This is a genomic window from Microbacterium neungamense (assembly GCF_024971095.1).
Classification (GTDB): domain Bacteria; phylum Actinomycetota; class Actinomycetes; order Actinomycetales; family Microbacteriaceae; genus Microbacterium; species Microbacterium neungamense.
The window spans coordinates 625483-739782 of sequence record NZ_CP069717.1 but is presented as its reverse complement, the minus strand read 5'-3'; the positions used below and the strand labels follow the sequence as shown (position 1 = coordinate 739782).

Here is a 114300-nt window from a genome sequence, read left to right as displayed (position 1 = left end):
CCAGGGCCGACACCGCCTCGTCGAGCACGACGATGTCGGGCTTGAGCGCCAGGGCGCGGGCGATGGCGACCCGCTGCCGCTGTCCGCCGGACAGCTCGTTCGGATACCGCCAGGCCAGCTCCCGCGGCAGCGCCACCTGGTCCAGCAACTCCAGCGCCCGCCGGTGCTGCTCCTCGCGCGTCCCGATGCCGTGCACGTGCAGCGGCTCGGAGATGAGGCTGCCGATGCTGCGCAGCGGATCGAGCGAGCCGTACGGGTCCTGGAAGACCGGCTGCATCCGGCGCCGCAGCCGGAAGACGTCGGCGCGCGACATCGTGCTCGTCTCATGCCCGTCGATGAGGATCTCGCCGCTGGTCGGCTTCTCCAACTGCAGCAGCATCTTCGCCACCGTGGACTTGCCCGACCCGGACTCCCCCACCAGCGCGAGCGTCTTCCCGCGGGGGATGGAGAACGACACGCCGTCCACCGCCCGGAACCGCTCGTGCCGCAGCCCGCCGGTGCGGATGGAGTACTCCTTGGTGAGCTCGCGCACCTCGACCACGGCCGGGGCCTCGTCCGCCGGCGGCTCGAGCCCCTGCGCCATCGCTCCGATGCGCTGCGAGGCGAGGCTGGGCGCGGCGGCGACGAGACGCTGGGTGTACGGATGCTGCGGGTTCGAGAGGATCTCCGCGCTCGGGCCGGCCTCGACGATCTCGCCCTGGTTCATCACGATGATCCGGTCGGCGCGCTCGCCGGCCAGGCCCAGGTCGTGCGTGATCAGCAGCACCGAGGTGCCGCGTTCGCTGGTCAGCGTGGCGAGGTGATCCAGGATCACCCGCTGCACCGTGACGTCGAGCGCGCTGGTCGGCTCGTCGGCGATGAGCAGCTTCGGGTCCGCCGCCAGCCCGATCCCGATCAGGGCGCGCTGCCGCATCCCGCCGGAGAACTGGTGCGGGAACTGGTGCATCCGCTTCGCGGCGTCCTTCAGCCCCGCCTGCATGAGCACCTCGACCGCGCGGTCGTGCACCTGCTGCCGTCCCTGCGCGAGCCCGTTGGCGCGCACCGCCTCCTTGACCTGGAAGCCGATCGACCACACCGGGTTCAGGTTCGACATCGGATCCTGGGGCACGTAGCCGATCTCGCGCCCGCGGACGTGCTCCATCTCGGTGCGGCTGGCCGCAGTCAGGTCGCGGCCGTCGAGCATGATGCGCCCGCCGGTGACGTGACCCGTCCCCGGCAGGAGCCGGATGATCGCGGACGCCGTGGTGGATTTCCCGGATCCGGACTCCCCGACGATGGCGAGGGTCTCGCCCGGGAAGAGGTCGAAGCTGACCCCGTGCAGCACCTCGCGGCTCGCCTTGCCGCTGCGGAACGCGACGCGCAGATCCTGCACGCTGAGAAGCGGTTCGGTCATCGCTGTGCCCTCGCCTTCGGGTCGACGGCGTCGCGGAGCAGCTCGCCGAGGGTGATGAACGCCAGCACCGTGATCGTCAGCGCCAGCGACGGCCAGAACAGCGCCATCGGGGCGGTGCGGATGCTGGTCTGGGCCTGACTGATGTCATTGCCCCACGACATCGTGCTGCCGCCGAGCCCGACGCCCAGGAACGACAGCACCGACTCCGCCACGATGGCGGCGCCGAGGCTCAGGGTCGCGACGACGATCACCGGCGCCATGGCGTTGGGCAGCACGTGATACAGCAGGGTCTTGAACCGGGACATGCCCACGGCCTCCGCCCCCATCACGAAGTCGGCCTGCTTCACCCGCAGCACCTCGGCCCGCATGACCCGCGCGGTGGCGGCCCACGAGAACCCGCCGATCGCGAAGGCGAGCACGAACTCGTTGCGCACCGGCATCACCGACATCACCACCACGCCGGCGATGATGTACGGGATCGTGAAGAAGATGTCGCCGACGCGCGAGAGCAGCGAGTCGAGCCAGCCGCCGTAGAACCCCGCGAGCGCGCCCATGACGACGCCGATCACGGTGCTGATCAGCGTGGCCAGCACGCCCACGACGACCGAGGTGCGGGTGCCCCAGATCACCCGGGAGTACACGTCGCACCCCTGACGGGTGAAGCCGAGCGGATGCCCGGACTGAGGCCCGCCGTTGCTGTTCGACAGCTGGCATCCGTTGTTCGGCGGCACCTGGGTGAACAGCCACGGGAAGAGGGCGACGACGATGATCAGCACGGCGAACGCGACCGAGATCCAGAACAGCGGACGGCTGCGCAGGTCGCGCCACGCGTCCAGCCAGAGGTTGCTCGGCTTCGGGTCGATGCGGACGACGTCGACCGGCACCGCGGTCGTGTCGACGGGAGCGACGTAGTGCTCCCGCTGCTGCTGGTCAAGACGAGACATAGCGGATCCTCGGGTCGAGCAGGCCGTAGAGCAGGTCCACGATGATGTTGACGAAGACGTAGACGACGACGAACACGGTGACGAACGACACCACGGTGGGGTTCTCGCCGCGGATGATCGCCTCGTACAGCGTGTTGCCGACGCCCGGCACGTTGAAGATGCCCTCGGTCACCGTGGCGCCGACCATGAGGATGCCGAACACGGTGCCGAGGTCGGTGACCATCGGGATCAGCGAGTTGCGCAGTACGTGCACCGGGAGCACTCGGCGCCGCGGCAGGCCCTTGCTGTACGCCGTGCGCACCCAGTCCTGGTTCAGGGTGTCGATCGTCGACGCGCGGGTGAGCCGCATGCTGGTGGCGTACACGCTCACGCCGAGGACGATGGCCGGCAGCCAGAGGTCCCCCCAGTCGTTGCGGGCCCCGACGGTCGGCCGGAACCAGCCCAACTGCACTGCCAGGAAGTACTGGGCGAGGAACGCGAGCACGAAGATCGGCACCGCGATGAAGATCAGCGCGAGCACGAGCATGGCGTTGTCGAACACACCGCCCTTGTCGAGCGCCGAGAACAGGCCGATCACGATCGCCAGCACGAACGCGATCGCGACCGCCATCACCGCCAGCCGCAGCGTCACCGGGAACGTGCGGGCGAGGACGTCGATGACCGGCTGCCCGGAGAAGCTGGTGCCGAAGTCCAGCTGGAAGATGCCGGCGATGTAGTAGAAGTACTGCACCAGGAACGGCTCGTCCAGGTGGTACTCGGCGCGCAGCCGCTGCAGCAGCGCCTCGTTCGGGGGCCGGTCGCCGAACAGCGCAGCGATCGGGTCGCCCGGCATCTGGAAGACCATGAAGTAGATCAGCAGGGTCGCTCCGAAGAACACCGGAACCGCCTGCAGGATGCGTCTGAGGATGTAGAAGGCCACCCTCGACCTCCCTTCGGGTACGAGCGCGCAGCGCGCGCCGCGGGGGCAGAGAGAACGAGGCGGTGGAGCACGACTCCACCGCCTCGTCGCGAAGGGTTACTCCGCCTTCTTCTCGATCTTCTCGAACAGCGGGACCGAGTTCCATCCGAACTCGACGTTGCTGACCGTCTCGGCGTAGCCGCCGACGACGTTCGAGTACCACAGCGGCAGCGCCGGCAGGTCCTGCAGCAGGATCTCCTGCGCCTGCTGGAACAGCTCGTTCGCCTTGTCCGGGTCGGTCTCCGAGATGCCCTCGGCGATCAGCTTGTCGAACTCCGGGTTCGAGTAGTCGCCGTCGTTCGAGCCGGCGTTGGTGGCGTAGAGCGGGCCGAGGAAGTTGTACAGACCAGGGTAGTCGGCCTGCCAGCCGGTGCGGAACGCCGTCTGGATCGTGCGGTCGGTGACCTTGCTGCGCAGCTCGGCGAAGGTCGGGTAGGGCGCACCGGATGCCTCGATGCCGAGAGTGTTCTTGATCGAGTTGACCGTCGCGTCGACCCACGCCTGGTGCCCGCCGTCCGCGTTGTAGGCGATCTGGAACTCACCGCTCCACGGGCTGATCGCGTCGGCCTGCGCCCACAGCTCCTTCGCCTTCTCCGGGTCGTACCCCAGCACCTCGGCGCCCTCGAGCTCGTCGGTCCAGCCGTCGATCACCGGGGAGGTGAAGTCGCTGGCCGGGGTGCGCGTGCCCTGGAAGATGACGTCGGTGATCTCCTCGCGGTTGATCGACATCGAGATCGCCTGGCGCCGCAGCTTGCCCTCCTCACCGCTGAAGTGCGGCAGCCGCTCGGGGATCGTGAAGGACTGGAACACCGCGGCCGGCTGGTTCACCGCGCGGTCGCCGAGGTCGGACTCGTAGGTCTCGTATGCGGAGTCCGGAACCGCGTCCAGCACGTCGAGCTCGTTCGCCAGCAGGTCGGAGTACGCCGCGTCCTGAGTGGCGTAGAACACGATGTCCAGCCCGCCGTTGACCGGCTTGCGCGGGCCGTCGTAGTCGGGGTTCACGACCAGGTTGATGCCGACGTCGTGCTGCCACGCGCCTTCGCCGTCGAGCATGTACGGGCCGTTGCCGATCGGGTTCTCGCCGAAGGCCTCCATGTCTTCGAAGGCCACATCCGGGAGCGGGTAGTAGGCGGAGTAGCCGAGCCGCTGGGCGAAGTCGGAGGCCGGCTTGTTCAGCGTGATGGTGAAGGTGTGGTCGTCGACCTGCTCCAGGCCGGTGAGCTCGGAGTCGGCGTCGTAGCTGAAGCCCTCGATGTCCTCGAAGAAGTAGCTGGAGAGCTGCTCGTTGGAGGCGAGCGCGCCGTAGTTCCACGCCTTGATGAAGTTGTCGGCGGTGACTTCCTCGCCGTTGGTGAAGGTGAGGCCCTTGCGGAGCTTCACGGTCAGGTGCTGCGGGTCGTCGACGACGATCTCCTCCGCGACGTCGTTGAACACCGAGCCGTCGGCCGCGTAGCCGATCAGGCCGGCGAAGATCGCGTCGAGGATCTTGCCACCGCCGACCTCGTTGGTGTTGGTCGGGATGAGCGGGTTCTGCGGCTCCGAGCCGTTGACCTTGATGATCGCGGTGCTGTCGGCACCGGATCCGCCGTCGTCACCGGCATCGGGGTTGTCGCCGCCTCCTGCGCAGCCGGAGAGAGCCAGGGCGCTCGCCGCGATCAGCGCGAGTCCCGCCAGGGTGATCCTGTTTCGCTTCACTGTGTCCTCCTGTGGACCGTACAAGCACACGCTCATCGTCGAGCGCGTCGATGCTCCGAGACTAGTCGGATGCCCGCGCCCCGCACAGGCTCCGTTAATGAACCGTTACTGAACCGGCGTTCGGGAAGGCGCGAGAGCCCGCCCCGGGACGCGTGCCGGGGCGGGCTCTCGCAGATGGCTCGTGCGGATGCTACGCGAACGCCTCCACGGGCGGGCACGCGCACACGAGGTTGCGGTCGCCGTAGGCCTGGTCGATGCGGCGCACCGGCGGCCAGTACTTCCCGGCGACGAGGGTCGGCACCGGGTAGGCGGCCTCCTCGCGGGTGTACGCGTGCTGCCACTCCCCCGCGATCAGGGAGGCGGCGGTGTGCGGCGCGTTCACCAGCGGGTTGTCGTCCGCGGGCCAGCGGCCGGCGGCCACGGCATCCGCTTCCGCCTTGATCTCGATCATGGCCTCGATGAACCGCTCCAGCTCGCCGATGTCCTCCGACTCGGTCGGCTCCACCATCAGCGTGCCGGCGACCGGGAACGACATGGTCGGGGCGTGGAAGCCGTAGTCGATCAGGCGCTTCGCGACGTCGTCGACGGTGATCCCGGTGGCCTCGCGGAGCGGACGCAGATCCAGGATGCACTCGTGCGCGACCCGGCCGTTCTCGCCGGTGTAGAGCACCGGGTAGTGCTCGGCGAGGCGTGCCGCGATGTAGTTCGCCGACAGCACGGCGGCCGCGGTCGCCCGGCGCAGACCCGCCGCGCCCATCATCCGCACGTACGCCCACGAGATCGGCAGCACGCCCGCGGAGCCGTACGGCGCCGCCGAGACCGGACCGCCCTCGAAGACGAACCCGCCGGCGTGCTCACGGCGCTGTGCCATCGGATGCCCGGGCAGGTACGGGGCGAGGTGCGCCTTGGCCGCGACCGGACCGACGCCGGGCCCGCCGCCGCCGTGCGGGATGGCGAACGTCTTGTGCAGGTTCAGGTGCGACACGTCGCCGCCCAGGTCGCCGAACCGCGCGTAGCCGAGCAGCGCGTTCAGGTTCGCGCCGTCGACGTACACCTGGCCGCCGGCCTCGTGCACGGCCGAGGTGATCTCGACGACCTGCTGCTCGTACACGCCGTGCGTGGACGGGTAGGTGATCATCAGGGCCGACAGCTCGTCGGCGTGCTGGGCGATCTTGGCGCGCAGGTCGTCCAGGTCGACGTTGCCGAGCTCGTCGCACGCGACCACGACGACCTTCATGCCCGCCAGCACCGCGGATGCGGCGTTCGTGCCGTGCGCGGAGGACGGGATGAGGCAGACGGTGCGCTGCGCGTCGCCGTTGGCGAGATGGTATCCGCGGATCGCGAGCAGACCGGCCAGCTCGCCCTGCGACCCGGCGTTCGGCTGCAGAGACACCGCGTCGTACCCGGTGACCTCGGCGAGCCAGGCCTCGAGCTCGTCGATCATCGCGAGCGATCCCTCGACGTCGGATGCCGGCGCGAACGGATGCAGCTGCCCGAACTCCGGCCAGGTGACCGGGGCCATCTCGGTGGCGGCGTTGAGCTTCATGGTGCAGGAGCCGAGCGGGATCATGCCCCGGTCCAGCGCGTAGTCGCGGTCGGCGAGCTGCTTCAGATACCGCATCATGGCGGTCTCGGAGCGGTGCTGGTGGAAGACCGGATGCGTGAGGTATTCGTCCTCGCGCAGCAGCGCCGCGGGGAGGGCGTGGGCGGGCAGGAACGCGAAGGAGCGCTCGCCCTGGGCGCCGAAGGCGGCCACGACCCGGAACACGTCGTCCATGGTGGTGGTCTCGTCGACGGACACGCCGACCGTGTCCGCGTCGACCAGACGCAGCAGGATGCCGAATTCGTCGTGCGCACGGGTGACGATCTCCGCGGCGCGGCCGGGCACGCGCACCGACAGCGTGTCGAAGTACGCCTCGTGCACCAGCTCGGCGCCGTCCTTGACCAGCTCGGAGCCGAGGAAGCGGGCACAGGCGGCGACCCGGTTCGCGATCGAGCGCAGCCCGTCGGGCCCGTGGTACACGGCATACATGGAGGCCATCACGGCCAGCAGCACCTGCGCGGTGCAGATGTTCGAGGTCGCCTTCTCACGGCGGATGTGCTGCTCGCGGGTCTGCAGCGCCAGGCGGTACGCGGGCCTGCCCTCGGCATCCTGAGAGACGCCGACGAGCCGGCCGGGCAGCTGCCGCTCCAGCCCGGAGCGGACGGCCATGTACCCGGCGTGCGGTCCCCCGAAGCCCATCGGCACGCCGAAGCGCTGGGTGGTGCCCACCGCGACATCCGCCCCCATCGATCCGGGCGAGCGCAGCAGCGTCAGGGCGAGCAGGTCCGCGGCGACCACCGCGAGGCCTCCGGCGACGTGCGCCGCGTCGATCACGGCCGTGGGGTCCCAGACGCGGCCCGAGGCGCCCGGGTACTGCAGGAACACCCCGAACAGCTCGCTCGGCAGCTCCGCGCCTGCGGCGAGGTCGCGCTCGACCAGCTCGATGCCGACGGCCTCCGCCCTCGTCGCGAGCAGCGCCTTCGTCTGCGGCAGTGCGTCGGCGTCGACGACGAACACGGCGGATGCCGACTTCGACGCCCGCCGGGCCAGCAGCATGCCCTCCGCGACCGCGGTCGACTCGTCGAGCATCGACGCGTTCGCAGTGGACAGGCCGGTGAGGTCGGACACCATGGTCTGGAAGTTGATCAGCGCCTCCAGCCGGCCCTGGGAGATCTCCGGCTGGTATGGCGTGTACGCCGTGTACCAGGACGGGTTCTCCAGGACGTTGCGCTGGATCACGGACGGGGTGAACGTGCCGTAGTAGCCGAGGCCGATCATCGGCCGGTTCACCCGGTTGCGGGAGGCGAGGGCGCGCAGCTCGGCGAGGGTCTCCGCCTCCGAGGCGGCCGGCGGGATCACGGACGCGGGCGCTGAGCCTTCCCCGGACGCTGAGCCTTCCCCGGACGCTGAGCCTTCCCCGGACGCTGAGCGCGTCGAAGCGTCCGGCGCCTCGGTGAAGATGGCCGCGGGGACGGCCTGTCGCATCAGCGTCTCCACGGCGGATGCGAGCACGTCCGACCCGCGGCCCGCGGAGCCCGCGGCAGTGTCCGCCGTGGCGTCGATGCCGAGAGCGGCCAGCATCCGTCGCTGTGCGTCGGCGGTCGTCCCGATATGGCGATCGGCGAAGGAATCCACTCTCAGCCCTCCGTGAGCGCGACGTACGCGTCGCGGTCGAGCAGCCCGTCGAGGGCGCCGTCGGCCACCTCGACCTTGATCAGCCAGCCGCCCTCGAACGGCGCGGAGTTCACCAGCGACGGGTCGTCGACGACGGCGTCGTTGACCTCGACCACGGTGCCGGAGACGGGGGCGTACAGCTCCCCGACCGACTTCGTGGACTCGATCTCGCCGACCACGGAGCCCGCCGTGATCGCCGTGCCGACGGCCGGCAGCTCCACGAAGACGACGTCGCCCAGCCTGTCGGCCGCGTAGTCGGTCACCCCGACCGTGGCCACGGCGCCGTCAGCGGCGACCCATTCGTGCTCTTCGCTGTACTTGAGGGCGGTGAGATCGGTCATTTCTTCCTCCGGTAGAAAGGCAGGGCGGTCACGGTCGCGGGGATGAGGGTGCCCCGCACATCAAGGAATACTCCGGTTCCCTCGGCGGCGGAACCGGCGTCGACGTAGGCCATCGCGATCGGGTGTCCGAGCGTCGGGCTGAGCGCGCCGCTGGTGATCTCGCCGATCTGGGCGCCGTCCGCGTCTCGGACCGGGTACCCGGCACGGCCGGCGCGCCGGCCCTCGGCGGTGAGCCCGACGAGCACCCGGCCGCCGGCGCCCGCGGCATCGGCCAGGGCCTCCTTGCCGACGAAGCGCTCCTTGTCGGCGACGACGACGCGGCCGAGCCCGGCCTGCACCGGCGTGGTGTCGAGGGTGAGCTCGTGCCCGTACAGCGGCATCCCGGCCTCCAGGCGCAGGGTGTCGCGGGCGGCGAGACCGGCGGGCACCAGTCCGTGCCCCTCACCGGCGACGAGCAGCGCGTCCCACAGCGCGACGGCGTCGCGGGCGTCCACCAGCAGTTCGAAGCCGTCCTCGCCGGTGTAGCCGGTGCGGGCGAGCAGCAGCGGGCGCCCGGCGAAGCTCGCCGACGCCCAGGCGTAGCCCTTCTGGTCGCTCCACGGCACGCCGACCTCCTCGATGCCGGCGGTGGCCGCGACGATGGCCTCGGCGGCCGGGCCCTGCACGGCGATGAGGGCGTAGTCGTCGGACACGTCGGCGACCTCGACCTCGAACCCCGAGGTCCGCGCCGTGAGCGCCGCCCGCACCGCATCGCGGTTGCCCGCGTTCGAGATGATCAGGAAGTCGTCCTCCTGCATCCGGTAGACGATGACGTCGTCGATGATGCCGCCGGTCTCCGCGAGCAGCAGCGAGTACTTCGCCTTGCCGACGGCGAGCGCGGACAGCCGTCCGGCGAGGGCGTAGTCGAGGAAGTCGGCCGCGCCGGCGCCGCGGACGGTGAACTCGGCCATGTGCGAGATGTCGAAGATGCCCGCGGCCTGGCGCACGGCGTGGTGCTCGGCGAGGTCGGAGGTGTAGCGCACCGGCATCTGCCAGCCGCCGAAGTCGGTGAAGGACGCTCCGAGCGCCTCGTGGCGCTCACGGAGCGGGGTGGCTCGCTGGGGCTGCGCCGCGCTGTCGCGCGTCGTCGGGGATTCGGTCACGGAGTTCTCCCGGTCAGGGTCGGGCGGGCAGCATCGGCGCTGCACCGCGGAACTCCCCCTCTGTCATGTGCCTGAGAGCTTCGCCCTCCGGGGAGGGCTTTCACCGTCGGCGGATGCCGGAGCATCGCTTTCCAGAGCGGCCGGACCCGCGCGGTGGGGGTACCTGAGAGATTGGCGGGGAGGCTTGCTCCTTCGGTGCCCGGCCTGCTTCACCGGGCTCTCCCGCACGAGACGTTCGGCCTGTGTTCGATTGTCGGGATCACTCTACCGCGTCGGCGCGCCGGACCCGGTCGCGCGTCGGATCGGGGCGCGTACCGGCCTTAGGCTCGTTCCTGTGACAGCGGCGAACGGCGAGCAGGACGCGATCCGCGTCGCCGTGTCGGCGGTGATCTTCTCGCTGCGGTCGGCGCCGGAGGGCGACCGGCTGATGCTGCCGCTGGTGCGCCGGACCCGCGATCCGCACCGGGGCATGTGGGCGCTCCCCGGCGGCTGGCTCGACCCCGCCGAGGACCTCGACGCCGCGGCATCCCGCACCCTCGCCGAGACCACGGCGCTCACCCCGAGCTACCTGGAGCAGCTGTACACGTTCGGGGACGTCGACCGCTCCCCGTCGCGGGTGATCTCGGTGGTGTACTGGGCGCTGCTGCGCTCCGACCTCGTCGACGCGCAGCGGGCGTCCGAGGGCGCACCGGAGAACGTGGAGTGGTTCGACGTGGACGCGGTGCCCGCTCTCGCCTTCGACCACAACCGCATCGCCGAGTACGCGCTGTGGCGGCTGCGCAACAAGGTCGGCTACAGCCGCATCGCCGCCGGCCTGCTGCCGGACGAGTTCACCCTCACCGAGCTGCGCGAGGTGTACGAGACCGTGCTCGGCCGGCGCCTCGACCCGTCCAACTTCCGGCGCCTCCTCGAGGGCTCGGACGAGCTCGTGCCGACCGAGCACTTCCGCACCGGCAAGCACCGCCCGGCACGGCTGTACCGCTACATCGCGGAGGCGTGATCCGGCGCGCCCCGCCCCGCGCCTCCACACCTGATTGCACTTCTGGTCAGTTCGACATAATCTGGTCTCGAGCACAGTAAGTGTCACCCCGACCAAAAGGGCGGTGCCCGATGCCCACCTCCTCGCTTCCGCTGACCGATCCCTCGGTCGACCACGCCATCCGCGCGATCGTGTCGGGCGCCTCGACCGAGGCGACCTGCTCGACCGACCTCGCCGCCGGCCCGTGGGACTTCGACACCCGCCCCGGGTACGGTCCCGGTTCGTCCATGGGCGACGTGATCCCGGTCGGCGCGCCACGGCAGGGCGAGCTCCCCGCCGCGTACCGCGAGGCCGGCGAGGACGAGCTGGACGCCCGCATCCGCGCCGCCCGCGCGACCCTCGGCGAGCGCGTCGTCGTGCTCGGGCACTTCTACCAGCGCGAGGAGGTCGTGCGGCACGCCGACTACGTGGGCGACTCGTTCCAGCTCGCGAACGCCGCGCTGGAGCATCCGGATGCCGAGGCGATCGTGTTCTGCGGCGTGCACTTCATGGCCGAGACGGCGGACCTGCTCTCCCGCCCGGAGCAGGCGGTGATCCTGCCGAACCTGGCGGCCGGGTGCTCGATGGCGGACATGGCGGACATCGACCAGGTCGAGGACTGCTGGGAGCAGCTGGCGGAGGTGCTCGGTCCCCTCGACGAGCCGGACGCCGACGGGCTCGTGCCCGTGGTGCCGGTGACGTACATGAACTCCTCCGCGGCGATCAAGGGCTTCGTCGGCCGCCACGGCGGCATCGTGTGCACGTCGTCGAACGCGGCGACCGTGCTGGAATGGGCGTTCACCCGCGGGCGCCGGGTGCTCTTCTTCCCCGACCAGCACCTGGGACGCAACACGGCCAAGGCCATGGGCGTGCCGCTGGAGCGGATGCCGATGTGGAACCCGCGCCGGCCGCTCGGCGGCGCCACCGAGGACGAGCTGCGCGAGGGCCGCGTGATCCTGTGGCACGGCTTCTGCTCGGTGCACCGCCGGTTCACGGTCGACCAGATCGCGAAGGCGCGCGCCGAGCATCCGGACGTGCGGGTCATCGTGCACCCCGAGTGCCCGATGGAGGTCGTCGACGCCGCCGACGAGGCCGGCTCCACCGACTACATCCGTCGCGCCATCGCCGCCGCGGAGGAGCCGACCGTGTTCGCGATCGGCACCGAGATCAACCTCGTCCGCAGGCTCGCGGCGCAGCATCCGCAGCACGAGATCTTCTGCCTCGACCCCGTGGTCTGCCCGTGCTCGACGATGTACCGCATCCACCCCGGCTACCTGGCCTGGGTGCTCGAGGAGCTCGTCGCCGGGCGCACCCCGAACCGCATCCGCGTGGCCGAGGAGGTCGCGCAGCCCGCCCGGGTCGCGCTCGAGCGGATGCTGGCGGCGAGACCGCGATGAGGGTCCTGGTCGCCGGCGGCGGGATCGCCGGGCTGAGCACCGCGCTCCTCGCAGCGGCCCGCGGCCACGAGGTGGAGCTGCTGGTGAAGGGAGCGCTCGGCGACGGGTGCACCCCGCACGCGCAAGGCGGCATCGCCGGTGTGTACGGCCCCGGGGACTCCCCCGCCCTGCACGCCCTGGACACCGCGCACGCCGGTGACGGCCTGGGCGACCCGGTCGCCATCGCCGCGCTCGTGGACGGCGCCTCGGCGGCGGTGCGGAGGCTGGCCGCCGCCGGCGTGGTCTTCGACCGCGCGGCCGACGGTGCCCTCGCGCGAGGGCTGGAGGCCGCGCACAGTCGGCCCCGGATCGCGCATGCCGGCGGGGACGCGACCGGCCGCGCGGTGTCGGCCGCGCTGACCGCGCGCGTGCGGGAGGCGCGGGTCCGCGTGCGCGAGCACGCCCCCGCCGCAGACCTGCTCGCAGGCGACGGCCGCGTGCACGGCATCCGTCTCCTCGGCGGCGGGATCGGACGCGGTGAGGAGATCGAGGCGGATGCCGTGGTGCTGGCCACCGGCGGCGCCGGGCAGCTGTTCGCGCACACCACGAACCCGGCCGGGACGACCGGCGACGGGATCGCGATGGCGCTGCGGGCCGGGGCGGCGGTGGCCGACCTGGAGTTCGTGCAGTTCCACCCCACGGTGCTGGATGGCGGGACCGGGTTCCTGGTGTCGGAGGCGGTCCGCGGGGCCGGCGCGACGCTGGTCGACGAAGACGGCCGGCGCTTCCTGCTCGAGGAGCATCCGGATGCCGAGCTCGCGCCGCGCGACGTCGTCGCGCGCGCGGTCGCCCGGCGCGCCGCCGCGCAGGGAGCACCGGTGCGACTGGACGCGACCGGCCTCGGGGCCGCCGAGCTCGCCCGCCGCTTCCCGACGATCGACCGGGAGATCCGCTCACGCGGCTGGGACTGGTCGCGCGAACCGGTGCCGGTCACCCCGGCCGCGCACTACCTGATGGGCGGTGTGGTGACCGACGTCGACGGCCGCACGTCGCTGCCCGGGCTGTGGGCGGTCGGCGAGACCGCGCGCACCGGCGTGCACGGGGCGAACCGGCTGGCATCGAACTCCCTCCTCGAGGGCGCCGTGTTCGCCGCCCGTCTCGTGCAGGCCCTCACGTCCTCCTCGGTCGTCGGGAGAGCGCAGCGAGACGAAACGCCCCACGTTATCGGGCGACCGCCCTCCCCGGTCGTCGGGCGAGCGCAGCGAGACGAAACGCCCCACCGGCTCGCCCGCGACCAGCTCCAGCACCTCCTGTGGACGCGGGTCGGCCTCCTTCGCACGCCCGAGGGCCTGGCATCCGCCGTCCGCGACCTCGACGCCTGGCGCGCCCCCGACATCCGCACCGTGCACGACCTCGAGGACGCCAACCTGCTCACGGTCGCCCGCGCCATGGCATCCGCGGCCCTCGCCCGCACGGAATCCGCCGGCGCACACCACCTCGACGCCCCCGCCCTGATCGGAGCCCGATGATCACCGCCGCCGCCCTCGACCGGGTCGTCCGCGCCGCCCTCGAGGAGGATGCCCCGTGGGGCGACATCACCAGCACCGCCCTGCTGCCGGCGGAAGCCGTGGCGACCGCCGACCTCGTCGCCCGTGAGTCCGGCACGTTCAGCGGCGGGGACGTGTTCGCGGCGGCGTTCGCTCTCACCGACCCGGGCGTCGAGGTCGATCTGCACGTCGGCGACGGCGACCGCTTCGAGTCCGGCGACGTGCTCGCCAGCGTCCGCGGGAACGCCCGCAGCGTCCTCACCGCCGAGCGCGTGGCCCTGAACTTCGTGCAGCGGATGGCCGGCATCGCCACGCTCACCGCCGCCTATGTCGAGGCCGTGGCCGGCACCGGCGTGCGGATCGCCGACACGCGCAAGACCACGCCCGGGCTTCGCGAGTTCGAGCGTCACGCCGTCGTGTCCGGCGGCGGCAGCAATCACCGCCGTTCGCTGTCGGATGCCGTGATGGCGAAGGACAATCACCTCGCCGTGCTGCGCCAGAGTGGGAGGGACGTCGCCGCGGCGCTGCGCGAGGGGATCCAGCGGCTGCCGCACACGACGCATGTCGTGGTCGAGGTGGACCGGCTGGAGCAGATCCCGGAGGTGCTGGACGGCGGGGCCGACACGGTGCTGCTGGACAACTTCACGCTCGACGACCTCCGGGCGGCCGTCGCACTGATCGGCGACCGCGCCACCGCCGAGGCATCCGGCGGAGTGACCCTGGACACCGTCCGGGCGATCGCGGAGACCGGCGTGCAGGTCATCTCCGTCGGCGCGCTCACGCATTCCGCCCGGGCGCTCGACCTCGGCCTGGACGTGCGCCTCGACGTGGGCCTCACCGAGCGGGACGGCTGATGCTGTACCTCGACCACGCCGCCACCTCGCCGGTGCGTCCGGAGGTGCTCGAGGCGATGCGACCGTACCTCACCGACGTCTTCGGCAACCCGTCCAGCCACCACGGCGCCGGGCATGCGGCGGCGGAGGCGCTCGAGCAGGCGCGGTCGCGTGTGGCGGCGGCGCTGGGGATGCGCGGCGGGGACGTCGTGTTCACCTCGGGCGGCACCGAGGCGAACAACCTCGCGGTGAAGGGCATCGTGCTGGGCGGCTCGCGCCGGCACCTGGTGACCACGGCGATCGAGCACGAGTCGATCCTGGCGTCGGCCGATCACCTGCGGCGCTTCCACGACGCCGAGGTGACTGTGCTGCCCGTCGACGGATGCGGACGGGTGGACCCGCGCGACCTGGCCGCAGCGGTCCGCGAGGACACCGCCCTGGTCAGCATCGGGCACGCGAACAACGAAGTGGGGACGGTGCAGGATGCCGCCGCGCTCGTCGCCGTGGCCCGGGAACGCGGTGTGCCGTTCCACCTCGACGCGGTGCAGTCCGCCGGATGGCTGCCGCTGGCCGGGCTCGGGGCGGATGCGGTGTCGATCGCCGGTCACAAGCTCGGCGCACCCAAGGGCACCGGCGCGCTGGCGGTGCGATCGCGGATCCCGGTCGAGCCGGTGCTGCACGGCGGCGGGCAGGAGCGCGGACGCCGCAGCGGCACCGAGAACGTCGCCGGGGCGGTCGCCCTCGCCACCGCCCTCGATCTCGCCGAGGCCGAGCGCGCCGAGGCGGCCGCCCGCGTCGGCGCCGCCACACGGACCTTCATCACGGGCGTGCTCGCACAGGCTCCCGGCGCGGCGCTGACCGGCGCTCCGCCGGACTCGGACACGGCGGATGCCGGTGCCGCCGGCGCACCGGGACGGCTGCCGAGCGTGGCGAGCTTCACGTTCGCCGGCACCAGCGGCGAGGCGGTGCTGCTCGAGCTGGAACGGCGCGGGGTGCTCTCCTCCAGCGGCTCGGCGTGCGCCGCCGGCAGCGACGAACCGTCACCGGTGCTGCTGGCCCTCGGCATCCGTCCGGAGGTCGCGCAGACCGCGGTCCGCTTCACCTTCGGCCGCGCTCCCCTGCCCCCGGACGCCCCGGAGCGCCTCGCACGCCTCGTCGCCGAGGCCGTCACCGCCGTCGGAGCGTTCTCCGGTCGTTGAGCAACCGAAGCGAGACGAAACGCCCCGTTCCGCGGTCCTCGCTCAACGACCGGGAGGGTGCGCGCATCGGGGACCGGGCGGCGGCCGTAGACTCGGCGGGTGACCCCCCTCGTGACGATGATCGTGCCCGGGCGCGACATCGCCGCCTACGCCCCCGCCGCGATCGCCTCCCTGCAGGCGCAGACCGAGTCCCGCTGGCGGGCCGTGCTCATCGACGACGGCTCGGCCGACGACACCCGCACGATCTTCGCCGCAGCCGCGGACGCCGATCCCCGGTTCATGCTGCTGCGGCACCAGGAGGCGCGCGGCCTGGGCGGCGCCCGCAACGCCGGGCTCGAGCTCGTGGACACCCCGTACTTGGGGTTCCTCGACGCGGACGACGAGCTCGCACCCGACGCGATCGCCCGCTGGCTCGCCGCCCTCACCGAGTCCGGCAGCGACTTCGTCGCCGGCGCGTACGTGCGCAGCCGGCGGATCGACGGCGAGTACCGGCCGGGACAGGTCCAGCCGTGGGTCGCGGCGGCCACCTCGCCCCGGCGGCTGGGCACGACGCTCGCGGAGCATCCGGACGCCTCGGCGAACATCGTCGCCTGGTCCAAGCTGAGCCGGACGGAGTTCTGGGACGACCTGCGCTTCCCCGAGGGGGTCGCCTACGAGGACCAGATCGTCGCGCAGCTGATGTACACCCGCGCGGCGGCCTTCGACGTCATCCCGGAGGTGGTGGTGTCGTGGCGGGTGCGCGCCGACGGCACCTCGATCACGCAGGGCAAGGACACGCTGCCCGTGCTGCGCGACTATCTCGCCGCGCTCCGCGGCGGCATCGAGGTGCTCGGGCGCGCCGGGCATCCGGCCGCGGTGCTCGCCCGGCTCAACCTCATCCTCGCGATGGACGTGCCGCCGCTGCAGCGCATCGCGCAGGCGCATCCGGATCCCGCGTACCGGGCGGAACTGGACGCCTTCCTGGCCGGGCTGCGCGCGCTCCCCGAGTTCGCCGACACGGCCCCCGACCCCGCTCTCGCCGACGCCCTGGCCTGGTGACCATGACCTACCTCGACGACCTGTTCTCCCTCACCGGCCGCACCGCCGTCGTCACCGGCGATCTCGGCTCGCGGGACGGCGTCCGTGCCGTGGCGGATGCCGTCACCGCACCGTTCGGGGAGCCGGACATCCTGGTGCACTCGGCGGGAATCAACATCCGGCCGCCCTACCCGGACATCACCGAGGCGGACTGGGACGCCACCATGATGGTGAACGCTTTCGCGCCGTTCCTGCTCGGTCAGCGCTTCGCGCCACGGATGGCCGAGCGGGGGTACGGCCGGCTCATCCACATCAGCTCGCAGCAGGCGCACCGCGCGTTCGTCGGCAGCGGCGTGTACGGGATGTCGAAGGGCGCGGTCGAATCCCTGGTCCGGTCCGAGGCGGAGGCCTGGGGCGGGACCGGCGTCACCAGCAACGCGCTGGTCCCCGGGTTCGGGCTCACCCCGCTGAACGCACGCCTGCCGCAGGAGCCGGGACGGGTCGAGGCGCTCGCGGCCCGCACGATTATCGGGCGCAACGGGGAGCCCGAGGATTTCGCCGGCGCCGCGGTCTTCCTGGCGAGCCCGTCCTCCGGGTACGTCACCGGGCAGTCCCTGTTCGTCGACGGCGGGATGTCCGTGCACTGACGGGCGCCGGCTCAGCGGCCGTCGCCGTCGAGCACCCGTGTGGCGGCCATCTGCTCCGCGGCGAGCGCCGCGTACAGCCCGCCCGCGGCGAGCAGCTCGGCGTGGGTGCCGGATTCGACGATCCGCCCGGAATCCACCACGTGGATGACGTCCGCTCCGATCACGGTCGACAGCCGGTGCGCGATGGTCAGGGTCGTGCGTCCCTTCGCCGCCTCGTCGAGGGCATCCTGCACCAGCCGCTCCGACACCGTATCGAGCGCGGAGGTGGCCTCGTCCAGCAGCAGCACGGGCGGGTCCTTCAGCAGCACCCGGGCGATCGCGATGCGCTGCTTCTCGCCTCCGGAGAGCCGGTAGCCGCGCTCCCCGACGACCGTGTCGTAGCCGTCATCGAACCCTGCGATGACGTGGTGGATGTTCGCGGCCCGGCAGGCGGCCTCCAGCTCGGCATCCGTGGCGTCCGGCTTCGCATACCGCAGGTTCTCGCGGATCGTGGCGTGGAACAGATACGTCTCCTGCGAGACGATCCCGATGTCGTCGATGATCGACTCCTGCCGCAGCGTCCGCACGTCGGCGCCGGCGAACAGCACCCGCCCCGCCGTGGCCTCGTACAGCCGCGGCGCGAGGTACAGGATCGTCGTCTTCCCGGCGCCGGACGGCCCGACGAACGCGACATGGCTGCCGGGCTCGGCCACGAAGGAGACGCCGTCCAGCGTCGGGCGGCTGTCCGCGGCGGCATCCGGGTAACGGAAGACGACGTCCTCGAACGCGATGCGGCCGCGCGGGCCGGGGGCGTCGGCGACGTCGATCGCGTCCGGGGCGTCCTGGATCTGCGGTACGAGATCGAGGTACTCGAAGATGCGGGCGAACAGGGCCCGGGAGGTCTGCAGGTCCAGCGCCACCCGCATCAGCCCCATCAGCGGCATCAGCAGGCGGGCTTGGACCGTGGTGAACGCGACGATCGCCCCGGCGGTGATCTCCCCGGTGCCGCCCACGATGAACAGGCCCGCGACGAGGTAGATCACGGCGGGGATGCTCGACATGATCACCTGCACGACGGCGAAGAACCCCTGGCCGCTCATCGCCCGCCGCACCTGCAGGCGCACCTGGTTGCGGTTCTCCTGCTGGTAGCGGGCCGACTCGGTGCGCTGACGGTTGAACGCCTTGGACAGCAGGATGCCGGAAACGCTCAGCGTCTCCTGGGTGATGCTGGTCAGCTCCGACAGCGACTCCTGCGTCTCCCCGGCGATCCGGGCCCGCACCTGGCCGACGCGGCGCTGCACGAGCACGAGGATCGGCATCACCACGACCGCGATCAGGGTGAGGCGCAGGTCGATGAGGATCATCGCGACCAGCGACGCGACGACGGTGACGGTGTTGCCGAGGATGCTGGTGACGGTGTTCGTCAGCACACCGGAGACGCCGCCGACGTCGTTCTGCAGCCGGGACTGGATCACGCCGGTCTTGGTGCGGGTGAAGAAGCCGAGCTCCATCGACTGCAGATGCTCGAACAGCTTCACCCGCAGGTCGCCGGTGACCTCGTTGCCGACCGTGGAGGTGAGCCACGTCTGGGCCACGCCGAAGGCGGCGGAGAGCAGGAACAATCCGATCATGCCGGCGACGAGCGCCGTGAGCAGCCCGAGCGAGGGGGCCGAGCCGTCCACGGGGAACAGGGCGTGGTCGAAGATCCGCTGCACCAGCAGCGGCGGGATCACCGCCAGCCCCGCGCCGATCACGACCAGCAGCGCGGTGAGCGCCAGGCGGCCGCGGTAGGGGGCGAACAGCGCCGCCACCCGCCGGCCCAGACCGGGCACCTCGGGCGCCTGCGCGTTGAGCCGACGCTGCGCCTCCTCGTCCACGCCGCGGAACCCGACGCGACCGCTCATGCCGCCCATGTTCATGGCCTTCAGGCTACTGCGGCCGACGCGGGCGGGGCCGCGTGGGACCGAGTTCACGGGATCGGGAATACCGGTTCCACGCCGTCGGTTAGGGTGTGACGCTCCCCCGCGCATTCGCGCCGACCACCCCCTTTAAGGAAACCCATGTCTGCTGTCGACACTGGCTCGGTGCCCACTCGCGCATCCGCGGAACCTCTGATCCCTCGCAAGGACATGGCGGTCATCTGGGTGCTGCTGACGGCAGCCTTCGTGGCGATCCTGAACGAGACGACGATGGGCATGGCGATCCCGCACCTCATCCAGGATCTGCGCATCGACCCGCTCGCCGCGCAGTGGGTGACCAGCGCCTTCATGCTCACGATGGCCGTGGTCATCCCGACCACCGGCTTCCTGCTGCGTCGCTTCACGACGCGGCAGATGTTCCTCGGTGCGCTCGCGCTGTTCTCGGCCGGCACGATCCTGGCCGCGGTCGCCATCGGCTTCCCGATGCTGCTGCTGGGCCGCGTGGTGCAGGCGTCCGGCACGGCGATCATGATGCCGCTGCTGATGACCACGATGATGAACCTCGTGCCGCCGGCCGCCCGGGGGCGGATGATGGGGCGGGTCAGCATCGTCATCTCGCTGGCTCCCGCGATCGGCCCGACCCTGTCCGGGCTCCTGCTCGACCACTTCAGCTGGCGCGCGATCTTCGTCGTCGTGCTGCCGATCGCGCTCGCGGCGATGTTCGTGGGCTGGCGCTGGCTGACGAACGTCGGCGAGCGCACGCACGCGCCGATCGACGTGCCCTCGATCATCCTGTCGGCGTTCGGCTTCGGCGGCCTGGTGTACGGCCTGAGCCAGATCGGCTCGCTCGCCGAGGCGGGCGGCTCCTGGGTGCCGCTGGCCATCGCGCTCGTCGTGGGGGTCGTCGGGCTGCTGGTCTTCCTGCTCCGCCAGGTCCGGCTGCAGCGCGAGGACGACGCGCTGCTCGACCTGCGCGTGTTCGCCTCGACCGGGTTCTCACTGTCCATGGCGCAGATGTTCCTGCTGTCCCTGGCGTTCTTCGGCACCATCACCGTCGTCCCGCTGTACCTGCAGGACGCGCTGCAGCTGGACACGACGACCGCGGGCCTCACCGTCCTCCCTGGTGCCCTCGCGATGGGTCTGCTCGGTCCGGTGATCGGGCGGATCTATGACGCGCACGGCACCCGCATCCTGCTCATCCCCGGCTCGATCCTCGCGGCCACGATGCTGTGGTTCTACACCACGCTCAGCGTGGGCACGAGCGTGTGGGTGGTGCTGGTGGCGCAGACGCTGCTGTCGGTCGGGCTGGCGCTGTCGTTCACCCCGCTGTTCACCGCATCGCTGGCGTCGCTGAGCCCGAGGTTCTACTCGTACGGCAGCGCCGTGATCGGCACGATCCAGCAGGTCGCCGGCGCGGCGGGCATCGCGGTGATGATGGCGGTGTTCACCGTGATCGTGAACGCCGGCGGCGGCACGGGCGTGGCGGCCGCGGTCGCCTCCGGTTCGCGGGTCGCCTTCCTGATCGGCGCGGTGATCTCCACCGTGACGATCGTCGGAGCGTTCCTCATCCGCAAGCCCGAGGACCAGGACGCCGAGGCGCCCGCCCACGCCGGTCACTGATCGCAGCAGAAGGCCGGGGCAGCGAGGGTCCCGGCCTTCTGCGTCGGCGCCCTGGGCGCCCTCTGCGTCGGAACGCTCGGCGGCCGCCGGGCTCAGTCGTCCGCCGCGTCCGGCAGCAGGCACACCCCGTCGGCGCACAGGCCGGCGTCCGCGCCGGCGGAGGACGACAGCCCGGGGACGAGCGGGGTCAGGAGTTCGGGTGTCTCGGCCATACTCCGATCGTACGGGCCCAGACGAGCAGCGGCTCCGGGCCCTAGCGAGCACCGGCTCCGGCGCGCAAGCCCTACCCTTTGCCGGCCCGGCCGGAGTACCGTCCCGACATGATCATCGCTCCTCCCCCGGTCGAGACCGCGACCGGTGACGTCGCCCGCATGTACGCCGAGGACAGGGAGGCCGACGGCGTCGTGTACGGGCACACCCGCGCCATGGCCGTGAACCCCGAGGCGTACAGCGCGTTCGAGGCGCTGATCCGGGCCGTCGTGCCCTCCATCGGCGTACGCGTGTACGAGGCGGCCACGCTCGGGGCGGCGCGCGCCATCGGGTCCTCGCACTGCCTGCTCGCCCACGCCCGCAAGTCGCTGCGGGCCGGTGTCGCCGACGAAGCCGGGCTGCGCGGGTTCGCCGAAGGCGACGACAGCGCGTTCACGCCGGCCGAGCAGGCCGTGATCCGGTACGCCGCCCGGCTCTCCGGCGACCCGGCGACGATGACGGATGCCGACACCGAGGAGCTGCGCGCGCACGGCTTCGACGATCGGCAGATCGTCGACATCACCCTCGCGGCCGCCGCGCGCAACTACTTCAGCCGCGCCCTGCTGGCCCTCACCGTGCCGACGGACGACGTGCCCGGTCTCGATCCCGCGCTGGCATCCGCTCTCCAGGCCGCGGCGGTGCGCCGATGACGGCGGATGCCATGCCCGACGGCCGCGACGAGACGCCAGACGAGCGCGCCGACCGCAACTGGGAGGAGCTGATGCAGGAGCTGCGGGTGATGCAGACCGGCACGCAGATCCTCACCGGCTTCCTCCTCGCGGTCGCTTTCCAGCCGCGCTTCGCGGAGCTCGACGACGTGCAGCGCAGCCTGTACGTGGTGCTGGTGCTGCTCGCCGCCGCCGCCACCGCTCTCGCCCTCGCCCCCGTGGGGCTGCACCGGATGCTGTTCGCCCAGCGCCGCAAGCCGGAGCTGGTGCGGATGACCAGCCGGCTGCTCAAGGCGAACCTCATCGTCGTCGGCGCCGTGACGGTCGGCGTGACCGCCCTCATCCTGGACGTGACGATCGATCGCACCTCGGCGCTGATCGCGGCCGGGATCGGGGTGGTCGTCGTGTTCGCGCTGTGGGCGGGCCTTCCGCTGATGATGCGCAGCCGCGAGCGCGACCGCCGGTAGGCGCCGGACGGCCGGGCTGGGAGGTCCGCATGCGGCAGGTGTGAAAGGCCTGCGAGTGGGTGCGCTCGGGTTGAGGTCGGCGCCCAGGTGCGGAATCGTGGCCCGGACACCGCGTCGTACGGTGCGGTGCCCCGACCCGGAAGGAGAGCGCATGCTCACCCTGACCGACAACGCCAGCACGATCGCGACGAGCATCGTCGCGCAGCAGAGCGCCGACCCGTCCGCGGGCCTGCTCATCCACACGTCCGGCACCGGCCCGGCTGACGAGGCGCGCTTCGCGCTGACCGTTGCTCCCGCGCCCGAGCCGGGCGACGACATCGTGGAGGGCGAGGGCGGCGCCCGCGTCTTCCTCGAGCACGAGGCCTCGGAGGCGCTCGCGGACAAGACGCTGGACGCCGGGGTCGACGAGCAGGGGGCGGTGTCGTTCACGCTCCTGCCGCAGCCGGTCTGATCCCCCACCGGCACGCCGAGAGCCGCCGCACCCCCTGAGCGGGTTGCGGCGGCTCTTCGCGTACCCGGGACTCATCACCTACCGGGTCGTCCTGCGGCGGCGTTCGGTCGTGCCGCGTCCCGGCCAGGTCAGCGGCCGGCGGGAGTGCGGTTCTCCGCGCTCACCATCCAGGCGAACTGCTCCAGCTTCTCGATGATCGCGTGCAGGATGTCGGCCGAGGTCGGATCCTCCTCGTCCACCTCATCGTGCACCCGGCGCACGGTGGCCACCGTCGCCTCCAGTCGCTCGGTCACGAGATCCACCGTCTCCTCCGTGGACACCTCGCCGGCCGGGAACGGCGGCAGCGTGGTCGACTGGGCGATCGTGTCGCTGCGGCCGTCCGGGACGGCGTGCAGCGCCCGCATCCGTTCCGCGACCGTGTCGCTGAAGCCGCGCGCGGCCGCGATGATCTCGTCGAGCTGGCGGTGCATGTCGCGGAAGTTGCGCCCCACCACGTTCCAGTGCGCCTGCTTGCCCTGCAGCGACAGCTCCAGCAGGTCGACGAGCGCCGCCTGCAGGTCGCCGGCCAGCTTCGCGGAGGCCGTGAAGCCCTTCTCCGCGTTCTGCCGTCGCGTCGTCTTCGCGCCCGAGGCGTCGTTCTTCGTAGTCGTCTTGGTGGTGCGCTTCTCAGCCATGGATGTTCACCTCATGTTCTCGATCGCCCGGTTCCGGACGCGCCGCGACGGTAGCATCCGTCTCGGGCCGGAGCCCAGGGGCTTGATTTCGGTCTCGCGCTCGGGCACGGTACGGGCGTCGGCGATCGCAGGAGGGAGCGACGGATGCACGAGGACGAGGACGCGCCGGATGTCGAACTGGCGCCGATCCGGCCGGAGGACGCCGGAGAGGTGCTCACCCTGCAGCGCGCGGCGTTCGTCTCCGAGGCGCAGATCTACGGCGGCGTCGACATGCCGCCGTTGACGCAGACGCTGGAGCAGGTGGAGGCCGAGCTGCGCGAGTGCATCGGCTGGACCGCCCGTGTCGGCGGGCGACTGGTCGGAGCGATCCGCGCGCGGGTCGACGGCGACCTCCTCCTCATCGGGCGCATCGCGATCGCCCCCGACATGCAGGGCGAGGGCATCGGGCGGATGCTGCTGGAGGTCGCCGAACGCGAGAGCCACGCCGCGGAGGCGGAGCTGTTCACGGGCAGCCTCAGCGAGGCGAATCTGCGGCTGTACCGGCGGTGCGGGTACCGCGAGACGGAGCGCGTGCCGCAGGGCGACGGGACCGAGCAGGTGTTCCTGCGCAAGAGGCTGCGCAGCTGACGCCCGGCCCCGGCGCCCAGCTCACTCGGCCATGCGCTCACCGGAGGGCGACAGCACCCACCAGACGTCGTTGACGCCCTGCCCCTTGACGTCCCCGGGGGCCGCGTCGCCGGCGAAGTAGTAGAGCGGCCAGCCGTTCAGGGTCAGCTGCATCTCGCCCTCGGGGCTCATGATGGTGCCGACCTCGCCGGTCACGCCGTCCACCTCGGGCGTCTCGCTGTCGACCGTCACGATCGGCCAGTTCTCCAGGCACTGGACGGTGCACGCGCTGCTGTCGGTGCCCTGCGTGTCGTTGTCGAACATGTACACGGTCATGCCCTCGCCGTCCACGACGATCTCGCCCAGTGACGAGTCCGCGGTCATCAGCGCGACCTCGCCGGACGCCTCTGCGGAGGGCGTCTCCGACGGCTCCTCCGAAGGAGAGACGCCGTAGCCGGGATCGGCCGGCTCCTCTCCCCCGCCCGGTGACGGGGACGAGCACCCGGCAACGCCGAGGGTGAGCACGAGGGCGGCGCCGAGAAGGACGCCGGTCGTCTTCGATCGCATGTCGAACCTCCTGTCGTGTCCGATCATGCGCCATGTCACCGGGCGGCCCTCGCCGCCGCGCTCGCGCTGCTCGCCGTCGGAGGCGCGTCCGCCGCGACCGCCGCGCCCGCCATCCCGCTGAACAACGGACAGGAGACGACGGATGCCAAGGGCGGCGCCCACGGCATGTTCAGCTACACGATCGACGGCGACCAGTTCTGCTACACCATCGAGGTGACCGGCCTGACCGTCCCGGCCGGCGCCGCGCACGTGCACAGCGCCCCGCGCGGAGAGGCCGGGCCGATCCGCATCCACCTCGACGTCCCGAACGAGACGTCCTTCGCGGTCGACGGATGCACGACCGTCACCGACCCGTCGATCCTCGCCGGCATCCAGGAGGACCCGGGCGACTGGTACGTCAACGTGCACACGCAGACCTACCCGGGCGGCGAGGTGCGCGGGCAGCTGAAGTAGCACACCACCGCCCCGACGCCGGGGATCAGCCGGCCGGACGGCCGGGGTCCCCGGCTTCGGGGCGGTCCTCGTCCTCGGCCATCGCGAGGCCGGCGAGCGTGTGGCCGGCGCCGGCGTAGATGTTGAGGACGCCGTCGACGCCGCTCGCGGCCAGGTGCTCGACCTGATCGGGATGCTGCGCCACCGCCACCACGCGCCCGTCGAAACCCGCCTCGTGCAGCCGTTCCAGCGCGAACGTGTTCGAGCCGTGGAACGGCATCGCCAGCACGACGGTCTTCACGAAGCCGCCGGACGCCAGGCGGCTCCAGAACTCCACGTCCGTGGCGTCCCCCTCCACCACGTTCAGGCCATCGGCCTCGAGCCGTGTGATCACGGCGTGGTCGTTGTCGACGCCGAGCACACGCAGGCCGCCCTCGTCCACGAGGCGCTCGTACGCGGCACGGCCCACGCGCCCCATGCCGAGCACGACGACGTCGGCGTCGCTGGTGTCGATCGGGCGATCGGCGGGCCGGAGCTTGGAGATCTCCTGGGCCGGCAGCCAGGTCAGAGCGGTGATCAGACGGAGGCCGTGCGCGTTGGCGATGGACGAGGCGACCATGCTCAGCGCGACGGCGATCGCGATCACGGTGAGCCAGCGCTCGGTGAGCAGCCCGGCGGCCACGCAGAACGCGGCCACGATGATCCCGAACTCGGAGAAGTTGCTCAGCGCGAGGCCGGTCCTGATCGCGGTGCGGTTGCGCAGCCCGAACAGCCGGCACAGCCAGACGAAGCCGATGAAGGTCAGCGGCAGCAGGATCACGCACAGCAGAAGGGCGAGGCCGAAATCCGCCCAGGTCGGGGCCGCTCCCATGCCGATCAGCAGGAAGAAACCGATCAGGAACAGCTCCTTCACGCTGAACAGCGCCTTGGACATCTCGATCGCGCGGGGGTGGGTCGCGAACAGCAGCCCCATCACCAGCGCACCGAGGTCGCCCTTGATGCCCACCGACTCGAAAGCCAGGTAGCCGGGCCCGAGCGCCATCACGACGCCGAAGAGCACCAGCAGCTCGCCGTGGCCGATCAGGCCGAGCACCTTCCGCAGCGCCCACGCGAGGGGCAGCACCAGAACCAGCGCGAACGCCCACGGGCTCGGCGGCTCGTCGGCGTTCACGGTGATGAAGGCCACCGCGGCAACGTCCTGCAGCACGAGGATGGCGATCGCCGTCTGCCCGTACAGGGATCCGTCGTCGGAGCGGTCCTCGAGCACCTTCACGCAGAGCACGGTCGACGAGAAGGACAGGGCGAAGCCGACCAGCGCGAGCGTACGCCAGCCGTCCACCGAGGTGAGGCCGATGACCGTGGCGAGCCCGACGGTGCCGGCGCCGACCAGCACGCTGAGGATCATGTGGATGGCCGTGGTGCCGTAGGCCTCGGGGCGCAGCAGCGCCCGGATGTCGAACTTCAGCCCGATCGTGAACAGCAGCAGCGTCACGCCGATCTGGGCGATCCGCTCGAGACCGGTGAACGGCTCGATGTGCATCGCGCCGAGCACGAAGCCGGCGGCGAGGAACCCGACCAGCGCCGGCACCCGCAGGAGGTGCGCGAGCGTGCCGAACGCGGCGGCGACGATCAGCGTCAGCGCAATCACGTCCACGGCACCCTCATCTCATCCCTGGTGCCGACTGTACCGATCCGGCGCGGTCCTGCTCCGCAGGATGACGACGAGATGACCGGGGCTCAGCCGGAATGACCGCTGTGATCGGCGACGTCGGGCTCGGCGCGGAGCACGTCGGCGATCTCCTCCTCCGGGCGCGGGGCGACGGTCTCGTCCTCTTCGAGCTCGGGGATCGTGGGCTCGTCCGGCGTGGGGACGTGATCGTGCACGGGATGCTCGAGGTGATCGGACACGGTGCTCCCTTCGTCGGCGACAGCCACAGCGTACGCCGGTCGAGGGTTCCGCGGCGATGCTCGCGCGCGGGACCGATCAGTCCCAGTCGAGGTACTCCTCGATGATGCCCGCGGTGTCGATGGGGTGCGTCATCGGGAACAGGTGGTCGCCCTCGACGGTCTTGATGCTGGCGCGCTCGGGGGCCGACGAGCGGAGACGCTCGGCGTTCTCGGCCGGCGTCGTGGTGTCGTCGGTGCCCTGGATGATGAGGACCGGGATGTGCGGGGGCAGCTCGATGTCGGCCCCCTCGACGCCGAGCAGCAGCAGCCCGTTCGCGCGGTCGGGGTGCGCGGCGACGAGGGCGCGCGCCACGGTCCCGCCGAACCCGTGGCCGCCGAACCAGGTGTCCTCGAGGCCGACGTGGTCGATGACCGCGAGGGCATCCGCCACCCGCTCCTCGAACGAGACGCCCGCCGCGTCGGCCCGGTGACCGATGCGCAGCACGTGGAACCCTGCCTCCTCGGCGAGGTAGTGCCCGACGACGCTGAGGACGTCGGCGGCCAGACCGTGCTCCTGGATCAGCACGAGCTTGACGGGGCCGTCGCCTTCGTCTACGAAGGGGATGGCGCGTCCGTCGGGCTCGAAGATCTGGGTGTCGGTCATGGGCGTGCGGCTCCTCGTCTCGGCGGGCAGGGGTCGGATTCCAGCGTATCCTGCCGGTCTGGACGCGTGACGGCGGCGGTGGACGTCGAACCCGGGCGGGGCTCACTCTCTGATGTCACCCCGGCCGCCCCAGGGCACCGACGTCGAGGCGGCCAGGAGCAGCGCATCGAGCGAACGCAGCGTTCGGGTGCGACCGGGCCCTGCGAGGCGCAGCAAGCGCCCCGCCACCGTCCCGGCTTCGTCAGCCGGGGACGGGCTCGGGCTGACAGTGCGGACAGAATTGTGCGGATGCCCCCGCGAAGGCGTGATCGACGATGATCGTGCCGCACACCGGGCACGCCTGGCCGCCGCGTCCGTGCACGACCATCGCATCGACCTTCGCCTGCTTGAGCCGCTCGGGCGGCAGCCCGCGGCGGTCCGCGACGGCGCCCCTCAGCACTTCGACCACGGCGTGGAACAGGCGCTCGCGAGCCGCGGCGTCGAGCGCCGCGGCGTGTACGGTGTGCGGCAGTCGTGCGCGGTGCAGGATCTCGTCGGAGTAGGCGTTGCCGATTCCGGCCAGCGAGGTCTGTTCCTGCAGCAGGGCCTTGATCTGCTTCCGCCGGGTGCCGAGCGCGCGCTCGAGATCCTCCCGGGAGAACTCCGGTGCGAGCGGGTCGGGCCCGAGACCTGCGATGGCGGCCAGGTGGGTGGGGGCGTCGACGACCGCCGCGCTGACGGCGAGGAAGTCTCCGGTGTCGACGATCTGCATCACCGCTCCATGAGCCGTCTCGATCACCGTCCAGCACGATCCGGGCGACCTCGGGCACGGGCGTCTCATCATCGGCCGGGTCTCCCCCGGGCAGCCATCGGATCCAGCCGTTGCGGCCGAACCCGATCATCAGCCAGCCGGCAGTCGTGTCGAACCCGACGTGTTTGCCGAAGCGCCGCACTCCGTCGATCTTCGCGCCGATGAGCGTGGCGGGCGGACGATCGCGCGTCTTCACGGTACGGAACTCCGCGATGTCCACGCCCGCGATGACACGGCCGTCGACCTGCTCGTCGAGGAACTCGACGAGCGCCTGCACCTCCGGCGACTCGGGCATGCGCCCATCCTCCCACCGGCCGGGGACATCGACCGTCCGACATCCGCACCGAGGTCGAGGAGGAACCGCCGGGCTGCGGACCCCGCGCCGCTCCGCGGCCCGTCCGCTGCTCCTCGTCAGACCGCGATGCCGACGTCGCGGTACATGCCGGCGAAGGACTCGAACTGTGCCTCCGTCAGCCGGTCGCGCTTCCAGATCGCCTGCGAGGCGACCGTGGCGTTCACGATCGCCGCATTCAGCGCACCACGTGGAGTCAAGGCGCGGAGCTCGTCGGCACGCGCGGCGAACGCATCACTGATCCGCTTGATCAGCGCGTCCAACTCCGAAGCGCTGAGCTTCGGCGCATCGGACGCCTTCCTCGCCCCCGACGCGGTCGCGACCGCGACGGCGTGCCGGACCTGCTGCAGCGACTCAGCCGGAAGGGCCGACACCTCGTCGATGAACGCGAGGACCTCATCGGGCACGAACGACATGCGGCTCACCTCTCGATTCGACCGCGCCTCCGGCATCCGACGATGCACGGAGGCCGCCGCGCCTCGCTCTTCGTGCACGAACCTTCCGGACGAGTCGGCGTTCAGGCCCGCTCACGCGACCTTCAGTGGCGTGATCTCGGCCACCGTGTCACGCAGAGCCCGCCGCTCAAGACGCAGCTCGTAGTTGGACTGCAGGTTCATCCAGAACTCCTCGGACGTACCGAATGGCGTCAATAACGCTATACGTTGAACCGGAACTCCACCACGTCGCCGTCCTGCATCACGTAATCCTTGCCCTCCAGGCGCGCCTTGCCGCGCGCGCGGGCCTCGGCCACGGAGCCGGCGGCGACCAGGTCGTCGAAGGAGATCACCTCCGCCTTGATGAAGCCCTTCTCGAAGTCGGTGTGGATGACGCCCGCCGCCTGCGGTGCCTTCCAGCCCTTCCCGATCGTCCAGGCCCGCGCCTCCTTCGGGCCCGCCGTGAGGTAGGTCTGCAGCCCGAGGGTGTCGAAGCCGACGCGGGCGAGCTGGTCGAGGCCGGACTCCTCCTGGCCGGTCGAGGCGAGCAGCTCGGCGGCGTCCTCCGGGTCGAGGTCGATCAGCTCCGACTCGATCTTCGCGTCCAGGAACACCGCCTGCGCCGGCGCGACGAGCGCGGCGAGCTCCGCCTTGCGGGCAGCATCCGTCAACACCTGCTCGTCCACGTTGAACACGAAGATGAACGGCTTGGCGGTGAGCAGGCCGAGCTCCTTGATCGGCACCAGATCGATGCCGCTCGTGGACAGCAGCTGCCCGCGCTCGAGCGCGTCCTGCGCGGCCTTGGCCGCCTCCAGCACGGACGGGTCGGTCTTCTTGCCGCGCACCTCCTTCTCGAGGCGCACGATCGCCTTCTCGAGGGTCTGCAGGTCGGCGAGCATGAGCTCGGCGTTGATCGTCTCCAGGTCGCCCTTCGGGTCGATCGCACCCTCGACGTGCACCACGTCGTCGTCGGCAAAACCCCGGACCACCTGCGCGATGGCATCCGCCTCACGGATGTTGGCGAGGAACTGGTTGCCGAGCCCCTCCCCCTCGCTGGCGCCGCGCACGATGCCGGCGATGTCGACGAACGACACGGTGGCGGGCACGATGCGCTCGCTGCCGAAGATCTCGGCGAGCGTGTTCAGCCGCGGGTCGGGCAGGTTCACCACGCCCACGTTGGGCTCGATCGTCGCGAACGGATAGTTCGCCGCGAGCACGTCGTTCTTGGTGAGTGCGTTGAAGAGGGTGGACTTGCCGACGTTGGGCAGGCCGACGATCCCGATAGTAAGAGCCACGGGCGTCGAGTCTACCGGCGGGATGCTGCGCGCCGACCCGACGGATGCCCGCATCCGCTTCCTGTCCTGGCGACTCGACGACGATGGGCGACGCGTGACGCGAGGGGGATGCGGGCGTTCGCGGTCAGCCGGCGCGCCGCGCGCGGAACGCCTTCGTCAGGTAGGGCAGCTCGATCGTCTGCCCGTCGCGGAGTCCGAGGTCGTCGAACAGGGCGTCCATGTCACGGCGGATGCGCTGCTTCTCGGCATCCGATGCGGTGATGACATAACTGCGCGAGCCGGCCATGTCGTGCAGCCGCGGCCGGGTGATCGGCCGCCGCCACTCCCACGTCCGGGACTCGGGCGCCGCGAACGGGGCGGCCACGGTGGGCCCGTCGCCGGCGATCATCTCCTCGGCCGGGCTGCCGTGCATGATGCCGGTGAGCCGCCGCACCCAGTCGACGCGCTCATCGCGCACGTTCCAGATCAGTCCGAGGGTGCCGCCGGGCCGCACCACCCGGCCGATCTCGCGCGATGCGGCCTCCGGCTCCACCCAGTGCCAGGCCTGGCCGAGCACGACGGCGTCCACGGACGCGTCCGGCAGCGGCAGCGACTCCGCCGTGCCGAGGAAGGTGGGGATCCCCGGCGCCACATCCTGGAGGACGGCGAGCATCGCGGCATCCGGATCGATCGCGACCACCTCGGCGTCGTCGAGCACCGCCCGCAGGGCGCGCGTGAGCTTGCCGGTGCCCGCGCCGACGTCGGCGATGCGCCGTGATCCTGCCGGGAGCTCCGCCAGCATCCAGGCGACGGCGTCGGCGGGGTACTCCGGCCGTCCGGTTTCGTAGCTCGACGCCGCGGCGCCGAACGAGGTCGCTCGCTCACTGCTCATACCGTCACGGTACCCGGATGACGCTTCGGCGGGCTCAGCGTCGGTGCGACGGACCGACGCTACGACAGGCTCAGCGTCCGGATCCACGGGACGCTTCGACAGGCTCAGCGTCCGGCGGTGCGACGCGGTGGGCCCGAGGCCCGGATCGCGCGTTCGACGGCGCGCCTGACGGCAGCGACGGCGGACGGCCGCGAGGGTGGAGAGGTGCCCCTGGATTTCACTGCGATCGACTTCGAGACCGCGAACTCCAGCCCGGCATCCGCCTGCGCGGTCGGCATGGTGCGGGTGCGCGGCGGCGAGGTGGTCGCGACCACCGGGTGGCTCATCCGCCCGCCCGCCGGGCACGACGAGTTCAACGAGTGGAACGTCCGGATCCACGGCATCCGCCCGCAGGACGTCGCGTCCGCACCGGGCTGGTCGCAGCAGCTCGACCGCCTGTGCGCCTTCGCCGGCGCGGACGTCCTGGTCGCGCACAACGCCGGCTTCGACCTGAACGTGCTGCGCCGCGCCTGCGAGGCGACGGGGACGGATGCCCCGCCCTACCGCTCCCTCTGCTCGCTCGCACTGGCCCGCAAGACCTACCGGCTCGAGTCGTACCGGCTGCCGAAGGCGGCCGAGGCGGCCGGGTTCGGCGCCTTCCCCCACCACGACGCGCTCGCGGATGCCCGCGCCTGCGCGCACATCGTCATCGACGCGGCCCGCCGGTTCGGCGCGAACGACGTGGACGCGCTCGCCACCGCGGCGGGCGTCGCGCTCACCGAGCCGCTGCTCGCGGCTGCGGAGGCCGCCGTCGCCTGAGGCTCGGCCTGTTCCCGGTCAGGCCCTGTTGCTGGTCAGGCCGTGCCGGGCACCCAGGACAGCAGGGCGATGACGATCCCCGAGGTGACCAGGAACGCGCCGATCATCCACCACGAGCTGATCTCGTGACCCTCGTCGCGGCGGACGCGGAAGAGCACGTCGGTGCGGCGCGCGGGGTCGATGATGATCTTCGTCGAGCCGGTCGGCGTCTTCGCGGTCTGCGCCGCCACGGCCGCCGCCTGCGCCTCCGTCACCCGCACGATGCGGCCGGTCTTGGTGGTCACGTGCTGCACGCGCGGCGCCCCAGCGGGCGACTCGTCCGGCGAGGTCATCGCGATCTCCTGTTCCTGGCCTGTCCCGATGCACGCGCACCGGCCGAGGAACATTGTGCCAGCATCCGCTGGGAATGCCCGGATGCCGCGGTGGTCGCCGGATACCGGTTCGGTGACGATCCGCGTCCAGCGCGTCCGGCTTCGCCGGACCTTCAGCTCAGAGCCACTTGGAGACGAGGTGCTCCGACGCGATCCGGCGCAGGGTGCCGGATGCCCCGCGCAGCACCACGCTCTCGGTGTAGAGGTAACCGCCCTCCCGGCGGACGCCGGCGACCAGCTGGCCGTCGGTGACGCCGGTAGCGACGAAGATCGTGTTGTTGCCCTTGACGAGGTCGTCCGCCTCGTACACCTTGTCGACGTCGAGGCCGGCGTCGATGCCGCGCTGGCGCTCCTCGTCGTCGCGCGGCCACAGCCGCCCCTGGATGTGCCCGCCGAGGGCCTTGATGGCGCAGGCCGTGACGATGCCCTCGGGGCTGCCGCCGATGCCGACGCACATGTCGGTGCGGGCGCCGTGCCGGGCCGCGTTGATGCCGCCGGCGACATCGCCGTCGCTCATCAGGCGGGTGCCCGCCCCGGCCTCGCGGATCTCCTCGATCAGCTTCTCGTGACGGGGACGGTTCAGCACCGACACGACGATCTCGTCCACCGGCTTGCCGAGCGCCTTGGCGAGGCGCCGGATGTTCTCCCCGATGGGCAGGCGGATGTCCACCACGCCGACCCCGGCCGGGCCGGTGACCAGCTTGTCCATGTAGAAGACGCTGGACGCGTCCAGCATGGTGCCGCGGTCGGACACCGCGATCACGGAGAGCGCGTTCTGGCGTCCCGCTGCGGTGAGCGAGGTGCCGTCGATCGGGTCCACCGCGATGTCGCACTCCGGCCCGCGGCCGGTGCCGACCACCTCGCCGTTGAACAGCATCGGCGCGTTGTCCTTCTCGCCCTCGCCGATCACGACCCGGCCCTGGAAGTGCACGGTGCCCAGGAAGGCGCGCATGGCGTCCACGGCCGCGCCGTCCGCCGCCTCCTTGTCGCCGCGGCCGATGAACGGCACCGCGCGGATCGCCGCCGCCTCAGTGGCGCGCACGAGCTCGAGTGCGAGGTTGCGGTCGGGGCGGAGGGGGCTGAGATCGCCTGTGAGACTCACCATGCCGCCCAGCCTAGCCAGCCCGGCGCACGTGACCCCGCGATTTTCGCCGGTCAGAGCATGAAGAATTCCACGTTCTTAACATCGACGAAGGCCGGTGGTGGTGACCAGCGACACAGCCCCCGGCATCCGTCCCCCTCGCCACTAGAGTGTGGAAGGACATCCCTCCCCCGACCGCAGGAGAATCCATGCCCGTTGCCACCCCGGAACAGTACGCCGACATGCTCGACCGCGCGAAGGCCGGCGGCTTCGCGTACCCGGCCATCAACGTCTCCAGCTCGCAGACCATCAACGCGGTGCTCCAGGGCCTCACCGAGGCCGGATCGGACGGCATCCTCCAGGTCACCACGGGCGGGGCCGACTACTTCGCCGGCCACACCGTCAAGGCCCGGGCGACCGGCGCCCTCGCCTTCGCCCGCTACGTCCACGAGGTCGCCAAGTCGTACCCGATCACGGTCGCGCTGCACACCGACCACTGCCCGAAGGACGCGCTCGGCGGCTTCGTCGAGCCGCTCATCGCGGCCTCCGAGGAAGAGGTCAAGGCCGGGCGCAACCCGATCTTCCAGTCGCACATGTGGGACGGGTCGGCGGTGCCGCTCGACGAGAACATCGAGATCGCCAAGAGCCTGCTCCCCCGGATGAAGAACATCAACGCGATCCTCGAGGTCGAGATCGGCGTCGTCGGCGGCGAGGAGGACGGCATCAAGCACGAGGGCTCCAACGAGGCCCTCTACACCACCTTCGCCGACGTCGACCAGGCCGTGCAGGCGCTGGGTCTCGGGGAGAACGGCCGCTACATCGCCGCCCTCACCTTCGGCAACGTGCACGGCGTGTACAAGCCCGGCAACGTGAAGCTGCGTCCGGAGCTGTTGGGCGAGATCCAGGCCCAGGTCGCCGAGAAGTACGGCACCGGCCCGAAGCCCCTCGACCTCGTCTTCCACGGCGGCTCCGGCTCCACCGACGAGGAGATCGCGCTGGCGGTCGCCAACGGCGTCATCAAGATGAACATCGATACCGACACGCAGTACGCGTTCACCCGCTCGATCGCCGGTTACATGTTCCAGAACTACGACGGCGTGCTGAAGGTCGACGGCGAGGTCGGCAACAAGAAGCAGTACGACCCGCGCGCCTGGGGCAAGATCGCCGAGTCGGCGATGGCCGCCCGCGTCGTCGAGTCGACCAAGCAGCTCGGCTCGTACGGCCAGTCGCAGAGCTGACATCCGCACGGAGCCCCCGTCCGGCCGCGCTCGTCGCCGCCGGACGGGGGCTTCGTCGTCTCCCCCGGCGTGCCGGGACCGCGTCGCGGCGAGCGACGCGGCCGCGGGCCGGCTCCGCAGTCAGCGCCGGCGGATGCGCAGGGCGAGGAGGCCGAGGTCGGCCAGGCCGTCCAGCACTGCCAGAGCACCGATCACGCGGGCGAGACCCGACCGTCCGCGCAGCAGTGCGACGCCGGCCGCGATCTCGGCGGTGCTCGCCGCCGCGGCGAGCTGCGGTCGGCGCTCCAGCGCACGCGCGAGCCGTGCGACCGGGTGGCTCCGCGCGGTGAGCGGAACGGTCTCGCTCAGGCCGCCGACGAGGATCCCGCCGATCACGGCGGGCCAGCCCTGCGGCGCGAATCGGCGGGTCGCGGCTGCCGACGGCGCCTCGTCGCCCGGTGCCGGGAGCGAGTCCGCGTCCGGCAGCGCCGCGGCGGCGAGGGACGGCGGCACTCCGAACGCCGTCAGGAACGCGGTCAGCCGTTCCCGCTCCCCGGCGACTCCGCCGAGAGACTCGGGGATGCAGGCGCGGCGCACCGCTTCGGCGTCCACATCCCGCCCGAGCAGCGCGATCTCGTCCTCCAGGCCATCGGCCTCGGTCAGCATCCGCCGGTACAGCTCGGCGATCTCGGGGACCGCGATCGCCTCGACGTCCAGCGTCGGCCGGGTCTCGCGCTCCGCGTTCGGCCAGAAGAACGCGGTCTCGCCGGCCGGGACGGTCACCTCCACCCAGGCCTCGCCGTGCACCGGCAGGTTCAGCTCCACCACCAGACCGTCCGCGCCGGCGCCCGTGATCACGCCGTGCGGCCGGTCGGTGCGGTAGCGGTAGAGCGACCAGTCGCCGTCCTCGAGGTACTCGACATCGACGCCGAGGATCTGCGCCGTGAGACGCGCGGCCCAGGGTCCACGATGCGAGAACTCCGCGACCCGCACGGGCTCCGCCGAAGCGCCGTGCTCCTGCGCGAACTGGGCCGTTGCCGCGTCGTCGGCGAGAAGATCCTCGTCGCGCTGCCCGTCGTCGGCGAGCACCTCCGTGAGGTCCTCGGTGGCGTCGTCGGTGAGGCCCTCGGTGGCGCCGTCGACGTGCGCAGCATCCGTCCCCTCATCGCCGCCGGGCACAGGATCCGCATCCGCGCTCTCGCCGAGCGCGAGGGCCAGCCCCTCCGCGGCGAACCCGGCCCGCAGGTCGGCGACCGTGATCCCGAAACTGAGCCGGTCGTCCGCGGCGAGCGCGAGCACCGCGCCGTCCTGCGTCACCGGCAGCAGCACCGCGGCCTCCGGGCCGGACCGTCCGCCCCCGCGGAGTGCGGCCAGGATGCGGTGCTGGCGGAGCACCGCGAGCACCCGCTCCCGGGCATCCGCTCCGTCGCCGGCGGTGACGACGGCGTGGTGGACCTGGAACGCGAGCTGCGGAGCCTTCATCCTTCGAGGCTACCCGGCGGACGGTGCGCCGAGACCCTGCAGGAACGCCGGATCCCCGAACATCGGCATGGACAGGCACACCGAGACGAGCACCATCGTGACCGCGAAACCGGCGAGCGGCACCCACCAGGCGAGCCGCCGCGCGCGCAGCCGCCGCAGAGCCAGCCACACCGTCGCGGCGTATCCGCCGAGGAGGACGACCGTCGCGATCGCTCCCCAGAGCCGGGCGGCGGCGTAGGAGGTGAACTCCCCCGGGAGGCCGAGGATCTCCAGGGTGCGGTCCATCGTGGTCGCGAGATCCAGGAAGCCCGGGATGGACGAGAGCACGTTCAGCAGCCCGAGGGCCAGGAGGGCGAGCGTGAGGACGCGGTCGGCGCCGCGACCGGTCCTGGCCGGGGCGGCGGGGTCGTCGGGCGGTACCGACCAGGACGACGGATGCCCGGGAGACGCGGGACTCGGATGCCCGGCAGACCCGGGAAGCCCTGTCGCGGCATCCTGCCCGGCCGGGCCGGCGGCGCCCTGCGGCGGCAACGGCGGCAGGCCCGCCCGCGCGCGCTGCTCCTCGGGGCTCGCGTACTCGCCGTAGCGGGGGCGGTCGTCAGTCATCCGTCCATGGTAACGACGCCGGCAGGGCCGACCCCCGGCCGCGCGATCCCCGCGGGGCTGGTCCCCGCCGGTCCGGTCCTCGCCGGTCCACGCCCCCACGCACACGGCGACCCCAGTGAGTGGGGACTCGACTGGGGCGCAGCGGATTTCGGGCCAGGTAGTCGCGCACCTCCGACGGCGGCAGCTCGGCGAGGATCTGCTTGCCCAGGGCCGTGGCATGCGCGCTGGCTTGCATGCCGACCCACAGCTCGGTGCGCGGGCTGCGCGGCGCGTCCACGATGTCGATCAGGTGGATCTCACCATCCCCGTACCGCGCGAAGTAGGCGCTCGCGCCGACGATGTCGCTGGCCGCGTTGAGCGCCTCCCGCACGAGGGCGAGGAAGACGCCGCTGCTGTCGTTCGGCGTGAGGAATCCGTGAAAGCGCGGCCCCAGGATCACTCCGTCCGGCTCGTTCGCGAGATACCCCTCGTGCACCAGGGTGCGCACGAGGTTGTACGTCGTGCCCGAGGTGAGACCGGATGCCACGGCGAGCGCCTTCACGGGCACCGGCCGGGCGGCCCGCGCGACGATGTCGACGAGCGACAGGGCGCGCTGCACCGATCCGATCAGCGTCTGTTCCCGCTCGGGAGCCGTCATCGTCCCTCCGGCGACGATCCTAGCCCTCGCCGGCCCTGTGGACGGGCGTGTGTCGGCGGCGTCGGGGCGCCCGTCAGCGGCCGGTCCGGCCGCCGAGCGCGCGCCCGTCGCGCTGGCCGGAGGCGTCCTGGCGCAGCTCCTTCGGCAGCGAGAACATCAGGTCCTCCTCCGCGGTGCGCACCTCCTCGACCTCGCCGTAGCCCGCCTCGGCGAGCGCCGCCAGCACCTCCTGCACCAGCACCTCGGGCACCGAGGCGCCGCTGGTGACACCGACGGTGCGCACGCCGTCCAGCCACTCCTGCTGGACCTCGTCGGCGTAGTCCACCCGGTACGCCGCCTTGGCGCCGTACTCGAGCGCGACCTCGACCAGCCGCACGCTGTTCGAGGAGTTCGCAGAGCCGACGACGATGACGAGGTCGGCGTCGGCGGCCACCTTCTTGATCGCGACCTGGCGGTTCTGCGTGGCATAGCAGATGTCGTCCGACGGCGGGTTGTGCAGCTCGGGGAACCGCGTCCGGAGGCGGTTCACGGTCTCCATCGTCTCGTCCACCGAGAGCGTCGTCTGCGAGAGCCACACCACCTTGGAGGGGTCCTTCACCTGCACGGTGTCGGCCTCCTCGGGCGAGTTCACGATCGTGACGTGATCGGGCGCCTCGCCGGCGGTGCCCTCGACCTCCTCGTGGCCGTCGTGCCCGATGAGGAGGATCTCGTAGTCGTCGCGGGCGAAGCGGACGGCCTCGCGGTGCACCTTGGTCACCAGCGGGCAGGTGGCGTCGATGGCGTGCAGGCCCCGCTCGGCGGCCGCGTTCACCACGTCCGGGGAGACCCCGTGCGCGCTGAAGACGACGTGGGCGCCCTCGGGAACCTCGTCGACCTCGTCGACGAAGATCGCGCCCTTCGCCTCGAGCTCGGTGACGACGTGGATGTTGTGCACGATCTGCTTGCGCACGTACACGGGGGCGCCGTAGCGCTCCAGCGCCTTCTCGACCGCCACGACCGCGCGGTCGACCCCGGCGCAGTAGCCGCGCGGGGCGGCCAGCAGCACGCGCTTGCGACCGTCGACCGGGCGGTCCTCGAGGCGGGCGCGCTCGGCGGCACGACGGCGCCCCGGCACCTGCGGGACGGGGAGGGAGACGGCGGTGGAGGTCACCCTCGAAGTCTACCGGCGGCACCTGTCCGAAGCCCGGGAGACGGCATCCGCCGGCACCGGGGAGAATGGAGGCATGCCCGTCTTCGAAGCCGCCGCCGTGCCCGGCCAGGCGCCGCCCGCGGATGCCGTCGCCCCGCGCGACTCCCGGCCCGACGCGCCGACATCCGTGGCGCGGCTGAACGCGACGATCCGCGACTTCGTGGCGCAGTGGGGCACCGTGTGGGTCGAGGGCGAGATCACCTCATGGAACGTGCGGGCCGGGAACATCTTCGCCCGACTCAAGGACACCCGTTCCGACGCCCAGATCTCCATCCGGATCTGGTCGAGCGTGCGCCCCCGCATCCCGAACGACCTCGGCGTGGGCGATCACGTCGTCGCGGCGGTGAAGGCCGACTACTTCGTGAAGTCGGGGGACTTCGGCTTCGCGGTGTCCGCGATGAAGCACGTCGGGATCGGCGACCAGCTCGAGCGCCTGGAGCGCCTGCGCGCGCAGCTGCGCCAGGAGGGCCTGTTCGACGCGGCCCGCAAGAAGCCGCTGCCGTTCCTGCCGCACTGCATCGGGCTCATCACCGGCGAACGGTCGGATGCCGAGAAGGACGTGCACCGCAACGCCGAGCTGCGCTGGCCGCAGGTGCGCTTCCGCACCGAGTACGCGGCGGTGCAGGGCGACCGCTGCGTGCCGGAGACGCTCGCCGCCCTCGCGCGGCTGGACGCCGACCCGGACGTCGACGTCATCATCATCGCCCGCGGCGGCGGCGACCCGCAGACGCTGCTCGGCTTCAGCGACGAGCGTCTGATCCGGGCCGTCGCCGCGGCATCCACCCCGATCGTCAGCGCCATCGGGCACGAGAACGACCACCCGCTCCTCGACGACGTCGCCGATCTGCGCGCCTCGACGCCGACGGATGCCGCCAAGCGCGTCGTCCCCGACGTCGGCGAGCAGCGGGCGCTCATCGCCCAGCTGCGGGCCCGCGCCACCACCCGGCTGCAGCAGCGGGTGTCGCACGACATCGCCCAGCTCGAGCAGCTGCGCTCGCGTCCGGTGCTGCGCTCCCCCGAGCACATCGTCGACGGCCGCGCCCAGGAGATCTGGCTGCTCTCCGCCCGCGGCCGCGACACGGTCACCCGCCGGGTCGACGACGCCCAGCGCGCCACCGCCGAGCTGCGCGCCTCGCTGCGCGCCCTCTCTCCCGCGGCGACCCTCGCCCGCGGCTACGCCATCGCGCATCTCGAGGGCGGCGTCATCCTGCGCGACGCATCGGATGCCCCGGCCGGCACCGCCCTGACGATCACGGTCGACCGCGGCTCGATCGCCGCGCGCTCGGAGGGCGAGATCCCCGAGGCGGGCTGACCCGCCATCGGTCGGGCATGCCGGCGACGCATCGATGCACGATGCCGATGCTCGGGAGGCAGCCCGGGGCGAGGGGCTGCGGCGCCGCCGCGTAGGATGGAAGCCGTGACCGCGCCCAACGACACCCCGGTGGAATCCCTGTCGTTCGAGGACGCGCGCGACGAGCTGGTCCGCGTCGTCGCCGAACTGGAGCAGGGCGCCCCGACCCTGGAGCAGTCCCTCGCCCTGTGGGAGCGGGGTGAGGCGCTGGCCGCCCGCTGCGAGGAGTGGCTGCTCGGCGCGAAGCGCCGGCTGGACGCCGCCCGTGCCGCAGCATCCGGCGACGACGGCCGGGAGGAGCGGGGATGAGCCGTGCCCCGCGGATCGTCGCCGAGCTGGGCCGCCCGGAGACCCCGGATGAGACCGCCGCGCGCAAGGCCGAGGCCAGCCAGGTGTACCGCTCCAGCCAGACCTTCCGCAACCTGATCGCCGCGCTGATCGTCACGGTCGGCGTCGTCGCGGTGATCGTCTTCGCCGTCCCGCGCGGCGAGCCCGCGCCCCGTCCCGCCATCGACCTGTCCGCGGTCGCCGCGGACGTGGAGAGCACCATGGACCGCGAGGTGCTCGTGCCCGAGGTCGCCGACGGCTGGCGCGTGAACGCGGCCGAGCTCGACAGCGGCGCCACCGTCGTGTGGGACATCGTGATGGTGCCCGCGAAGCGCGGGTTCGTGCACGTCGCGCAGGCCTTCGACGCGGATGCCCGGTGGGCCCCGCAGGTGCTCTCCGGCGTCGCGCCGACGGATGCCGTCACCATCGACGGCCGCGAGTGGGACGTGTACGAGGTCGCCGACCCTTCCCGCAACGCCAACGTCTCCTACGCTCTCGGCACCCAGGCCGGTCCCGACTACGTGCTCCTCTACGGATCGCTCAGCCCGGAGGCCACCGCCGAGCTGGCCGAGAGCCTGTCCCCGCAGATCCGCACTCTCTCGGAGGCCGAATGACCGTCACCCTCACCCCCGCGCAGGCCTGGCAGGGCATGCTCGACGGCAACCGCCGTTTCGTCGCCGGGCAGCCCGAGCATCCGCACCAGGACGTCGAGAAGCGCCACGAGCTGGCCCAGGGCCAGACACCCATGGCCGCGCTGTTCGGCTGCGCGGACTCGCGCCTCGCCGCGGAGATCATCTTCGACAAGGGATTGGGCGACCTGTTCGTCGTCCGCAACGCCGGCCAGGTGCTCGGCGAGTCGATCGTCGCGAGCCTGGAGTACGCGGTCGAGGTGCTGCGCGTGCCGCTGATCGTGGTGCTCGCACACGACTCCTGCGGCGCGGTGCGCGCCGCGATCGACGGCACCGCGATCGACGCGGCGCCGCTCCCGCCGCACATCTGGAAGCTCATCGCCCCGATCGTGCCCGCGGCGCGCAAGGTGCTCGCCGAGAAGGGCGGCACGACGGTCGCCGAGATCGACGCCGAGCTGGTCGGCAAGGAGCACCTGCGCAACACCGTGCAGGACCTGCTGCAGTCCTCCGAGCTGATCAGCGCCGCCGTCGAGGAGGGCCGGCTGGGCATCGTGGGCGCCAACTACCGTCTCGCCGAGGGCACCGCGGTGCCCGTCGTCACGGTGGGCATCGACACCGAGGGGAACATCCCCGCATCCGAGGAAGGATCGGCATGACCGATATCGAGTACCGCATCGAGCACGACACCATGGGCGAGGTGCGCGTGCCCGCCGACGCCCTGTACGGGGCCCAGACGCAGCGCGCCGTGGAGAACTTCCCGATCTCGGGCAAGGGCCTCGAGCCGGCGCAGATCGCCGCGCTCGCGCGGATCAAGAAGGCCGCCGCCCTGGCGAACAAGGAGCTCGGCACCCTGGACGCCCGCATCGCGGACGCCATCGCGCAGGCCGCCGACGAGGTCGCCGCCGGCAAGCACGACGGCGAGTTCCCGGTGGACACCTACCAGACCGGCTCGGGCACCTCCTCGAACATGAACATGAACGAGGTGCTGGCGACCCTCGCCTCCCGCATCCTCGGCGACAAGGTCCACCCGAACGACCACGTCAACGCCTCGCAGTCCTCGAACGACGTGTTCCCGACCTCGGTGCACATCGCCGTCACCCAGGCGCTGATCGACACGCTGATCCCGGCCCTGGACCACCTCGCCGTGGCTCTCGAGGCGAAGGCGGAGCTGTGGAAGGACGTCGTCAAGTCCGGCCGCACCCACCTCATGGACGCCACCCCGGTCACCCTCGGCCAGGAGTTCGGCGGCTATGCCCGCCAGATCCGCCTCGGCATCGAGCGCGTGCAGGCGGCCCTCCCCCGCGTCGCCGAGGTGCCGCTGGGCGGCACGGCCGTCGGCACCGGCATCAACACCCCGCTCGGCTTCCCGCAGAAGGTCATCGCCCTGCTCGCCGCCGAGACGGAGCTGCCGATCACCGAGGCGAAGGACCACTTCGAGGCCCAGGCCAACCGGGACGGCCTCGTCGAGGCATCCGGCGCCCTGCGAACCATCGCGGTCTCGCTCACCAAGATCAACAACGACCTGCGCTGGATGGGCTCCGGGCCGAACACCGGTCTCGGCGAGCTGCACATCCCCGACCTGCAGCCCGGTTCCTCGATCATGCCCGGCAAGGTCAACCCGGTCGTGCCCGAGGCGGTGCTCATGGTGTGCGCCCGCGTGATCGGCAACGACGCGACCGTGGCGTGGGCCGGGGCATCCGGCTCCTTCGAGCTCAACGTCGCCATCCCGGTGATGGGCACCGCCCTGCTGGAGTCGATCCGCCTGCTCTCGAACGCCGTGCGCGTGCTGGCCGACAAGACGATCGACGGCCTGGAGGCGAACGTCGAGCGCGCCGCCGCTTTCGCCGGCATGAGCCCGTCGATCGTGACCCCGCTGAACAAGGTCATCGGCTATGAGGCCGCCGCGAAGATCGCGAAGCACTCGGTGGCCAAGGGCATCACGGTGCGCGACGCCGTGATCGACCTCGGCTACGTCGAGCGCGGGGAGATCACCCTGGAGCAGCTGGACGAGAAGCTCGACCTGCTGTCGATGACGCACCCGGGCTGAGCCCGCGCCGCGGTCGCCGCCTGACGCCCGCCTGACACTTCGGGGGTCGACACGCCGGATTTCGGAACGGATCGCCGTATCCGTCCGTCATCCGGCGTGTCGACCCCCGTTCTGTGCGCGGACGTTCGTCCTGCACCGTCGGCGAATCCGCCGGCTTGTCCACAGGCCACGGGCTTGCGGGTGCTGGCGGGGCCGCCGACGTCGGATGCTGTCGGGATGTTCGACCCGCTCCTGCTCCTCACCCGGCTCGGCGGTCTCGCGCGCGGCGTCCAGTTGCAGGGCTACGGGATCAGCCGTCCCCGCCTGGCGCAGGCCGTGCGCGCCGGCGAGATCGAACGGCTGCGTCCTGGGCTGTTCGCCGTCCCCGGTCTCGACCCGCATCAGCGCTCCGCCGCGCTGCACGGCGGGGCGCTCACCTGCGCCGAGGCGCTCCGGCGTCTGGGTGTGTGGGTGCTGTCGGATGCCGGACCGCCGCACGTGTGGGTCGGACAGCGCGGCCGCATCTACCCGCACGGCGGATGCTGCTGCATCTCCCACTACTTCCGCGGCGCGCCCGCGCTCGGCCTCGTCGACGTGGAGACCGCGCTGGTGCATCTGTTCCGTTGCGAGGGCGACGAGTCCTTCTTCGCGTCGTTCGAGTCGGCGTGGCGCCTGCGTCTGCTCTCCGCCGCTGCGCGGCTGCGCATCCGTGCCGCGCTGCCGGCATCCGCCCGCTGGCTGGTGGACACCGCCCGCCCGGACGCGGACAGCGGCCTCGAGTCGCTGCTGCGTCTGCGGCTGCACCTGCTCGGCATCCGCGTGGACTGCCAGGTCACGATCGACGGGGTGGGACGCGTCGACTTCGTCATCGGCGGGCGGCTCATCCTCGAGGCCGACGGCAAGGAGAACCACGACGGCTCCTCCCGGCGGCATCGGGATCTCATGCGGGATGCGGCGGCATCCGCACGGGGCTACGAGACGCTCCGCTTCGACTACGCCCAGATCGTGCACGACTGGCCGACCGTGCAGGCCGCGATCCTGGCGGCCCTGGCGCGGAGCGCCGCCCGGGCGTGACACTTCGGGGGTCGACACGCCGGGCCGGGGGTGCGGTTCCCGGGATCCGTCCGACACGTGGCGTGTCGACCCCCGGAGTGTTCGGCGGGGTCCCGGGTCAGCAGCACCGGGCCCCGGGGTCGGCGTCCTGCGCCGCGTAGTGCCGGCGCCAGAACTCGCGCTCCGACAGCGGCTCGCGGTCCGGATGCACGGCGCGCTCGTGCTCCAGGTAGCAGGCGTACTTCGACTGCCCGGTCAGCCCGTTGACGTACCAGGCGAGGGCCCGCCACGCGCGCTTCAGCGACGCGCGCGGGCCCGGCGCCGTGGCATCCGTCATCGCTCAGTGCCCCTGGACGGGCTTCAGGTCGTCCGGCAGCGCCGCCCACTCCTTCTCGAGCGCGCGCTCCTCGGGCGAGGCGATCAGCCCGGCCGGGGCGTATCGGCGCGACGGGACGAAGGGGTCTTCGTGGTCGACCGCGTCGTGGCCTCGGAACGCCTGCACGACCCGGAGCAGCGATACTGCGATCACGATCACGGCGAGCACCAGGAACACGATCGAGAGAGTGCCCTGGATGAACGTGTTCCGCACGACCGCCTCCATCGCCTCGACCGAGGTGGCGGTGCCGAACGAGGTCTCCCCCGCAGCGAGTGCGTCCCGGAACGCGGCGTGGTTGGCCCAGTACCCCACCGCCGGCACCGGCGAGAGGATCTTGAACAGCGACGCCGTGACGGTCACCACCGTGACCAGGGCGAGCGGCAGCGCGACCACCCAGAGCGTGCGGAAGGTGCGGCGGCGCGCCACGATCGTGAGCACCACGGCGAGCGCGATGGCGGCGAGCAGCTGGTTGGCGATGCCGAACAGCGGGAACAGCGTGTTGATGCCGCCCAGCGGGTCGGTGACGCCCATCAGCAGCACCGCGCCCCAGCCGGCCACCATCACGGCCGTGCAGATCCAGGCGCCCACCCGCCACGATGTGTCCTTGAACCGGGGCACGACGTTGCCGATCGAGTCCTGCAGCATGAACCGCGCCACGCGCGTCCCGGCGTCCACCGCGGTGAGGATGAACAGCGCCTCGAACATGATCGCGAAGTGGTACCAGAACGCCATCATCGCGTTGCCGCCGATCCACTGCTGCATGATGTGCGCCAGCCCGAGGGCGAGCGTGGGTGCACCCCCGGTGCGGGAGACGATCGACTCCTCGCCGACCGCCTCGGCCGTCGACGTGAGCATCTCCGGGGTGAGGTTCACGCCGGTGATGCCGAGGCTGTTCACCCAGGCGACGGCGCCCTCGACCGTGCCCTGCGTGGCGGCCCCCGAGGAGTTCATGGCGAAGTAGATGCCTTGGTCGATCGAGACCGCGGCCACGAGGGCCATGATCGCGACGAAGGACTCCATCAGCATCCCGCCGTAGCCGATGAAACGGGTCTGCTTCTCCTTCTCGATCATCTTCGGGGTCGTGCCCGAGGAGATCAGGGCGTGGAAGCCCGACAGCGCTCCGCAGGCGATCGTGACGAACAGGAAGGGGAACAGCGGGCCCGACCACACCGGCCCGGTCTCCCCGCCGGCGAACTGGCTGAACGCCGGAACGGTGATCTCGGGGCGGACGAAGACGATCGCCACCGCGAGCGCGACGATGACGCCGATCTTCATGAACGTGGACAGGTAGTCCCGCGGGGCGAGCAGCATCCACACGGGCAGCACCGCGGCGATGAAGCCGTAGATGATGATGCCCCAGGCGATCGTGACCCGGTCGAGGTGGAAGATCGCCTGCCCCCACTCGGTGCCGCCGACCCATCCGCCGGCGACGATCGCAGCGATGAGGAGGACGAAGCCGATCAGCGACACCTCGGTGACGCGGCCGGGCCGGATCCAGCGCAGGTACGCGCCCATGAACAGCGCGATCGGGATGGTCATCGCCACCGAGAACACGCCCCACGGGCTCTCACCGAGCGCGTTCACCACGACCAGCGCGAGGATCGCGGTGATGATGATCATGATGAGCAGCGTGGCCAGGATGGCGGCCGCGCCGCCGAAACGGCCGAGCTCGTCGCGCGCCATCTGGCCCAGCGAGCGGCCGCCGCGGCGCATCGAGAAGAACATCACCAGGTAGTCCTGCACGGCGCCGGCGAGCACCACGCCCACGATGATCCACACCGTGCCCGGCAGGTACCCCATCTGCGCGGCGAGCACCGGCCCCACCAGCGGTCCGGCTCCGGCGATCGCGGCGAAGTGGTGCCCGAACAGCACGCGGCGGTCGGTCGCGACGTAGTCCTTGCCGTCGGCCCTGTACTCGGCGGGCGTGGCGCGGCGGTCGTCCGGGCGGACCAGGTGCTTCTCGATGAACTTCGAGTAGAACCGGTAGAAGATCAGGTAGGTGCACACGGCGGCGAACACGAACCAGATCGCGTTCACGGTCTCGCCGCGGACGATCGCGAGCATCGTCCAGGCCACGCCGCCGAGCAGGGCGATCGCCGCCCAGACCGCGATCTTCAGCGGGGTCCACCGGGGTTTCTCGTCGACGGCGACGGGCGGGAGTTCCCGTTCCGCCGTTCCAGCCTTCTCAGTCATCCGCACCCCACCGTCCTGGAATCATGCACGTGAAATCGGTCCCGGGGCGGGACCTCTACGACTCTATCCGGTCGCCGCCCCGCGCCCCTGCCACGGGCATCCGTGCGCCGGCGGATCCCGTCAGCTGAGCTCCCCGCCCTCCAGCAGCTCCGTCACCAGCGCCGCGATCGCGGAGCGCTCCGACCGCTGCAGCGTGACGTGGCCGAACAGCTCGTGCCCCTTCAGCGTCTCGATCACGCTGGCGATGCCGTCGTGACGGCCCACCCGCAGGTTGTCGCGCTGCCCGACGTCGTGGGTGAGCACGACGCGGGAGTTCTGACCCATCCGGCTGAGCACCGTGAGCAGCACGTTCCGCTCCAGCGACTGCGCCTCGTCGACGATCACGAAGGCGTCGTGCAGCGAGCGCCCCCGGATGTGCGTGAGCGGCAGCACCTCCAGCATCCCGCGGGCGACGACCTCCTCGAGCACGTTGCCGGAGACCACGGAGCCGAGGGTGTCGAACACGGCCTGCCCCCACGGGTTCATCTTCTCGCCCTGGTCGCCGGGCAGGTAGCCGAGCTCCTGGCCGCCGACCGCGAACAGCGGGCGGAACACGATGATCCGCTTCTGCTGCTGACGCTCCAGCACCGCCTCCAGGCCCGCGCACAGCGCCAGGGCGGACTTGCCGGTGCCCGCCCGGCCGCCGAGGGAGACGATGCCGACGTCGGGGTCGAGGAGCAGGTCGATCGCGATGCGCTGCTCGGCGGAGCGGCCGTGCAGGCCGAAGACCTCGCGGTCCCCGCGCACGAGCCGGAACTCGCCGTCGCCGGTCACCCGACCGAGGGCCGAACCGCGTTCGGAGTGGATGATGAGCCCGGTGTTCACCGGCAGGCCGCGCACGTCGTCACTGAGTCCCACCTCGCTCTCGTACAGGTCGCTGATCTCGTCCCCGGAGAGGTCGAGTGAGGCGATGCCGGTCCAGCCGGAGTCGACGGCCTGCTCGGCGAGGTACTCCTCCGCGCGCAGGCCCAGGGAGGCGGCCTTGACACGCATCGGCAGGTCCTTGGACACGATGGTGACGTCCTGGCCGTCCTGTGCCAGGTGCAGCGCTGTCGCGAGGATGCGGCTGTCGTTGTCGCCGAGGCGGATGCCGGCCGGCAGGATCGACATGTCGCCGTCGCCCAGTTCGACGCGCAGGCTGCCGCCCTCGCCGACCTCGACCGGGAAGTCGAGCCGGCCGTGCTCGATGCGCAGCTCGTCCAGGTGCCGCAGGGCGCGCCGGGCGAAGTAGCCCAGCTCGGGGTCGTGCCGCTTCCCCTCGAGTTCGGAGATGACCACCACCGGCAGCACGATGGAGTGCTCCGCGAAGCGGAACAGGGCCTGCGGATCGCTCAGCAGGACGGAGGTGTCGAGCACATATGTGCGAAGAGCCGTGTCCTGATCGGACACGGCTCCGAGCTGTGCGGCCCTGCGGCGGGACTGTCCGTCCCCTCGGGTGGACGACTGGTGCGCTGTACGTGTGGTCACGACCCACTCCCGACCCGGGATGTCTCCCGGCTTCGCCACGAGTCGACCAGGGCCACGAGTCGCGATCCTTGAGGCCGACCCGATCGGGCACGGTGCCCGATGCCTTGACGCTACGACCGCCGCCGCCGGTGCCCGGTCCTCGACACGCCGCGCGTTCGATTAACCGATGATGAACGTCTCGTTGCCGGATGCCGCGATCGCCTCGTCCAGCATCCGCAGCGTCTCCGCATCCGTGCCGGCGTGCGCGGAGATCCGCACCGCAGGCCCGCGCGCGGTGACCACGACGCCGGCGTTCGCCAGCGAGGCGGCGAGACGGCCCGGCTCCGCGGGCAGCAGCGACACGATGCCGGCGCGCCATGCGCGTCCGCGCGGGGAGGCGACGCGGATGCCGTGCCGGTCGGCGATCCGGATGATCTCGCCGACGTGCTCGGCGATGCGGTCCTGGACGGCCGCGACCCCGGCGTCGCGCACCTCGCGCACGGCGGTGTCGAGGCGGCCGGCGGCGAGCGGGTCGGGGCCGCTCACCGTGAAGGCGCGGGCGGATGCCGCCGGCCCGGGCAGCTCGCCGGCGTACATGTCCTCGGCCACGGTGCCGGTGATGCCACTGAGCACCGGGACGATCCGCTCCCGGGCGCGGTCGGAGAACCGGGCGAACCCGGTGCCGCGGCCGGCCCGCAGCCACTTGTACCCGTGGCCGGCGACCACGTCCGCGGCGGCGTAGTCGTCCTCGACCACGCCGAAGGACTGCACGGCGTCGACGATGAGCAGCCGGTCCGGGCCGATGACCTCGCGCAGCGCGGCGAGGTCGGCGCGGTACCCGGTGCGGAAGTCGACGTGGCTGACCGCGAGCGCGGAGACCTCGTCGTCGAGCACGGCGGCGACGGCATCCGGCGTCACCTGCCCGTCCTCCGGCGTGATCCAGCGCGGCACCAGCGCGCCGCGCGAGGCCTGCGCGGCGCGCTCCAGGGTGAGGCTGATGCTGGGGAACTCGCCGGCAGCCGCGACGACGGCCCCGGACAGGCCGTACAGCGCCTGCATCAGGCCGTGGGTGGAGGACGGCTGCAGGGTCACCTCGTCGACCTTCGCGCCCAGGAGCTCCGCGACGGCCGCCCGGGCCTGGTCGATGCGCTCGGCGACGAGCGCGTGGGAGGACGGGCGCACCCCGCCGAGGAGGTCGGCGTCGAGGGCCGCCTCGGTGCGCACCGCGGGAGAGAGCGGACCGAAGGCCGCCCAGTTCAGGTACCCGGGTTCCGCGTCGAACGAGGCGACGTAGTCGTCGAAGACGGTCATGACGCAAGTCTGGCATCGCCGGCGCCGCGCCGGTGCCGATCAGCGCCCGAACCGGCGGTCGCGGTCGGCGTAGTCCCGGATCGCGCGCAGGAAGTCGACCTTGCGCAGGTCGGGGCCGAGCGCCTCGACGAAGTAGAACTCGCTGTGCGCGCTCTGCCAGAGCAGGAAGTCGCTGAGCCGCTGCTCACCGCTGGTGCGGATGACGAGGTCAGGGTCCGGCTGCCCGCCGGTGTACAGGTGCTCGCCGATCATCTCCGGCGTGAGCTGGGCGGCGAGATCCTCCAGCGTGCCGCCGGACGCGTCGTGGTGGGCGATGATGCTGCGGACCGCGTCCACGATCTCGTTGCGCCCGCCGTATCCGACGGCGAGGTTCACGTGCAGTCCGGCGTGCTCGCGGGTGCGCTCCTCCGCGCCCTCCAGGACGCGGCGCAGCTCGGCGGGCAGGATGTCGGCCCGGCCGACGTGCTTGACCCGCCAGGTGCCGTGCTGCGACAGCGAGTCGGCGAGCTCGGCGATGATCTCGATCAGGTCGCCGATCTCCTTCGAGTCGCGTTTGCGCAGGTTGTCGCTGGAGAGCAGGTACAGCGACACCACGCGGATGCCGAGCTCGTCGCACCACTGCAGGAACTCGCGCATCTTCGCGGCTCCGGCGCGGTGTCCGTCGGCGGGCGAGTCGTAGCCGAGCTGACGCGCCCAGCGCCGGTTCCCGTCGATCATCATCGCGACGTGGTGGGGCACGGATGCCGGGTCGAGCCGCCGCCGCAGCAGGTTCCCGTAGAGCCGGTAGAGGGGCCCCCGCCCCGAGCTCTCTCGCGCACTCACGTGCCTACGCTACCCCGCGCCGCTGAGCGCCACCCGGCGGCGCGCGACATGTTCCTCTGCGGGCATGCGGCCGCGCTTAGGGTGAGCAGGTGAGCACTCGACGACCGAAGAACACGGATGTGCCCGAGCTGCCGCTGATGGACGCCGCTGCGCAGGACGCGGCCGTCGACATCAAACCGTCCTGGCGCGGCTGGATCCACGCCGGCACGTTCCCGGTCGCGATCGTCGCCGGCGTGGTGCTGATCGCGCTCGCCCAGGGCGGTCCGGCCAAGACCGCCGCCGCGGTGTTCATGGCGACCTCGCTGCTGCTGTTCGGCAACTCCGCCCTCTACCACCGGATCGACTGGAGCCCCACCGTGAAGGCGGTGTTCCGGCGCATCGACCACGCGAACATCCTGCTGCTCATCGCCGGCACGTACACCCCGATCGCCACGCTCGCCCTGGTGCCGCAGAAGGGCGTCCTGCTGCTCTGCCTGGTCTGGGGCGGCGCGCTGGTGGGCATCCTGTTCCGCGTGTTCTGGCTCTCCGCGCCGCGCTGGCTCTACGTCGCCCTCTACCTGCTGCTGGGCTGGGCGGCGGTCATGTACCTCGGCGACCTGCTGGCCGCGAACGTCGCGATGATGATCCTCGTCTGCGTCGGCGGCCTGCTGTACAGCGCCGGGGCCGTGGTGTACGCGATGAAGCGGCCGAACCCGTGGCCGGGGCACTTCGGCTTCCACGAGATCTTCCACGTGTGCACCGTGCTCGCCTTCCTCTGCCACTGGACCGCGTGCCTGCTGATCTCGCTGGACCCGCACTCCCCCTCGCTCGGCCTGCCCGGCTGAGCGGGCTGCGGTGCGCCGCGGCGTGGCATCCTGAATGCGGACAACGAGCCACGAACCCGAGGAGGCAGCATGGCCGACGTCGAGAGCTTCACCCTCGACCACACCGCCGTCAAGGCGCCGTACGTCCGGCTGATCGGCGTGGAGCACGGACCCCGCGGGGACGCGATCTCGAACTTCGACGTGCGGTTCGTGCAGCCGAACGAAGGCGAGATCCCCACCGCGGGGCTGCACACCATCGAGCACGTGCTGGCCAGCCAGCTGCGCGACCGCATCGACGGGGTGATCGACATCTCGCCGTTCGGATGCCGCACCGGCTTCCACCTGATCATGTGGGGCGAACCGGCGGTCGCCGACGTCGTCACCGCGATCCGCGACAGCCTCGCCTTCATCGCCGAGGAGGCGGAGTGGGACGACGTCCCCGGCGTCTCGGCCGTGGAGTGCGGCAACTACCGCGACCACAGTCTGCACAGCGCGAAGGAGTGGACGCGCCGCATCCTGGATCAGGGGATCAGCCTGGACGCGTTCGAGCGGGTCGGGGTGTGAGGACGAGGACGCCGACGGGGCCCGTCAGCGGGGCCCGTCGGGCCGCCCGGTGTCGTCGTCTCCGGCATCCGTCGCGGCCTGCTCGGCATCGAGCTCCTCGCGCACCTCAGCGCGGTAGCGCACCCGGCGGATGCGGCGGTTCATGTCCCAGATGATCAGCACCACGGCGATGAGGATGATCGCGACGACCGCGAAGCCGACGAAGCCCGGGGTCACCGCCTCCGGATCGACGGTCATCGAGGGCGTCGGCATCGGAGTCTGATCGCCGAACAGGAGCATGTGGCCGCCTTTCCCGCACAGGTCGCATAACCTGGAGACACCAGCCTAACCGGCCCGGACGGCGCGCCGATCCCGCCGCCCGGTCCCCCGTGCCGCTGATCCGCACACGCCCGATCTGCACGATCCCGATCGATCCCGGAGCACCGTGACCACCGCGCGCGACCTCGACGACCGCTACGGCCGCACCGCGCGCCGCCGCCTGCCGTGGATCGTCGCCGGGGTCGCCGCCGCCGTCGTCGTCGGCGCGTTCGGCTGGATGACCGTGAGCGGCGCGATGAACGCCGTGGACGCCGACGAGCTCGGCTTCCAGGTCGTCGACGAGCACAGTGTGACGCTGCGCTTCCAGGTGACCGCGCCCGCCGGAGCAGACGTCGTGTGCGCGGTGGAGGCGCAGGACGAGGAGTTCGGCGTGGTCGGCTGGAAGATCGTCCGGATCCCCGCCGGGGAGGGGCATTCCCGGGCGCTGGAGGTCACCATCCCGACCGTCGCGACCGCGACGACGGGTTTGGTGAACACCTGCTGGGTGTCCTAAACTCGTTGCCATACACCGACGCCCCGGCCCGTGCCGGGGCGTCGTGGCATATCACCGGGCTCGCAGGAAGTGTCCGGGAATCACGAAGCCCCTGAAGGGGCCACGCTACGTAAGGAGCACGCTGTGTCCACAGACGCTCAGGTACCGTTCCTCACCCAGGAGGCCTATGACCGGCTCGTGGAGGAGCTGGAGTACCTCTCCACGACAGGCCGCGACGAGATCGCGAAGCGCATCGAGGCCGCCCGCGAAGAGGGCGATCTCCGCGAGAACGGCGGATACCACGCCGCCAAGGACGAGCAGGGCAAGCAGGAGGCGCGCATCCGCACCCTGCAGCAGCTGCTGAAGACCGCGAAGGTGGGCGAGGCGCCCGAGAGCCGCGGGGTCGTCGAGCCCGGCACCGTCGTCACGGCGCGGGTCGCCGGCGACGAGGAGGTGTTCCTGCTCGGCAGCCGCGAGATCGCGGCCGGCAGCGACCTCGACGTGTACAGCGAGGCGAGCCCGCTCGGCCAGGCGATCATCGGCCTGAAGATCGGCGACAAGGCCTCCTACGAGGCGCCCAACGGCCGGTCCATCCCGGTGGAGATCCTCGGCGTGGAGACCTACACCGGCTGACCCGCCCGTCTCCCCCGCGGTCCCATCCCGTTCGGGGCGGATTCTCACACTTGGGGCGTGCGTGCGTCGCCCCGAATGCCAGAATCCGCCCCGAACGCGTCTGTGGGTGAGGTGGGGACGGATGCCTGAGCGCGCTCAGTCGGGGACGACGATCGGGTCGTAGCCGGCGCGACGCAGCGTGTCGAGGGTGAGCTCGGTGTGCTCGGCTCCGCGGGTCTCGATGCTCAGCTGCAGGATCACCTCGCTGATCTGCAGCCCCTGACCGTGCCGGGTGTGCAGCACCTCCATCACGTTCGCGCCCGCCTCGGCGAGCAGCTCGGAGACGCGGGCGAGCTGGCCGGGGCGGTCGGGCAGCGGGATCCGGATGGTGAGGTAGCGGCCGGCCGCGGCGAGACCGTGCGCCACCACCCGCTGCAGCAGCAGCGGGTCGATGTTCCCTCCCGACAGGATCGACACCGTCGTGCCGGTGGCGCGCACCTTGCCGGCGAGGATGGCGGCGACGCCGACCGCACCGGCGGGCTCCACGACGACCTTCGCCTGCTCCAGCAGCACCAGCAGCGCCCGGGCGATGTCGTCGTCGGAGACGGTGACCACCTCGTCGACGTGCTCCCGGATGATCTCGAACGGCACGTCGCCGGGCCGGGCGACGAGGATGCCGTCGGCGATGGTCGGCTGGGTGCGGATCTCCACCGGGTGCCCGGCCTGCAGCGAGGGCGGCATCGCGGCGGCGTTCTCGGCCTGCACGCCGATGATCCGCACGCGGCGCCCGTCCCGTGCCGCCGCGGCCCGGACGGCGGCGGCGACGCCGGCGATCAGCCCGCCGCCTCCGATGCCCATCAGCACGGTGTCCACCTCGGGCACGTCCTGGTAGACCTCGAGGCCGAGCGTGCCCTGTCCGATCACCACATCGCGGTGGTCGAAGGGGTGGATGAGGACCGCCCCGGTGCGCTCGGCGAACTCGGCCGCCAGCTGCAGCGAGGTGGCGACGGTCTCCCCCTCCAGCACCACCTCGGCGCCGTACCCGCGCGTGGCGAGGAGCTTCGGCACCGGCACGCCCAGCGGCATGAAGATCGTGGCGTGGATGCCGAGAGCCTGCGCCGCGAGCGCGACGCCCTGGGCATGGTTGCCCGCGGATGCCGCGACGACCCCGCGGCGGCGCTCCTCCGCCGTGAGCTGAGCGAGACGGTAGGTGGCTCCGCGGATCTTGAACGAGCCGGTGCGCTGGAGGTTCTCCATCTTCAGCACGACCGGCGCGCCCAGTCTCTCGCTGAGCGCCCGCGACGGCAGCGCGGGCGTGTGCGCGATCACCCCCGCCAGGCTCTCCGCGGCCGCTTCGAACTCGGCCAGGCTGGGGGTCGTGCTCATCGATTCCTCCTCTGCCGCGGATGCGGCACCGTGCTCCAGATCAGGTCGGCGTGGGGCTTCTCGCCGGTCCGCCACGACCCCGTGCTGATGGTCACCGCGGCGACGTTGATGAAGGCCGCGAGCGGGACGGCGAACAGCGCGCCCGGGATGCCGGCGATCATGGCGCCTCCGGCGACCACGAGCACGACCGCGAGCGGATGCACCTTGACCGCGGATCCCATCAGGATGGGCTGCAGGATGTGGCCCTCGATCTGCTGCACCGCGAGCACCACCGCGAGCATGGCCAGGGCGATCAGCGGGCCGTTGTAGACCAGCGCGAGGAACACCGCGACGGCGCCGGTGATCACCGCACCGACGATCGGCACGAACGAACCGAGGAACACCAGCACCGCGACCGGGATCGCCAGCGGCACCTGCAGCAGCGCGGCGCCGATGCCGATGCCGATGCCGTCGATGGCCGCCACCAGCGCCTGCGTCCGGGCGTAGTTCACGATCGTCGCCCAGCCGTTGCGTGCCGCGGCGTCCACCGCCGGACGGGCGTTGCGCGGGAACAGCTTCACCGTCCAGCGCCAGATGCCGGCGCCGTCGGCGAGCAGGGTGATCAGGATGAACAGCGACAGCAGCGCGCCGGTGAGCACGTGCGCGGCGGTGCCGCCGAGCGCTCCGGCCGCGCTCCACAGGAATTCGGCCTGCTCCTGGATCAGCGCGATCCCCTGGTCGATGTAGTCCTGGATCTGCTGCTCGCTGAGGTGCAGCGGCCCGTCCACGAGCGACTGCCGGAAGGTCTCGATCGCCTGCGCGGTCTTCTCCTGCACATCCGGCAGCTGCGCGCGGACCTGCCACACCACGAGCCACAGCAGCCCTGTGACGATGCCGATCGTGCCGAGGATGGCGATCGCGATCGCGAGCCAGCGCGGGAAGCGGGCCCGCAGCATCAGCTCGAACCCGGGCCACAGCAGCGCGGTGATCAGGATGCCGACCAGGAGCGGGATGACCAGCAGCTTCAGCAGCATCACCAGCCAGATGAACACCCCGATCACGGCCGCGATCACCAGCAGCCGCCACGAATAGCCGGCGGCGACCCGCAGCCCGAACGGTATCGTCTCGTCGGCGGCGGTGGTCACCGTCCTCTCGGTCGGTGGGGGCACGGGGCGGAACGGGTTTCGGAACCGCGGTCTGCGCTCGTCGCTCATTGTGCAAGTCTACGACGGGGGCGGCCCCGGCTCCGAAGCGGGAGCCTCGACCCGGTGTCGGTGCCCGTCGATACCCTGGCGATGTGACCGAGACTCTCAGCGCCGCGGAGGCGCGCCGGATGACCCTGGGCGCGCAGGGCTTCTCGCGGCGGCCGCCCGCCGCGGTGGCATCCCGCCATCTCCATCGCGCCATGGACCGGATGGGCGTGCTGCAGATCGACTCCGTCAACGTCTTCGCCCGTTCCCACTACATGCCGATGTTCTCGCGCCTGGGCGCGTACGACCCGGCGCTGCTGGACCGCCTCTTCCTCGCCGGCCCGACGCACTACGTCGAATACCTGGCGCACGAGGCGGCGTTCATCCCGGTCGGCGACTGGGCGCTGTGGCGGTTCCGCATGGACGACTGGCGAGCGCGGGCGGCGAAGCCCGGGGCGTGGATGCATGCGCACACCCGGACGCTCGACTGGGTCCGTGCCGAGCTGCGGGAACACGGGCCGCTGCGTCCGGCCGACCTCCGCGACGACGCTCCGCGGGAGCGCGGCTCGTGGTGGGACTGGGACGAGGCGAAGGTCGCGCTCGAGCACCTGTGGCGCTGCGGCGACGTGGCGATCGCCGGGCGCAACGGCTTCGAGCGGCGTTACGGCCTCGCGGAGCAGGTGATCCCGGCCGCCGTCCGGTCCCGGGACGTGCCCCGGGCGGATGCCGTGCGCGAGCTGGTCCGCCGGGCCGCACGCGCGTACGGCGTCGCGACCGAGGCCGACCTGGACGACTACCACCGGCTCCGGGACCGGACCGCGGTGCGTGCCGCGATCGCCGACCTCGTGGACGCCGGCGAGCTCGAGCCGGTGCGCGTGCGCGGCTGGGAGCGGTCGGGGCGCCCGCTGCCGGCGTGGCGTCACCGCGAGGCCGCGCTCCCCCGCCGGATCGGCCGGGCGGCGCTGCTGACGCCGTTCGACCCGCTGGTGTGGTTCCGCGACCGGGCGCTGCGCGTGTTCGGGCTGGACTACCGGATCGAGATCTATGTCCCGGCCGAGAAGCGCCGCTACGGGTACTACTCGCTGCCGGTGCTCGCCGGGGACCGGATCGTCGCCCGCGTGGATCTGAAGGCGGACCGCGCGGTGTCGACCCTGCGCGTGCAGTCGGCGTGGTGGGAGCCGCAGGGACGGGACGCGGATGCCGCGGCGATCGCCGGGGAGCTGCTGCGGGCGGCCGGATGGCAGAGACTCGAGCGCATCAGCGTCTCCGGCTGGGGCGACGCGGCCGACGCCGTGGCCCGCGCGCTGCACGGCCGGGACGTGGAGGTGGAGCGGCACACGCATCCGCGGGAGGCGGAGCTGGGCACGGTCGCCTGACAGACGAGGGGGCCCGACGCGCTTCGCGCACCGATCCCCCCGTCTGTCAGAACTGCACGCGCGGCGGTTCGGAGATCGCGCCGTTGTCGGCGACTTCGAAGAACTCCCGCTCGGTGAAACCCAGCCCGCGGGCGAACAGGTTGTTCGGGAAGACCTTGATCTTGGTGTTCAGCTCGCGCACGCCGCCGTTGTAGAAGCGGCGGGCGGCCTGGATCTTGTCCTCGGTGTCGACCAGCGAATGCTGCAGCTGCAGGAAGTTCTGGCTGGCCTGCAGCTGCGGGTAGGCCTCCGCCACCGCGAACAGGCTGCGCAGCGCCTGCTGCAGGTGGCCCTCGGCGACTCCGGCTTCGGCGGGGCCGGTCGCCGACAGCGTCTCGGCGCGAGCGCGTGTGACGCTCTCGAACACCGCCTTCTCGTGGGCGGCGTACCCTCTCACCGTCTCGATGAGGTTGGGGATGAGGTCCGCGCGGCGCTTGAGCTGCACCGTGATGCCGCTCCATGCCTCGTCGACGCGCACGTTCAGCTGCACCAGCGAGTTGTAGGTCGACCACAGATAGACGCCGACGAGCACCAGCACGCCGACGACGATCAGTACCGGCCAGAGCCATTCCATGCGAAGCCCCCTCTGTGGATCACTTCATCCTATGCGGCGGTCCTGCGCGTCGCCTGGGCGACAGGCCCCCTAGGCTGGCAGGTGCACGCCCCCGTAGCCCAACGGCAGAGGCAGGCGACTTAAACTCGCTTCAGTCTGGGTTCGAATCCCAGCGGGGGCACGGTCGGCGGCGCCGCCCGCAGGGCGGTGGCGTCGACCGTTCTCGTGCCTGGGTGAGACGCACGACTCCGGGGTCCCCGCCGGCGGAGGCTCCGCGCGTCGCGCAGCGACGGGTGGAGGGCCGGTGGGGCGGGTTCGAATCCCAGCGGGGGCACGGTCGGCGGCGCCGCCCGCAGGGCGGTGGCGTCGACCGTTCTCGTGCCTGGGTGAGACACACGACTCCGGGGTCCCCGCCGGCGGAGGCTCCGCGCGTCGCGCAGCGACAGGTGGAGGGCCGGTGGGGGCCGGTGGGGCGGGTTCGAATCCCAGCGGGGGCACGGTCCCCGCCGGCGTCCTCAGTCCTCCCGCGCGGCCACGGTCACTTCGCCGCCCCGCTCGCCGGCCGCCTCGTCCGGCTCCCACCGCAGCAGGTCCCCCGGCTGGCACTCCAGCACCCGGCACAGCGCGTCCAGGGTGGAGAACCGCACCGCCTTGGCGCGGCCGTTCTTCAGCACGGCGAGGTTCGCGGGAGTGATCCCGATCCGCTCGGCGAGCGTGCCCACCGACATCTTCCGCCGGGCCAGCATGACGTCGACGTCCACGATGATCGGCACTCAGACCACCTCGTCCAGCTCGGAGCGCAGCGCCCGCGCCTCGGCATCCCGCTCGATCGCCTGCACGAGCAGCCGCCGCATCACGACCACGAGCAGCGCGATGCCGGCGAGCACGAGCGACACGCCGCAGATCAGCCCGACGATGCCCGGGGCGACGTCCCCTGGCGCGAGGAGCGCGGCCAGCGCGAACGCGAGGACGGATGCCGCGGCGATCGCCCCGATGATCACGTCCACGTACCGGAAGGCGGCATGCGAGAACACGGAGCCCCGCCGCACCAGCGTGAGCAGCTGCCAGATGCACACGGCGAACACCTGCATGGTGACCACTCCGAGGGCGAAGATCGCGATCAGCACGGTCTTCTGCACATCGGCGACACCGGCGTCGTCGAGGTCGCGCCACACCGCGAGCAGGATCATCGCCTGCACCACCACCGAGCCGGCCAGCGACAGCGCGATGACCACCCGCAGCGCCAGGATCGTCAGTCTTCCCATATCAGCCCCTCACGTTCGACGATATGTATCTATCGTAACTCGATAGATGACGAAGGTAAGAGGGTTTCGGGGACGCGAAAGAGCGCGCCGGGTCCTGAGGACCGCGGCGCGCTCTTCGGGTCGTGACTTCGGGTCGTGACGGACGCTTCGACAGGCTCAGCGTCCGGCAGGTTCAGCGTCCGGCGAGTTGCGGACGCTTCGACAGGCTCAGCGTCCGGACGGCTCGGCGTCCGGCCGGATCAGGCGCTCGCCTTCTCCGCCGTCTTGACCGAGGCCTTCTTGGCGACCGGCTTCTTCGCGGCGGGCTTCTTGTCCGCGGCATCCTTCTTCGCGGCCGCGGCGCCGGCCTTCGCCGCCGCCGGCTCGGCCTTCGCGGCGGCCGGCTCGGTCTTCGCGGGCGCGGGCGCCGTGGCATCCGCAGCCGGACGCGGACGTGCCGCGAACTCCTCGAAGGCGGCGCGCGGGTGCTGCACGGCCTGCAGGTTCACGATGTCGCGGCCGAGCCACAGGTTGTTCCACCAGCCCCACAGCACGCGCCACTTGCGCTCCCACGACGGCATGGCCAGGCCGTGGTAGCCGCGGTGCGCGATCCAGGCGATGAAACCCTTCAGCGCGATGTCGCCGGACTGGAAGACGCCGTTGTAGAGGCCGAGACCGGCCACGGCGCCGAGGTTCTTGTGGAAGTACTCCTTCGGCTCCTCGCCGCGCAGCACGGCGACGAGGTTCTTGGCGAGCAGCTTGGCCTGGCGCACGGCGTGCTGGGCGTTCGGCACGCAGTAGCCGCCGACGCCGCCGCCGGAGAGGTCCGGCACGGCCGACACGTCGCCGGCCGCCCACGCGCCCTCGACGATCTCGTCCGCGGTGCCGACGCGCAGGTCGGCACGGGTCTGGATCCGGCCGCGCTCCTCGACGGGCAGGTCGCCGCCGCGCACGACGGTCGGGTTGGCCATCACACCGGCAGTCCACACGATCAGGTCGGCCGGGATCACCTCGCCGGTGGAGAGCTCGACGTCGCCGTCGACCGCGCTGGTGACCTGGGTGTCCAGGTGCACGTTCGCGCCGCGCTTGGCGAGGTCCTTCAGCACCCACTCGCTGGTCTTCAGCGAGACCTCCGGCATGATCCGCCCCATCGCCTCGATGAGGTGGAAGTGGGTGTCCTCGAAGGTGAGCTGGGGGTACTTGGAGACGAGGGCGGATGCCAGCGAGCGCAGCTCGGCGAACGCCTCGATGCCGGCGAAGCCGCCACCGACGACGACGACGGTGAGCAGCCGGTCGCGCTCCGGCCCGGCCGGGATGGCGGCCGCCTTGTCGAAGTTCGACAACAGGCGGTCGCGGACGGCGACGGCCTCCTCGATGGTCTTCATCCCGATCGCGTTGTCGGCGATGCCGGGGATCGGGAACGTGCGCGAGACGGCGCCGGCGGTGACGACGATCTGGTCGTACGCGAACTCGTACGGCTCGCCGATCGGGGGCGTGATCGTGGCGACATTGTTGGCGTGGTCGATGCCGGTGACCTTCGCGGTGATGACGTTGGTGCGCTTGAGGTGACGGCGATGCGCGACCACCGCGTGACGCGGCTCGATCGATCCGGCCGCGACCTCGGGCAGGAAGGGCTGGTACGTCATGTAGGGCAGCGGGTCGACCATGGTGACCTCGGCCTCGCCCTTGCGGAGGTGCTTCTCGAGCTTCCAGGCCGTGTAGAAGCCTGCGTAGCCTCCACCGACGATCAGGATCTTCGGCACGGCGTTCTCAGGCACGGCGGTGTTCTGAGGCACAGGGGGACAACTCCTCGTCGTCAGGGTGAAGGCGTGCGACGACCGCGCGCCAGACGGATGCGCCGGGCAGCTGCGGTGACGCCAAGCCCGATCAGGATACCAGGGACCGTGAGTGCTAGAAGCGGGAGGGTACCGTAACGCAGCGACTCAGAGCTCGGCAGCAGGGGCGATCCGGGCTCGCTGGGCGGGTCCGCAGCCGGCAGCGGCGGCACGCTCACGGGCGTCACCTCCGGTTCCGGCTGGGGCTCGGATGCCGCGCGCCGATGCAGCCGGATCCACTCCTCGAGGTCGCCCATCGGGTTCTCCGCGACCGGGGCGACGGACGCCGTCACGGCCGCGTGCACGTCGAGCAGCCCGTAGCCGTAGAGCGGATCGTGCGGCTTCGCGGCGCCGGGGACGGGCGCCGCCGTCCTGATGATCCGGTTGATGACGTTGGCGGCGTCCAGGTCGGGGTGCGCGGAGCGCACGAGCGCCGCCGCACCCGCCACGATGGGGGCGGCGCCGCTGGTGCCGTCCCACTGCACCACCTTGCCGTCCGCGGACATGCCGAGCAGGTCCTCGCTGGGCGCGGAGACGCCGATGGTGAAGCCCTGGGTGGACGCCTCCAGGCTCGCCTTGCCGGCCTGGTCCACCCCGCCGACCGTGAGGACGCCGGGGATGGTGGCGGGAGCGCCGACGATGCCGGTGCCGCTCCCCCGGTTCCCCGCGGCGACCACGACGACCACGTCGTGCTCGAAGGCGTACAGGAACGCCTCGTCCCAGCTCTGATCCCAGTCCAGCGTGTTCGTCGTGAAGGACAGGTTGATCACGTCGGCGCCGTGGTCCACCGACCAGCGCATGGCGTCCGCGACCTGCTCGGTGAACGGGGCCGCCGCGGACGCCCCGAAGCCGAGCGAGATCGACAGCAGCTGCGCCTCGGGGGCCACGCCGATCAGGCCGGTGCCGTCCGGATTGCCGCGGCCGGCGGCGAGGGAGGCCACCCAGGTCCCGTGATTGCTGTTCACGGCGCCGACCGGGGTGCGTCCGTCCTCGGTGCCGCTGCCGGAGAAGTCGGCGCCGTCCGCGACCGCGCCGTCGAAGGTCACCGGGGGCTTGCCGATGCCGGTGTCGATGATCGCGATCGTGGTGCCCTTCCCGCGCGTCACCTGCCACGCGTCGCGGATCCTCGACCCGTCCAGCCAGTACTGCGCGCCCCGCACCGGGTCGGCGCGCTGGTCCGGGATGGGCGGGGTGGGCGTCGGCGCGGGGGTGGCTGATGCGGCTGCCGGGGCGGCCCCGGCCAGGAGCACGGATGCCGCCACCGCCGCGACCGCGACGATGCTGCGCAGCATCCGCCGCGTGATCATCCCGCCTCGTCTCCGCGCGCGGCGCCGGGACGGACGCACGCGCATCGCTCCGGCGACCAGGAGGAGCGGGCGAGGGCGGCGTCGCCGATCGGGTTGACGCCGGGACCGGCGGCGAGCGCGTGACCGGCGAGCGCGTGCAGGCACTTCACCCGCGTCGGCATCCCGCCGGCGGAGATGCCGTCGATCTCGGGCACCTCGCCATAGTGCGACCGGTCGGCCAGGTAAGCCTCGTGCGCGGCGCGGTACGCGTCGGCGATGTCGTCCTGCTCCAGGAGCGCCGCCAGCTCGGGCATGAGCTGGCCGGCCTCGAGGGTGGACATCGCGGCCGTCGCGGCGGGATGCGTGAGGTAGTAGAACGTCGGGAACGGCGTGCCGTCCTCCAGGCGCGGCGCCGTGGCGACCACCGTCGGGTTGCCGCAGACGCAGCGCGCCGCGATGCCGACGACACCGCGCGCGGCGCGGCCGAGCTGCTCGGAGACCACGGAGATCTCGGCGTCGGTCGGGGGCGCGAAGGGCGGTGTCGTCACGTCTCCAGGGTACGGGAGCGCACCTGGAGGAAGGCTCAGCCGGCCGGGGCTTCGACCGCGCTCTGCGCCAGCCCGGCGCCCACGATGCTGCGCAGCAGCTGGGGCATCCAGTCCGAGGGGCGCTCGGCGATCTCGTCGCTGACCGGTGTCTGCGCCCGCGGCAGGTCGGTGGGCTCGAGGTCGTTGTCGATGAGGTAGACGACCTCCCCCGGCCGCACGTAGTACAGCCGCTCCCGGGCCTGCGCGGTGATGTAGGCGGGGTCCTCCCAGCGCTCCTGCTGGTGCTCGAGCGCGGCGATCTCCTCCTTCGTCAGCTGCACGGACTCCTCCAGAGCCGCGATCCGCTGGCGCTGCTCGAGGTAGGTGCCGAGCGTGGGCACCAGCACCCAGGTGCCGAGGATGACGAGGGAGAGCATGATGACGGCGAAGCCGGAGAGCCGGATGCCGCTGGTCCACTCCCGCACGTCGACGTCGCGACGGCGGCCGGATGCCGGCGCAGCGCCGCGGGCGCTGCCGACGGACGTGCGGGCGCGACGTCCCTTCGCCGGCGCGGCCTGTGCGGCACCCGCGCGCGGAGACGGCGAAGGGGGAACCGGGCGTCGTGCCATGGTTCCCCCTTCGTCTCAGCGGATGTCGTCGGGCCGGGCGGCCTGTGCGGGCCCGGCCCGGAGGTCAGCCCTGGAAGCGCGGGAATGCGGAGCGACCGGCGAAGACCGCGGCGTCGCCGAGCTCCTCCTCGATGCGCAGAAGCTGATTGTACTTCGCGACGCGCTCGCTGCGGGCGGGCGCACCGGTCTTGATCTGACCCGAGTTGGTGGCCACGACCAGGTCGGCGATCGTGGTGTCCTCGGTCTCGCCCGAGCGGTGCGAGAGCATCGCGGTGTACCCGGAACGCTGGGCGAGGCTGACCGCGTCCAGGGTCTCCGAGAGGGTGCCGATCTGGTTCACCTTGACCAGCAGCGAGTTGCCGACGCCGCGCCGGATCCCGTCCGCCAGGCGGGCCGGGTTGGTGACGAACAGGTCGTCGCCGACGAGCTGCACCTTGCTGCCCAGCTTCTCGGTGAGGCTCTTCCAGTTGTCCCAGTCGTCCTCGGCGAGGGCGTCCTCGATCGTGACGATCGGGTAGTCGCGCACCAGGCCCTCGTAGTACTCGATCAGCTGGTCGGCCGACCAGTCCTTGTTCTCCAGGCGGTAGACGCCGTCCTTGAAGAACTCGGTCGCGGCGACGTCGAGGCCGAGCGCGATGTCGGTGCCCGGGGTGTAACCGGCCTTCTCGATGGCCTTGATGAGGAAGTCGAGGCCCTCGCGGTTGCTGGGCAGGTCGGGGGCGAAGCCGCCCTCGTCGCCGAGGCCGGTGGCGTAGCCGGCGGCCTTCAGCTCGGCCTTGAGCACGTGGTAGGTCTCCACGCCCCAGCGCAGCGATTCGGCGTAGGTGTCGGCGCCGATCGGGGCGAGGAAGAACTCCTGCATGTCGATGCCGTTGTCGGCGTGCTCGCCGCCGTTGATGACGTTGAACAGCGGCACCGGGAGGACGTGCGCGTTCGGACCGCCCAGGTAGCGGAACAGCGGCAGGTCGGCCGAGTCGGCGGCGGCCTTCGCGACGGCGAGGCTGACGCCGAGGATGGCGTTGGCGCCGACGCGCTTCTTGTTCTCGGTGCCGTCGACCTCGACGAGCACCTCGTCGATGACGCGCTGCTCGCTGGCCTCCAGGCCCTCGATCGCGGGCCCCAGCTCGTCGATGACGGCCTCGACCGCCTTCAGGACGCCCTTGCCCCCGTAGCGGCTCTTGTCGCCGTCGCGGAGCTCGTACGCCTCGAAGGCGCCGGTCGACGCGCCGGACGGGACGGCGGCACGCTGCACGACACCGTCATCGAGGAGCACCTCCACCTCGATGGTCGGGTTTCCGCGCGAGTCCAGGATCTCGCGTGCGCCTACAGCCTCGATCAGTGCCACGTTGTGCTCCTTGTTCAAGAGGGAAGGGAGGGGTGGAGCGGCTTCGGTCCGTGGCACAGTCTAGCGAGGGGTACGGCGGCGGCCGCGGCCGGTGACGGCGGGCGCCGACCTCATCAGCGTGCGGGCGGGGTGGGCGCCCGCTTCTCAGACGACGACGGCGATCGCGACGCCGTCCCAGCCCTTCAGGCCGACCGTCTGCAGCGCGGTGGCGTCGAAGCGGGGATCCTCCCCCAGCATCCGCAGCGCCTGCCTGGTGCCGATGACCTTCGAGTCGGTGCTGCCGGGGTTCACGATCTCACCGTCGCGGCCGATGTTGTCGAGCACGACGACGGTGCCCGGATGCCCGAGCCGGGCCGCCCAGTCCAGGTAGATCGTGTTGGACTCCTTGTCGGCGTCGATGAAGACCAGGTCGAACGGCTCCTCGCCCTGCAGGGTCGGCAGCACGTCCGCGCCCCGCCCGATCCGGATGTCGACGCGGTCGCCGACCCCGGCGGCGTCGATGCTGCGCCGCGCGACGGCGGCGTTGCCGGGCTCCGCCTCGATCGTCACGACCTTGCCGCCCTCGCCCACCGCGCGCGCCATCCAGATGGTCGAGTACCCGCCCAGCGTGCCGATCTCGAGCACCCGGCGGGCGCCGCTGATCCGCACCAGCAGGTTCAGCAGCTTGCCGCTGACCGGGGCGACCTCGATCTCCGGCATCCCCGCCTCCCGCTGCGCGGCGAGCGCGCCTTCCAGGGCGGCGTCCGGTCCGATGAGGATCTCGGCGAGGAAGTCGTCGGCGGCGCGCCAGGTGGAGGGTGTGGATTCAGCCATGCGCTCAGCCAACCCCGCCGGATGCGGTGCGGTCAAGCCTCCGGAGCCGACGGTCCGGAGGCGGGAGGCGCGGTCGGCGGCGGCGCGGTCGGCATGCGCGGCGCCGACGGGCGAGCGCGGGCTGCCGCCGGAACTGCCCGGTCAGCACGAGCACCACCGCGAGGAGGCCGCACACGATCCAGCCGGCCACGCCGAGCGGACCGGCGAGTGCGAGGTCAGGCCGGCCGGCAGCGACGAGGAGGATCAGCCCGCCGGAGGCGTTCAGCGCGCCGTGGGCGAGCACGGCCGGCCACACCGAGCCCGACCGCAGGCGCAGCCAGCCCAGCAGCACGCCCCAGGCGAGGCATCCGCCGATCATGAACAGCACCCCGGTGACGTCGGTGCGGGCGAAGTTGTATCCGAGCAGGATCACCGGGCTGTGCCACACACCCCAGATCACCCCGCTGATCAGCCGCGCCGGCCAGGTGCCGAGCGGCCGCAGCGCCGGGAGCAGCCAGCCCCGCCAGCCGAGCTCCTCCCCGAACGCGAACAGGCTGTTCACCAGCGTGGCGACGGGGATCGAGGCGACCTGGGCGGCGACGAGGACGCCGACCGGCGGCAGCGGCGTGCCGGGCGGAACGGCGCGCTCGAGCTCGCGGGCGAAGGCGCCGAACGTCGGATCCAGCTTCAGGACGCGGAGCGCCACGGCGACGAGGAGGCTCGCCCCGACGACCAGCGGCGGCGCCAGCCATCCGATCACGCTCAGCCACACCACGCGGCGAGCGGGCCGGAGCGGCCACACGCCCAGGAACCGCCCGCGCTCGCCGCGCGGCGGCATCCGGAGCACGAAGGCGACGATCACCGCGGCGAGCGCGGGCGTGAGCATCATCGCCGGCAGCACGGCGGCGGCGATCGGCGCGGCGAGCCCGTCCCCCAGCCACAGCGGCAGCGCGACCAGCCAGGCCAGGCCGCAGGCGAGAACGGTGAACAGGACCACCGCGGTCCAGGGCACGGCGGTGGGAGCCGGAGCGACCCCGGGGCGGCGTACGGCGGCGTCGGTTATGGCGGTCCCTTCCCGGCGGGTCGTGGTCGGTGCCGGATGCGCACCGCGGATCCGCGGGCGCCGGCCTCTCCCATCCTGGCCGGGCCGCCCGGGTCCTCGGGAGCCGACACAGCGCGGACGCCGGGATCCGCCGTCGGGTCACCGCCCGTGCCACGATGGACGGATGCCGCTCGCACGACGTCTCCAGCTGACCGACGCCGTCGCCATCGGGCTGGGCTCGATGATCGGCGCCGGCGTCTTCGCCGTCTGGTCGCCGGCGCTGGGCGCGGCCGGTTCCGGGGTGTTCATCGCCCTCGCGGTCGCGGCGCTGGTGGCCTACTGCAACGCCACCTCCTCCGCGCAGCTTGCGGCCGTGCATCCGGTCTCCGGCGGCACGTACGCGTACGCGCGTGCCGAGATCGGGCCGTGGGCGGGATTCGTGGCGGGCTGGTGCTTCGTGATCGGGAAGATCGCCAGCTGCGCGGCGATGGCGATGACCTTCGCCGCCTATGCGGCGCCGGAGGGCTGGCGGACGCCGGTGGCGGTCGCGGCCGTCGTCGCCCTCACCGCCGTGAACTGCGTCGGCGTCACCCGCACCGCGCTGCTCACCCGCATCCTCGTGGTCTGCTCGCTGCTGGGGCTCGCGGTCGTCGTCGCGGCGGGGCTGACCGCGGCTCCGACCGCGGACCCGGCGCCGCTGCCCGATGCCACGGCGTACGGCGTGCTGCAGGGCGCAGGCCTGCTGTTCTTCGCCTTCGCCGGTTACGCGCGCATCGCCACGATGGGCGAGGAGGTCGTCGACCCGGCCCGCACCATCCCGCGTGCCGTGACGATCGCCCTCGCCGGCGCCCTCGTGGTGTACGCGCTCACCGGGCTGGCCACGACGCTGACGCTCGGGGCGGACGCGATCGGCCGGGCGGCCCCGCTCGCGGACGTGCTCGCCGCGGCGGGCTGGGCTCCGCTCGCCCCGGTGGTGCGGATCGCGGCGGCGACGGCGTCCCTGGGCGCCCTGCTGGCGCTGCTGACCGGGATCGGCCGCACCACGCTCGCCATGGCGCGGGAGGCCGACCTGCCCCGGTTCCTGGCGGGGGTGGACGAGCGGTGGCACGTGCCGCGCCGGGCCGAGATCGCGATCGGGGCCGTCGTCGTCGCGATCGTCCTGGTCGCCGACCTGCGCGGCGCGATCGGGTTCTCCTCGTTCGGCGTGCTGCTGTACTACCTGCTCGCGAACGCGTCGGCGTTCCGGCAGGAGGGCGGGGCCCGCCGCTACCCGCGGGCGCTGCAGCTGGTCGGCGCGGTCGGATGCCTGGTGCTGGTGAGCACGCTGCCGCCGCTGGCGTCGCTGGTCGGCACGGGCGTGGTGCTCGTCGGCGTGCTGTACCGGGCGGCGCGGCTGCGCCTCTCCCACCGCCCGTGAGACGCCGTTGACCCCCGGGTCGGGACGAGACTTCTGGTCTGGCGTGAGACAGGTCCTCCTGCGTGGGACGCGCCGCCGTTCGTGCCGTCTCGCGCGGTCGCAGAAGTCTCGTGCCAGGGGCGTGCCAGGGTCGCGCCAGGGTCAGGTGCCGGCGAGGCGGGCGCGGTACTCGGAGGGCGCGAAGCCGAGCACGGCGCGGAACTCACGGGCGAGATGGGCGTGGTCGGCATACCCGAACTCCGCGGCGATCGATGCGAGATCGGCCGCCGGGTCGTTCCGCACGCGCTCGGCGGCCTCCTGCAGACGACGGCGGCGGATCATCGCCGCGGGCGGCAGGCCCACGAAGCGGTGGGCCATCCGCTGCAGGGTGCGCACCGACACGGCCAGCCGCGCCGCCGCCTGCTCCGGCGTGCGGACCTCGGGGTCCCCCATCAGCAGGTCGGCCATCGCGTTCGCATGCGCGGCGACCTCGTCCTGGTCCCCCACGTGCTCGGCCAGCCACGCGGCGAACGCCGACACGGCGCGCTCGTGCCTCCGGGGTCCGCTCGCCATCGCCCGCGCGACGGATGCCTGCAGCTCGGGGGCCGGGTAGGTCGTCTCCCGGTCGCGCAGCGACGCCGGGTCGTCGATCAGGCGGGCCACGGCCGCCGGTCGCAGCAGGGCGCCGACCGCCCAGCCGCGTCCGCGCAGCTCGCGGATTCCGGCCCGGGTCGTTGCGCCGCAGAGTGTGACGGCCGCGCCTTCGACGACGAGGTTGAGCGCGGGATAGCCGACGATCGCCTGCGGCGACACCTCCCCGGGGGCGAGATCCCATTCCGGGATCCAGAACCAGGCGGCCGCGTGCGCGACCGATGGCGGTGCGGGCAGGCGGCGGAAGTCGGGGAGCCGGCGGGGGAAGAGGATGCCGCGGGTGGGCTCGACCATGGCTCCAGCCTACGAGGCCGGCATGCCCAGGCATCCTGGCGCGAATCTTCAAGCCGGCGGAGGGAGCGATCCGTACCGTCGGACCCATGGAAGACACACGGACGACCGGCGTGACCGGTCAGCACACGACCGACGGCAGGCCGAACTCGGCGACGTCGCTGACCCCGTTCCTCGCGATCCCGGATGCCGCGGGCGCGATCGCGTTCTACCGCGACGTGTTCGGCGCCCGGGTCGTGGACGTGACCGAGTTCGGCGGCTCGATCGCGCACGCCGACCTGGACTTCGGCCTGGGCCGGCTGCAGCTGGGCGAGCCCAGCCCCCAGTACCGCCTCGTGCCGCCGCCGGCCGGCGAGGACGACTGCTACTCGATCGGCCTGTACGTGCCCGACGTGGACGCGGTGGTGGAACGCGCAATCGCGGCCGGCGCGGTGGTGCGGGAGGCGCCGTCCGCCTTCGTCTCCGGCGATCGCTACGCCAGCATCCGCGACCCGTTCGGGGTGCGCTGGTCGATCATGACCCGCGTCGAGGACCTCTCCGACGAGGAGAGCGCGCGCCGCGTGGCCGAGTGGGCGGCGTCGTTCGCGGAGGCCCCCGGCTCCTGACGGGCGGGCCGCGACCGCCCGTCACATCAGCGGCTTGACCTCGGCGGTCCCGGGGGCGTCGCCGGCGCGCACGGAGGCGAAGGCGGTGTACCCGTCGGCGGCGGCGCGCTCGAGCAGGCCCTTGAGGTTCTTCGTGCGGCGCTCCAGCCGCACCCGCCCGCCGGACGGCAGCGAGCGTAGCACGGCGGTCTTGTGCGCGATCAGCTCCCCGACCGGGACGTCGGCGTCGTGCACGAGGACGACCGCCGGCGCGGCATCCGTCTCCCGCTCGGCGACGAGGTCGACGATGCGCTCGAAACCGATCGAGAAGCCGACGGCGGGCACCTGCTGACCGAGGAAGCGGCCGATCATGCCGTCGTAGCGGCCGCCGCCGCCCAGCGAGTAGCCGACCGAGGGGTGTGCGAGCTCGAAGATGGTCCCCGTGTAGTAGCCCATGCCGCGCACCAGGAACGGGTCGAACACGAGGGCGTCGCCGGCATCGTCGGATGCTCGGGCCGCGGCGACCGCGTCGCCGAGGGCCACGAGGTGACCGACGATCTCCTCGGGGGCGCCCTCCGGCAGGGCGGTGCGGATCTGCCGTTCGCCGTACGGGTGGTGCTCCATCGTCCGCGGGCGGGTGAGGAACGCGGAGAACGCGTCCACGGCATCCGGGGTCGCATCGCGGTCGCGCAGCTCGGCCGTCACGCCCTCCGGGCCGATCTTGTCGAGCTTGTCGATGGTGATCAGCACCCCGGGCCGCTCGGCCTCGGCGAAGCCGAACGACCCCAGCATCCAGTCCAGCACCCGGCGATCGTTGACCCGGACCGTGCCGCCCTCGAGCCCGAGCGCGTCCAGGGTGTCCAGGGAGGCGGCGATCAGCTCGGCCTCGGCGCGGGCGGTGTCGTCGCCCATGATGTCGATGTCGCACTGCACGAACTGGCGGTAGCGGCCCTTCTGCGGGCGCTCGGCGCGCCAGACCGGGCCGATCTGGATCGACCGGAAGACGCCGGGCAGCTGGCCGCGGTTGCTCGCGTAGAAGCGCGCCAGCGGCACCGTGAGGTCGTAGCGCAGACCGAGGTCGGACAGCGCGGCGGGGTCGTCGGCGGCGGCGCGGATGGCGTCGGCGTCGAGCCCGCGGCGGAGGATGTTGTACGACAGCTTCTCGTTGTCGCCGCCGATCCCGGCGTGCAGCCGGTCGTACTCCTCGACGACGGGCGTCTCGATCTCGTCGAAGCCGTGCGCGCGGTAGCGCTCGCGGATGACGGCGAGCACGCGCTCGCGACGGGCCTTGTCAGCGGGGAGGAAGTCGCGCATGCCGCGCGGCGGGTTCACGGTTGCCACCCGTCCATCTTCCCAGGTCGGAGCGAACCCTCCCGACTCCGTCCGCCCCCGTTACTTTCTTCGTGACCCGCTCGGCGGCCATGCTGGGCGGTGACGGCCTGCCGGGCCCGGCATGATTGCTGCCCCCTGTCCTCGATGATCCGGGGGGTGTTGTCACCGGGCCTGGTTGGCGGTGTGTGATCGCTGATAGGGGCTGGACCCGAGCATGCTCGAGGCCGTTCGTAACGTGGATGCCGAGACGCGCCGCCGCGGACGCCGTCACGAGTGAAGCGGAGGACGAAGTGGTCACCAGCATCGACAGATACGACGAGGTCGACGTGTTCGTTGGGCTCGACGTCGGCAAGGGCGAGCATCACGCGGTCGCGCTCGACCGGGAAGCCAAGCGACTATTCGACCGAGCACTCCCGAACGACGAGCGCCAATTGCGGGCGGTGATCGACCAGCTCGCCTCGCATGGCGTGGTGCTGCTGGTCGTAGATCAACCCGCGACGATCGGTGCACTCCCGGTCGCGGTCGCGCAAGCCGCAGGTGCTCTCGTCGGTTACCTGCCGGGGTTGGCGATGCGGCGCATCGCGGATCTGCATCCCGGTGAGGCGAAGACCGACGCGAGAGACGCGGCGATCATCGCCGAAACGGCCCGCACCATGCCGCACACGCTCCGGTCGATCCAGGTCGCCGACGAGAAGGTCGCGGAGCTGAGCATGCTCTGCGGGTTCGACGACGACCTCGCCGGTCAGATCGTCCAGGTCTCCAACCGGATCAGGGGTCTGCTCACCCAAATCCACCCGGCGCTGGAACGCGTGCTCGGGCCGCGGCTGGATCACCCCGCGATCCTGGACCTGCTGCAGCGCTACCCGTCGCCGGCGGCGATGAAGACTGCGGGTGAGAAGCGGCTAGGGAACCGGCTGCTGAAGAACGCGCCCCGCAAAGGTCGTGTCTGGGCGGCAGAGATCATGACCGCGCTCGGCGAGCAGACCGTCGTGGTGACCGGCACCGACGCCGCCGCGCTGGTGCTCCCCAGGCTCGCAGAGCAGCTCCAGGCGTTGCGACGGCAGCGTGATGAGATCGCCATCGAGGTCGAGAAGATCGTCGACGCTCACCCTCTTCAACCGGTCCTGACGAGCATGCCCGGAGTCGGCGTCAGGACCGCAGCCCGGCTCCTCACCGAAGTCACCACCAAGACCTTCGCCACTGCCGGGCACCTCGCCGCCTACGCCGGCCTCGCACCCGTGACCCGACGATCCGGCACCTCGATCCGCGGCGAGCATCCCTCCCGGCGCGGGAACAAGATCCTGAAACGGACCATGTTCCTCTCCGCGTTCGCCGCACTCCGAGACCCCGAATCACGCGCCTACTACGACCGCAAGATCGCCCAAGGCAAACGCCACAACCAGGCCCTCATCGCCCTAGCTCGACGCCGCTCCGACGTCCTCTACGCCATGCTCCGCGACGGCACCCTCTACCAACCGCGACCAGCCCAACCCGCCCTCGCCGCTTGACAGAGGACATAGGGGCATTCCCCCGGTGAAAGCGGTGGTCAGGGGTGCTCGGCGGCGCGCACCTCGTCTTCGAGGCGGCGGAGGCGCTCGCGGAGGGCGCGTTCGGCGTCCCAGCCGTGCAGGTGCGCCTGGGCGACCAGCGCGAGCAGCGCGTCGCCCAGTTCGGCTTCCGTGGCGGGGGCGTGGGTCTCGGTGGGGGCGGCGACGACGGGTGCGGCGCGGCCGAGGAGCTTCTGGGCCAGGGCGAGCGCCGGCATGCCCCGCGGCACGCCGTCCAGCACACTGCGCCGCTCGCGCTTCTCCGCCGCCTTCGCCGCGTTCCAGTGCACGAGCACCTCCTCGGGCGTCGTCGCCACGGCATCCGCGAACACGTGCGGATGCCGTCGCACCATCTTCTCGGTGAGCCCGCGCGCCACGTCGTCGATGTCGAACGGCGCGTCCGGGTCCTGCGCGGCGATCGCCGCGTGGAACAGCACCTGCCAGAGCAGGTCGCCGAGTTCCTCGCGCAGCTCGTCCCTGGTTCCGGCCTCGACCGCATCGATCACCTCGTGCGCCTCCTCGACGAGGTACGGGACGAGGTCGCGGTGCGTGATCCGCTGCGACCAGACGCAGCGTTCGCGCACCGCACGCATCGTCTCCGCCGCTGCGCGCAGCGGGTCGGCGACGGCCGGCGGATCGGTCTCCGGACGCGATGCGGTCATGCCGCCCTCCTCACTCCGCCGCGGCGGCGACCCGGCGGTACCAGTGCGCGCGCAGCGAGACGAACACGCCCGACAGTGCGAGCGCGACCAGGGATCCACCGAGCACCCCGAGGATCGCCTGATCGCGGATCGCGGCGTCATCCGCGAAGGCGAGGTTCGCCAGCAGCAGCGACACCGTGAAGCCGATGCCGCCGAGCGCGCCGGCGGCGAGCAGATCGGGGAACACCAGGGCGGGTGCCGTGCCGCGCGGCCGGATCTGCATGCTCAGCCAGCCGAACAGGCCGATGCCGATGATCTTGCCGACCGGCAGTGCCACGAGGATCGCCCAGAACGCCGGCGACAGCTCCCGCGGCGAGACGGCGGGGATCACGACGAACGCGGCGACGAACGCGAACACGGGCAGGATGAACCCGTTCACCGTCGGCTCCAGTGCGTGCCGCACCCGCTCGGCCGGCACCGGTGCCATCACCAGCCCGAGCATCACGCCCGCGATCGTGGCGTGGATGCCGGAGGCGGCGACGAGCCCCCAGGTGAGCACTCCGACCACGCCCATGGCGATGGCGATGCCGATGTGCCCGGACGCGTGCAGCCAGCGGCTCAGCAGCCAGAACACGGCGACCGCGGCCAGGGCGAGCAGGAACGCCGCCACGTTCACGTCGCGCGCGAACAGCACGGCGATGAACACGATGCCGATGATGTCGTCGAGGATGGCCAGGGCGAGCAGGAACACCCGCACCCCGGACGGCAGGCCGCGGCCGAACATGGCCAGCACCCCGAGCGCGAACGCGATGTCGGTGGCGGTCGGGATCGGCCAGCCCGCCCGCGTCTCCGCGCCGCCCGCGATGAGCAGGTACAGCGCGATCGGCACGATCACGCCGCCGGTCGCGGCGATTGCCGGCTGCACGGCCTTGCGCACCGAGTTCAGCTCGCCGTGGGTGAGCTCGTGCCGCAGCTCGATCGCGACCACCAGGAAGAAGATCGCCAGCAGTCCGTCGGACACCCAGTGCGCCACGGACAGGTCCAGGTCGGTGCCGGGGACGGCGAGGTGGGTGTGCAGGATGCCCGCGAGGGCATCGTGCGTCGGGAGGTTGGCCAGGAGCAGCCCGAGGCCCGCCGCGGCGAGCAGGAGGACGGCGGGGAACTGCTGACCGCGAAGGGGGTTGGCCGAGATGCGCATCCCCTCCATGCTAGGCCTAGGGCGTGTCTCCTAACCGTTTGAGCCAGAGGGTGATGGCTCGTAGGACGGCGCCGCCGCGGTAGGTGAGCGCGAGTTTGTCGTAGCGCGTCGCGAGGCCGCGCCACTGCTTGTCTTCGTTGAAGCCGCGCTCGACGACGTTGCGGCCCTTGTAATCCTCGATGTCGTAGCTGACCGGTCGGCCGCCACGGGAGCCGCGTCGTTTCCGGTTTCCTTGCTGGTCGGACGGCTCGGGGATCACGGCGACGATGCCACGATCGCGCAGATGGGTGCGGATCGCGCGCGACGAGTACGCCTTATCGGCGCGGACCCGCTCCGGTCGGGTGCGTGGTCTGCCCGGGCCGACCCGGGCGACGCTGAGGTGATCCATGAGCACCGGGAACATCGGCGCATCCCCGGCCTGACCGGGACCCACGAGCACGACCAGCGGAAGCCCGCGCCCGTCGACGAGGTGATGGATCTTCGTGCTCAAACCACCCCGTGACCGGCCAATGGGAGCTGATCCGGGACGTGTTCCCGCCGGTGAGGACACGGGGCCGTCCTCCGGTGGATCGGCGCACGGTGGTCGAGGCGACCGCGTGGCGGTTCCGCACGGGATCGGCGTGGCGAGACCTGCCCGATCGGTTCGGGAGCTGGAACACGATCTATAAGAACTTCCGCCGGTGGGCGAGCGACGGCGTCTGGGAGGACCTGCTCACCCACGTGCAGAAGCGGGCGTCGCTCGCTGGCGAGATCGACTGGGTCGTGTCGGTGGATTCCTCGATCGCGCGTGTCCATCAGCATGGCGCGACCTTGCCCCGGGTCACAGGGGGATCCGTCGAACTACAAGAAGTCCGGGCCAGAGCCTCCTGACCACGCGATCGGCCGGTCACGGGGTGGTTTGACGACGAAGATCCATCTCGTCTGCGACGGGAAGGCCCGGGCGCTGGCGTTCGTCCTCACTGGCGGGCAGGTCGCAGACACGAGCATGTTCACCTGCGTACTCGACGAGATCCACGTCCCCGGCCGAGGGCCTGTGCGCACGAGGCCGGACCGGGTGCTCGCGGACAAGGGCTACCCGTCGAAGAGGAACCGGGCCTGGCTGCGCGAGCGCGGCGTCAAGGCCACGATCCCCGAACGCGACGACCAGATCGCGCACCGTCGCAAGCGTCCGGGCCGTCCGATCGACTTCGGCGATGAGCAACGGGAGCGCCACAAGGGCCGCAACGTCGTCGAGCGGTGCTTCAACTTCGTGAAGCAGTGGCGCGGACTCGCTTCCCGCTACGACAAGACCGCCCGGTCATACGCGGCAGGGATCTGCCTCTCCGCCGCTCTGCAATGGATTTAGCAACACGTCCTAATGCACTCGGACCGCCCGGAAGAGGCCGCGCCCGTCGCGCTCGATACGCCCGGTGTCCAGCCCCCGCTGAATGCCGGCGTCCAGACGTGCGGAAACTCCCTCCGTCATTCGCTTGCCGCCGAACAACGCGAGGGCCTGGCGCTTGAGCTCGTCCTCGCTCATGCCGCCCCCCAACTCGGCCACCACAGCCATCGCGTTCGCGATCTCGACGAGCGAAACATGCTCGAGGTTTCGCCCGCCTCCCGGCTCGCTGCGACGCACATCCCGCCACTCGAGTGGGTCGATCCCCCCGGGCCATGCGGACCATTGGTCGGTGGTACGCATGAACTCCTGCGGCAGGCACCGCAGGATCGCTTCGGTGCGTCCAGACGCGACACGAGCGAGGCCGAAGGATTCGGCGACGAGCCGAGCCAACCGCGTTTTGTGGATGGGCCCCTCCTGCTGAATGATCTCGCTCATCACAGCACGAACCTTGTTCACCGCAACGGGGTCTGGCAGGCGATCAAGCGTGTCCTTCGTCCCGACACGGCGTGGTTCCCACTCGGCGTACTGGCGCAGGTGAGGATGCCGAAGGCCGTTCTCCGTGGACTCGCTCGTCTTCTGCGCGGGCTTAGCGCGAAGCGTCATCGAATCCTCGACGGGCGCCGGCTCGGGGTTCCTCTCGGCGATGTTTACGTTGGACTCAGCCCGCGCGGGCGGGTCCGTCTTCGCGTTCCTCAGTGCTTCGCCGGCTTTCAACACTGCATTCGCAAGACGCGCGAGCGTCTCGTCGCGCTGCTGGAGCCACTCCGGAAGCCACACTCGTTCGACGCCAGGCCACTTCATGAGCCCCTTCAGCACGTCGACAGGGAGCCCGTCGCGATCCGCCACCGTACGACGTGCACGCCAGTTCTCACCGTCGAGGAGCACCGCAACAAGCGGCTGCTGCGGCTCAGTCGCGTCCGCGATCGAGATATCAACGCGGAAGTCAGACAACCCGACGTCGGTCTGCACGGCGAATCCCCGGTAGCGCAGTTCGTCCGCGATCTCGTCCCGGTGGCGATCGATCAACCGTTCTCGCTGTGCGCTGTCCGTCGCCGACTCAACGCCGGAGGCGGCAAGCTCGAGATAGCCCTTCAGGTGCTTGATTCCGACCGACGCGGTCTCCTCGGCACGCAGTTCCGAGGGATCGAAGCTCGCAAAGAGGATCACCTGGCGACGCGCACGGGTGATCGCGACATTGAGGCGTCGCTCACCGCCGGCACGCGAAAGCGGCCCGAAGTTGAGCGGGATGATGCCGCGATCATTTGCGCTGAACGCGACCGAGAACAGAATGGTGTCCCGTTCGTCGCCCTGCACGTTCTCGAGGTTCTTCACGAACAGTCCGTCGCGTTCATCGAGCGCCTGCGCGATCCTAGCGTCGGGCGCCTCCCTGAGGAGCGTCTCGATCAAGGCGCGCTGCTGAGCGTTGAAGGTGATGATCCCCAGGGACGGGGTCGCGTCCGGCGAGGCCTGGAATCGCTGTTCGACTTCTCGAACGATGGCCTCCGCCTCCACGCGGTTGGTCCGAAGCTCCTTTCCTCGACCGGAGCGGTTGAATCGACCATCGACTCGAACGAGCGAGATTCCATGGTCGGGGTCGCCAACCGCGTCGTTCGCGGGCCAAGGTGCGGGGAACGACGAGAGCCGGCTGTCGTAGTAGGCGTGGTTGCTGAAGGCGATGAGCGCCTCGTCCTGACTCCGGTAGTGCCATGACAGCCACTGACGAGGGAGGCGCGCCTGCACGCATTCGGTCAGGATCGATTCCTCGTCGGCCACGACGTCCGCGCCGGAGGAAACGTCGGCATCGATGTCGCTGCTCGCTTCGGCGAAACTGGACGGCGGCATCTGCTTACTGTCACCTACAACTACGACCGACGAGCCTCGCCCCATGGCACCGACAGCATCCGCCACTCGGATCTGGGAAGCCTCGTCGAAGACGACGATGTCGAACATCCGCGCCTTCGCCGGAAAGAAGCGTGCCACCGATTCGGGACTCATGAGCACACACGGCGCGATCTGCGTAATGAGGTCGCCGTAGTTCTCGAAGAGCGCACGGACGCTCATGCCTCCGCGCTGCCGCGCGAGCTGGCGCTTCAGCTCCCCCATCATGCCGCCCTCGTAGGTCGGATCAATCCTGCGCTTCGCGATGATCTCAGCCGGAATCCACTTGGGGAGCGCGTCCCGGATGGCGGCGGCACTCGACGTGAACCTGTCGATGGTGCGGTTGTGAGCCGGGACGTCGAATGCGGCCATCGCCTGCGAATCCGCCCGTTCCGAGATGGAGGCCAGCGCTACGCCTTTGTCGAAGGCAAGGGTGGCGAGATCCGCCGGGATCCGCCCGGTGAGTAGCGCAGTGTGGGCATCCACCAAGCCGAAGCGAAGCAGGGGCGCGAGATGCCGCTGGAATGCGACCCAACGCTCGAGGGAGACCGGCTCGGTCGTCGCCAGGTTGCGTGGCCCGGCTGTCGCACGCCACATTTCGAAGAACGGTTTGTCCCCGGCCCACGCAGACAGCACCGCACAGCCTTCTTCCTCAGTGCCGACGACACCACTCGCCGCACAGAGTGCACGCCATGCGGCCGCGAGCCTGGTTAGAGCTTCCGCGAACGCCGAGTCGGTGGGAGTCGCCGCGTAGTACCGGCGAAGGGCGTCTCGCAGCTCGGCGTCGGCGTCAGCTGCCGAGAGCTGTGTACCGAGCCACACCACCCATCCGAGCGTGGCCTTCGCGGGGTCAATGCCTTCGCGGAGGTACGGGTTCCAGTCAGTAGTCACCAGTGGTAGCGGGAGTGCTAGCAGCGCTGCACGCAACGAAGCGATCTCGTCCGCAGTGCGGGCCACTTCTGCCGTCAACGGTGTCACCTCCCGAGCGGGGAAGCTTCGCGCGTCGGCGCGCAACGCCGCCCCGAACCCGGCGAGTGCTGCACGCTGCCGCTTGCGGCGCCCGAAGAAGCCTGAGGCAGCGGCTTCCACCGCCGACTGGTGCACTGCGTGCACATCGCCATCGAGGGCCTCGGGTCCTACTGAAGCGAACCAGGGCCGCTCGACGGCACTCGCATCGAGCCGTTCCTGCAGCGCGGCGATCTCCCCTGCCCTGTTACGGGCATAGATGTCGTCGACGGCGTCGAGCGGGAAGCGGGGCGCATTCGCAAGCGAAGCCCAACGATCGAGAGCGCTCGGCGTGGATGCGAGCGCCAACAATCCGAGGTCAACCTGCCGTCCGAGCACGTCGGAAAGCGCAGCGTCGAAGTCACGGGCGGCGGCGTGAAGTTCTTTCGTGTCGATCGTGTCGGCAGCTTCAGCCGTCACGAAGCCCCATGGATGCACCGGTGCAGGGTGAGCGAGGTCCGCGGTTTCAGGAAGCGTCCGCAGGGTGTCTCGCAGGCTGTCGAACTGTTCCTCTGATGCCGTCGCGACGAACGTCGCGGGGATCGCGAGCGGGTCGATATCCTCGGCTGATGCGAGCAGCTGAGCGCGAGCGGAGTACAACGACAGGCCGGCGGCGTTCGGTTCATGGAGTCGCTGCGCGTACCGCTTAAGCGATCCGCGACTGGTTGCGGCGGTCTCCGTCTCGGCCTTGAGTGCGGCTGCGTCCGGCCGGACAACAGCGTCGATCGCCGCACGGATCTGCGCCCGCACGGCTGCCGGCCGCGCTCCCTTGTCGTGCAGGTCGAGCGAGAAGGGGCCGAGGCCGACCGCATCCAACCTGCTCTTGACGACGTCGAGGGCCGCCCGCTTCTCGGCGACGAACAACACACGCTTGCCGTTGGCGAGCGAGTGCGCCAGCAGGTTCGTGATGGTCTGCGACTTGCCGGTTCCCGGGGGCCCCTCGAGGACGAAGGTGCGGCCCGCTGACGCCTCGGCGACCGCCTCAAGCTGAGAGGAATCAGCGGGAACGGGGACGGCGTTGCTGAGCGCGTCGAGATCGACATCGGTCGGAGCCGGGACGGGGTCGACGAACTCCGCGGTCGGGGTGTGGATGAGATGGTTCACGAGCGGGTTGGCTCCGAACTCGGCCCAGTTCTCGTCGAGGTCTTTCCAGAGTCGATACTTCGCGAACTGCAGAATCGACAGGTCCACGGTGTCTTCGACGGTGAACGGGAGCCGCGCGGCAGCGAGTGCTTGCCTCGTTGCCGCGAACGCTGCCGGAAGGTCGATGCCCGAATCGTCCTTCACCGGATTGGCGAGCCCCGGGATGTCGAGCCCGAAGCTCAGCCGGAGCTTCTCGAGGAGACAATAGTTCGGCGTGGACTCCCCCGCCTCGTCGATGCTGAGACGGAACACTTTCCCGCCCCCGGCCGACTCGAGGGTCACCGGAACGAGTACGAGCGGGGAGCGGAGCTCACGGTCGTTGAACGTCCACCGCAGCATTCCGAACGCGAGATACAGATTGTTGGCGCCGGTCTCCTCGACGATCGTCCGCGCCTTGTAGGCGAGGGCTCGCAGTCGAGGGATGTAGGTCGCTTCGGTGACGCCGACGAAGACCTGCTTCCGCTCAGCGAGCATGCCTGCCCGGGCCGTTTCCGGGAGATCCTGTCCGTACCGGATTCCCCGGCTGCCGTCGACGGTGGGGATGCGATCGTTCGGCACGAGGGTGATCGAAGTGCCGTTGTTCACCAAGTCTTCGAACGCGGCCAGGGATGGCTGCGGCACCGCGAGTGGGTAACCGGACTTGTCGCCGTAGTTGATGAGCCTGTTACGCAGGCTCAGATCGAGAAGAGCGTTCTTCCACTGCGCAACGCGGGGAGGGAGATCCTTGGCGGTCCCGCCCGCGATCGCCTCTGCGGACGGCGCATAGTGCAATGCTTCCGGGGACGGGGCGACTTTGTACTCGACGACCTGCACGTCGCCCGCTTCGCCCACGACCCGACTGGGTAGCGGGTATATCCGCGCCAGCCGAGCCTGCTTGACATCGGTGATGCCGAGCACCGCCGAGGCATCACCGGCGAGCGTGGTGGTGTGATGGTGACGTCGAGCCTCGGCGAACGGCTTCGAGCTCGTGCCTCCGGTCATGAATGTCGTCTCGACGACTTCGATCTGGCCGATGCCGACGTAGTTGATGGCTTCCGATGGGTCCATCTGAGCGGGTCCGTCGAGGCTCGCGTCGTCTCGCCAGTACCCGAGGAAGATGTGGCCGGGGAGCAGCCACAGCGTCGAATTGATCCCTGCTTCTTCGAGCGCCGCGGCGAGGGTGACAGTCGTATCGAGACAGGTACCGAGTCGTCCCTCGAGCACCTCGGCGGGGGTCCGCACCTTCTGCCCGTCGAGTCCCCAGCTCGCAGGGGGTTCGGCGTAGCGGATGTCCCGAGCTCGCATGGCTTCGTAGACCGCCTCGACAATCGCGTCCACCCGCTCGCGGGAACCTTGCTGGTAGCCGTCGAGATCCGGGACACCCGTCTTCGCTTGGAGCAGGTCGGATGCTTCGACCAGAACCGGTGCGATGGCGGGCGAGTTTGGCTGCACGAAGGAGGCGAGCAGCTCGAGACCGAGTTGCGGCGGATTGGCCCGCCACTGGTTCGCCGCCAGAACCTCCACTTCCACGTCCTGATACGCGATGACGGCACCGGCCGGATCACGCAGGCTGACGCGGACGACACCTTGCGTCGGATGCTCGACGTTCAGCATCCGTGCCGGATCGAGTACGAGATCGGCGTTCCGCAGGATGACGGGGCGGTTTCCGTCGAGATCGATGATGACGACCTTGGGGTCGCCGAGCGACCCGAGCCCGCAGATCGCCTCGACCTCCACGGAGGCTCCGCGGAGTTCCTCGCCCTGATAGTCGATCGTCACTTCGTCGACGATCGCGATCGCGTTTCGCGCGTGCGCGTAGCTGAGGACCGGGAGAGAACTCACCGAGATGCGCGCGGTGGGCCCGCCCACGGCAGGGGCCGACGTCGGGAACGGCTGAGCTGGCGCGCCTTGCTCCGGCTCAGCTGCCTGGGACCCCTTGGCCGGGGGCGGAACGACCCTCTGGTCCGATGCGGCCTCGACGACGGGGGCGAACGACGTCCCGCTCTCCGCTGCCATGGCGGCGATGGTCGCGGTCTTGAGTTCACCCACCCGTGCGGCTGACTCATCGGCCTGCAGCGCTTGCAGCAGGATCTCCGCGCAATCGAGTGCACGGTAGACCTCAGCGGTGGAGAACACCTCGTTGTGCGCCCACTTGTTCCGGATGGTGCGCAGCTCGCTCGCACAGTTCTGGGCCTGGCGGCTGAGAACCCCTGCGAACGGGTAGCCGATCGAGCCAAACGACTCCGTGAACGCGCGAAGGATCAGCGTAAGGTCCCTCGGGTTGTAGCGGGCGTAGGCACGGCCGACCTGCCGGTCCTTGCGCTCGACGATGTCGGTCCAATTGGCGACGGCCGGCGCAAGCTCGTGGAATCGCGCAGCGACGTGCGGTTCCAGCCCCTCACTCAAGATGAGGAGCACCTTCTCGATCTGCGATCGCGCATCAAACTTGGACATTGCGCTCCTTGTTGAATCTGGGCACGGCGCTGCCCTTAGCTCTTTTTGTTCTTCAAATGACGACCGATATAGCCGACGTAGATTTTCCCGCTTCGCGCCGTGTCGTCGTAGTAGTGCATACGAGGCGCGAAAGTGTCACGCCAAGTCGGTTTGAAGTGCGCGTCCATCAGAACCTTGCCGGTGTCCGACACTTCACTTGGCACCGGGAGCATTCGCTCAGCGCGCCACTCCGGACGATTCAGCACGGAGTCACTTTCAGTCGAGGCATGTCGATCGGGCGGGCATTTGTGCCCGTCGATCGCGTCCGACTTGAGATAGGCATGCAGACCGCTCGCGATCCTTCCACTTGCCTTTCCTTCCGCGTAGTCGTAGAGGACGTGGACGTAGTCCCAGAAGGCATACGCGTACCGCGGGGTCTTCTCACGCAGATCGATCTCCAATGCCGTGTCGACGTCTCCAGTGAACACGACGCGAGAAGCCGCCGGATGCGCCTTATCCCCGGGCGTGATCCGCGCGATAAGCTCCGCGACGTCGTACGGCGGATCCCAGATCGACTCGACCGGTTCCACATGCGTTTCCGCAGCCAGGTCAGCCACGATGAGGCGGCGCCGGAGGATCTGCACCTCCCGCTCGAGGCTCCGCACGCGCTCGTCCGACACCGCGAGGTCGAACGAAAGCTCTTCCGCGTTGGCGCGGATTCCACGGAGCTCCGCATCCTTCGTTTCGATGTCGGCGACGGCGCCGTCGATCTGCTCGGTAGCGACAGACAGCTCAGCCGCAGAAGTGGTGAGCAGGCTTTCCAGATTCTCGAGGGCTCCCTCAGTCAGCTCTCCTACGCCGATCCAGCGCTTCAACAGAGCTTCGAGCCGCGCCACCACCCCGGGGGCGATGGACGCAGCCTGGGTCGGCGACCCGGATGAAGGAACTTCAACCCAGGTCCGCTCCGGCGCCGACGGCGGGGCTGGACGGGCAAGCCGCCGGCGCACCTCCTGAGTACGCTCACTGACGAGATCGGCGCGCGACAAGATCTCGAGAGAGCGACGCACATCGGGCGGAAGGTCCCGTTGTATGAAGCGCAGTCGCGTCGACTCCGCATGCCGGTTCACCAACGGGGTCGCTACCCGAGTGCCATCGATCGCCCGCGCCAATGTGGCGGGACCGAGCATCCGATGACGAATACCATCCGCGGGCGAATCGAGCTCCACTTGAGGCGCGAAAGTACGGACCACACCCCGCTCAACGCGATGGGACTGCGGCAACCGCATTGCAAGGAGTTCCGTCGCCTCCGGATCCAGCACGAATGTGGTTGCCACGCCCACGCTCTGCTTCGTCAAACTCACAATGATCTGTTGCCAGCGATCGAGAGGTGCTCCTTCGAGCGCCGGCGCGACGATGACGCTGGCGGTTCGCGCCGGATCCACAATTGCCCGCCAAACCTCGTCGACGTCAGAAGATCGGATCACCGAGGGCACACCATGGAGCGGGGTCTCCCCATCCCTCGCGTTGGTCGTCTCAAGAATCTGCCGCGCGAGACGCGGCGTATCGACCCTTGTTACAGCCGTCGTGGTCGGCACATCATCGACGCCCGCCTCGATCACAAGCGACTGCGTGTAGCGGCGCGCCTGTGGAGCAGAGATCGCATAGAGGGACACGGTCCAAACGCCGTGCCGGTTTCGCTCGCGCAACCGATAGAGCCTTCTACGGCTCTGATCCAGGCTCTCCGGCGCATGCACGACCCTAAGTTCTGAGCCGTCGCCCAGATCGTGCGCCCCTGGCCCGTCCCAGTCTGCTCGCTCCGCGCCACTGCCCCTGCGGTTCTGCTTTCCGCTGAGCCAAGATCGGAGTTGCGATTCAGCGACCGCGACCGCGTCCTCGTCGGGCGTCAGGCGCAGGATTGCGCGATATCCGATTGCCACTTCACATCCCCCAATGTATGCAGGCGAGCGCGCCTCGCCTACTGCCCTCGATCGTCCGCGTAGCGCGGTGCCATCGCTTCCATCTGTTCCATCACGAGTTTGATCGCCTCGGGCTGTTTGTCCGGCGGGTACTTGTATTTCACCAGCAACCGCTTGATCGAAGACCGCAGCTTGGCGCGCACATCGTCACGCACAGTCCAGTCGGTGCGCACGTCGCGCCGCATCACGGCGACGAGCTCGCGGGCGATCTGTGCGAGGACGTCCTCGCCTTGGATGTCGACAGCGGACTCATTCGTCGCGACCGCGTCGTAGAACGCGAGTTCGTCACTCGAGAGCGGCGGCGAGAAGTGTTTCCCGCGAGATGCTTCGGCGGCGACGTCGACCGATGTGCCCTTCGCGTTCTCGGCGAGGAACCCCCAGCGGGCATTCGCCGGCACCCAGAACACACCGCGACCGGTGTACTCGTCAACGTCGTCGATGAGCTCGGCGATCTGATCTTCGTCGTACCCGTCAGCGGCGAGCTCGGCGCGGATCCCGTCGCGGCGCTCATCGAACGCGTCGGAGACGTACTTGAGGAAGACGAGTCCGAGGATGACGTCCTTGTACTGCGAGGCGTCCATTGAGCCGCGCAGCTTGTCGGCGGCCTTCCAGAGCGTGTCTTTGAGCTCTTTCATGGTCGACGGCGCCTGTGGGGCGGCTTTCGGGGTTCGGGGCATGGGCTTCCTTACTGCGGTGCGGGTGCCGCGATCGCGGCGTCGTTCAGGTCGGTGAGAGAGACGGCGCCGGCGGCCACGGTGGCTGTCAGCATATCGACGTACTGGTCGAGCGTCGCGATGCGGCGCTCGAGTTCGGTGCGAGCCACGGCGACATCGGCGATCGCGCGACGCAACGGCCTGATGGATGCGGGTGCAAAACGGCGCAGCATCCATCGTTTCCAGGCGCCGGGGCCTGCCGGTTGGGTCGGTATGTCGACTGCGACGACCTCTGGCACGAGGCCGCCCGGGTCTGCTGCGGTGATGCGCAGCACCCGAGCGGGGTAGGCAACGACCTTCGATCCTTCGGCGTCAACCCATGCGGCAGGTGTCGGACCGGTGCGGAAGATGACGTCGCCGGCGTGGGTGAGCTGTGCTGACGCGTGTTGCGTGGCGAATGTGAGCGGATCGATGCGGCGCGCTCCGATGCGTCCTGGAGTGTCGAGGTCTTCTGCGGTGACGACTACCAGACCTTGCGAGTCGATCGACGCCGTGTTCAGGCGGGTGCCGGGAAGGAGCCGTACCTGCTTGGCAGCCAGGAGCGCCTCGAGCGTCGCGGGGGGAATCGCGGAGCCCGGATTCGAGGTGAAGGCGGCGGAGTAGGGAAGGTCTAGCTAGGCGCGCGACCGGGCGCGTCGCGGTTCGTCACGCGGTCGGGACGATCCTGACGTGCGGGTTACTCTCGAAACCGTGACCCCCGCACACTCCTTCACCGACCCCACGACCACCGAGGCGATCCGCGTGATCACGCGCTTCGAGGCCTCCAGCGGCATCCCGGATGCCATGCGCGCGGACGTGCGCATGCTCGGCGAGCTGCTCGGCCAGGTGCTGCGCGAATCCGGCAGCCCCGGCCTCTTCGAGGACGTCGAGCGGCTGCGGCTGGCGACGATTCAGGCCTTCGACGAGGAGACCGACGAGTCCTTCCTGCGTGCCGCCGCCATCGCCGACTCGTTCACGATCCAGCGCGCCGACGAGGTCGCCCGCGCCTTCACCTGCTACTTCCACCTGGTCAACCTCGCTGAGGAGCACCAGCGGGTCCGGGTGCTGCGCGAGCGCGCCGGCCGGCCCGGGCGCGAGGACGCCGCCGACACCGTCGCGACCGCGTTCGCGCAGCTGCGCCGCGAGGTCGGCGAGGAGGAGGCGGAGCGCCGGCTGCGCGGTCTGCGCTTCCACCCGGTCTTCACCGCGCACCCGACCGAGGCGCGGCGACGGGCGGTGTCCAGCAGCATCCGCCGCCTGTCCGAGCTGCTCACCCAGCACGACGCGGCGAGCGAGGGCGGCGCCGAGGAGCGCCGCGCTCGGCGACGGATGCTGGAGGAGATCGACACCCTGTGGCGGACCGCCCCGCTGCGCGCCCAGAAGCCGACCCCCACCGACGAGGTGCGCACCGTGATGGGCGTCTTCGACGAGACGCTGTTCACCACGGTGCCGCACGTCTACCGCCGCATCGACGACGCGCTGCGCGGCGAGGCGTCCGGCGCCAGCGAGCCGCTCGTGCCCGCGTTCGTGCGGGTCGGGTCGTGGGTGGGCGGCGACCGCGACGGCAACCCGTTCGTCACGGCATCCGTCACCCGTGAGGCCGCCGGCATCGCCTCGGACCACGTCCTGCGCGGGCTGGAGCGCTCCCTCGACCGGTTCGGACGCACCCTCACCCTCGACGACGAGAGCACCCCGCCCAGCGCGGAGGCCGGCTCGCTCTGGGAGCGGTTCGCCCAGAGCGAGCCCGGGCTCGCCGCCGACATCGCCAAGCGCTCGCCCGGCGAGCCGCACCGCCGCCTGCTGCTGTCGTTCGCGCACCGCGTGCACGCGACCCGGGTCGGGGCCGCCGGCGGGTACGCCGCGCCGGAGGAGCTGCTCGACGACCTGCGCACGGTGCAGCGCTCGCTGGTCGACGCGGGTGCCGCGCGCCACGCGTTCGGCGGGCTGCAGCACGTGATCTGGCAGGTGGAGACGTACGGATTCCACCTCACCGAGCTCGAGGTGCGCCAGCACTCGAAGGTGCACGCGCAGGCGCTGGCCGAGCTGGAGGCCGGCGGGCCGCTGAGCGCGCAGACCGAGGAGGTGCTCGAGGTGTTCCGCGCCATCGCGGACATCCAGCGGCGGCACGGGCTGCGCGCCGCCGGCCGGTACGTGGTGTCGTTCACGCAGTCGGCCGACGACCTCGCCGCCGTGCACCGGCTGGCACGGCACGCCTGCGGCGAGGATGTGCCGCTGCTCAACGTGATCCCGCTGTTCGAGACGTTCGCCGACCTGCAGGCCGCGCCGGGCATCCTCGCCGAGGTGGTCGGCTTCCCCGAGTTCCGGGAGCGGATGGCGCAGACCGGCAACCGGCTCGAGGTGATGCTCGGGTACTCCGATTCGTCCAAGGACGTCGGCCCGGTCGCCGCCAACCTCGCCCTGTACGAGGCGCAGCGCCGGATCGCGGAGTGGGCGCAGGATGCCGGCATCGAGCTCACCCTGTTCCACGGGCGCGGCGGGGCGCTCGGCCGCGGCGGCGGGCCCGCGAACTCGGCGATCCTCGCCCAGCCGCCGCACTCGGTCGACGGCCGGTTCAAGCTCACCGAGCAGGGCGAGGTGATCTTCGCCCGGTACGGCGAGCCGGCGATCGCGATGCGGCACATCGATCAGGTCGCGGCGGCGACGCTGCTGGCATCCGCCCCGACGCGGGAGCAGCGCACCAGCGGCGCCGCCGAGCGCTTCGCCGAGATCGCCCGGGTGATGGACCGCGCCTCCCGTGAGCGCTTCTTCTCGCTGGTCCGCGCCGAGGGGTTCGCGCCCTGGTTCGCCACGGTCACCCCGCTCGAGGAGCTCGGCCTGCTCGCCCTGGGCTCGCGGCCGGCGCGGCGCGGACTGTCGGTGGAGTCCCTCGAGGACCTGCGGGCGATCCCGTGGGTGTTCGCCTGGACGCAGGCGCGGATCAACCTGGCCGGCTGGTTCGGCCTGGGGTCGGCGCTGGAGGCCGTCGGCGACGAGGTAGCGCTCGTGGAGGCGTACCGGGAGTGGCCGCTGCTGCACACCATGGTCGACAACGTCGCGATGAGCCTGGCGAAGACCGACGAGCGCATCGCGCGGCGCTATCTCGAACTCGGCGACCGCGACGATCTCGCCGGCATCGTGCTGGACGAGCTCCGCCTCACCCGGGACTGGGTGATCCGCCTCACCGGCGGCGAGCGCCTGCTGGAGAACAAGCCCATCCTGCAGCGCGCCGTGCAGCTGCGCACCCCGTACGTGGACGCCCTGTCGCTGCTGCAGCTGCGCGCCCTGCGGGCGCTGCGCGCCGAGCCGGCGGCCTCCCCGGAGGACGAGGCCGAGCTGAAGCGGCTGCTGCTGCTCTCGGTCAGCGGCGTCGCCGCGGGCCTGCAGAACACCGGCTGACCGGCCACGGCCCGGCACCGCCGCGCGCCGCACCCCGAGCACCACGCTAGAGTGATCTCTCGCGCCGGACCCGGCATCCTCACGCGACACGATCGCAGCCATCCCCCACTCGACAGAAAGCTTCCCGCGTGACCGTCACCGCCGCCGACTTCCACCCGCTCACCGCCACCGTGCAGCCCGTCTTCGACACCGTGCTGGCCCGCAGCCCGCACGAGCCCGAGTTCCAGCAGGCCGTGCACGAGGTGCTGCACTCGATCGGCCCGGTGCTCGAGCGGCATCCGGAGTATGCCGAGAACGGCATCCTGGAGCGGCTGGTCGAGCCGGAGCGGCAGATCATGTTCCGCGTGCCGTGGATCGACGACGCGGGGCGGCTGCAGGTCAACCGCGGCTACCGCATCCAGTTCTCGTCCGTCCTCGGCCCGTACAAGGGCGGCCTGCGCTTCCACCCGTCGGTGAACCTGTCGATCATCAAGTTCCTCGGCTTCGAGCAGATCTTCAAGAACGCGCTCACCGGGCAGGGCATCGGCGGCGCCAAGGGCGGCTCGGACTTCGACCCGCACGACAAGAGCGACGCCGAGGTGATGCGGTTCTGCCAGTCGTTCATGAACGAGCTGTACCGGCACCTGGGCGAGCACACCGACGTGCCGGCCGGCGACATCGGCGTGGGCGGGCGCGAGATCGGGTTCCTGTTCGGGCAGTACCGCAAGATCACCAACCGGCACGAGTCCGGCATGTTCACCGGCAAGGGCACCGGCTGGGGCGGCGCCGAGGTGCGCACCGAGGCCACCGGATACGGCGCCGTGTTCTTCGCGCAGGAGATGCTCGCCGTGCACGGCGAGTCCCTGGCCGGCAAGCGGGTCGGCGTGTCCGGCTCGGGCAACGTCGCGATCTACGCGATCCAGAAGGCGCAGCAGCTCGGGGCGACCGCGGTCACCGCATCCGATTCCTCGGGCTACGTCGTGGACGAGGACGGCATCGACGTCGACCTGCTGCGGCAGATCAAGGAGGTCGAGCGCGGCCGCATCGTCGAGTACGCCCGCCGCAAGCCGACCGCGCGGTTCGTCGAGGGCGGCAGCGTCTGGCAGGTGCCGGTCGACATCGCCGTGCCCTCGGCGACGCAGAACGAGGTCGGCGCGGAGGATGCCGAGGCGCTGATCGCCAACGGCGTGCGCGCGGTGTCCGAGGGCGCGAACATGCCGTGCGTGCCCGAGGCCGTCGAGGCGTTCCAGAGCGCGGGCGTGCTGTTCGCCCCGGGCAAGGCGGCCAACGCCGGCGGCGTGGCGACCTCCGCGCTGGAGATGAGCCAGAACGCGTCACGTCAGCGCTGGAGCTTCGCGGACAGCGAGGACAAGCTGCGCAGCATCATCGCCGACATCCACGACGCCGCGTTCCGCGCGGCCGAGGAGTACGGGACGCCGGGTGACTACGTCGCGGGCGCGAACATCGCCGGCTTCGAGCGGGTCGCCGCCGCGATGCTCGCCCAGGGCGTCATCTGACCCCTCCCGCCCGCACCCGCACGCCTGGCCACATTGTGTCACCAGTTGATGGTTCCCCCGCTGTGAACCCGCAGCAGCTGACACATTGTGGAGCGTTCTGCGGGTCCTGGCCCTGAACCCGCACGACGTGACACATTGTGGAGCGTTCTGCGGGTGCGGCCGGCGCCGACCAGCAGAACGGGACACAATGTGGCGGGGGCGGGACGTGCCGGGAGGGCGGGTCAGAGCTGGCGGTCGGCGGCGTGCCGGGCGAGGGATGAGGCGTAGCGCTCGGTGAGCTGCACCATCAGGTCGGGTGTCTCCCGGTCGACGCCGAACACGTAGCCGGGGAAGTCGAGCTCGGGCTGCGCGGCGGCGATGTCCTCCGCGCGGTCCGGGGAGAACAGCTGCGCCGGGTCGCCCACCGCGATCCACCCGATCGGCACGACCGAGCCCTCCGGCAGCGCCGTGCGCCGGTGCACGATCGCGTTCACGCGGATCTCGCAGCGGTCCCCGAGCCGCGCCCCGTTGAACACGCGCGCGCCGGAGGCGAGGAACACCTCCTCGCCGATCGTCGCCCCGGCGACACTCGACAGCGTGCCCAGCAGCGAGTGGTCGCCGATGTGCACGGCGTCCGCCGCCGTCGCACGGATCAGCGCGTTCTCCATCACGATGACGTGCTCGCCGAGGGTGATCGGGCCGCCCTCCGCGGTGATCACCGCCCCGTGCAGCACCTGGCAGTTCGGCCCGATCTGCACATCGCCGGAGATCACGGCGGTGGGTGCGACGACGGCGGTGTCGTGGATCCGGGGCCGAGCCCCGAGGTGCTCGTAGATCATGCCGCCAGACTAGTCCGTTCCCTCCCCGGCGGCGCTGTCGATTCCGGCCCCGGGGATGTGCGACGGATGCCGGATGCCGGTGCCTCCCGCCGACGGGCGGCCCGATCCCGTGCGCTTCGCGCGGAGATGTGCGCCAGACGCGGACCGGAATCCGGATCCGGGCCGCGGGAAGCGTACAAGGCCGCGTCAGGCGCACCCCGCACCGCGCGATCCGCCCGCCTGAGCTCAGGCCGGAGTCTTCACCGGCTCGGGGAACAGCGCCGTGAGCAGCTGGCCGACCCACTCCACGAGGTCCGGCCCGTCCGGGCCCGGCATCGGCACGACGAGCGCCTCGCCGCCGCCGACCAGCTTCGCCTTGGGGTACAGCCGCTGCATCCGCACCTTCATCGACTCCTCGAACCGGGCCGGTGCGATGCGGAGGTTCGAGCCCATGGCGACGACGTCGGTCAGGCCGGCGCGGGCGGCGCGACGACGCAGGCGGGCGATCGCGACCAGCCCGGACGCCTCCTCCGGCAGCGCCCCGTACCGATCGGTCAGCTCCTCGACCACGAGATCGATCGCGTCGTCCGCCGCCGTCGCGGTGGAGGCGCTGGACAGCTTCTGGTACGCCTCGAGCCGAAGCCGCTCGCTGTCGATGTAGTGCTCGGGGATGCGCGCCTCCACCGGCAGCTCGTGCCTCAGCTCCTGCTCGGAAGCGGTGTCCTCGCCGCGGAACGTGGCCACCGCCTCGCCGATCATGCGCAGGTACAGGTCGAACCCGACGCCGGCGATGTGCCCCGCCTGCTCTGCGCCGAGCAGGTTGCCGGCGCCGCGCAGCTCGAGGTCCTTCAGGGCCACCTGCATGCCGGAGCCGAGGTCGTTGTTCACCGCGATGGTCTGCAGCCGGTCGGCCGCGGTCTCGGACAGCGGCTTCGTGTCGTCGTACAGGAAGTACGCGTACGCGCGCTCCCGACCGCGGCCGACCCGCCCCCGCAGCTGGTGCAGCTGCGACAGCCCGTACTTGTCCGCGCGGTCGATGATGATCGTGTTGGCGTTCGAGATGTCCAGCCCGGTCTCGATGATCGTGGTCGAGACGAGCACGTCGTACTTGCGCTCCCAGAAGTCGTCGACGACCTGCTCCAGCTGGTGCTCGCCCATCTTGCCGTGCGCGACCGCGATCCGCGCCTCCGGCACGAGCTCGGCGATCTCAGCGGCAACCCGCTGGATCGACTGCACCCGGTTGTGCACGAAGAAGACCTGCCCCTCGCGGAGGATCTCGCGCCGGATCGCCGCCGCGATCTGCCTGTCGCTGCGGGGACCGACGAAGGTGAGGATCGGATGCCGGTCCTCCGGCGGGGTCTGCAGCGTGGACATCTCGCGGATGCCGGTGACCGCCATCTCCAGGGTCCGCGGAATCGGGGTGGCGCTCATCGCGAGGATGTCGACGTTGGTCTTCAGCTTCTTCAGCGCGTCCTTGTGCTCGACGCCGAAGCGCTGCTCCTCGTCGACGATGAGGAGCCCCAGGTCCTTGAACCGGACCTGCTCGGTGAGGATGCGGTGCGTGCCGATCACCATGTCGATCGAGCCGTCGAGCAGCCCCTGCACGACCTGGCGCGCCTCCTTGTCGGTCTGGAACCGCGACAGCGCCCGAACCTTCACCGGGAAGCCGGCGAACCGCTCCGTGAAGGTCTCCAGGTGCTGCTTCACCAGCAGGGTGGTCGGCACGAGCATGGCGACCTGCTTGCCGTCCTGGATCGCCTTGAACGCCGCGCGCACGGCGACCTCGGTCTTGCCGAAGCCGACGTCGCCGGAGAGCAGCCGGTCCATCGGGATGGGCCGCTCCATGTCGGCCTTGATCTCCTCGATGGTCTGCAGCTGGTCCGGCGTCTCCGCGAACGGGAACGCCTCCTCGAGCTCCCGCTGCCACGGCGTGTCAGGGCCGAAGGCGTGCCCCTTGGCGTTCATCCGCGCCGAGTACAGCTTCACCAGCTCCACGGCGATGTCGCGCACGGCCTTGCGGGCACGGCCCTTGGCCGCCGCCCAGTCGCTGCCGCCCATCTTCGACAGCGCCGGCGCCTCGCCGCCGACGTACTTCGACAACAGGTCGAGCTGGTCGGTGGGCACGAACAGCTTGTCGCCCGGGTAGCCGCGCTTGGACGGCGCGTACTCCAGCACCAGGTACTCCCGCGTGGTCTTGGTGGCATTCCTGCCGCCGGAGGACACCTCGCGCTTGGTCATCTCCACGAACCGGCCGAGGCCGTGCGTGGTGTGCACCACGTAGTCGCCGGGCTTCAGCTGCAGCGGGTCGACGACGTTGCGGCGGCGGGAGGCGAGCTTCTTGACCACCCGCTGGTCGCCGCCGATGGTGCGCCCGTAGAACTCGTTGTCGGTGAGCACCGCGAGCCGGGCATCCGGCACCTGGAAGCCGGACTCGACCGTCCCGGTGACGAGCGTGGCGACCCCCGCCTCGGGCTCCTCGCGCAGGTCGTCCACGATGCGGGCCGCGATGCCGCGGTCGCTGAGCACGTCGCGCGCGCGCTCCACGAGCCCGTGGCCGGAGGCGATGACGACCACCCGCCACCCTTCGCGGAGCCGGTCGTCGACGAACGCGATCGCCCCGTCGACGTTGCCGTGGAAGGAGGGGATGACGGATGCCTCGAGGCTGGTGGCGTCCTCGTCGCCGGAGGCGAACGGGCTGAGCCGCCACCACACCCCGTCCCGTTCGTGCACGATCTCGCGCAGACGCGCGAGGGAGACGAAGTCGCCCGCGTCCAGCCGCGCGTCGAGCATCCCCGCCGCACCGCCGCTCAGCGTCGAGGGATCGATCGGCGCCGCGGCGCCGGAGGTAGCGGCGCTCCACGCCGCATCCAGGAACTCCCGGTTGGTCTCGCCGAGGTTCTGCGCCCGCGCGCTGGCCCGCTCCGGGTCGACGATGGCGGTGGCGGAGCCGGCCGGCAGGTACTCGGCGAGCGTGACGAGGGGGCCTGCGACCATCGGGAGCAGCGACTCCATGCCGTCGACCGGGATGCCCTGCGCCATCTTCTCCAGCATCCCGGCGATCGCGGGGAACCCGGCGACGAGGGCGCCGGCGCGCTCGCGCACCTCCGGGGTGAGCAGCAGCTCGCGGCTGGCGGGCAGCTCGACGGCGGCGACGTCGCCGGGCAGGGAGCGCTGGTCGGCGACGGAGAACGCACGGATCTGGTCGACCTCGTCGCCGAAGAACTCGATGCGGTACGGGTGGTCGGCGGTGGGAGGGAAGACGTCGAGGATGCCGCCGCGCACCGCGAACTCGCCGCGGCGGGACACCATGTCCACCCGCGAGTAGGCGCGCTCGACGAGCTGCGCGGCCGCGCCCTCCAGTTCGATGCCGCGGCCGCCGACCCGCAGTTCGAGGGGGGCGGCGTCGCCGAGGTTCGCCGCCAGCGGCTGCAGCGCGGCGCGCACCGAGGCGACGACGACGAGGGGCCGCTCCCCCGACCAGGTCGCCACGCGCCGGAGCGCGTCCAGGCGCCGGCCCACGGTGTCGGGGCTCGGGCTGAGCCGCTCGTGGGGAAGCGTCTCCCAGGCCGGGAAGGTGAGGATCTCGGCATCCGCCAGGTAGGCGCCCAGCGCGGCCGCGAGCACGTCGGCGCGCCGCCCGGTGGGCGCGACCACGAGAGCGGATGCCGGCAGCCCGGCCTCCGCTCGGCGCTGCAGCAGCCCCGCCAGGACCGGGGCGTCCAGCCCGTCCACCAGCGAGATGTCCGCGTCGGTCTTCGCCCAGGCGAGGGCGTCGCGGTACAGGTTCGCCTCTTCCAAGGCGCGCAGAATCCCCGGAACAGTCACCGCACGAGTCTAGTCGGGGCGGACGACATCGGGCCGGGCCGTCCGGCCGGATCAGCCGGCCGTGCGCGCCCGCCGGAACCCGTCCACGGCGAGGATGCCGAGCGCCACGGCGAGGATGCCGTACACCGCGAGGTCGGCACCCTGCATCCGCTCGCCCAGGATCAGCGCCACGACCACGAGCAGCACCGGCTCCACGTAGCTGAGCAGCCCGAACACCGGCATGGACAGCAGCGAGGAGGCGCCGAGGTACAGGGTCATCGCCAGGGCGCTCGCGAAGGCGATGCCGAGCAGGCCGCTGAGCTCCAGGGGCGTGAGCGGCACCGGCGTCGCGGTGACGAGGAACAGGACCGACACCGGCACCATGGCCGCCGTCTCGGCGCCGAACACGATCGGGCCGTCCAGCCCGAAGCGCCGGCGCAGCACGAAGTAGAGCGTGTACGGGACGCAGATCACGAGCGTCACCCAGGACAGCTCCGGGGTCGCGGCGAGCTTGACCGCCACGGCCACCGCCGCCAGCGCCACGACGAGCCACTGCATCCGGCTGACGTGGTGCCGCATCAGGAACCGTCCGCCGAGGACCAGGCAGATCGGCAGCAGCAGGTACCCGAGTGAGGCGTCCAGCGCGTGCCCGTGCATCGGCGCCCACATGAACAGCCACAGCTGCACGCCGACGATCGTGGCCAGAAGCAGCGCCAGCAGCGGCATCCACCAGCGCGATCGCAGCCGCCGCCACAGCACCGTCAGCGCCCGCCGCGCCGCCGGGTGCGCGAGCGCGGCGGCGTAGCAGAGGACCGTGATCAGCACCCGCCACGCGAACACGACCTCGGCGGAGGAGCGGACCAGCGCGGCGAGGCAGAAGATGCCGCCGAACAGGACGGATGCCGCCAGCGACGCGAGCACGCCACGGGGCGATGATTGCTGCACCGGCACGGCCGACTCCTTCGGGATCACGGCGAACGGCCGCCCCACGATGCTACCGGCCCGGTCGGGAAGGCCCGGGCGCCCGGCAGTCAGCGCCTGGCCGGTCCGTGGCGCGGCCGGTCTGCGGCGCGGCGGTCACTACGCTGAGCGGATGGAACCCGTCACGCTGCGCACCGAGCGGCTGGTGCTGAGCATCCCGACCATGACCGACGTCGACGCGATCACCGAGGCGTGCCAGGATACCGAGGTGCCGCGCTGGACCACGGTGCCCAGCCCGTACACGGCCGAGAACGCCCGCGAGTTCGTGGAGAAGGTCACGACCTGGTGGGATGAGCGCGCCGAGACCGTGTGGGCGATCCGCCGCGACGGCGTCCTCGCCGGCATGATCGGGCTGCACCGCATCACCGATCACCCGCACGGCGGGGAGGCCGAGATCGGCTACTGGGGCGCGGCCGCGTTCCGCGGGCAGGGGCTGATGACCGAGGCCGGCCGCGCCGTGGTCGACTGGGCTTTCGGCGAGCTCGGGCTGGTGCGGCTGAGCTGGCGGGCCGTCGTCGGGAACGTGCCCTCGGCCCGCACCGCCCGCACCCTCGGCTTCCGCTACGAGGGGACGCTCCGCCAGGGGCTGACCGGCCCCCGCGGCCGCGACGACGGCTGGATCGCGGGGCTGCCCGCCGCCGACGACCGCACCCCGGTGGACTGGCCCGTGCTCTGACGGCCCTCGCCGATGTCGGATGCCGGTGGCAGGATGAACGCATGCCGGAGATGCCGGAGGTCCAGGGGCTCGTCGACTTCCTGTCCGCCCGCGCGGTCGGGCGCACGATCACGCGCGTCAGCGTGGGTGCGATCGCGGCGCTGAAGACCTTCGATCCGCCGGTGCACGCCGTGCAGGGCGCCACCGTCACGAATGCCGTGCGGCACGGGAAGTTCCTCGATCTCGCCTGCGGCGACGACCTGCACCTGGTGTTCCACCTGGCCAAGGCGGGCTGGCTGCGCTGGTACGACGACCTGCCGGCGACGCCGATCAAGCCCGGCCGGAGCCCGATCGCCGTGCGGGTCGGCTTGGACGACGGATCCGGCTTCGACCTCACCGAGGCCGGCACCAAGAAGTCGCTCGCCGTGTTCGTCGTGCGTGCACCGGAGGATGTGCCAGGCATCGCCCGGCTCGGTCCCGATCCGCTCGACCCGGCGTTCACACGCGACGTGTTCGCAGGCCTGCTGGCCGGCCGGCGGACGCAGATCAAGGGGCTGCTGCGGGACCAGGGCCTGATCGCCGGCATCGGCAACGCGTACTCGGACGAGATCCTGCACGCCGCCCGGATGTCGCCGTACGCGCCCGCCGTCGGACTGGACGACGCCGAGATCGACCGGCTGTACCAGGCGATGCAGACGACCCTCCGCGAGGCGGTCGAAGCCGCCGCCGGCAAGCCCCCGGCCGACCTCAAGGACGCCAAGCGGCGCGGGATGCAGGTGCATGCCCGCCGCGGCGAGGCGTGCCCGGTCTGCGGCGACACGATCCGCAGCGTCTTCTTCGCGGATCGCTCGCTGGAGTACTGCCCGACCTGCCAGACCGGGGGCAAGGTCCTGGCCGACCGCCGCCTCTCCCGGCTGCTGAAGTGACCCGGAACGCGGCCGGGGCAGGCGGTACGCATTCACGGGAATGAAACGCGAAGGAGGGCGTTGAGTACACTCAGAGCATCAACGTGCTCCGGGGTCGGTGAGAATCCGAACCGGCGGTGACAGTCCGCGAACGCCTGGCCACAGGCGCCGATCCGGTGGAACTCCGGGACCGACGGTGATGCGAGCAGTCGCTCGCGAGTCCGGATGAGAGGCAGCACGAAGCGCGCCTGCGCGCGTTCGGCGATCCCCGGAGCCTTCGACGAAGGACGACGGATGGCAGTGACCGAGGCCGAACGCGACGCGATGTCGCGCGCCCTCGAACTCGCCGGGAACGGCCCCCGCGGCATCAACCCGCAGGTCGGCGCGGTCATCCTCGCTCCCGACGGCACCGTCCTCGCCGAGGGCTGGCACCGCGGCGCGGGCACCCCGCACGCCGAGGTCGACGCCCTCTCCGCGCTCACCCCCGCGCAGGCCCGCGGCGCGACCGCCGTGGTCACCCTGGAGCCGTGCAACCACACCGGCCGCACCGGCCCGTGCGCCCAGGCGCTCATCGACGCCGGCATCGCCCGCGTCGTGTACGCCCTCGATGACCCCGGCGCCGTCTCCGGCGGCGGCGCCGAGCGGCTGCGCGCCGCCGGCGTCGAGGTCGTCGCCGGCGAGAAGGCCGAAGAAGCCCGCGCGCTCATCGCCGACTGGCTGGAGGTGCAGCGGCTGGGACGCCCGCACGTCACCGTGAAGTGGGCGCAGAGCCTGGACGGTAGGGCCGCGGCATCCGACGGCACCAGCCAATGGATCACCGGACCTGCCGCGCGCGCCGACGTGCACCGCCGCCGTGCGGCCGCGGACGCCATCGTCGTCGGCACCGGCACCGTCCTCGCCGACGACCCGGCGCTGACCGCGCGCGACGGCGACGTGCTGCTCCCCCACCAGCCGGTGCCGGTCGTGATCGGCTCGCGGGAGACCCCGGCGGATGCGGCGGTGCGCCGGCATCCGCACGCCCCCGTGTTCCACCCGGGCCACGACCTGACCGCCGTGCTCGCCGACCTGCGCGAGCGCGGCATCCAGCGCGTCTTCGTCGAGGGCGGACCGACCCTCGCGAGCGCGTTCATCGCGGCGGGGCTCGCCGACAGCATCCTGGCCTACATCGCGCCGGTCCTGCTCGGCGGCGACCGTCTCGCCCTCACCGACGTCGGCGTCGCCACGATCACGGACGCCCGGCACCTCGTCGTCGACGAGTGGGTGCCGCTCGGACCGGACCTGCTCGCGATCGCCCGCCCCCTCGACCCCGCGACGCGGGAAGGAGCCTGATGTTCACCGGAATCATCGAGGAGATCGGCGAGATCGCCGCCATCACCCCTTCGGGCGACGGCTGGCGGCTCACCGTCCGCGCCCCCATTGCCGCCTCCGACGCCGTGCACGGCGAGTCCATCGCCGTCTCCGGCGTCTGCCTCACCGTGGTCGGCTCCACCGCCGACACCTTCGACGCCGACGTGATGAAGCAGACGCTCGACGTGTCCGCGCTCGGCGACGTCGCGGTCGGGTCGCGGGTCAACATCGAGAAGGCCATGCCGGTCGGCGCCCGCCTGGGCGGGCACATCGTGCAGGGCCACGTCGACGGCGTCGGAGAGGTGCTCGAGGTGCGCCCGGGCGACCAGTGGCGCGTGATCCGGATCAGCCTCCCCGCCGACCTCGCCCCGCTCGTCGTCGACAAGGGGTCCATCAGCGTCGCCGGCACCTCGCTCACCGTCAGCGCCGTCAGCGACCCCTCCGCCGCGGCGCACTGGTTCGAGGTCTCCCTCATCCCCGAGACGCTCGCCGCCACGACGCTCGGCACGCTCGCCCCGGGCGACCGGGTGAACCTGGAGACCGACATCCTCGCCCGTCACGTCGAGCGCCTGCTCGCGTTCCGCTCCTCTTCGGACATTTCGGAAGGAGGCTCACGATGAGCCTTGCCACCATCCCCGAGGCCCTCGACGCGCTGCGCGCGGGTCGCCCCGTCATCGTCGCCGACGATGAGGACCGCGAGAACGAGGGCGACGTCATCCTGTCCGCCGAGCTGGCGACGGCGGAGTGGGTCGCCTGGACCGTCCGCTGGTCGTCGGGCTTCATCTGCGCTCCGATGCCGGCCGACCTGGCCGACCAGCTCGACCTGCCGCCGATGGTGGAGATGAACGAGGACGCCAGGTCGACGGCGTACACGGTGAGCGTGGATGCGGCCGACGGCATCACCACCGGGATCAGCGCCGCCGACCGGGCGCGCACGCTGAACGTGCTGGCCGATCCCGCCGCCACGCCCTCGAGCATCATCCGCCCGGGCCACGTGCTGCCGCTGCGCGCGGTGGACGGCGGCGTGCGCGAGCGCAGCGGGCACACCGAGGCGGCGGTCGAGTTGATGCGGCTGGCCGGCCTGCGGCCGGTGGGCGCCATCGCCGAGGTGGTCGCCGAGGACGGCAGCATGATGCGCCTGCCCGGGCTGCTCGAGCTCGGCGAACGCGACGGCGTGCCGGTGATCACGATCGAGCAGCTGATCGCCTACCTCGACGAGCACGAGCCGCTCGCCGAGCCGGCCACGCCGCACGGCCGCCGGCGGGTCAGCCTGCGCGCCGACGCCACCGTGCCCACCGAGCACGGCACCTTCCGCTTCCTCGCATACAAGGACCGGATCACCGGCACCGATCACATCGCCGTCGTCTCCGGCGAGCCCGGCGAGACGGCCCTGGTGCGGGTGCACTCGGAGTGCCTCACCGGCGAGGCGTTCGGCTCGCTGAAGTGCGAGTGCGGTCCGCAGCTGGACGCGGCGCTCGACGCGATCGAGCAGGAGGGCGGCGTGGTCATCTACATGCGCGGGCACGAGGGCCGCGGCATCGGGCTGATCAACAAGCTGCGCGCGTACAGCCTGCAGGAGGGCGGTCTGGACACGGTGGACGCGAACCTCGCCCTGGGTCTGCCGGCGGATGCCCGAGAGTACGCCGCCGCGGCAGGCATCCTCGCCGACCTCGGCGTGTCGAAGGTGCGTCTGCTGACGAACAACACCGACAAGGTGAACAAGCTCCGCGAGCTCGGCCTGGACGTCGTGGAGCAGGTTCCGCTGATCGTCGGCGTCGGACCCAACAACCACCAGTACCTGGAGACCAAGCGCGACCGGATGGGTCACATCATCGGCGAGGAAGAGCTCGCCGAGGCCCTCGCGCAGGGAAAGGAGCGCGCATGAGCGGCGCAGGAGCACCGAAGCAGGGCGGCATCGACGCGAAGGGCCTGCGGGTCGTCGTGATCGCCGGCACGTGGCACGAGACGATCAGCGAGGGGCTGATCGCGGGTGCGAAGCGGATCCTCGACGAGTCCGGCGCCGAATACTCGGTCGTGCGGGTGCCGGGGTCGTTCGAGCTCGCGGTGGCCGCGCAGGCGGCCTTCGCCGGCGGCGCGGACGCGGTCGTCGCGCTCGGCGTGATCATCCGCGGCGGCACCCCGCACTTCGAGTACGTGTCGTCCGCGACGACCGACGGTCTGACCCGTGTGGCGCTGGACGCCGGCAAGCCGGTCGGCTTCGGGGTGCTCACCCTCGACGACGAGCAGCAGGGCCTGGACCGCGCCGGCCTGCCGGGCTCGAAGGAGGACAAGGGCGCCGAGGCCGCGGATGCCGCGCTGCGCACCGCCCTGGTGATCCGCGAACTCTCCGCCCGCTGAGGTCGCCGGTCGGGCGTTTCGTCTCGCTCCGCCTCCGGCGGTGCTCGCTCAACGACCGGGAGGGACTCCCCCTCCCGGCCGTTGAGCGAGGACGCGCACAGCGCGCCCGAGACGAAACGCGCCCTCCCCCTCCCGGCCGTTGAGCGAGGACGCGCACAGCGCGCCCGAGACGAAACGCGCCGTCCGCCGGATAGTCTGGCCCCATGGAGACCCTGCGCCACGTCGTTCTGCTCGTCCACCTGATCGGCTTCGCCACGCTGTTCGGCGCGTGGGCGACGCAGGCCTTCGGGGGCCGGCGGGAGCTCACCCGGCTGATGGACATCGGCCTCGCCATCGCCGGCGTCGCCGGGCTGATCCTCGCCGCCCCGTGGGGACTGCCCGACGGCGCCGAGATGAACTACGCGAAGATCGGCACGAAGCTCGTCGTGCTCGTGGTCATCGGCGCGCTGATCGGCATCGGCACCGCTCGTCAGAAGCGCAACCAGGACGTCCCGCCGGCGATGTTCTGGGCTGTCGGCATCCTGACGCTGCTGAACGCGAGCCTGGCGGTGCTGTGGCGCTGATGCGCCGTTCAGCGCTTTCCCAGGGATAGACTCCGGTGGGCCTTCCCCACCCCGCCCACCGGAGGAACATGTGAGTACGACAACCGCCCCCGCGAATCCCCGCTCCCGGGTCATCACCGCGAGCCTGGTCGGCACCACCGTCGAGTTCTAACTTCTACGTCTACGCGACGGCGGGCGTCCTCGTCTTCCCCGTCCTGTTCTTCCCGACGGGCAACGACACGACCTCGCTGCTGGCCTCCTTCGGCGTCTTCGGCGCCGCCATGGTGGCCCGCCCGATCGGCGCCGTGGTGTTTGGGCACTTCGGCGACCGCTTCGGCCGCAAGGCCACCCTCGTGGCATCCCTGCTGACCATGGGCATCGCCACGTTCCCGATCGGCGTGCTGCCCACCTTCCAGCAGATCAACTGGTGGGCGGCCCTGCTGCTGCTCATCCTCCGCCTCGCGCAGGGCTTCGCCCTCGGCGGCGAGTGGTCCGGCGCCGCGCTCGTGGCCACTGAGAACGCCCCGGCCGGCAAGCGCGCCTGGTACGGCTCCTTCCCGCAGCTGGGCGCGCCCCTCGGCTTCATCATCGCCAACGGCATCTTCCTCGCCATCACGCGCTGCTGCCGCACGAGTCGGACCCGACCCAGAAGTCCGAGGCGTTCCTCAGCTGGGGCTGGCGGGTGCCGTTCCTGTTCTCCGCCGTGATGGTGATCATCGGCCTCTGGGTCCGGCTCAAGCTCGTCGAGTCCGACACCTTCAAGCGCGCCGCGGACACCGGCCGCATCCACAAGCTGCCGCTGGCCACGGTGTTCCGTCACCACTGGAAGCAGCTGATCCTCGGCACGTTCATCATGCTGGCGACGTACGTGCTGTTCTACCTGATGACGAACTTCACCCTCGCCTTCGGCACCAAGCCGGCCTCCCTGGAGACCGCCTCGGCGGCGGCGCAGGCGGCGGCCGAGGCGGCGGGCAAGCCGTTCGACGCGGCGGCCTTCGCCGCGCAGTTCTACCCCGGGCTCGGTTTCGGTTACACGCAGTTCGTCGTCATGCAGATCGTCGGCGTGGTGTTCTTCGGTATCTTCACGCTCGTCTCCGGCCCGTGGGCCGACAAGGTGGGCCGGCGCACGCTGCTGCTGTGGGTCACCGGCGGGATCATCGCGTTCGGGATGACGTTCAGCCTGTTCCTCGCCCCGCAGGCCACCCCGGCGCTGACCACCGCGGTCACGCAGGGCTTCCTCATCCTCGGCTTCCTGCTGATGGGCATGACGTTCGGGCCGATGGGCGCCCTGCTGCCGGAGCTGTTCCCGACGAATGTGCGCTATTCGGGTTCGGCGATCGCCTACAACGTCTCCTCGATCCTCGGCGCCGCGGTCGCTCCGCTGATCGCCGTGGAACTGTGGCGCCTGGGCGACGGCTCGCCGTGGCTGGTCGGGGTATACCTCTCCGCGATGGCGGTGCTCACCTTCATCGCGCTGTGGCTGAGCCCCGAGACCAAGGGCCACCACTACGAGGACGATCTGGGCATCGCGGCGCAGCCCTGAGCGGGGCTCACCCGAGCATCCGATGCGCGAGCGCGGGCCCCGGCGGTCAGCCGGTCAGCCCGCGCTCGAGCAGCTCCACGGCCCGCACCCCCTGCGGGATCACGAGGTCCGCGATCTCGCTTCCTGACCGGCCGGCCACGGCGAGACGGTGCACCTCCTGCCCGACGGCGCGCAGCACGCCTGCCATCGCGGCTCCGAGGAACCTCGGCAGCACTCCTTCGACGTGCCCGTCCGCCGCGAGCGCGGCGAGATCGTCGGCGATCGCCGCGAACTGAGCCTCCTCGCGGGCCTGCAGCGACGGGCTCCCGGCGATCACGCGGCGCGCCTGGAGCAGGCGCTCGATCCCGGCCGGGTCCTCGTCGGCGAGCACGCCGCCGGGCCGGCGCAGCAGCTCGCGGAACGCCGCCGGCAGCGACTGATCCGCCGGACGGTCGCGCAGCGACGCGACGAGGTGCTCCCGGTATTGCGCCATCCCGTGCAGGACAAGATCCTCCTTGGTCGGGAAGTAGTTGAAGACGGTCGCCGGCGACACGTCCGCCGCCGCGGCGATCTCCGTCACGGTCACCCCGTCGAAGCCGCGCTCGTCGAACATCGCCATCGCGGTGGCCTGGAGCCGCTGCCGGGTCTGGCGCTTCTTCCGCTCCCGCAGTCCGGGCGTTGTCGCACTGTCCATGCCCCGATCCTACGGAAAACCCTACTTGCTCCAAAGATGGAGCCACTCTAAGTTTGTCGGATCGTCGATCCGAGGAGCACCATGTCGACCGCCGCCACCTCCCGCCGTCCCGCGCCGTCCGAACCCGTGCTACCGCTGTCGCGCCGGTCGCGTCAGGCCGTCCGGGTGACGCACATCGTCGCTGCCGGCTCGTGGATCGGCGTCGACGTCGTCGTCGCCGTGCTCGTGCTCACCGGCTGGTCCTCGCCGGATGCCGGCCTGCGCGGGCTGGCCTACCGCGCTCTGGCGAACTTCATCGTCGCCCCCATGCTGGTCTCCGCCGCGGTCTGCCTGCTCACGGGCCTCATGCTCGGGCTCGGTACGAAGTGGGGCCTCGTGCGCTATTGGTGGGTCCTGGTCAAGCTCGTCCTCAACACCGCTCTCTGCATCGCGATCGTGTTCGTGCTCGCCCCGGGGATGCCGGAGATCGACCGGTACGGCGCCACCGGTGGCGCGGCCGGGAGCGCACGGACCGAGACGCTGTTCTTCCCGCCGGCGGTGTCGCTCACCGCTCTGACCTTCGCCGTCGTCCTCGCCTCCGCGAAGCCGTGGGGGCCGATCCGCCGGAAGGCCTCCGCATGACATCGGCGCGCCCCGTTCAGCCCGGATCGCCTCCGGTCGGGGCGGCGCCGCTGAGCGCGGAGCCCCTCCCGACCGGGCATCCGCCGCTCGTACACTGACGGCATGCCGACGATCGACGACGTCCGCAGGATCGCGCTCGGCCTGCCGGGCGTGTTCGAGAAGACCGAGGGCCACCTGCGCGCGCCAGCGTGGTACACCCGCGGCGGGCTCGTCGTCTGGGAGCGCCCGCCCGGGAAGAAGGATCTGGCGCAGCTCGCCGAGGCGGGCGGCTCCTGGCCTTCCGGCACCGTCGTCGCGGCGCGTGTCGACGGACCGGATGTGAAGGCCGCGCTCCTCGAGACCTATCCGGAGGTGTTCTTCACGATCCCGCACTTCGACGGGTATCCGGCCGTGCTGATCCGGCTGGACGCGATCGACGACGACCTGCTGCGCGAGACGATCGTGGACGCCTGGCTGCTGCGCGCACCCCGCCGGATCGCGAGCGAGTGGCTCGCCGAGCACGGGTCGGATGAGTCGATGCCGCAGGCGGAATGATCACTCCGCGCCGCGCCGAATCACAGATCGCCTCGCGAGTGAATCCGGCTCTTGACCCGGTCCCCGGCTCTCGCTAGACGGTATGTAGTAGCCCTCTTTTGGTGAGGGGGTCGCGGGACGGGGCCTCACTCGCAAAGCTCGTGGGTTACCGGGTGGAGGTGGTCCGCCCGGCCTATCCGACAGTTGTGGGAGGCCCCGTGTTTACTGAGCGTACGAGTGTTGGGCTCGACGTGCACGCCCGTTCCGTCGCGGCAGCGGCGATCGATGGTGTGACAGGCGAGCTAATCCAGGCGAAGTTGCCGCCGGGCAATGATCGAATCGTTGAGTGGGTGCGCGGGCTTCCCGGTCCGGTCGCGGTGGCGTATGAGGCCGGCCCGACGGGGTTCGGGCTGCACCGGTCGCTGATGTCGGCAGGTGTTCGGTGCGTGGTCGCGGCGCCGTCAAAGTTGCAGCGTCCGTCGGGGGATCGGGTGAAGACCGATGCGAAGGACGCGGTGCATCTGGCGAGACTGCTGCGGCTGGACGAGATCACCGCGGTTTCGGTGCCGTCCGCCGATCAGGAAGCCGCACGCGATCTGGTGCGCGCACGCGAGGACTGTCGTGGCGATCTGATGCGCGCGAGGCATCGGCTCAGCAAACCGGAAAGTGTCAAGGCGGGTGAGACAGATTCCGTCAGGCGGTCTGTATGAGGGCCTCCTGTGAGGGCTGGTTGATCCAGGCGGCCTCGGGCAGCTTGGGCGCCTGGGGTCGGCGGTGGCCGAAGCGCTCGGGACGGGCGGCGTAGGCCGCGTCCAGGGTGGCCTGGCGCTGGGCGCGGACCTGCCCGGCGGTGCCGAAGTGGACGCTGGCGGGGGTGTGCAGCCCGATCCCGCAGTGGCGGTGCTCGTGGTTGTAGTAGGCGAAGAACTGCTCGGCGAACGCGCCGGCGTCGGCCAGGGACCCGAAGCGCTCGGGGAAGACCGGGGCGTACTTCAGCGTCTTGAACGCCGCCTCGCTGTAAGGGTTGTCGTTCGACACGTGCGGGCGGGAGTGCGACCTGGCCACCCCGAGGTCGACGAGCAGCTGAGCGACCGGTTTGGAGGTCATCGAGGTCCCGCGGTCGGCGTGGATCGCCTCCGGCACGCCATGGATGCCCATGGCGTGCTCGAGCAGGTTCTTGGCGATCTCGGCGTCCTCGCGGGCCGCGATGGTCCAGCCCACGACGAACCTGGAGAAGATGTCGAGCACGACGTACAGGTCGTAGTACACGCCCCGCTCCGGCCCCTTGAGCTTTGTGATGTCCCAACTCCACACCTGCCCCGGCGCCGTCGCGACGAGCTCGGGCCGGGTCCGGGGCGGGTGGCTCGCCTGCCGGCGCCGTTCCCCGGCCATGTCGTGCTCGCGCAGGATCCGGTGCATCGTGGACATCGAGCACAGGTAGGTGCCCTCGTCCAGCAGCGTGGCCCAGACCTGGGCGACCGACTTGTCCGCGAACCGCTGGCTGGTCAACACGGCCAGCACGTGGGCCCGCTCGGCGGCGGACAGCTTGTTCGCCGGTGCCGGCCGCGGTGTCCGTGGACGTGGCGGTGGCGGGTTCTTGGCCCGGTAGTGACTGGCGCGGGAGCGACCCAGCAGCGCGCACGCAGCCGCGGTGCCGACGTGCTCGGCCAGCCCGTCGACGGCCGGGTTGATCACCGCGGCGACCGCGGCGGCTTGTCCGCGCTCTCGGAGAGCGTCTCCAAGAGCGCGTGTGCTTTTCCCATCAGGTCCAGCGCCGCCCTGGTCTTGGCCAGCTCGGCCTCGGCCTTCTCCGCCCGGGCCCGTAGCGCCTGCAGCTCCCGCTCGCGCCGGTCCCGCGGCTTGCTGCCCAGCCCGGACAGCGAGCCGGCGGCCGCGGCCTTGCGCCACTCGATGATGTGGGAGGTGTACAGGCCCTCCCGGCGCAGGATCTCCCCACGCCCAGAGCGGTCCGCGGCGTCGTACTCGGCCAGGATCGCCGCTTTGAACTCGGCGGTGAACGTCCGCCTCTTGGGCCGGTCAGCACGAGGAGCCATAGCCCCATCATCGGTGCCGACGTCAGCAACCGTCATCGTCATCTCAGTATTGGTCCGTTCTCGCCCCGTGCAGTGCGAAGGTCAGCAGTGCTGGTGTCTCACCCCATCCTGACGCACGGGGCCTCGCGCAGCGACCAGCGGTAGGCCCAGGCGTTGTCGGTGAGCAGTCGTTCGATGCGGACGATGCCGTGCCGGGCGAAGTAGCCGATCGCGCGCTCGAGGAACGCGGCGCAGGTCGGTCCCTTCTCGTCGGGGAGGACCTCGGAGTACGCCAGCCGGGAGTGGTCGTCGACGACCGAGTGAACGTAGTCGAACCCGATCCTCGTCGTCCGGTCTCGCAGGAGTGACCCCGCCTCTCTGCCGTGGGCCTTCCAGCCGCCACCGTCGGGGATGCGGCCCAGCTTCTTCACGTCCATGTGCACCAGCTCACCCGGTCGCTCGCGTTCGTAGCGGACCGTGGTGGTCTTGGACGCGCGGATCTGCTCACCGGTCATCGGGTCCAGTTCCGCCAGCCGCGGCAGGCCAGCGCGCGCGATGATCCGCGACACCGTCCGCGCCGGCACGCCGGTCCGGGTCGCGATCTCGTCACGCCCGATTCGCTCCTTCTTCCGAATCGCGACCACCGCGGCCGCTGCGGCATCTGGGGTGCGGTTGGCGATACGATGAGGGCGCGACGACCGGTCGTGCAGACCAGTCTCACCCTCGTCCCGGTACCGGTCCAGCCACCGCTTCACGCAGCGGCGTGACACGCCCATCGCCGCGGCGATATGAGCTTGCTTCCACCCCGCACGGGCGCGATCCACGATCAGCAGCCGGCCGTGCACGGTCAGTCGAGCGTTACGGTGGGACACGAGAACCTCCGAGTTCGTGAAGACGTCAGATATCTCCACTAAGCCTCGATCCACCGATGAGCCTGGGGTGGGCGGGGCGGTCGTGATCGGCGTGCGGTGACGTGCCGAGGGCAGGGGTGAGTTCCGGGCGTCACATCCCGGTCGTCCACGTGGTCCTCGGTCGTGCCGCGTTGCGGCGATGGTCAGGTGGTCGCCGCTGGTGGCGGTGCGTGTGTGATCGTGAACAGTCGGGCGAAGGCGTTCTGCCAGGGCCAGGCCTTCGGCAGGTGCAGTGTGATGCGGCGTGCGGAGCGTGCCAGCCGCGCCGGGACGTGGATCAGGGTGCGACGGATCGTCGCGGTCGTCGCTCGCGCGAGCCGTCCCGCCTCGTCGGCGATGACCCCGGCAGCGCGGGTGAGGTTGAACGCGATCACGGCGAGGACGAGCCAGGCGCTGTTCGCGGCGAACACGCCGGAGGGCAGGTGCGCGAGCGGCCCGTTCTTGAGGTCGGAGTGGGCTTGCTCGATGATCGCGTGAGCGCGGTGGGTCTTGTCCGCGACCACCGTGTCCATCGCGTGCTTGTCGGTGGTGGTGAAGAACGCGTGGTGCCGGTAGACGTCGAACAGCGTCGGCTGCTCCATCTTGTTCGGGTTCAGGTCGGGGATCCGCCGCACCACCAGACGTCCGGCGACCTGCTCGGCCTTCTTCCGGGACCGGAACGCGGTGAAGGGAACCTCGGCGACCTCGGCTTTGGAGATCAGCTGACCGGTGGTCTCGTCACGGATCGAGTCGGTGTACTCGATCATCGTCCATGCATCATCGGGAATGGTGGCGATGGCGCCTTTCACGGCCGGGTCCATCCGAACGGTGACGGATACGTCGGCGCCGGCTTTGATCGCGGTGCCGATGGTCGCGTGACCGTAGAACGCGGAATCCGTGCGCAGCAACGGCCGCACCCCGTCTCCGATGCCGGTGCGGCGCAGGGTCGCGAGCGCGTCGCCGACGATCCGCGCGGCGCCTTTCGGAGACCCGGTCTTGCCCTGCCGCAACCGCTGCCCCAGGACCACCGGCGCCGACGACGACGTCGATGCCGTGGCAAGGAGGGCATTGAGACCGCGGACACCGGAGTACCCGAACGAGGCGCCCTGCTTCTGATACCCGTGGACCTCGATGATGGTGTCGTCCAGATCCACCATCACCCGCTCCCCGGCCCGCGCTTGCAGCAGCGGCGCCTGACCTGCGAGGCCAGTGAGAACCCGGGACGCGACGGCGTCGAGCTGCCGGACGTGCCCGAACCGGAACTCCCGCAGAAACGACCCCAACGTCGACGGCGCATACGTCCGGTCGAACAACCGACCCATCCCGCCATGGCGAAGAAGGTTCATGTCGTCGATCGAGTCCGCCCCGGCGAGCATCCCCGCGACCAGCGCCATCACCTTCACGCCGGCGTTGGAGCCCTTATCGGTCGGGACGCTCAACCGGTCGTGAGCCAGCTCCGCCAGCCCGGCTCGCTGCGCGAGCCGCAGCATCGGAACCAGGCCCGCCACCGACACGAGATTCGGATCATCGAATGCCGCTGACACCGCGGTCGGAGCGTGCTTGAATTGCATCTACGAGATGCCTCTCGGATCGGTTGAACAGTTGCCCTAGACAAGCTCTATTCTTCCTGATCAGAGGGGCATTTCTGCGTCACGACGCTCGCTCAGCACCCACGCTCATCGGTGGATCGAGGCTAAGACATCCTTGATCCGGCCGGGAAGGCGCGGAGAAGTAGGGGACGGTCGCGTGTCCCAACCGCCACACGCAGTACCCTGCGCTGAGGGCATCGGCCGCGACTTGTGTGAGGCGAGGAAACAGCATGGTAGAGGAGGCTCCTCGAGAGTCGACAAACCCAACACGCGGGGGAGCATTGATCTGGATAGTCCTGCTCATACTCGTAGCCACGACCGTGGCCCTCGCATACGCCAACGCGGTGCGGCTTGTTCCGTATGCCATCGTCTGGGGAGACGCCGCTACGTGGGCGCAGGCGCTCCTCACTGGGACCGGCCTCATCTTCGCCGGCATATCCGTCCTCTTGGCGAGTCGTCAGCTTCGACGCTCGCGCGAGTTGGAGCAAGTCCGGGCGGATGAGCTGCGAGACATCGCGCGACGCGGCATCGTTCTCCGTAGCCTTGGGTTGCACGCACGTATCGACCGAAGAAGGCCGGCCTACTCACCTACGAGTATGAGTGTGCCAACATGTCGTCGTTCCCCATCACCAACGCCAAGATCCTCGTTCACATGTGGGGGGACGACAACGATGAGCATTACGATCTTGCGAACGCCACCTCGGAGCGCGACTTCTATCAAGCGATCGTGGTCGGCGCGCTCGCTCCTGGCGAAGCAGTACGCGGAAAACTTGTCGTTTCGAACCCTGATGCGGCCATCGGTCTCTGGGGGACCGAGCGGGTCGCAAACCCCGACTTCACTTTTACTGATGCGTGGGGCGTCAACTGGCTGCGGAAAGGTACGACCAACAACCGCCTCGTCACCGAGGATATCCGTGAGGACATGCCCCAGTGCATGTGCTGCGGCGACTTGCCCGAAGCGCCCCGGGCTTCCAGAACCTGACCGACGACATCGCTCGCAGCCTGCTTGAGACCCGCGGGTTCAAGTCGCGACTTGGCGGAATTCCCTAACCAGTTGTCATGTTTGACACAATAGATGGACGACGTAGGACGTCCGATGATAAGGTCTCGCTCGCCTAACGCCGTTCTAGGCCCCCCAGCTCACCTACCGGATCGGTGGTTCCGTCGATGTCTGCTCGTCGTCTGCGCGCGAAGCTCTCCTCGTTCCTGGTCATGCTGCTCGCCGCAGCGACCCTTGTCGTCGCTCTACCCGCACCCCCGGCGCACGCCGCAGGATCGCCGAACATTGAGCTCGCCAAGACGATGCCCGAGACGGCGCTCCTTGGCGCCTCCATTCCCGTCACCCTCGCCGCGAGCAATCCGAGCGGACCCGACGGTTACAACCTCAGCTTCACCGACGTGCTCCCCGCAGGCGCGAGCTTCGAGAACGCTGTCCCAGCACCCGACCGCGTCATCGCACGCAGCAACGGCACGACCGTGCTCATCTGGGACAACGTTGCCGACTTGCCAACGGGATCTACCATCTCGGTGAGCTATGACATGATCCCGCCGCCCGGCGCGGGCATCGGCGATACCGTCTCGAACGACGCATCCGCGTTCGTCAACTCCAATCCGCGCATCAAGCCACAGTTCTCGGATCGAGGTAACCCGGTAACGGGTACCTACTCGGGCTCCGACGATGCGACCGCGACGACCACGATTGCGGCCTTCGAGGTCACGAAAGTCGAGCCGAGCCCCGAAGGCGAACTGCTGCGGGGTGTCCACGACCACCAGACGGCGTACACCATCACCGTGCGGAACAACCTCGTCGCCCCGACCGACGCGTTCACCGTTGTCGACTACCTGCCCGCTGGACTCGAGTTCCTCGCGTGTGGCGGAGTGGACAACTCAGCCGCCGGCACCGAGGAGTACCCCGGTTCGGGCCGCATCGACTCCGGCACTCCTCCCGTGTTGACCCACCCCTGCTCCGCGCCGTCGTCCGCCGCCACGGTGACCCTTGCCGCCGACGAGGTCCCCGGCCTGCCTGCGGGCGTTTACACGCGCGTCGAGTGGGACACCGCGACGCTCGTGACGTTGGGACTCACCTCGCTCGGCGCGGGCGCCGAGTTCAAGTTCCAGTACGTCGCCGCGATTCCGCTGCACCAGAACGTCATGACCGATGCCGGGTTCGTCGCCACCGCGAACCTTGACAACAACACCGGAGGCGTCACGTCCGACGAGCAGCAACTCATCAATGGCGTCGTCGCGACCGGGACGACCGAGGGGCTGGAGCGCAGCGCTTCCACGACCGAGATCGTGAGCGCCGAAGACGTCGCGCAGCAGAAGTCGGTTGACGACGCCGCCATCGCGCACGGGCAGACCAGCACCTGGACCATCGATGTCCAGACGAGCGAATACGCGCTCTCGACCGGTCCGATCACCGTCGTCGACCTGCTCCCGTCCGGCCTCGACTTCGCGGCCATGATCTCGGGGCCGACGCCTACGGTGACCGAGCCCGGCGACGGCACCCAGCGCCTCGAATGGGTGTTGCCGACCGCCACCGAGCCGAACTCCACGATTCGACTCGTGTTCACCACGACGACCCGGACCACGTACCGCGACACCGGTGCTCCGGTCGCATCGAACGACTCATGGCAGAACACGGCCACGCTGAGCACGACGGCGACCGTCATCACCGACAATGACGGCAGTCACCAAGACCTGCCGATCGCGGACGACACCGCGGCCGGACAGTCCGCGACCGGCGTCCTCATCGACAAGCAGGTGTCGAACGCGGTCGACGGCTCGCTCAACTGCTCCGACCCGGCCGTCGTCTACTCCCCGGACGTCGCCGAAGGCAACTACCGTCCCGGCGACACCGTGTGCTGGCTGGTCACCGTGCCCTTCCCGAGCGGCGTCGACACGCTCGGCCCCGTGGTCCGCGACTTCTTGCCAGACGGCTTCACCTACGTGAACTTCACTGCCGGACCGACGAACTCGATCGACCTCGGCCAGGTGACGTTCGACGCCTCGACCGAGCCGATGCTCAGCTGGACCCTGCCGGACGTCAACGGCGGCGGGGTGTTCCAAGTCGTGGTCGAAACACGGATCACCCACCCTGAACTGATCGTGAGCGGGGCGGCTCTCACCAACCTGGCGAAGCTCTCGTACCCCAACTCGGCCGGACAGGTGTTCCAGGCCCGCGAAATGGCGACCGCACCGTACCTCGCACCACAGATCACGCTCGACAAGGCAACGACCCAGACGGCCCCGGTGCTCGGTGGCGACGTCGTACCCTACACCGTGACCGTCGCCAACTCGGGCGGCATCGATGCGGTGAACACCTCGGTACGCGACCTGCTGCCCGCGGGGATCGTGTGCGCCGACGTGACGGTGAACCCGGACGGAGCGACCTGTGTCGATTCGGCCGACGGCGCGTACCTGCAGTGGGACGGCATCACCGTGCCTGCTGTCGGCAGCATCACGCTCGGCTACTCGCTCACGATTCCGGACACCTACGCTCCGGGCACGGTGCTCACGAACCACGCGGGCGTGCGCCAGTTCGAGAATCCGACGAACAACGGCACCCCGTACGTGCACGTGCCGAGCAACAACATCGACCCGACCCTCACGCCGAACACGGCCCCCGCGTATGACACCGCGCAGATCGTCGTCGAGTATGCGCTGCTCAGTAAGTCGCACGTGACGAGCGTGACGGGCGACGGCAACGCCGAAGTCGGCCAAGCAACGATCGGCGAAGTCGTCACCTACACGGTCACGGGCGTCGTTCCGCAGGGAACGACCGTCGAGCACGCGCGGCTCGTCGACTCGCTGCCCGCCGGGCTCGAACTCGTCGATCCCGCACCCTCGGCGACGTTCAACGGTGCTCCCATCCCTGGCGACTTCTCAATCGATGTCTCGGGATCGACCGTGAGCCTCGTCTTCCCTGCGAGCTACGCGAACCCGATCGACAGCGGCGACGACCAGTTCGTCCTGACGGTCACCGCTCGCGTCACCGACACCTCGGCCAACGTCCGTGGAACGAACCGGGTGAACACCGCAAGTTTCTCGTGGGACGGCGGCGCGGCACCCGACGCAACGTCCACCGTGACGATCGTCGAACCCAACCTGAGCGTGACAAAGGCGCACGACGACGCCGACGGCCAGGTCGCGGCCGGCGACATCGTCAACTTCACCGTCACCCCAGGCAACGGCCTCGACGGCGGGTCGAACACGAGCACCGCCTACGACACGGTGGTCACCGACACGCTGCCCGTGGGCGTGACCCTCGAGGAGTCCAGCCTCACGAACGGCGGCACCTGGGACCCGGCGAGCCGCACGATCACGTGGACGATTCCCGCGCTCGCGCCGGGCGCGAGCCTGCCGCTCACCTACACGGTGAGCGTCGACGACCCGATGACGGCTGGCCTCGACCTCACGAATGACGTCGTCGCCACGACGACGTCACTCGAGGGCGACGCCGAGGTCGAACGCGCCGGCGACACGGACGTGCCCGGCTACCGGGGCGAAGCGTCACAGACGCTCACCGAGCCGAAGATCACGTTCGCCAAGACGGTCGAGCCGACAACGGCGACGATCGGCGAGACCCTCACCTACACGCTTGAGGTGTCGATTCCGGCCGACGTGCGCGCGTTCGATGTCACGGTGCTCGACACGCTCCCTTCGGGAGTGTCGTTCGAGGCGCTGCAATCGGTGAACTGCGCGACCGCCTGCGACCTCACTGCCGAAGCATTGAGCTCCGCCGGCGCGACGGGCACGATCGGCTTCTTCATCGGCGATGTCGAAGCCACGGACGAGGCTCGGGTCGTCACGATTGTCTACACCGCCTTCGTGAACGACACGGTCTCGGACGGTGCCACGCAGACGAACGTCGCGGGGACGTACTTCAACTCGACGGACACGATCGAGGGCACGCCCGGCTCGGTCCCGAACGCTGGCGACTTCAACGGCTCGAGCAATCAGGATGACGCCACGGTCGCGGTCGTCGAGCCCCACCTGGCGCTCGACAAGAGCGTCGTGGGCCAGGCCGGTGACGCCGACTGGCGCCGCGCGGTCCCGGGCGACGTGCTCACCTATACGGTGACCGTCACGAACACCGGCACCTCGAACGCGTACGACGTGACGGTCTCGGACACCCCGGACGACCGCCTCACCGGCTACACTGACGCGACCGACCTTGCCCAGGCGGGCGGCATCACCGCGACGGACGCGGACCACACCGACGGGTCGCTCTCGTGGACGATCGCGGGCCCGCTGGCGCCGGGTCAAACCGTCACGTTCACCTACTCTCTTGCTGTCCCCTCGGACTGGCACGAGGAGCACGAGGTCGACGGCGCCGAAATCCAGAACACCGCGTCGGCGAGTGGCTTCGGGCTACCAGAGGTCACCCGCGCCGAGTTCCCCGACCGCGTGTTCCCGACGTACCCGTCCAACGACGACACGGTCGACGTCGAGCTCGACCTCGCCTCGATCGGCGACACCCTCTGGTTCGATGTCGACGGCGATGGTGAGATCGAATCCGGTGAACCCCGACTTGCGGGCGTGCCGGTGACGGTGCTCTACGCCGGCCCCGATGGCCTGTTCGGCACCGCCGACGACGAATCGCACGCGACCGTCACGGACGCGAACGGACAGTACCTGGTGAACCACCTGCCCGGTGGCCAGTACCGGGTGACCGTCACGCAGACCGGTGCGGGAAACCCGATCGCCGACCAGGGGCTGTCGCCCAGCTACGACCTCGACGGCGGGCTCGCCTCGCCCGACGGGGTCTGGAACGGCCAGCTCGGGGAGTCGGACAAGAAGCGGGATGTGGACTTCGGCTTCCGCGGCACG

At 71.0% G+C, this 114300-nt stretch carries 97 protein-coding genes, 1 tRNA gene, 7 pseudogenes and 3 riboswitches (2 of these 108 cut by a window edge); of the genes and pseudogenes, 46 read left to right on the top strand and 59 right to left on the bottom strand.

Annotated elements, in window-relative coordinates; translation table 11 throughout:
- The 7 genes from JSY13_RS03485 to gcvT form a co-directional block, all read right to left on the bottom strand.
- Positions 1 to 1393 carry the 5' portion of an ABC transporter ATP-binding protein gene (locus JSY13_RS03485; protein ID WP_259607656.1) on the bottom strand. The gene continues 257 nt to the left of window position 1, outside the view, so 1393 of the gene's 1650 nt are visible here — the first part of the coding sequence; its start codon is at positions 1391 to 1393; the stop codon falls past the left edge of the window.
- Positions 1390 to 2337: an ABC transporter permease gene (locus JSY13_RS03480; RefSeq protein WP_259607655.1), complete on the bottom strand. Its 948-nt coding sequence runs from the start codon at positions 2335 to 2337 to the stop codon at positions 1390 to 1392. The genes JSY13_RS03485 and JSY13_RS03480 overlap by 4 nt, the downstream gene beginning before the upstream one ends.
- Positions 2324 to 3256, bottom strand: coding sequence for an ABC transporter permease (locus JSY13_RS03475; RefSeq protein ID WP_259607654.1), 933 nt, complete (start codon positions 3254 to 3256; stop codon positions 2324 to 2326). The genes JSY13_RS03480 and JSY13_RS03475 overlap by 14 nt, the downstream gene beginning before the upstream one ends.
- A gap of 96 nt (positions 3257 to 3352) precedes the next feature.
- Complete coding sequence (locus tag JSY13_RS03470; RefSeq protein WP_259607653.1) at positions 3353 to 4990, bottom strand: peptide ABC transporter substrate-binding protein; 1638 nt, start codon at positions 4988 to 4990, stop codon at positions 3353 to 3355.
- A gap of 190 nt (positions 4991 to 5180) precedes the next feature.
- Complete coding sequence (gene gcvP / locus JSY13_RS03465; protein WP_432806445.1) at positions 5181 to 8114, bottom strand: aminomethyl-transferring glycine dehydrogenase; 2934 nt, start codon at positions 8112 to 8114, stop codon at positions 5181 to 5183.
- A 56-nt stretch (positions 8115 to 8170) separates the two neighbouring features.
- Positions 8171 to 8548 (bottom strand): glycine cleavage system protein GcvH, encoded by a 378-nt coding sequence (gene gcvH, locus JSY13_RS03460; protein ID WP_259607651.1) that lies wholly within the window; start codon positions 8546 to 8548, stop codon positions 8171 to 8173.
- Positions 8545 to 9690 carry a glycine cleavage system aminomethyltransferase GcvT gene (gene gcvT / locus JSY13_RS03455; protein WP_259607650.1) on the bottom strand — a complete coding sequence of 382 codons (1146 nt, stop codon included), beginning with the start codon at positions 9688 to 9690 and terminating at the stop codon, positions 8545 to 8547. The genes gcvH and gcvT overlap by 4 nt, the downstream gene beginning before the upstream one ends.
- Before the next feature lie 53 nt (positions 9691 to 9743).
- Positions 9744 to 9830: riboswitch (glycine riboswitch) on the bottom strand.
- 1 nt (position 9831) lies between these two features.
- Positions 9832 to 9925, bottom strand: a riboswitch (glycine riboswitch).
- 141 nt (positions 9926 to 10066) lie between these two features.
- On the opposite strand from gcvT, the gene JSY13_RS03450 reads away from it, so the two are divergent.
- From JSY13_RS03450 to JSY13_RS03420, 7 genes are all read left to right on the top strand, one after another.
- The gene (locus tag JSY13_RS03450) at positions 10067 to 10690 is read left to right on the top strand and encodes an NUDIX hydrolase (protein ID WP_349773879.1); all 624 of its coding nucleotides are present in this window, start codon (positions 10067 to 10069) and stop codon (positions 10688 to 10690) included.
- Positions 10691 to 10800: 110 nt separating this feature from the next.
- The gene (gene nadA / locus JSY13_RS03445) at positions 10801 to 12105 is read left to right on the top strand and encodes a quinolinate synthase NadA (RefSeq protein WP_259607648.1); all 1305 of its coding nucleotides are present in this window, start codon (positions 10801 to 10803) and stop codon (positions 12103 to 12105) included.
- Positions 12102 to 13613: an L-aspartate oxidase gene (nadB, locus tag JSY13_RS03440; RefSeq protein WP_259607647.1), complete on the top strand. Its 1512-nt coding sequence runs from the start codon at positions 12102 to 12104 to the stop codon at positions 13611 to 13613. The genes nadA and nadB overlap by 4 nt, the downstream gene beginning before the upstream one ends.
- The gene (nadC, locus tag JSY13_RS03435) at positions 13610 to 14485 is read left to right on the top strand and encodes a carboxylating nicotinate-nucleotide diphosphorylase (protein WP_259607646.1); all 876 of its coding nucleotides are present in this window, start codon (positions 13610 to 13612) and stop codon (positions 14483 to 14485) included. Before nadB ends, nadC begins: the two co-directional genes overlap by 4 nt.
- The gene (locus JSY13_RS03430) at positions 14485 to 15663 is read left to right on the top strand and encodes a cysteine desulfurase family protein (RefSeq protein ID WP_259607645.1); all 1179 of its coding nucleotides are present in this window, start codon (positions 14485 to 14487) and stop codon (positions 15661 to 15663) included. Before nadC ends, JSY13_RS03430 begins: the two co-directional genes overlap by 1 nt.
- Before the next feature lie 99 nt (positions 15664 to 15762).
- Positions 15763 to 16701, top strand: a complete 939-nt coding sequence (locus JSY13_RS03425; RefSeq protein WP_349773870.1) for a glycosyltransferase family 2 protein — start codon at positions 15763 to 15765, stop codon at positions 16699 to 16701.
- A 2-nt stretch (positions 16702 to 16703) separates the two neighbouring features.
- Positions 16704 to 17327 (top strand): SDR family NAD(P)-dependent oxidoreductase, encoded by a 624-nt coding sequence (locus JSY13_RS03420; protein ID WP_259607644.1) that lies wholly within the window; start codon positions 16704 to 16706, stop codon positions 17325 to 17327.
- A gap of 11 nt (positions 17328 to 17338) precedes the next feature.
- Here the strand turns inward: JSY13_RS03420 and JSY13_RS03415 are convergent, their stop codons facing one another.
- Positions 17339 to 19219, bottom strand: coding sequence for an ABC transporter ATP-binding protein (locus JSY13_RS03415; RefSeq protein ID WP_259608255.1), 1881 nt, complete (start codon positions 19217 to 19219; stop codon positions 17339 to 17341).
- Between the two features lie 147 nt (positions 19220 to 19366).
- Here JSY13_RS03415 and JSY13_RS03410 point away from each other — a divergent pair, with 147 nt between their 5' ends.
- The 4 genes from JSY13_RS03410 to JSY13_RS03395 all read left to right on the top strand — a co-directional run bounded on the left by JSY13_RS03410 (position 19367) and on the right by JSY13_RS03395 (position 22680).
- Positions 19367 to 20845, top strand: coding sequence for a DHA2 family efflux MFS transporter permease subunit (locus JSY13_RS03410; protein WP_259607643.1), 1479 nt, complete (start codon positions 19367 to 19369; stop codon positions 20843 to 20845).
- Positions 20846 to 21165: 320 nt separating this feature from the next.
- Positions 21166 to 21744, top strand: coding sequence for a carboxymuconolactone decarboxylase family protein (locus JSY13_RS03405; RefSeq protein ID WP_259607642.1), 579 nt, complete (start codon positions 21166 to 21168; stop codon positions 21742 to 21744).
- Positions 21741 to 22229 carry a DUF6328 family protein gene (locus JSY13_RS03400; protein WP_259607641.1) on the top strand — a complete coding sequence of 163 codons (489 nt, stop codon included), beginning with the start codon at positions 21741 to 21743 and terminating at the stop codon, positions 22227 to 22229. Before JSY13_RS03405 ends, JSY13_RS03400 begins: the two co-directional genes overlap by 4 nt.
- A gap of 151 nt (positions 22230 to 22380) precedes the next feature.
- The gene (locus tag JSY13_RS03395; RefSeq protein ID WP_259607640.1) at positions 22381 to 22680 is read left to right on the top strand and encodes a Fe-S cluster assembly protein HesB; all 300 of its coding nucleotides are present in this window, start codon (positions 22381 to 22383) and stop codon (positions 22678 to 22680) included.
- A 128-nt stretch (positions 22681 to 22808) separates the two neighbouring features.
- On the opposite strand, the gene JSY13_RS03390 is transcribed toward JSY13_RS03395, so the two are convergent.
- Complete coding sequence (locus JSY13_RS03390) at positions 22809 to 23354, bottom strand: Dps family protein (RefSeq protein ID WP_259607639.1); 546 nt, start codon at positions 23352 to 23354, stop codon at positions 22809 to 22811.
- Positions 23355 to 23498: 144 nt separating this feature from the next.
- Here JSY13_RS03390 and JSY13_RS03385 point away from each other — a divergent pair, with 144 nt between their 5' ends.
- Positions 23499 to 23981 (top strand): GNAT family N-acetyltransferase, encoded by a 483-nt coding sequence (locus JSY13_RS03385; RefSeq protein ID WP_259607638.1) that lies wholly within the window; start codon positions 23499 to 23501, stop codon positions 23979 to 23981.
- Between the two features lie 21 nt (positions 23982 to 24002).
- On the opposite strand, the gene JSY13_RS03380 is transcribed toward JSY13_RS03385, so the two are convergent.
- Positions 24003 to 24527 (bottom strand): COG4315 family predicted lipoprotein, encoded by a 525-nt coding sequence (locus tag JSY13_RS03380; RefSeq protein WP_259607637.1) that lies wholly within the window; start codon positions 24525 to 24527, stop codon positions 24003 to 24005.
- A 15-nt stretch (positions 24528 to 24542) separates the two neighbouring features.
- Between JSY13_RS03380 and JSY13_RS03375 the strand changes: the two genes are divergently transcribed.
- Entirely contained in the window at positions 24543 to 24980 is a 438-nt protein-coding gene (locus JSY13_RS03375; protein WP_259607636.1) for a CHRD domain-containing protein, read from the top strand.
- Between the two features lie 25 nt (positions 24981 to 25005).
- On the opposite strand, the gene JSY13_RS03370 is transcribed toward JSY13_RS03375, so the two are convergent.
- The 9 genes and pseudogenes from JSY13_RS03370 to JSY13_RS03330 form a co-directional block, all read right to left on the bottom strand.
- Complete coding sequence (locus tag JSY13_RS03370; RefSeq protein WP_259607635.1) at positions 25006 to 26613, bottom strand: cation:proton antiporter family protein; 1608 nt, start codon at positions 26611 to 26613, stop codon at positions 25006 to 25008.
- Between the two features lie 83 nt (positions 26614 to 26696).
- Positions 26697 to 26867: a hypothetical protein gene (locus JSY13_RS03365; protein WP_259607634.1), complete on the bottom strand. Its 171-nt coding sequence runs from the start codon at positions 26865 to 26867 to the stop codon at positions 26697 to 26699.
- A gap of 76 nt (positions 26868 to 26943) precedes the next feature.
- Positions 26944 to 27510 (bottom strand): alpha/beta fold hydrolase, encoded by a 567-nt coding sequence (locus JSY13_RS03360; protein ID WP_259607633.1) that lies wholly within the window; start codon positions 27508 to 27510, stop codon positions 26944 to 26946.
- Positions 27511 to 27751: 241 nt separating this feature from the next.
- Complete coding sequence (locus tag JSY13_RS03355; protein WP_259607632.1) at positions 27752 to 28261, bottom strand: zinc finger domain-containing protein; 510 nt, start codon at positions 28259 to 28261, stop codon at positions 27752 to 27754.
- Positions 28262 to 28343: 82 nt separating this feature from the next.
- Positions 28344 to 28595 (bottom strand): annotated as a pseudogene (locus tag JSY13_RS03350) (DNA-formamidopyrimidine glycosylase family protein); the annotation flags it as partial.
- A gap of 116 nt (positions 28596 to 28711) precedes the next feature.
- Positions 28712 to 29077 (bottom strand): hypothetical protein, encoded by a 366-nt coding sequence (locus tag JSY13_RS03345; RefSeq protein WP_259607631.1) that lies wholly within the window; start codon positions 29075 to 29077, stop codon positions 28712 to 28714.
- 102 nt (positions 29078 to 29179) lie between these two features.
- Positions 29180 to 29305: pseudogene (locus JSY13_RS03340) on the bottom strand (HigA family addiction module antitoxin); the annotation flags it as partial.
- Between the two features lie 2 nt (positions 29306 to 29307).
- Complete coding sequence (gene ychF, locus JSY13_RS03335) at positions 29308 to 30381, bottom strand: redox-regulated ATPase YchF (protein ID WP_259607630.1); 1074 nt, start codon at positions 30379 to 30381, stop codon at positions 29308 to 29310.
- Between the two features lie 124 nt (positions 30382 to 30505).
- Positions 30506 to 31252: a class I SAM-dependent methyltransferase gene (locus JSY13_RS03330; protein WP_259607629.1), complete on the bottom strand. Its 747-nt coding sequence runs from the start codon at positions 31250 to 31252 to the stop codon at positions 30506 to 30508.
- A gap of 204 nt (positions 31253 to 31456) precedes the next feature.
- Here JSY13_RS03330 and JSY13_RS03325 point away from each other — a divergent pair, with 204 nt between their 5' ends.
- Positions 31457 to 32050, top strand: coding sequence for a 3'-5' exonuclease (locus JSY13_RS03325; protein WP_259607628.1), 594 nt, complete (start codon positions 31457 to 31459; stop codon positions 32048 to 32050).
- 35 nt (positions 32051 to 32085) lie between these two features.
- Here the strand turns inward: JSY13_RS03325 and JSY13_RS03320 are convergent, their stop codons facing one another.
- Both JSY13_RS03320 and glpX read right to left on the bottom strand, forming a co-directional pair.
- Complete coding sequence (locus JSY13_RS03320; RefSeq protein ID WP_259607627.1) at positions 32086 to 32382, bottom strand: hypothetical protein; 297 nt, start codon at positions 32380 to 32382, stop codon at positions 32086 to 32088.
- A 157-nt stretch (positions 32383 to 32539) separates the two neighbouring features.
- Positions 32540 to 33526, bottom strand: a complete 987-nt coding sequence (glpX, locus tag JSY13_RS03315; protein WP_259607626.1) for a class II fructose-bisphosphatase — start codon at positions 33524 to 33526, stop codon at positions 32540 to 32542.
- 185 nt (positions 33527 to 33711) lie between these two features.
- Between glpX and fbaA the strand changes: the two genes are divergently transcribed.
- Positions 33712 to 34740, top strand: a complete 1029-nt coding sequence (fbaA, locus tag JSY13_RS03310) for a class II fructose-bisphosphate aldolase (protein WP_259607625.1) — start codon at positions 33712 to 33714, stop codon at positions 34738 to 34740.
- A gap of 120 nt (positions 34741 to 34860) precedes the next feature.
- On the opposite strand, the gene JSY13_RS03305 is transcribed toward fbaA, so the two are convergent.
- From JSY13_RS03305 to JSY13_RS03290, 4 genes are all read right to left on the bottom strand, one after another.
- A complete protein-coding gene (locus JSY13_RS03305) occupies positions 34861 to 36201 on the bottom strand; it encodes a hypothetical protein (RefSeq protein WP_259607624.1) in 1341 nt (446 codons plus the stop codon).
- A 9-nt stretch (positions 36202 to 36210) separates the two neighbouring features.
- Positions 36211 to 36807, bottom strand: coding sequence for a DUF6264 family protein (locus JSY13_RS03300; protein ID WP_259607623.1), 597 nt, complete (start codon positions 36805 to 36807; stop codon positions 36211 to 36213).
- Entirely contained in the window at positions 36800 to 37444 is a 645-nt protein-coding gene (locus tag JSY13_RS03295) for an IclR family transcriptional regulator (RefSeq protein WP_259607622.1), read from the bottom strand. The genes JSY13_RS03300 and JSY13_RS03295 overlap by 8 nt, the downstream gene beginning before the upstream one ends.
- Before the next feature lie 73 nt (positions 37445 to 37517).
- The gene (locus tag JSY13_RS03290; protein WP_432806444.1) at positions 37518 to 38558 is read right to left on the bottom strand and encodes a 4-hydroxy-3-methylbut-2-enyl diphosphate reductase; all 1041 of its coding nucleotides are present in this window, start codon (positions 38556 to 38558) and stop codon (positions 37518 to 37520) included.
- Positions 38559 to 38667: 109 nt separating this feature from the next.
- On the opposite strand from JSY13_RS03290, the gene xseA reads away from it, so the two are divergent.
- The 6 genes from xseA to JSY13_RS03260 all read left to right on the top strand — a co-directional run bounded on the left by xseA (position 38668) and on the right by JSY13_RS03260 (position 44040).
- On the top strand, positions 38668 to 39945 hold the full coding sequence (xseA, locus tag JSY13_RS03285) for an exodeoxyribonuclease VII large subunit (RefSeq protein WP_259607620.1): 1278 nt from the start codon (positions 38668 to 38670) through the stop codon (positions 39943 to 39945).
- Between the two features lie 96 nt (positions 39946 to 40041).
- Positions 40042 to 40293 carry an exodeoxyribonuclease VII small subunit gene (locus JSY13_RS03280; RefSeq protein ID WP_259607619.1) on the top strand — a complete coding sequence of 84 codons (252 nt, stop codon included), beginning with the start codon at positions 40042 to 40044 and terminating at the stop codon, positions 40291 to 40293.
- The gene (locus JSY13_RS03275; protein ID WP_259607618.1) at positions 40290 to 40925 is read left to right on the top strand and encodes a DUF4245 domain-containing protein; all 636 of its coding nucleotides are present in this window, start codon (positions 40290 to 40292) and stop codon (positions 40923 to 40925) included. Before JSY13_RS03280 ends, JSY13_RS03275 begins: the two co-directional genes overlap by 4 nt.
- Positions 40922 to 41596 carry a carbonic anhydrase gene (locus JSY13_RS03270; protein WP_259607617.1) on the top strand — a complete coding sequence of 225 codons (675 nt, stop codon included), beginning with the start codon at positions 40922 to 40924 and terminating at the stop codon, positions 41594 to 41596. The genes JSY13_RS03275 and JSY13_RS03270 overlap by 4 nt, the downstream gene beginning before the upstream one ends.
- The gene (locus JSY13_RS03265; protein ID WP_259607616.1) at positions 41593 to 42987 is read left to right on the top strand and encodes a class II fumarate hydratase; all 1395 of its coding nucleotides are present in this window, start codon (positions 41593 to 41595) and stop codon (positions 42985 to 42987) included. The genes JSY13_RS03270 and JSY13_RS03265 overlap by 4 nt, the downstream gene beginning before the upstream one ends.
- A 216-nt stretch (positions 42988 to 43203) precedes the next feature.
- A complete protein-coding gene (locus JSY13_RS03260; protein WP_259607615.1) occupies positions 43204 to 44040 on the top strand; it encodes a DUF559 domain-containing protein in 837 nt (278 codons plus the stop codon).
- 97 nt (positions 44041 to 44137) lie between these two features.
- On the opposite strand, the gene JSY13_RS03255 is transcribed toward JSY13_RS03260, so the two are convergent.
- The 5 genes from JSY13_RS03255 to JSY13_RS03235 all read right to left on the bottom strand — a co-directional run bounded on the left by JSY13_RS03255 (position 44138) and on the right by JSY13_RS03235 (position 50206).
- On the bottom strand, positions 44138 to 44356 hold the full coding sequence (locus tag JSY13_RS03255; RefSeq protein WP_259607614.1) for a YbdD/YjiX family protein: 219 nt from the start codon (positions 44354 to 44356) through the stop codon (positions 44138 to 44140).
- Positions 44357 to 44359: 3 nt separating this feature from the next.
- Entirely contained in the window at positions 44360 to 46588 is a 2229-nt protein-coding gene (locus JSY13_RS03250; protein WP_259607613.1) for a carbon starvation CstA family protein, read from the bottom strand.
- A 120-nt stretch (positions 46589 to 46708) separates the two neighbouring features.
- Positions 46709 to 48016: an RNA 5'-3' helicase PhoH2 gene (gene phoH2, locus JSY13_RS03245; protein WP_259607612.1), complete on the bottom strand. Its 1308-nt coding sequence runs from the start codon at positions 48014 to 48016 to the stop codon at positions 46709 to 46711.
- A 237-nt stretch (positions 48017 to 48253) separates the two neighbouring features.
- On the bottom strand, positions 48254 to 49384 hold the full coding sequence (locus JSY13_RS03240) for an aminotransferase class V-fold PLP-dependent enzyme (protein ID WP_259607611.1): 1131 nt from the start codon (positions 49382 to 49384) through the stop codon (positions 48254 to 48256).
- 39 nt (positions 49385 to 49423) lie between these two features.
- Positions 49424 to 50206, bottom strand: a complete 783-nt coding sequence (locus tag JSY13_RS03235; RefSeq protein ID WP_259607610.1) for an isoprenyl transferase — start codon at positions 50204 to 50206, stop codon at positions 49424 to 49426.
- Between the two features lie 137 nt (positions 50207 to 50343).
- Between JSY13_RS03235 and trhA the strand changes: the two genes are divergently transcribed.
- Positions 50344 to 51030, top strand: coding sequence for a PAQR family membrane homeostasis protein TrhA (gene trhA, locus JSY13_RS03230; protein ID WP_259608254.1), 687 nt, complete (start codon positions 50344 to 50346; stop codon positions 51028 to 51030).
- Positions 51031 to 51099: 69 nt separating this feature from the next.
- Positions 51100 to 51573: an S-ribosylhomocysteine lyase gene (locus JSY13_RS03225; protein ID WP_259607609.1), complete on the top strand. Its 474-nt coding sequence runs from the start codon at positions 51100 to 51102 to the stop codon at positions 51571 to 51573.
- 24 nt (positions 51574 to 51597) lie between these two features.
- Here the strand turns inward: JSY13_RS03225 and JSY13_RS03220 are convergent, their stop codons facing one another.
- The gene (locus tag JSY13_RS03220; RefSeq protein WP_259607608.1) at positions 51598 to 51852 is read right to left on the bottom strand and encodes a hypothetical protein; all 255 of its coding nucleotides are present in this window, start codon (positions 51850 to 51852) and stop codon (positions 51598 to 51600) included.
- 145 nt (positions 51853 to 51997) lie between these two features.
- Here JSY13_RS03220 and JSY13_RS03215 point away from each other — a divergent pair, with 145 nt between their 5' ends.
- Both JSY13_RS03215 and greA read left to right on the top strand, forming a co-directional pair.
- Positions 51998 to 52384 carry a DUF4307 domain-containing protein gene (locus JSY13_RS03215; RefSeq protein ID WP_259607607.1) on the top strand — a complete coding sequence of 129 codons (387 nt, stop codon included), beginning with the start codon at positions 51998 to 52000 and terminating at the stop codon, positions 52382 to 52384.
- Between the two features lie 123 nt (positions 52385 to 52507).
- A complete protein-coding gene (gene greA, locus JSY13_RS03210) occupies positions 52508 to 52996 on the top strand; it encodes a transcription elongation factor GreA (RefSeq protein WP_259607606.1) in 489 nt (162 codons plus the stop codon).
- 135 nt (positions 52997 to 53131) lie between these two features.
- On the opposite strand, the gene ilvA is transcribed toward greA, so the two are convergent.
- Both ilvA and JSY13_RS03200 read right to left on the bottom strand, forming a co-directional pair.
- The gene (gene ilvA, locus JSY13_RS03205) at positions 53132 to 54361 is read right to left on the bottom strand and encodes a threonine ammonia-lyase (protein WP_259607605.1); all 1230 of its coding nucleotides are present in this window, start codon (positions 54359 to 54361) and stop codon (positions 53132 to 53134) included.
- Complete coding sequence (locus tag JSY13_RS03200; protein WP_259607604.1) at positions 54358 to 55554, bottom strand: AI-2E family transporter; 1197 nt, start codon at positions 55552 to 55554, stop codon at positions 54358 to 54360. The genes ilvA and JSY13_RS03200 overlap by 4 nt, the downstream gene beginning before the upstream one ends.
- Positions 55555 to 55637: 83 nt before the next feature.
- Here JSY13_RS03200 and JSY13_RS03195 point away from each other — a divergent pair, with 83 nt between their 5' ends.
- Positions 55638 to 56906 (top strand): winged helix-turn-helix domain-containing protein, encoded by a 1269-nt coding sequence (locus JSY13_RS03195; protein WP_259607603.1) that lies wholly within the window; start codon positions 55638 to 55640, stop codon positions 56904 to 56906.
- A 46-nt stretch (positions 56907 to 56952) separates the two neighbouring features.
- Here the strand turns inward: JSY13_RS03195 and JSY13_RS03190 are convergent, their stop codons facing one another.
- On the bottom strand, positions 56953 to 57519 hold the full coding sequence (locus tag JSY13_RS03190) for a LemA family protein (protein ID WP_259607601.1): 567 nt from the start codon (positions 57517 to 57519) through the stop codon (positions 56953 to 56955).
- A gap of 87 nt (positions 57520 to 57606) precedes the next feature.
- Here JSY13_RS03190 and JSY13_RS03185 point away from each other — a divergent pair.
- Positions 57607 to 57679: transfer RNA gene (locus JSY13_RS03185), tRNA-Leu, on the top strand.
- Positions 57680 to 58013: 334 nt separating this feature from the next.
- Here the strand turns inward: JSY13_RS03185 and JSY13_RS03180 are convergent.
- From JSY13_RS03180 to JSY13_RS03140, 9 genes are all read right to left on the bottom strand, one after another.
- Entirely contained in the window at positions 58014 to 58271 is a 258-nt protein-coding gene (locus tag JSY13_RS03180; RefSeq protein ID WP_259607599.1) for a helix-turn-helix domain-containing protein, read from the bottom strand.
- Positions 58272 to 58763, bottom strand: a complete 492-nt coding sequence (locus JSY13_RS03175) for a DUF2975 domain-containing protein (RefSeq protein WP_259607598.1) — start codon at positions 58761 to 58763, stop codon at positions 58272 to 58274.
- A gap of 239 nt (positions 58764 to 59002) precedes the next feature.
- On the bottom strand, positions 59003 to 60505 hold the full coding sequence (locus tag JSY13_RS03170; protein WP_259608253.1) for an NAD(P)/FAD-dependent oxidoreductase: 1503 nt from the start codon (positions 60503 to 60505) through the stop codon (positions 59003 to 59005).
- A 53-nt stretch (positions 60506 to 60558) separates the two neighbouring features.
- Positions 60559 to 61884, bottom strand: a complete 1326-nt coding sequence (locus JSY13_RS03165; RefSeq protein WP_259607596.1) for a S8 family serine peptidase — start codon at positions 61882 to 61884, stop codon at positions 60559 to 60561.
- Entirely contained in the window at positions 61881 to 62411 is a 531-nt protein-coding gene (locus tag JSY13_RS03160) for a DUF501 domain-containing protein (protein ID WP_259607594.1), read from the bottom strand. The genes JSY13_RS03165 and JSY13_RS03160 overlap by 4 nt, the downstream gene beginning before the upstream one ends.
- Before the next feature lie 35 nt (positions 62412 to 62446).
- On the bottom strand, positions 62447 to 63019 hold the full coding sequence (locus tag JSY13_RS03155) for an FtsB family cell division protein (protein WP_259607592.1): 573 nt from the start codon (positions 63017 to 63019) through the stop codon (positions 62447 to 62449).
- A 64-nt stretch (positions 63020 to 63083) separates the two neighbouring features.
- Positions 63084 to 64364: a phosphopyruvate hydratase gene (gene eno / locus JSY13_RS03150; protein ID WP_259607590.1), complete on the bottom strand. Its 1281-nt coding sequence runs from the start codon at positions 64362 to 64364 to the stop codon at positions 63084 to 63086.
- Positions 64365 to 64508: 144 nt separating this feature from the next.
- A complete protein-coding gene (locus JSY13_RS03145; RefSeq protein ID WP_259607588.1) occupies positions 64509 to 65177 on the bottom strand; it encodes an O-methyltransferase in 669 nt (222 codons plus the stop codon).
- 4 nt (positions 65178 to 65181) lie between these two features.
- Positions 65182 to 66168, bottom strand: coding sequence for a CPBP family intramembrane glutamic endopeptidase (locus JSY13_RS03140; protein ID WP_259607586.1), 987 nt, complete (start codon positions 66166 to 66168; stop codon positions 65182 to 65184).
- Between the two features lie 214 nt (positions 66169 to 66382).
- Here JSY13_RS03140 and JSY13_RS03135 point away from each other — a divergent pair, with 214 nt between their 5' ends.
- On the top strand, positions 66383 to 67615 hold the full coding sequence (locus JSY13_RS03135) for an APC family permease (RefSeq protein ID WP_259607585.1): 1233 nt from the start codon (positions 66383 to 66385) through the stop codon (positions 67613 to 67615).
- A gap of 141 nt (positions 67616 to 67756) precedes the next feature.
- On the opposite strand, the gene JSY13_RS03130 is transcribed toward JSY13_RS03135, so the two are convergent.
- Complete coding sequence (locus tag JSY13_RS03130) at positions 67757 to 68539, bottom strand: helix-turn-helix domain-containing protein (protein WP_259607584.1); 783 nt, start codon at positions 68537 to 68539, stop codon at positions 67757 to 67759.
- Positions 68540 to 68625: 86 nt separating this feature from the next.
- Between JSY13_RS03130 and JSY13_RS03125 the strand changes: the two genes are divergently transcribed.
- Positions 68626 to 69141, top strand: a complete 516-nt coding sequence (locus JSY13_RS03125) for a VOC family protein (RefSeq protein WP_259607583.1) — start codon at positions 68626 to 68628, stop codon at positions 69139 to 69141.
- 21 nt (positions 69142 to 69162) lie between these two features.
- On the opposite strand, the gene JSY13_RS03120 is transcribed toward JSY13_RS03125, so the two are convergent.
- Positions 69163 to 70434 (bottom strand): histidine--tRNA ligase, encoded by a 1272-nt coding sequence (locus tag JSY13_RS03120; protein ID WP_259608252.1) that lies wholly within the window; start codon positions 70432 to 70434, stop codon positions 69163 to 69165.
- Positions 70435 to 70691: 257 nt separating this feature from the next.
- Here JSY13_RS03120 and JSY13_RS03115 point away from each other — a divergent pair, with 257 nt between their 5' ends.
- Positions 70692 to 71960, top strand: a complete 1269-nt coding sequence (locus JSY13_RS03115; RefSeq protein ID WP_239541894.1) for an IS110 family RNA-guided transposase — start codon at positions 70692 to 70694, stop codon at positions 71958 to 71960.
- Between the two features lie 38 nt (positions 71961 to 71998).
- Here JSY13_RS03115 and JSY13_RS03110 read toward each other — a convergent pair whose 3' ends face one another.
- From JSY13_RS03110 to JSY13_RS03100, 3 genes and pseudogenes are all read right to left on the bottom strand, one after another.
- Complete coding sequence (locus tag JSY13_RS03110; protein WP_259607582.1) at positions 71999 to 72661, bottom strand: nucleoside triphosphate pyrophosphohydrolase; 663 nt, start codon at positions 72659 to 72661, stop codon at positions 71999 to 72001.
- 10 nt (positions 72662 to 72671) lie between these two features.
- The gene (locus JSY13_RS03105; protein WP_259607581.1) at positions 72672 to 73838 is read right to left on the bottom strand and encodes a Na+/H+ antiporter NhaA; all 1167 of its coding nucleotides are present in this window, start codon (positions 73836 to 73838) and stop codon (positions 72672 to 72674) included.
- 16 nt (positions 73839 to 73854) lie between these two features.
- Positions 73855 to 74364 (bottom strand): annotated as a pseudogene (locus tag JSY13_RS03100) (IS5 family transposase); the annotation flags it as partial.
- Here JSY13_RS03100 and JSY13_RS12640 point away from each other — a divergent pair.
- Positions 74337 to 75183, top strand: a pseudogene (locus tag JSY13_RS12640) (IS5 family transposase). The pseudogenes JSY13_RS03100 and JSY13_RS12640 sit on opposite strands and share 28 nt — an antisense overlap.
- 9 nt (positions 75184 to 75192) lie before the next feature.
- Here JSY13_RS12640 and proA read toward each other — a convergent pair.
- From proA to JSY13_RS03070, 4 genes are read right to left on the bottom strand one after another with little or no spacing between them, the layout of a single operon-like run.
- Positions 75193 to 81678, bottom strand: a complete 6486-nt coding sequence (proA, locus tag JSY13_RS03085; protein WP_259607577.1) for an anti-phage protein ProA — start codon at positions 81676 to 81678, stop codon at positions 75193 to 75195.
- Positions 81679 to 81713: 35 nt separating this feature from the next.
- On the bottom strand, positions 81714 to 83594 hold the full coding sequence (locus JSY13_RS03080; RefSeq protein WP_259607575.1) for a hypothetical protein: 1881 nt from the start codon (positions 83592 to 83594) through the stop codon (positions 81714 to 81716).
- A 38-nt stretch (positions 83595 to 83632) separates the two neighbouring features.
- Positions 83633 to 84310, bottom strand: coding sequence for a type I restriction enzyme endonuclease domain-containing protein (locus tag JSY13_RS03075; protein ID WP_259607573.1), 678 nt, complete (start codon positions 84308 to 84310; stop codon positions 83633 to 83635).
- Positions 84311 to 84318: 8 nt separating this feature from the next.
- The gene (locus tag JSY13_RS03070) at positions 84319 to 84621 is read right to left on the bottom strand and encodes a hypothetical protein (protein ID WP_259607571.1); all 303 of its coding nucleotides are present in this window, start codon (positions 84619 to 84621) and stop codon (positions 84319 to 84321) included.
- 415 nt (positions 84622 to 85036) lie between these two features.
- Between JSY13_RS03070 and JSY13_RS03065 the strand changes: the two genes are divergently transcribed.
- Positions 85037 to 87721, top strand: a complete 2685-nt coding sequence (locus JSY13_RS03065; protein ID WP_259607570.1) for a phosphoenolpyruvate carboxylase — start codon at positions 85037 to 85039, stop codon at positions 87719 to 87721.
- 128 nt (positions 87722 to 87849) lie between these two features.
- The gene (gene gdhA, locus JSY13_RS03060; protein WP_259607568.1) at positions 87850 to 89217 is read left to right on the top strand and encodes an NADP-specific glutamate dehydrogenase; all 1368 of its coding nucleotides are present in this window, start codon (positions 87850 to 87852) and stop codon (positions 89215 to 89217) included.
- A gap of 221 nt (positions 89218 to 89438) precedes the next feature.
- Here the strand turns inward: gdhA and JSY13_RS03055 are convergent, their stop codons facing one another.
- The 3 genes from JSY13_RS03055 to JSY13_RS03045 all read right to left on the bottom strand — a co-directional run bounded on the left by JSY13_RS03055 (position 89439) and on the right by JSY13_RS03045 (position 94808).
- On the bottom strand, positions 89439 to 90035 hold the full coding sequence (locus JSY13_RS03055; RefSeq protein WP_259607567.1) for a gamma carbonic anhydrase family protein: 597 nt from the start codon (positions 90033 to 90035) through the stop codon (positions 89439 to 89441).
- A gap of 225 nt (positions 90036 to 90260) precedes the next feature.
- Complete coding sequence (gene mfd / locus JSY13_RS03050) at positions 90261 to 93839, bottom strand: transcription-repair coupling factor (protein WP_259607565.1); 3579 nt, start codon at positions 93837 to 93839, stop codon at positions 90261 to 90263.
- A gap of 51 nt (positions 93840 to 93890) precedes the next feature.
- Positions 93891 to 94808 (bottom strand): EamA family transporter, encoded by a 918-nt coding sequence (locus JSY13_RS03045; RefSeq protein ID WP_259607563.1) that lies wholly within the window; start codon positions 94806 to 94808, stop codon positions 93891 to 93893.
- Between the two features lie 103 nt (positions 94809 to 94911).
- Here JSY13_RS03045 and JSY13_RS03040 point away from each other — a divergent pair, with 103 nt between their 5' ends.
- The 8 genes and pseudogenes from JSY13_RS03040 to JSY13_RS03005 all read left to right on the top strand — a co-directional run bounded on the left by JSY13_RS03040 (position 94912) and on the right by JSY13_RS03005 (position 102149).
- The gene (locus tag JSY13_RS03040) at positions 94912 to 95475 is read left to right on the top strand and encodes a GNAT family N-acetyltransferase (protein WP_259607561.1); all 564 of its coding nucleotides are present in this window, start codon (positions 94912 to 94914) and stop codon (positions 95473 to 95475) included.
- 41 nt (positions 95476 to 95516) lie between these two features.
- On the top strand, positions 95517 to 96380 hold the full coding sequence (locus JSY13_RS03035; protein WP_259607560.1) for an Fpg/Nei family DNA glycosylase: 864 nt from the start codon (positions 95517 to 95519) through the stop codon (positions 96378 to 96380).
- Between the two features lie 80 nt (positions 96381 to 96460).
- Positions 96461 to 96601: riboswitch (FMN riboswitch) on the top strand.
- A gap of 52 nt (positions 96602 to 96653) precedes the next feature.
- Positions 96654 to 97688 (top strand): bifunctional diaminohydroxyphosphoribosylaminopyrimidine deaminase/5-amino-6-(5-phosphoribosylamino)uracil reductase RibD, encoded by a 1035-nt coding sequence (gene ribD, locus JSY13_RS03030; protein ID WP_259607559.1) that lies wholly within the window; start codon positions 96654 to 96656, stop codon positions 97686 to 97688.
- The gene (locus tag JSY13_RS03025; RefSeq protein WP_259607557.1) at positions 97688 to 98326 is read left to right on the top strand and encodes a riboflavin synthase; all 639 of its coding nucleotides are present in this window, start codon (positions 97688 to 97690) and stop codon (positions 98324 to 98326) included. Before ribD ends, JSY13_RS03025 begins: the two co-directional genes overlap by 1 nt.
- Positions 98323 to 99591, top strand: coding sequence for a GTP cyclohydrolase II (gene ribA, locus JSY13_RS03020; protein WP_259607555.1), 1269 nt, complete (start codon positions 98323 to 98325; stop codon positions 99589 to 99591). The genes JSY13_RS03025 and ribA overlap by 4 nt, the downstream gene beginning before the upstream one ends.
- A complete protein-coding gene (gene ribH, locus JSY13_RS03015) occupies positions 99588 to 100064 on the top strand; it encodes a 6,7-dimethyl-8-ribityllumazine synthase (protein WP_259607553.1) in 477 nt (158 codons plus the stop codon). The genes ribA and ribH overlap by 4 nt, the downstream gene beginning before the upstream one ends.
- A gap of 203 nt (positions 100065 to 100267) precedes the next feature.
- Positions 100268 to 100627 (top strand): Fe-S protein, encoded by a 360-nt coding sequence (locus JSY13_RS03010; protein WP_259607551.1) that lies wholly within the window; start codon positions 100268 to 100270, stop codon positions 100625 to 100627.
- A 70-nt stretch (positions 100628 to 100697) separates the two neighbouring features.
- Positions 100698 to 102149, top strand: a pseudogene (locus tag JSY13_RS03005) (MFS transporter).
- Positions 102150 to 102195: 46 nt separating this feature from the next.
- Here the strand turns inward: JSY13_RS03005 and JSY13_RS03000 are convergent.
- On the bottom strand, positions 102196 to 102822 hold the full coding sequence (locus JSY13_RS03000) for a TetR/AcrR family transcriptional regulator (RefSeq protein WP_259607549.1): 627 nt from the start codon (positions 102820 to 102822) through the stop codon (positions 102196 to 102198).
- Between the two features lie 81 nt (positions 102823 to 102903).
- Between JSY13_RS03000 and JSY13_RS02995 the strand changes: the two genes are divergently transcribed.
- The 3 genes and pseudogenes from JSY13_RS02995 to JSY13_RS02985 form a co-directional block, all read left to right on the top strand.
- Positions 102904 to 103443 (top strand): hypothetical protein, encoded by a 540-nt coding sequence (locus tag JSY13_RS02995; protein ID WP_259607548.1) that lies wholly within the window; start codon positions 102904 to 102906, stop codon positions 103441 to 103443.
- 102 nt (positions 103444 to 103545) lie between these two features.
- Positions 103546 to 103977 (top strand): MmcQ/YjbR family DNA-binding protein, encoded by a 432-nt coding sequence (locus JSY13_RS02990; RefSeq protein ID WP_259607547.1) that lies wholly within the window; start codon positions 103546 to 103548, stop codon positions 103975 to 103977.
- Positions 103978 to 104174: 197 nt separating this feature from the next.
- A pseudogene (locus JSY13_RS02985) lies at positions 104175 to 104615 on the top strand (IS110 family transposase); the annotation flags it as partial.
- 34 nt (positions 104616 to 104649) lie between these two features.
- On the opposite strand, the gene JSY13_RS02980 reads toward JSY13_RS02985, so the two are convergent.
- From JSY13_RS02980 to JSY13_RS02970, 3 genes and pseudogenes are all read right to left on the bottom strand, one after another.
- A protein-coding gene (locus tag JSY13_RS02980; protein WP_370428832.1) for an IS3 family transposase occupies positions 104650 to 106046 on the bottom strand; the annotation gives its coding sequence in 2 pieces (ribosomal slippage) (positions 104650 to 105710 and positions 105710 to 106046; 1398 coding nt in all).
- A gap of 65 nt (positions 106047 to 106111) precedes the next feature.
- A pseudogene (locus JSY13_RS02975) lies at positions 106112 to 106861 on the bottom strand (helix-turn-helix domain-containing protein); the annotation flags it as partial.
- A 182-nt stretch (positions 106862 to 107043) separates the two neighbouring features.
- Positions 107044 to 108450, bottom strand: a complete 1407-nt coding sequence (locus JSY13_RS02970) for an IS1380 family transposase (protein WP_259607545.1) — start codon at positions 108448 to 108450, stop codon at positions 107044 to 107046.
- Positions 108451 to 109078: 628 nt separating this feature from the next.
- Here JSY13_RS02970 and JSY13_RS02965 point away from each other — a divergent pair.
- The gene (locus tag JSY13_RS02965; RefSeq protein WP_259607543.1) at positions 109079 to 109450 is read left to right on the top strand and encodes a hypothetical protein; all 372 of its coding nucleotides are present in this window, start codon (positions 109079 to 109081) and stop codon (positions 109448 to 109450) included.
- Positions 109451 to 109635: 185 nt separating this feature from the next.
- A protein-coding gene (locus tag JSY13_RS02960; RefSeq protein WP_259607540.1) for an SdrD B-like domain-containing protein crosses the window boundary here: on the top strand, positions 109636 to 114300 show its 5' portion. It continues 2799 nt past the right edge of the window; the window shows 4665 of its 7464 coding nt (coding positions 1-4665); its start codon is at positions 109636 to 109638; its stop codon lies off the right edge, out of view.

Excerpts from the sequence above, each read along its gene's own strand:
- JSY13_RS03225 (WP_259607609.1), top strand. The coding sequence starts at position 51,100 with ATGGCCGACGTCGAGAGCTTCACCCTCGACCACACCGCCGTCAAGGCG.
- JSY13_RS03385 (WP_259607638.1), top strand. The coding sequence starts at position 23,499 with ATGCACGAGGACGAGGACGCGCCGGATGTCGAACTGGCGCCGATCCGG.
- xseA (WP_259607620.1), top strand. The coding sequence starts at position 38,668 with ATGCCCGTCTTCGAAGCCGCCGCCGTGCCCGGCCAGGCGCCGCCCGCG.
- nadB (WP_259607647.1), top strand. The coding sequence starts at position 12,102 with ATGAGGGTCCTGGTCGCCGGCGGCGGGATCGCCGGGCTGAGCACCGCG.
- JSY13_RS03420 (WP_259607644.1), top strand. The coding sequence starts at position 16,704 with ATGACCTACCTCGACGACCTGTTCTCCCTCACCGGCCGCACCGCCGTC.
- JSY13_RS03275 (WP_259607618.1), top strand. The coding sequence starts at position 40,290 with ATGAGCCGTGCCCCGCGGATCGTCGCCGAGCTGGGCCGCCCGGAGACC.
- JSY13_RS03480 (WP_259607655.1), bottom strand. The coding sequence starts at position 2,337 with ATGTCTCGTCTTGACCAGCAGCAGCGGGAGCACTACGTCGCTCCCGTC.
- JSY13_RS02990 (WP_259607547.1), top strand. The coding sequence starts at position 103,546 with ATGCCGACGATCGACGACGTCCGCAGGATCGCGCTCGGCCTGCCGGGC.
- gcvP (WP_432806445.1), bottom strand. The coding sequence starts at position 8,114 with ATGCTGGCCGCTCTCGGCATCGACGCCACGGCGGACACTGCCGCGGGC.
- JSY13_RS03010 (WP_259607551.1), top strand. The coding sequence starts at position 100,268 with ATGGAGACCCTGCGCCACGTCGTTCTGCTCGTCCACCTGATCGGCTTC.
- ribD (WP_259607559.1), top strand. The coding sequence starts at position 96,654 with ATGGCAGTGACCGAGGCCGAACGCGACGCGATGTCGCGCGCCCTCGAA.
- JSY13_RS03300 (WP_259607623.1), bottom strand. The coding sequence starts at position 36,807 with ATGACTGACGACCGCCCCCGCTACGGCGAGTACGCGAGCCCCGAGGAG.
- JSY13_RS03240 (WP_259607611.1), bottom strand. The coding sequence starts at position 49,384 with ATGACCGTCTTCGACGACTACGTCGCCTCGTTCGACGCGGAACCCGGG.
- JSY13_RS03355 (WP_259607632.1), bottom strand. The coding sequence starts at position 28,261 with ATGCAGATCGTCGACACCGGAGACTTCCTCGCCGTCAGCGCGGCGGTC.
- JSY13_RS03405 (WP_259607642.1), top strand. The coding sequence starts at position 21,166 with ATGATCATCGCTCCTCCCCCGGTCGAGACCGCGACCGGTGACGTCGCC.
- JSY13_RS03295 (WP_259607622.1), bottom strand. The coding sequence starts at position 37,444 with ATGACGGCTCCCGAGCGGGAACAGACGCTGATCGGATCGGTGCAGCGC.
- JSY13_RS03250 (WP_259607613.1), bottom strand. The coding sequence starts at position 46,588 with ATGACTGAGAAGGCTGGAACGGCGGAACGGGAACTCCCGCCCGTCGCC.
- gcvH (WP_259607651.1), bottom strand. The coding sequence starts at position 8,548 with ATGACCGATCTCACCGCCCTCAAGTACAGCGAAGAGCACGAATGGGTC.
- JSY13_RS03400 (WP_259607641.1), top strand. The coding sequence starts at position 21,741 with ATGACGGCGGATGCCATGCCCGACGGCCGCGACGAGACGCCAGACGAG.
- JSY13_RS03200 (WP_259607604.1), bottom strand. The coding sequence starts at position 55,554 with ATGAGCGACGAGCGCAGACCGCGGTTCCGAAACCCGTTCCGCCCCGTG.
- ribA (WP_259607555.1), top strand. The coding sequence starts at position 98,323 with ATGAGCCTTGCCACCATCCCCGAGGCCCTCGACGCGCTGCGCGCGGGT.
- JSY13_RS03380 (WP_259607637.1), bottom strand. The coding sequence starts at position 24,527 with ATGCGATCGAAGACGACCGGCGTCCTTCTCGGCGCCGCCCTCGTGCTC.
- JSY13_RS03035 (WP_259607560.1), top strand. The coding sequence starts at position 95,517 with ATGCCGGAGATGCCGGAGGTCCAGGGGCTCGTCGACTTCCTGTCCGCC.
- JSY13_RS03360 (WP_259607633.1), bottom strand. The coding sequence starts at position 27,510 with ATGACCGACACCCAGATCTTCGAGCCCGACGGACGCGCCATCCCCTTC.
- nadA (WP_259607648.1), top strand. The coding sequence starts at position 10,801 with ATGCCCACCTCCTCGCTTCCGCTGACCGATCCCTCGGTCGACCACGCC.
- JSY13_RS03175 (WP_259607598.1), bottom strand. The coding sequence starts at position 58,763 with ATGGGAAGACTGACGATCCTGGCGCTGCGGGTGGTCATCGCGCTGTCG.
- JSY13_RS02995 (WP_259607548.1), top strand. The coding sequence starts at position 102,904 with ATGTCGACCGCCGCCACCTCCCGCCGTCCCGCGCCGTCCGAACCCGTG.
- JSY13_RS03120 (WP_259608252.1), bottom strand. The coding sequence starts at position 70,434 with ATGCGCGACTTCCTCCCCGCTGACAAGGCCCGTCGCGAGCGCGTGCTC.
- JSY13_RS03320 (WP_259607627.1), bottom strand. The coding sequence starts at position 32,382 with ATGACCTCGCCGGACGAGTCGCCCGCTGGGGCGCCGCGCGTGCAGCAC.
- JSY13_RS03110 (WP_259607582.1), bottom strand. The coding sequence starts at position 72,661 with ATGACCGCATCGCGTCCGGAGACCGATCCGCCGGCCGTCGCCGACCCG.
- trhA (WP_259608254.1), top strand. The coding sequence starts at position 50,344 with ATGGACGCCGCTGCGCAGGACGCGGCCGTCGACATCAAACCGTCCTGG.
- JSY13_RS03000 (WP_259607549.1), bottom strand. The coding sequence starts at position 102,822 with ATGGACAGTGCGACAACGCCCGGACTGCGGGAGCGGAAGAAGCGCCAG.
- JSY13_RS03165 (WP_259607596.1), bottom strand. The coding sequence starts at position 61,884 with ATGATCACGCGGCGGATGCTGCGCAGCATCGTCGCGGTCGCGGCGGTG.
- ribH (WP_259607553.1), top strand. The coding sequence starts at position 99,588 with ATGAGCGGCGCAGGAGCACCGAAGCAGGGCGGCATCGACGCGAAGGGC.
- JSY13_RS03220 (WP_259607608.1), bottom strand. The coding sequence starts at position 51,852 with ATGCTCCTGTTCGGCGATCAGACTCCGATGCCGACGCCCTCGATGACC.
- JSY13_RS03395 (WP_259607640.1), top strand. The coding sequence starts at position 22,381 with ATGCTCACCCTGACCGACAACGCCAGCACGATCGCGACGAGCATCGTC.
- JSY13_RS03330 (WP_259607629.1), bottom strand. The coding sequence starts at position 31,252 with ATGAGCAGTGAGCGAGCGACCTCGTTCGGCGCCGCGGCGTCGAGCTAC.
- JSY13_RS03145 (WP_259607588.1), bottom strand. The coding sequence starts at position 65,177 with ATGGCTGAATCCACACCCTCCACCTGGCGCGCCGCCGACGACTTCCTC.
- JSY13_RS03430 (WP_259607645.1), top strand. The coding sequence starts at position 14,485 with ATGCTGTACCTCGACCACGCCGCCACCTCGCCGGTGCGTCCGGAGGTG.
- JSY13_RS03190 (WP_259607601.1), bottom strand. The coding sequence starts at position 57,519 with ATGGAATGGCTCTGGCCGGTACTGATCGTCGTCGGCGTGCTGGTGCTC.
- JSY13_RS02970 (WP_259607545.1), bottom strand. The coding sequence starts at position 108,450 with ATGCAATTCAAGCACGCTCCGACCGCGGTGTCAGCGGCATTCGATGAT.
- JSY13_RS03265 (WP_259607616.1), top strand. The coding sequence starts at position 41,593 with ATGACCGATATCGAGTACCGCATCGAGCACGACACCATGGGCGAGGTG.
- JSY13_RS03115 (WP_239541894.1), top strand. The coding sequence starts at position 70,692 with ATGCCGAGACGCGCCGCCGCGGACGCCGTCACGAGTGAAGCGGAGGAC.
- JSY13_RS03270 (WP_259607617.1), top strand. The coding sequence starts at position 40,922 with ATGACCGTCACCCTCACCCCCGCGCAGGCCTGGCAGGGCATGCTCGAC.
- JSY13_RS03105 (WP_259607581.1), bottom strand. The coding sequence starts at position 73,838 with ATGCGCATCTCGGCCAACCCCCTTCGCGGTCAGCAGTTCCCCGCCGTC.
- JSY13_RS03040 (WP_259607561.1), top strand. The coding sequence starts at position 94,912 with ATGGAACCCGTCACGCTGCGCACCGAGCGGCTGGTGCTGAGCATCCCG.
- JSY13_RS03390 (WP_259607639.1), bottom strand. The coding sequence starts at position 23,354 with ATGGCTGAGAAGCGCACCACCAAGACGACTACGAAGAACGACGCCTCG.
- ilvA (WP_259607605.1), bottom strand. The coding sequence starts at position 54,361 with ATGAGCACGACCCCCAGCCTGGCCGAGTTCGAAGCGGCCGCGGAGAGC.
- JSY13_RS03410 (WP_259607643.1), top strand. The coding sequence starts at position 19,367 with ATGTCTGCTGTCGACACTGGCTCGGTGCCCACTCGCGCATCCGCGGAA.
- JSY13_RS03075 (WP_259607573.1), bottom strand. The coding sequence starts at position 84,310 with ATGCCCCGAACCCCGAAAGCCGCCCCACAGGCGCCGTCGACCATGAAA.
- JSY13_RS03415 (WP_259608255.1), bottom strand. The coding sequence starts at position 19,219 with ATGGGCGGCATGAGCGGTCGCGTCGGGTTCCGCGGCGTGGACGAGGAG.
- JSY13_RS03025 (WP_259607557.1), top strand. The coding sequence starts at position 97,688 with ATGTTCACCGGAATCATCGAGGAGATCGGCGAGATCGCCGCCATCACC.
- JSY13_RS03280 (WP_259607619.1), top strand. The coding sequence starts at position 40,042 with ATGGAAGCCGTGACCGCGCCCAACGACACCCCGGTGGAATCCCTGTCG.
- fbaA (WP_259607625.1), top strand. The coding sequence starts at position 33,712 with ATGCCCGTTGCCACCCCGGAACAGTACGCCGACATGCTCGACCGCGCG.
- JSY13_RS03255 (WP_259607614.1), bottom strand. The coding sequence starts at position 44,356 with ATGACGGATGCCACGGCGCCGGGCCCGCGCGCGTCGCTGAAGCGCGCG.
- JSY13_RS03135 (WP_259607585.1), top strand. The coding sequence starts at position 66,383 with ATGCCGCTCGCACGACGTCTCCAGCTGACCGACGCCGTCGCCATCGGG.
- JSY13_RS03260 (WP_259607615.1), top strand. The coding sequence starts at position 43,204 with ATGTTCGACCCGCTCCTGCTCCTCACCCGGCTCGGCGGTCTCGCGCGC.
- nadC (WP_259607646.1), top strand. The coding sequence starts at position 13,610 with ATGATCACCGCCGCCGCCCTCGACCGGGTCGTCCGCGCCGCCCTCGAG.
- glpX (WP_259607626.1), bottom strand. The coding sequence starts at position 33,526 with ATGGTGAGTCTCACAGGCGATCTCAGCCCCCTCCGCCCCGACCGCAAC.
- JSY13_RS03305 (WP_259607624.1), bottom strand. The coding sequence starts at position 36,201 with ATGAAGGCTCCGCAGCTCGCGTTCCAGGTCCACCACGCCGTCGTCACC.
- JSY13_RS03055 (WP_259607567.1), bottom strand. The coding sequence starts at position 90,035 with ATGATCTACGAGCACCTCGGGGCTCGGCCCCGGATCCACGACACCGCC.
- JSY13_RS03155 (WP_259607592.1), bottom strand. The coding sequence starts at position 63,019 with ATGGCACGACGCCCGGTTCCCCCTTCGCCGTCTCCGCGCGCGGGTGCC.
- JSY13_RS02965 (WP_259607543.1), top strand. The coding sequence starts at position 109,079 with ATGTCGTCGTTCCCCATCACCAACGCCAAGATCCTCGTTCACATGTGG.
- JSY13_RS03130 (WP_259607584.1), bottom strand. The coding sequence starts at position 68,539 with ATGGTCGAGCCCACCCGCGGCATCCTCTTCCCCCGCCGGCTCCCCGAC.
- JSY13_RS03125 (WP_259607583.1), top strand. The coding sequence starts at position 68,626 with ATGGAAGACACACGGACGACCGGCGTGACCGGTCAGCACACGACCGAC.
- proA (WP_259607577.1), bottom strand. The coding sequence starts at position 81,678 with ATGTCCAAGTTTGATGCGCGATCGCAGATCGAGAAGGTGCTCCTCATC.